99 protein-coding genes, 4 pseudogenes and 1 riboswitch (1 of these 104 only partly in view) are annotated in these 113,985 nt (G+C 71.8%); of the genes and pseudogenes, 59 read left to right on the forward strand and 44 right to left on the reverse strand.

The annotated features are described in order from the left end of the window. A protein-coding gene (locus tag ACGFZN_RS18515; RefSeq protein WP_393859528.1) for a DNA topoisomerase (ATP-hydrolyzing) subunit A crosses the window boundary here: on the reverse strand, window positions 1-1,002 show its beginning. Its footprint begins 1,458 nt before the window's first position; the window shows 1,002 of its 2,460 coding nt (coding positions 1-1,002); its start codon is at window positions 1,000-1,002; its stop codon lies off the left edge, out of view. Between the two features lie 257 nt (window positions 1,003-1,259). Between ACGFZN_RS18515 and ACGFZN_RS18520 the strand changes: the two genes are divergently transcribed. The 4 genes from ACGFZN_RS18520 to ACGFZN_RS18535 all read left to right on the forward strand — a co-directional run bounded on the left by ACGFZN_RS18520 (window position 1,260) and on the right by ACGFZN_RS18535 (window position 6,066). Next, window positions 1,260-2,654, forward strand: a complete 1,395-nt coding sequence (locus tag ACGFZN_RS18520) for a M16 family metallopeptidase (protein WP_393859529.1) — start codon at window positions 1,260-1,262, stop codon at window positions 2,652-2,654. Beyond that, the gene (locus tag ACGFZN_RS18525) at window positions 2,651-4,039 is read left to right on the forward strand and encodes a M16 family metallopeptidase (RefSeq protein ID WP_393859530.1); all 1,389 of its coding nucleotides are present in this window, start codon (window positions 2,651-2,653) and stop codon (window positions 4,037-4,039) included. Before ACGFZN_RS18520 ends, ACGFZN_RS18525 begins: the two co-directional genes overlap by 4 nt. 211 nt (window positions 4,040-4,250) lie before the next feature. Next, window positions 4,251-4,411: riboswitch (cyclic di-AMP (ydaO/yuaA leader) on the forward strand. Window positions 4,412-4,423: 12 nt separating this feature from the next. After that, window positions 4,424-5,170: a M23 family metallopeptidase gene (locus ACGFZN_RS18530; protein ID WP_393859531.1), complete on the forward strand. Its 747-nt coding sequence runs from the start codon at window positions 4,424-4,426 to the stop codon at window positions 5,168-5,170. A 209-nt stretch (window positions 5,171-5,379) separates the two neighbouring features. After that, on the forward strand, window positions 5,380-6,066 hold the full coding sequence (locus ACGFZN_RS18535) for a GntR family transcriptional regulator (protein WP_393859532.1): 687 nt from the start codon (window positions 5,380-5,382) through the stop codon (window positions 6,064-6,066). Window positions 6,067-6,218: 152 nt separating this feature from the next. On the opposite strand, the gene ACGFZN_RS18540 is transcribed toward ACGFZN_RS18535, so the two are convergent. Beyond that, entirely contained in the window at window positions 6,219-6,500 is a 282-nt protein-coding gene (locus ACGFZN_RS18540) for an HPr family phosphocarrier protein (RefSeq protein ID WP_393859533.1), read from the reverse strand. A gap of 176 nt (window positions 6,501-6,676) precedes the next feature. Here ACGFZN_RS18540 and ACGFZN_RS18545 point away from each other — a divergent pair, with 176 nt between their 5' ends. From ACGFZN_RS18545 to ACGFZN_RS18560, 4 genes are all read left to right on the forward strand, one after another. Then, window positions 6,677-9,580 carry a GNAT family N-acetyltransferase gene (locus ACGFZN_RS18545; RefSeq protein ID WP_393859534.1) on the forward strand — a complete coding sequence of 968 codons (2,904 nt, stop codon included), beginning with the start codon at window positions 6,677-6,679 and terminating at the stop codon, window positions 9,578-9,580. A gap of 434 nt (window positions 9,581-10,014) precedes the next feature. Beyond that, the gene (locus ACGFZN_RS18550; RefSeq protein WP_393859535.1) at window positions 10,015-10,611 is read left to right on the forward strand and encodes a DUF5998 family protein; all 597 of its coding nucleotides are present in this window, start codon (window positions 10,015-10,017) and stop codon (window positions 10,609-10,611) included. Further along, window positions 10,611-11,801: an alkaline phosphatase family protein gene (locus ACGFZN_RS18555; protein WP_393859536.1), complete on the forward strand. Its 1,191-nt coding sequence runs from the start codon at window positions 10,611-10,613 to the stop codon at window positions 11,799-11,801. The genes ACGFZN_RS18550 and ACGFZN_RS18555 overlap by 1 nt, the downstream gene beginning before the upstream one ends. Window positions 11,802-11,852: 51 nt before the next feature. Then, window positions 11,853-12,503, forward strand: a complete 651-nt coding sequence (locus ACGFZN_RS18560; RefSeq protein ID WP_393859537.1) for a thymidine kinase — start codon at window positions 11,853-11,855, stop codon at window positions 12,501-12,503. 663 nt (window positions 12,504-13,166) lie between these two features. Here the strand turns inward: ACGFZN_RS18560 and ACGFZN_RS18565 are convergent. Beyond that, window positions 13,167-13,958, reverse strand: a complete 792-nt coding sequence (locus tag ACGFZN_RS18565) for a VOC family protein (RefSeq protein ID WP_393859538.1) — start codon at window positions 13,956-13,958, stop codon at window positions 13,167-13,169. Window positions 13,959-14,275: 317 nt separating this feature from the next. Here ACGFZN_RS18565 and ACGFZN_RS18570 point away from each other — a divergent pair, with 317 nt between their 5' ends. Further along, window positions 14,276-15,127: a sulfurtransferase gene (locus ACGFZN_RS18570; RefSeq protein WP_393859539.1), complete on the forward strand. Its 852-nt coding sequence runs from the start codon at window positions 14,276-14,278 to the stop codon at window positions 15,125-15,127. Between the two features lie 80 nt (window positions 15,128-15,207). Here the strand turns inward: ACGFZN_RS18570 and sepH are convergent, their stop codons facing one another. From sepH to ACGFZN_RS18585, 3 genes are all read right to left on the reverse strand, one after another. Next, window positions 15,208-16,248 carry a septation protein SepH gene (gene sepH / locus ACGFZN_RS18575; RefSeq protein ID WP_393859540.1) on the reverse strand — a complete coding sequence of 347 codons (1,041 nt, stop codon included), beginning with the start codon at window positions 16,246-16,248 and terminating at the stop codon, window positions 15,208-15,210. 451 nt (window positions 16,249-16,699) lie between these two features. Next, window positions 16,700-18,019: a D-arabinono-1,4-lactone oxidase gene (locus ACGFZN_RS18580; RefSeq protein ID WP_393859541.1), complete on the reverse strand. Its 1,320-nt coding sequence runs from the start codon at window positions 18,017-18,019 to the stop codon at window positions 16,700-16,702. Further along, the gene (locus ACGFZN_RS18585) at window positions 17,979-19,217 is read right to left on the reverse strand and encodes an MFS transporter (RefSeq protein ID WP_393859542.1); all 1,239 of its coding nucleotides are present in this window, start codon (window positions 19,215-19,217) and stop codon (window positions 17,979-17,981) included. Before ACGFZN_RS18585 ends, ACGFZN_RS18580 begins: the two co-directional genes overlap by 41 nt. A 183-nt stretch (window positions 19,218-19,400) precedes the next feature. On the opposite strand from ACGFZN_RS18585, the gene ACGFZN_RS18590 reads away from it, so the two are divergent. Both ACGFZN_RS18590 and ACGFZN_RS18595 read left to right on the forward strand, forming a co-directional pair. Beyond that, on the forward strand, window positions 19,401-20,528 hold the full coding sequence (locus ACGFZN_RS18590; protein ID WP_393859543.1) for a ferrochelatase: 1,128 nt from the start codon (window positions 19,401-19,403) through the stop codon (window positions 20,526-20,528). Window positions 20,529-20,536: 8 nt separating this feature from the next. Then, entirely contained in the window at window positions 20,537-21,352 is an 816-nt protein-coding gene (locus ACGFZN_RS18595) for an inositol monophosphatase family protein (protein ID WP_393859544.1), read from the forward strand. Window positions 21,353-21,466: 114 nt separating this feature from the next. Here ACGFZN_RS18595 and ACGFZN_RS18600 read toward each other — a convergent pair whose 3' ends face one another. Continuing rightward, window positions 21,467-21,640, reverse strand: a complete 174-nt coding sequence (locus ACGFZN_RS18600) for a hypothetical protein (protein ID WP_167359198.1) — start codon at window positions 21,638-21,640, stop codon at window positions 21,467-21,469. Between the two features lie 416 nt (window positions 21,641-22,056). Here ACGFZN_RS18600 and ACGFZN_RS18605 point away from each other — a divergent pair, with 416 nt between their 5' ends. The 4 genes from ACGFZN_RS18605 to ACGFZN_RS18620 all read left to right on the forward strand — a co-directional run bounded on the left by ACGFZN_RS18605 (window position 22,057) and on the right by ACGFZN_RS18620 (window position 25,616). After that, window positions 22,057-22,710 (forward strand): response regulator transcription factor, encoded by a 654-nt coding sequence (locus ACGFZN_RS18605; protein WP_031165802.1) that lies wholly within the window; start codon window positions 22,057-22,059, stop codon window positions 22,708-22,710. Window positions 22,711-22,716: 6 nt separating this feature from the next. After that, window positions 22,717-23,964, forward strand: coding sequence for a sensor histidine kinase (locus ACGFZN_RS18610; RefSeq protein WP_393859545.1), 1,248 nt, complete (start codon window positions 22,717-22,719; stop codon window positions 23,962-23,964). 427 nt (window positions 23,965-24,391) lie between these two features. Then, window positions 24,392-24,688: a DUF4193 domain-containing protein gene (locus ACGFZN_RS18615; RefSeq protein WP_053655247.1), complete on the forward strand. Its 297-nt coding sequence runs from the start codon at window positions 24,392-24,394 to the stop codon at window positions 24,686-24,688. Window positions 24,689-24,701: 13 nt separating this feature from the next. Beyond that, entirely contained in the window at window positions 24,702-25,616 is a 915-nt protein-coding gene (locus tag ACGFZN_RS18620) for a hypothetical protein (protein ID WP_393859546.1), read from the forward strand. Between the two features lie 42 nt (window positions 25,617-25,658). Here the strand turns inward: ACGFZN_RS18620 and ACGFZN_RS18625 are convergent, their stop codons facing one another. Next, entirely contained in the window at window positions 25,659-26,123 is a 465-nt protein-coding gene (locus tag ACGFZN_RS18625; protein WP_393859547.1) for a DUF3093 domain-containing protein, read from the reverse strand. 112 nt (window positions 26,124-26,235) lie between these two features. Here ACGFZN_RS18625 and ACGFZN_RS18630 point away from each other — a divergent pair, with 112 nt between their 5' ends. The 8 genes from ACGFZN_RS18630 (at window position 26,236) to ACGFZN_RS18665 (ending at window position 33,632) form a co-directional block, all read left to right on the forward strand. After that, window positions 26,236-26,820 carry a PaaI family thioesterase gene (locus ACGFZN_RS18630; protein WP_393859548.1) on the forward strand — a complete coding sequence of 195 codons (585 nt, stop codon included), beginning with the start codon at window positions 26,236-26,238 and terminating at the stop codon, window positions 26,818-26,820. Beyond that, window positions 26,817-27,368, forward strand: coding sequence for a dUTP diphosphatase (gene dut, locus ACGFZN_RS18635; RefSeq protein WP_393859549.1), 552 nt, complete (start codon window positions 26,817-26,819; stop codon window positions 27,366-27,368). The genes ACGFZN_RS18630 and dut overlap by 4 nt, the downstream gene beginning before the upstream one ends. Before the next feature lies 1 nt (window position 27,369). Next, window positions 27,370-28,134, forward strand: a complete 765-nt coding sequence (locus ACGFZN_RS18640; RefSeq protein ID WP_393859550.1) for a DUF3710 domain-containing protein — start codon at window positions 27,370-27,372, stop codon at window positions 28,132-28,134. Window positions 28,135-28,320: 186 nt separating this feature from the next. Continuing rightward, window positions 28,321-29,016 (forward strand): ABC transporter ATP-binding protein, encoded by a 696-nt coding sequence (locus tag ACGFZN_RS18645; RefSeq protein WP_393859551.1) that lies wholly within the window; start codon window positions 28,321-28,323, stop codon window positions 29,014-29,016. A gap of 136 nt (window positions 29,017-29,152) precedes the next feature. Then, on the forward strand, window positions 29,153-31,711 hold the full coding sequence (locus tag ACGFZN_RS18650) for an ATP-binding protein (protein ID WP_393859552.1): 2,559 nt from the start codon (window positions 29,153-29,155) through the stop codon (window positions 31,709-31,711). Next, on the forward strand, window positions 31,708-32,394 hold the full coding sequence (locus ACGFZN_RS18655; protein ID WP_393859553.1) for a response regulator: 687 nt from the start codon (window positions 31,708-31,710) through the stop codon (window positions 32,392-32,394). Before ACGFZN_RS18650 ends, ACGFZN_RS18655 begins: the two co-directional genes overlap by 4 nt. Window positions 32,395-32,465: 71 nt before the next feature. Then, entirely contained in the window at window positions 32,466-32,864 is a 399-nt protein-coding gene (locus tag ACGFZN_RS18660) for an OB-fold nucleic acid binding domain-containing protein (protein WP_360148167.1), read from the forward strand. 3 nt (window positions 32,865-32,867) lie between these two features. After that, on the forward strand, window positions 32,868-33,632 hold the full coding sequence (locus tag ACGFZN_RS18665; protein ID WP_393859554.1) for a DUF3159 domain-containing protein: 765 nt from the start codon (window positions 32,868-32,870) through the stop codon (window positions 33,630-33,632). 71 nt (window positions 33,633-33,703) lie between these two features. On the opposite strand, the gene ACGFZN_RS18670 is transcribed toward ACGFZN_RS18665, so the two are convergent. The 3 genes from ACGFZN_RS18670 to ACGFZN_RS18680 all read right to left on the reverse strand — a co-directional run bounded on the left by ACGFZN_RS18670 (window position 33,704) and on the right by ACGFZN_RS18680 (window position 35,321). Further along, window positions 33,704-34,378 carry a potassium channel family protein gene (locus ACGFZN_RS18670; protein WP_393859555.1) on the reverse strand — a complete coding sequence of 225 codons (675 nt, stop codon included), beginning with the start codon at window positions 34,376-34,378 and terminating at the stop codon, window positions 33,704-33,706. Continuing rightward, the gene (locus ACGFZN_RS18675; RefSeq protein WP_330337343.1) at window positions 34,378-35,049 is read right to left on the reverse strand and encodes a TrkA family potassium uptake protein; all 672 of its coding nucleotides are present in this window, start codon (window positions 35,047-35,049) and stop codon (window positions 34,378-34,380) included. The genes ACGFZN_RS18670 and ACGFZN_RS18675 overlap by 1 nt, the downstream gene beginning before the upstream one ends. Window positions 35,050-35,168: 119 nt before the next feature. Next, window positions 35,169-35,321 (reverse strand): hypothetical protein, encoded by a 153-nt coding sequence (locus ACGFZN_RS18680; RefSeq protein WP_393859556.1) that lies wholly within the window; start codon window positions 35,319-35,321, stop codon window positions 35,169-35,171. Between the two features lie 161 nt (window positions 35,322-35,482). Here ACGFZN_RS18680 and ACGFZN_RS18685 point away from each other — a divergent pair, with 161 nt between their 5' ends. Then, entirely contained in the window at window positions 35,483-37,534 is a 2,052-nt protein-coding gene (locus ACGFZN_RS18685; RefSeq protein WP_393859557.1) for an APC family permease, read from the forward strand. Window positions 37,535-37,653: 119 nt separating this feature from the next. Then, window positions 37,654-38,982 carry a class I SAM-dependent RNA methyltransferase gene (locus tag ACGFZN_RS18690; protein WP_393859558.1) on the forward strand — a complete coding sequence of 443 codons (1,329 nt, stop codon included), beginning with the start codon at window positions 37,654-37,656 and terminating at the stop codon, window positions 38,980-38,982. 400 nt (window positions 38,983-39,382) lie between these two features. Here ACGFZN_RS18690 and ACGFZN_RS18695 read toward each other — a convergent pair whose 3' ends face one another. The 7 genes from ACGFZN_RS18695 to ACGFZN_RS18725 all read right to left on the reverse strand — a co-directional run bounded on the left by ACGFZN_RS18695 (window position 39,383) and on the right by ACGFZN_RS18725 (window position 47,605). Beyond that, a complete protein-coding gene (locus ACGFZN_RS18695) occupies window positions 39,383-40,453 on the reverse strand; it encodes a zinc-dependent alcohol dehydrogenase family protein (protein ID WP_393859559.1) in 1,071 nt (356 codons plus the stop codon). A 296-nt stretch (window positions 40,454-40,749) separates the two neighbouring features. Further along, a complete protein-coding gene (locus ACGFZN_RS18700) occupies window positions 40,750-41,451 on the reverse strand; it encodes a hypothetical protein (protein WP_393859560.1) in 702 nt (233 codons plus the stop codon). 72 nt (window positions 41,452-41,523) lie between these two features. Continuing rightward, window positions 41,524-41,871 (reverse strand): DoxX family protein, encoded by a 348-nt coding sequence (locus tag ACGFZN_RS18705; protein ID WP_393859561.1) that lies wholly within the window; start codon window positions 41,869-41,871, stop codon window positions 41,524-41,526. After that, on the reverse strand, window positions 41,868-43,901 hold the full coding sequence (locus ACGFZN_RS18710; RefSeq protein WP_393859562.1) for an acetoacetate--CoA ligase: 2,034 nt from the start codon (window positions 43,899-43,901) through the stop codon (window positions 41,868-41,870). The genes ACGFZN_RS18705 and ACGFZN_RS18710 overlap by 4 nt, the downstream gene beginning before the upstream one ends. A 16-nt stretch (window positions 43,902-43,917) precedes the next feature. Beyond that, complete coding sequence (locus ACGFZN_RS18715) at window positions 43,918-45,528, reverse strand: bifunctional 3-(3-hydroxy-phenyl)propionate/3-hydroxycinnamic acid hydroxylase (RefSeq protein ID WP_393859563.1); 1,611 nt, start codon at window positions 45,526-45,528, stop codon at window positions 43,918-43,920. Next, on the reverse strand, window positions 45,525-46,463 hold the full coding sequence (locus ACGFZN_RS18720) for a fumarylacetoacetate hydrolase family protein (protein ID WP_393859564.1): 939 nt from the start codon (window positions 46,461-46,463) through the stop codon (window positions 45,525-45,527). The genes ACGFZN_RS18715 and ACGFZN_RS18720 overlap by 4 nt, the downstream gene beginning before the upstream one ends. Beyond that, a complete protein-coding gene (locus ACGFZN_RS18725; protein ID WP_393859565.1) occupies window positions 46,460-47,605 on the reverse strand; it encodes a VOC family protein in 1,146 nt (381 codons plus the stop codon). Before ACGFZN_RS18725 ends, ACGFZN_RS18720 begins: the two co-directional genes overlap by 4 nt. A 138-nt stretch (window positions 47,606-47,743) precedes the next feature. On the opposite strand from ACGFZN_RS18725, the gene ACGFZN_RS18730 reads away from it, so the two are divergent. After that, window positions 47,744-48,379, forward strand: coding sequence for a TetR/AcrR family transcriptional regulator (locus ACGFZN_RS18730; protein WP_393859566.1), 636 nt, complete (start codon window positions 47,744-47,746; stop codon window positions 48,377-48,379). Between the two features lie 525 nt (window positions 48,380-48,904). Here the strand turns inward: ACGFZN_RS18730 and ACGFZN_RS18735 are convergent. The 9 genes from ACGFZN_RS18735 to ACGFZN_RS18775 all read right to left on the reverse strand — a co-directional run bounded on the left by ACGFZN_RS18735 (window position 48,905) and on the right by ACGFZN_RS18775 (window position 60,102). Further along, complete coding sequence (locus ACGFZN_RS18735) at window positions 48,905-49,414, reverse strand: hypothetical protein (protein WP_393859567.1); 510 nt, start codon at window positions 49,412-49,414, stop codon at window positions 48,905-48,907. Between the two features lie 308 nt (window positions 49,415-49,722). Continuing rightward, window positions 49,723-51,363, reverse strand: coding sequence for a bifunctional 3-(3-hydroxy-phenyl)propionate/3-hydroxycinnamic acid hydroxylase (locus ACGFZN_RS18740; RefSeq protein ID WP_393859568.1), 1,641 nt, complete (start codon window positions 51,361-51,363; stop codon window positions 49,723-49,725). A gap of 21 nt (window positions 51,364-51,384) precedes the next feature. Next, the gene (locus tag ACGFZN_RS18745) at window positions 51,385-52,308 is read right to left on the reverse strand and encodes a VOC family protein (RefSeq protein ID WP_393859569.1); all 924 of its coding nucleotides are present in this window, start codon (window positions 52,306-52,308) and stop codon (window positions 51,385-51,387) included. Between the two features lie 10 nt (window positions 52,309-52,318). Next, window positions 52,319-53,248, reverse strand: a complete 930-nt coding sequence (locus ACGFZN_RS18750; protein ID WP_393859570.1) for a fumarylacetoacetate hydrolase family protein — start codon at window positions 53,246-53,248, stop codon at window positions 52,319-52,321. A gap of 123 nt (window positions 53,249-53,371) precedes the next feature. Further along, a complete protein-coding gene (locus tag ACGFZN_RS18755; protein WP_393859571.1) occupies window positions 53,372-53,761 on the reverse strand; it encodes a lipocalin-like domain-containing protein in 390 nt (129 codons plus the stop codon). Window positions 53,762-53,998: 237 nt separating this feature from the next. Then, entirely contained in the window at window positions 53,999-54,730 is a 732-nt protein-coding gene (locus ACGFZN_RS18760) for an alpha/beta fold hydrolase (RefSeq protein WP_393859572.1), read from the reverse strand. A gap of 163 nt (window positions 54,731-54,893) precedes the next feature. Then, window positions 54,894-55,562 carry a TetR/AcrR family transcriptional regulator gene (locus ACGFZN_RS18765; protein ID WP_393859573.1) on the reverse strand — a complete coding sequence of 223 codons (669 nt, stop codon included), beginning with the start codon at window positions 55,560-55,562 and terminating at the stop codon, window positions 54,894-54,896. Window positions 55,563-55,670: 108 nt separating this feature from the next. Next, window positions 55,671-56,717, reverse strand: coding sequence for a zinc-binding dehydrogenase (locus ACGFZN_RS18770; protein ID WP_393859574.1), 1,047 nt, complete (start codon window positions 56,715-56,717; stop codon window positions 55,671-55,673). A 163-nt stretch (window positions 56,718-56,880) separates the two neighbouring features. Further along, on the reverse strand, window positions 56,881-60,102 hold the full coding sequence (locus ACGFZN_RS18775) for a bifunctional cytochrome P450/NADPH--P450 reductase (RefSeq protein ID WP_393859575.1): 3,222 nt from the start codon (window positions 60,100-60,102) through the stop codon (window positions 56,881-56,883). A 236-nt stretch (window positions 60,103-60,338) separates the two neighbouring features. Here ACGFZN_RS18775 and ACGFZN_RS18780 point away from each other — a divergent pair, with 236 nt between their 5' ends. After that, the gene (locus ACGFZN_RS18780; RefSeq protein WP_393859576.1) at window positions 60,339-60,992 is read left to right on the forward strand and encodes a TetR/AcrR family transcriptional regulator; all 654 of its coding nucleotides are present in this window, start codon (window positions 60,339-60,341) and stop codon (window positions 60,990-60,992) included. Between the two features lie 379 nt (window positions 60,993-61,371). Here the strand turns inward: ACGFZN_RS18780 and ACGFZN_RS18785 are convergent, their stop codons facing one another. Both ACGFZN_RS18785 and ACGFZN_RS18790 read right to left on the reverse strand, forming a co-directional pair. Next, window positions 61,372-63,153 (reverse strand): FUSC family protein, encoded by a 1,782-nt coding sequence (locus ACGFZN_RS18785; RefSeq protein WP_393859577.1) that lies wholly within the window; start codon window positions 63,151-63,153, stop codon window positions 61,372-61,374. A 179-nt stretch (window positions 63,154-63,332) separates the two neighbouring features. Further along, window positions 63,333-64,301: a LysR family transcriptional regulator gene (locus ACGFZN_RS18790; protein WP_393859578.1), complete on the reverse strand. Its 969-nt coding sequence runs from the start codon at window positions 64,299-64,301 to the stop codon at window positions 63,333-63,335. A 126-nt stretch (window positions 64,302-64,427) separates the two neighbouring features. On the opposite strand from ACGFZN_RS18790, the gene ACGFZN_RS18795 reads away from it, so the two are divergent. After that, on the forward strand, window positions 64,428-66,131 hold the full coding sequence (locus tag ACGFZN_RS18795) for an NAD-dependent malic enzyme (RefSeq protein ID WP_393859579.1): 1,704 nt from the start codon (window positions 64,428-64,430) through the stop codon (window positions 66,129-66,131). Window positions 66,132-66,153: 22 nt separating this feature from the next. Next, the gene (locus ACGFZN_RS18800) at window positions 66,154-66,876 is read left to right on the forward strand and encodes a YoaK family protein (protein WP_393859580.1); all 723 of its coding nucleotides are present in this window, start codon (window positions 66,154-66,156) and stop codon (window positions 66,874-66,876) included. A 9-nt stretch (window positions 66,877-66,885) separates the two neighbouring features. On the opposite strand, the pseudogene ACGFZN_RS18805 reads toward ACGFZN_RS18800, so the two are convergent. From ACGFZN_RS18805 to ACGFZN_RS18815, 3 genes and pseudogenes are all read right to left on the reverse strand, one after another. Next, window positions 66,886-67,107, reverse strand: a pseudogene (locus ACGFZN_RS18805) (response regulator transcription factor); the annotation flags it as partial. A gap of 328 nt (window positions 67,108-67,435) precedes the next feature. Next, the gene (locus ACGFZN_RS18810; protein WP_393859581.1) at window positions 67,436-67,855 is read right to left on the reverse strand and encodes an SsgA family sporulation/cell division regulator; all 420 of its coding nucleotides are present in this window, start codon (window positions 67,853-67,855) and stop codon (window positions 67,436-67,438) included. Window positions 67,856-68,206: 351 nt separating this feature from the next. Beyond that, a complete protein-coding gene (locus ACGFZN_RS18815) occupies window positions 68,207-68,689 on the reverse strand; it encodes a hypothetical protein (RefSeq protein WP_393859582.1) in 483 nt (160 codons plus the stop codon). A gap of 1,104 nt (window positions 68,690-69,793) precedes the next feature. Here ACGFZN_RS18815 and ACGFZN_RS18820 point away from each other — a divergent pair. The 6 genes and pseudogenes from ACGFZN_RS18820 (at window position 69,794) to ACGFZN_RS18845 (ending at window position 78,719) form a co-directional block, all read left to right on the forward strand. Continuing rightward, window positions 69,794-72,256 (forward strand): SpoIIE family protein phosphatase, encoded by a 2,463-nt coding sequence (locus tag ACGFZN_RS18820; protein WP_393859583.1) that lies wholly within the window; start codon window positions 69,794-69,796, stop codon window positions 72,254-72,256. 208 nt (window positions 72,257-72,464) lie between these two features. Next, window positions 72,465-74,807: a SpoIIE family protein phosphatase gene (locus tag ACGFZN_RS18825; RefSeq protein WP_393859584.1), complete on the forward strand. Its 2,343-nt coding sequence runs from the start codon at window positions 72,465-72,467 to the stop codon at window positions 74,805-74,807. 1,069 nt (window positions 74,808-75,876) lie between these two features. Further along, window positions 75,877-76,080 carry a cold-shock protein gene (locus tag ACGFZN_RS18830; protein ID WP_393859585.1) on the forward strand — a complete coding sequence of 68 codons (204 nt, stop codon included), beginning with the start codon at window positions 75,877-75,879 and terminating at the stop codon, window positions 76,078-76,080. A gap of 348 nt (window positions 76,081-76,428) precedes the next feature. Beyond that, the gene (locus tag ACGFZN_RS18835) at window positions 76,429-77,925 is read left to right on the forward strand and encodes a DEAD/DEAH box helicase (protein ID WP_393859586.1); all 1,497 of its coding nucleotides are present in this window, start codon (window positions 76,429-76,431) and stop codon (window positions 77,923-77,925) included. 46 nt (window positions 77,926-77,971) lie between these two features. Next, a pseudogene (locus ACGFZN_RS18840) lies at window positions 77,972-78,377 on the forward strand (CBS domain-containing protein). A 75-nt stretch (window positions 78,378-78,452) separates the two neighbouring features. Beyond that, on the forward strand, window positions 78,453-78,719 hold the full coding sequence (locus ACGFZN_RS18845) for an SCO5918 family protein (protein ID WP_393859587.1): 267 nt from the start codon (window positions 78,453-78,455) through the stop codon (window positions 78,717-78,719). A 68-nt stretch (window positions 78,720-78,787) separates the two neighbouring features. Here the strand turns inward: ACGFZN_RS18845 and ACGFZN_RS18850 are convergent, their stop codons facing one another. Beyond that, on the reverse strand, window positions 78,788-79,147 hold the full coding sequence (locus ACGFZN_RS18850) for a hypothetical protein (protein WP_393859588.1): 360 nt from the start codon (window positions 79,145-79,147) through the stop codon (window positions 78,788-78,790). Between the two features lie 463 nt (window positions 79,148-79,610). Here ACGFZN_RS18850 and ACGFZN_RS18855 point away from each other — a divergent pair, with 463 nt between their 5' ends. Next, window positions 79,611-80,171, forward strand: a complete 561-nt coding sequence (locus tag ACGFZN_RS18855) for a hypothetical protein (protein WP_393859589.1) — start codon at window positions 79,611-79,613, stop codon at window positions 80,169-80,171. Between the two features lie 761 nt (window positions 80,172-80,932). On the opposite strand, the gene ACGFZN_RS18860 is transcribed toward ACGFZN_RS18855, so the two are convergent. Then, on the reverse strand, window positions 80,933-82,225 hold the full coding sequence (locus ACGFZN_RS18860) for a cytochrome P450 (RefSeq protein WP_393859590.1): 1,293 nt from the start codon (window positions 82,223-82,225) through the stop codon (window positions 80,933-80,935). A 38-nt stretch (window positions 82,226-82,263) separates the two neighbouring features. Further along, on the reverse strand, window positions 82,264-83,619 hold the full coding sequence (locus tag ACGFZN_RS18865) for a glutamine synthetase family protein (protein ID WP_393859591.1): 1,356 nt from the start codon (window positions 83,617-83,619) through the stop codon (window positions 82,264-82,266). Window positions 83,620-83,954: 335 nt separating this feature from the next. On the opposite strand from ACGFZN_RS18865, the gene ACGFZN_RS18870 reads away from it, so the two are divergent. The 10 genes from ACGFZN_RS18870 (at window position 83,955) to ACGFZN_RS18915 (ending at window position 94,188) form a co-directional block, all read left to right on the forward strand. Next, the gene (locus ACGFZN_RS18870) at window positions 83,955-84,143 is read left to right on the forward strand and encodes a ferredoxin (RefSeq protein ID WP_014670403.1); all 189 of its coding nucleotides are present in this window, start codon (window positions 83,955-83,957) and stop codon (window positions 84,141-84,143) included. Between the two features lie 3 nt (window positions 84,144-84,146). Continuing rightward, entirely contained in the window at window positions 84,147-85,355 is a 1,209-nt protein-coding gene (locus ACGFZN_RS18875; protein ID WP_393859592.1) for an NAD(P)/FAD-dependent oxidoreductase, read from the forward strand. Between the two features lie 31 nt (window positions 85,356-85,386). Then, a complete protein-coding gene (locus ACGFZN_RS18880; protein ID WP_393859593.1) occupies window positions 85,387-86,193 on the forward strand; it encodes an acetoacetate decarboxylase family protein in 807 nt (268 codons plus the stop codon). A 35-nt stretch (window positions 86,194-86,228) separates the two neighbouring features. Then, complete coding sequence (locus ACGFZN_RS18885) at window positions 86,229-87,731, forward strand: aldehyde dehydrogenase (RefSeq protein WP_393859594.1); 1,503 nt, start codon at window positions 86,229-86,231, stop codon at window positions 87,729-87,731. After that, the gene (locus tag ACGFZN_RS18890; protein ID WP_393859595.1) at window positions 87,724-88,659 is read left to right on the forward strand and encodes a 3,4-dihydroxyphenylacetate 2,3-dioxygenase; all 936 of its coding nucleotides are present in this window, start codon (window positions 87,724-87,726) and stop codon (window positions 88,657-88,659) included. The genes ACGFZN_RS18885 and ACGFZN_RS18890 overlap by 8 nt, the downstream gene beginning before the upstream one ends. Window positions 88,660-88,702: 43 nt before the next feature. Beyond that, window positions 88,703-89,548, forward strand: a complete 846-nt coding sequence (locus ACGFZN_RS18895; protein ID WP_393859596.1) for a fumarylacetoacetate hydrolase family protein — start codon at window positions 88,703-88,705, stop codon at window positions 89,546-89,548. 24 nt (window positions 89,549-89,572) lie between these two features. After that, on the forward strand, window positions 89,573-90,187 hold the full coding sequence (locus ACGFZN_RS18900) for a TetR/AcrR family transcriptional regulator (RefSeq protein WP_393859597.1): 615 nt from the start codon (window positions 89,573-89,575) through the stop codon (window positions 90,185-90,187). A 194-nt stretch (window positions 90,188-90,381) separates the two neighbouring features. Further along, a complete protein-coding gene (locus tag ACGFZN_RS18905; RefSeq protein ID WP_393859598.1) occupies window positions 90,382-91,842 on the forward strand; it encodes an APC family permease in 1,461 nt (486 codons plus the stop codon). A gap of 133 nt (window positions 91,843-91,975) precedes the next feature. Beyond that, window positions 91,976-93,466: an aldehyde dehydrogenase gene (locus tag ACGFZN_RS18910; RefSeq protein WP_393859599.1), complete on the forward strand. Its 1,491-nt coding sequence runs from the start codon at window positions 91,976-91,978 to the stop codon at window positions 93,464-93,466. Beyond that, window positions 93,463-94,188 carry a gamma-glutamyl-gamma-aminobutyrate hydrolase family protein gene (locus ACGFZN_RS18915; protein WP_393859600.1) on the forward strand — a complete coding sequence of 242 codons (726 nt, stop codon included), beginning with the start codon at window positions 93,463-93,465 and terminating at the stop codon, window positions 94,186-94,188. The genes ACGFZN_RS18910 and ACGFZN_RS18915 overlap by 4 nt, the downstream gene beginning before the upstream one ends. 49 nt (window positions 94,189-94,237) lie before the next feature. Here ACGFZN_RS18915 and ACGFZN_RS18920 read toward each other — a convergent pair whose 3' ends face one another. The 3 genes from ACGFZN_RS18920 to ACGFZN_RS18930 all read right to left on the reverse strand — a co-directional run bounded on the left by ACGFZN_RS18920 (window position 94,238) and on the right by ACGFZN_RS18930 (window position 96,414). Further along, entirely contained in the window at window positions 94,238-94,810 is a 573-nt protein-coding gene (locus tag ACGFZN_RS18920) for a MarR family winged helix-turn-helix transcriptional regulator (protein WP_393859601.1), read from the reverse strand. 163 nt (window positions 94,811-94,973) lie between these two features. Continuing rightward, the gene (locus ACGFZN_RS18925) at window positions 94,974-95,675 is read right to left on the reverse strand and encodes a GNAT family N-acetyltransferase (protein ID WP_393859602.1); all 702 of its coding nucleotides are present in this window, start codon (window positions 95,673-95,675) and stop codon (window positions 94,974-94,976) included. 88 nt (window positions 95,676-95,763) lie between these two features. Next, window positions 95,764-96,414, reverse strand: coding sequence for a TetR/AcrR family transcriptional regulator (locus ACGFZN_RS18930; protein ID WP_393859809.1), 651 nt, complete (start codon window positions 96,412-96,414; stop codon window positions 95,764-95,766). 176 nt (window positions 96,415-96,590) lie between these two features. On the opposite strand from ACGFZN_RS18930, the gene ACGFZN_RS18935 reads away from it, so the two are divergent. Both ACGFZN_RS18935 and ACGFZN_RS18940 read left to right on the forward strand, forming a co-directional pair. Next, the gene (locus ACGFZN_RS18935; protein ID WP_393859603.1) at window positions 96,591-97,622 is read left to right on the forward strand and encodes a medium chain dehydrogenase/reductase family protein; all 1,032 of its coding nucleotides are present in this window, start codon (window positions 96,591-96,593) and stop codon (window positions 97,620-97,622) included. A gap of 130 nt (window positions 97,623-97,752) precedes the next feature. Further along, window positions 97,753-98,334, forward strand: coding sequence for an SRPBCC family protein (locus ACGFZN_RS18940; protein ID WP_393859604.1), 582 nt, complete (start codon window positions 97,753-97,755; stop codon window positions 98,332-98,334). A 102-nt stretch (window positions 98,335-98,436) separates the two neighbouring features. Here the strand turns inward: ACGFZN_RS18940 and ACGFZN_RS18945 are convergent, their stop codons facing one another. Together ACGFZN_RS18945 and ACGFZN_RS18950 are read right to left on the reverse strand one after the other, a co-directional pair. Beyond that, on the reverse strand, window positions 98,437-99,123 hold the full coding sequence (locus ACGFZN_RS18945) for an SDR family oxidoreductase (RefSeq protein ID WP_393859605.1): 687 nt from the start codon (window positions 99,121-99,123) through the stop codon (window positions 98,437-98,439). Between the two features lie 225 nt (window positions 99,124-99,348). Continuing rightward, window positions 99,349-100,263 carry a LysR family transcriptional regulator gene (locus ACGFZN_RS18950; protein ID WP_393859606.1) on the reverse strand — a complete coding sequence of 305 codons (915 nt, stop codon included), beginning with the start codon at window positions 100,261-100,263 and terminating at the stop codon, window positions 99,349-99,351. A gap of 435 nt (window positions 100,264-100,698) precedes the next feature. Here ACGFZN_RS18950 and ACGFZN_RS18955 point away from each other — a divergent pair, with 435 nt between their 5' ends. The 7 genes from ACGFZN_RS18955 (at window position 100,699) to ACGFZN_RS18985 (ending at window position 109,142) form a co-directional block, all read left to right on the forward strand. After that, a complete protein-coding gene (locus ACGFZN_RS18955) occupies window positions 100,699-101,397 on the forward strand; it encodes a class I SAM-dependent methyltransferase (protein ID WP_393859607.1) in 699 nt (232 codons plus the stop codon). A 125-nt stretch (window positions 101,398-101,522) separates the two neighbouring features. Next, on the forward strand, window positions 101,523-102,989 hold the full coding sequence (locus tag ACGFZN_RS18960; protein WP_393859608.1) for a class I adenylate-forming enzyme family protein: 1,467 nt from the start codon (window positions 101,523-101,525) through the stop codon (window positions 102,987-102,989). After that, window positions 102,982-103,812, forward strand: a complete 831-nt coding sequence (locus ACGFZN_RS18965; protein WP_393859609.1) for an alpha/beta fold hydrolase — start codon at window positions 102,982-102,984, stop codon at window positions 103,810-103,812. Before ACGFZN_RS18960 ends, ACGFZN_RS18965 begins: the two co-directional genes overlap by 8 nt. Beyond that, entirely contained in the window at window positions 103,809-104,870 is a 1,062-nt protein-coding gene (locus ACGFZN_RS18970) for a RimK family alpha-L-glutamate ligase (protein ID WP_393859610.1), read from the forward strand. The genes ACGFZN_RS18965 and ACGFZN_RS18970 overlap by 4 nt, the downstream gene beginning before the upstream one ends. Continuing rightward, window positions 104,867-106,060 (forward strand): AMP-binding protein, encoded by a 1,194-nt coding sequence (locus tag ACGFZN_RS18975; protein WP_393859611.1) that lies wholly within the window; start codon window positions 104,867-104,869, stop codon window positions 106,058-106,060. The genes ACGFZN_RS18970 and ACGFZN_RS18975 overlap by 4 nt, the downstream gene beginning before the upstream one ends. After that, window positions 106,057-107,493 carry a DHA2 family efflux MFS transporter permease subunit gene (locus ACGFZN_RS18980; protein ID WP_393859612.1) on the forward strand — a complete coding sequence of 479 codons (1,437 nt, stop codon included), beginning with the start codon at window positions 106,057-106,059 and terminating at the stop codon, window positions 107,491-107,493. The genes ACGFZN_RS18975 and ACGFZN_RS18980 overlap by 4 nt, the downstream gene beginning before the upstream one ends. Then, window positions 107,490-109,142, forward strand: a complete 1,653-nt coding sequence (locus ACGFZN_RS18985; protein ID WP_393859613.1) for a 2-isopropylmalate synthase — start codon at window positions 107,490-107,492, stop codon at window positions 109,140-109,142. The genes ACGFZN_RS18980 and ACGFZN_RS18985 overlap by 4 nt, the downstream gene beginning before the upstream one ends. Here ACGFZN_RS18985 and ACGFZN_RS18990 read toward each other — a convergent pair. From ACGFZN_RS18990 to ACGFZN_RS19000, 3 genes and pseudogenes are all read right to left on the reverse strand, one after another. Beyond that, window positions 109,123-109,995 (reverse strand): alpha/beta fold hydrolase, encoded by an 873-nt coding sequence (locus ACGFZN_RS18990; RefSeq protein ID WP_393859614.1) that lies wholly within the window; start codon window positions 109,993-109,995, stop codon window positions 109,123-109,125. The genes ACGFZN_RS18985 and ACGFZN_RS18990 overlap by 20 nt on opposite strands. Window positions 109,996-110,056: 61 nt before the next feature. Next, a pseudogene (locus tag ACGFZN_RS18995) lies at window positions 110,057-110,359 on the reverse strand (cupin domain-containing protein); the annotation flags it as partial. Window positions 110,360-110,434: 75 nt separating this feature from the next. Further along, window positions 110,435-111,451, reverse strand: coding sequence for a zinc-dependent alcohol dehydrogenase family protein (locus ACGFZN_RS19000; RefSeq protein WP_393859615.1), 1,017 nt, complete (start codon window positions 111,449-111,451; stop codon window positions 110,435-110,437). Window positions 111,452-111,612: 161 nt separating this feature from the next. On the opposite strand from ACGFZN_RS19000, the gene ACGFZN_RS19005 reads away from it, so the two are divergent. From ACGFZN_RS19005 to ACGFZN_RS19015, 3 genes are read left to right on the forward strand one after another with little or no spacing between them, the layout of a single operon-like run. Continuing rightward, complete coding sequence (locus tag ACGFZN_RS19005) at window positions 111,613-112,512, forward strand: helix-turn-helix transcriptional regulator (RefSeq protein ID WP_393859616.1); 900 nt, start codon at window positions 111,613-111,615, stop codon at window positions 112,510-112,512. Beyond that, on the forward strand, window positions 112,509-112,949 hold the full coding sequence (locus tag ACGFZN_RS19010; protein WP_393859617.1) for an SDR family NAD(P)-dependent oxidoreductase: 441 nt from the start codon (window positions 112,509-112,511) through the stop codon (window positions 112,947-112,949). The genes ACGFZN_RS19005 and ACGFZN_RS19010 overlap by 4 nt, the downstream gene beginning before the upstream one ends. Next, window positions 112,946-113,242, forward strand: coding sequence for a hypothetical protein (locus ACGFZN_RS19015; RefSeq protein ID WP_393859618.1), 297 nt, complete (start codon window positions 112,946-112,948; stop codon window positions 113,240-113,242). Before ACGFZN_RS19010 ends, ACGFZN_RS19015 begins: the two co-directional genes overlap by 4 nt. Before the next feature lie 12 nt (window positions 113,243-113,254). On the opposite strand, the gene ACGFZN_RS19020 is transcribed toward ACGFZN_RS19015, so the two are convergent. After that, window positions 113,255-113,614, reverse strand: coding sequence for a hypothetical protein (locus tag ACGFZN_RS19020; RefSeq protein WP_393859619.1), 360 nt, complete (start codon window positions 113,612-113,614; stop codon window positions 113,255-113,257). Between ACGFZN_RS19020 and ACGFZN_RS19025 the strand changes: the two are divergent. After that, a pseudogene (locus ACGFZN_RS19025) lies at window positions 113,573-113,838 on the forward strand (carotenoid oxygenase family protein); the annotation flags it as partial. The gene ACGFZN_RS19020 and the pseudogene ACGFZN_RS19025 overlap by 42 nt on opposite strands. Window positions 113,839-113,985 lie beyond the last annotated feature (147 nt).

Below are 113,985 nucleotides of genomic sequence, written 5' to 3' on the forward strand. Positions count from 1 at the left end.
CTTGTACAGCTGTTCCAGGATCGCCTCCGGCACGAAGCCGTTCTTGATCTCGATGACCAGGCGCAGGCCGTGCTCGCGGTCGGTGAGGTCCTTGACGTCGGCGATGCCCTGGACCTTCTTGCCGTTGACCAGGTCCTTGATCTTCGCGATGACCTTCTCGGGGCCGACCGCGAACGGCAGTTCCGTGACCACCAGGCCCTTGCGGCGGGCCGTCACCGGCTCGATCGAGACCGTCGCGCGCATCTTGAAGGTGCCGCGGCCCGTCGCGTACGCGTCCCGGATGCCGTCCAGGCCGACGATCCTGCCGCCGGTGGGCAGGTCCGGGCCCGGGACGTGCTTCATCAGCGCGTCCAGGTCCGCGTTCGGGTACTTGACCAGATGGCGGGCGGCGGCGATGACCTCGCGCAGATTGTGCGGCGGCATGTTCGTCGCCATGCCCACCGCGATGCCCGAGGAGCCGTTGACCAGCAGGTTCGGGAAGGCGGCGGGCAGCGCCACCGGTTCCTGTTCCTGGCCGTCGTAGTTCGGGGCGAAGTCGACCGTGTCCTCGTCGATCGACTCGGTCATCAGGCTGGTCGCCTCGGCCATCCGGCACTCGGTGTACCGCATGGCGGCCGGCGGGTCGTCGTTGCCCAGCGAGCCGAAGTTGCCGTGGCCGTCGACGAGCGGCACGCGCATGGAGAACGGCTGGGCCATGCGCACCAGGGCGTCGTAGATCGACGCGTCGCCGTGCGGGTGCAGCTTGCCCATGACCTCGCCGACGACACGCGCGCACTTCACATAGCCGCGGTCGGGGCGCAGGCCCATCTCGTTCATCTGGTACACGATCCGCCGGTGCACCGGCTTGAGGCCGTCACGGGCGTCCGGCAGGGCGCGCGAGTAGATGACCGAGTACGCGTACTCGAGGTAGGAGCCACGCATCTCGTCCACGACGTCGATGTCGAGGATCTTCTCCTCGTACGAGTCGTCGGGCGGCGGGGTCTTCGTACTGCGGCGGGCCATCGCTGCCGGCTCCTTGCTCAAAGGATTGACGGTTCTGACGCGGACCATTGTGGACCGAGGCACTGACAACCCGTGCCACGACCCGTCCCTGCGGGCTTCCCAGGGCCTGCGGGCGGGTCCGCAGCAGGCTACGGGATCCGCTGTGGGCGTACGTCCCGCCGGAACGTCGCCGAGGTCCCGCACGCGTTGCATACAGTGGCAGGAACGGCAGGAAAACCGCGGTTTTCACAACCGCCTCCGCTCGCGAAGGGACGCACATGCCCATGGGTCACACGACCACAGCCGAGGCAGGCTCCGGGGGCCTGACAGCGACCGAGCACCGGCTGGCCAACGGTCTGCGCGTGGTGCTCTCCGAGGACCACCTGACCCCGGTGGCGGCGGTCTGCCTCTGGTACGACGTCGGCTCCCGCCACGAGGTCAAGGGACGCACCGGCCTGGCTCACCTCTTCGAGCACCTGATGTTCCAGGGCTCGGCGCAGGTCAAGGGCAACGGCCACTTCGAGCTCGTGCAGGGCGCCGGCGGCTCGCTCAACGGCACCACCAGCTTCGAGCGCACCAACTACTTCGAGACCATGCCCGCCCACCAGCTGGAGCTGGCGCTCTGGCTGGAGGCCGACCGCATGGGCTCGCTGCTGGCCGCCCTGGACGAGGAGTCCATGGAGAACCAGCGGGACGTGGTCAAGAACGAGCGCCGCCAGCGCTACGACAACGTGCCCTACGGCACCGCCTTCGAGAAGCTGACCGCCCTGTCGTACCCGGAGGGCCACCCCTACCACCACACGCCGATCGGCTCCATGGCGGACCTGGACGCGGCCACCCTGGAGGACGCCCGCCAGTTCTTCCGCACCTACTACGCGCCGAACAACGCGGTGCTCTCCGTGGTCGGCGACATCGACCCGCAGCAGACCCTCGCCTGGGTGGAGAAGTACTTCGGGTCGATCCCGTCCCACGACGGCAAGCCGGCCCCACGCGACGGTTCGCTGCCGGACGTCATCGGCGAGCAGAAGCGCGAGGTCGTCGTCGAGGAGGTCCCGGCGCGCGCCCTGATGGCCGCCTACCGCCTCCCGCACGACGGCACGCGCGCGTGCGACGCTGCCGACCTCGCCCTGACCGTCCTCGGCGGCGGCGAGTCCTCCCGCCTGTACAACCGGCTGGTCCGCCGCGACCGTACGGCCGTCACCGCCGGCTTCGGCCTGCTGCGCCTGGCCGGCGCGCCCTCCATGGGCTGGCTGGACGTGAAGACCTCCGGTGACGTCGAGGTGCCGGTCATCGAGGCCGCCATCGACGAGGAGCTGGCCCGGTTCGCCGAGGAGGGCCCGACGCCCGAGGAAATGGAGCGTGCCCAGGCCCAGTTGGAGCGCGAGTGGCTGGACCGGCTCGGTACGGTCGCCGGCCGCGCCGACGAACTGTGCCGCTACGCCGTCCTGTTCGGCGACCCGCAGCTGGCCCTCACCGCCGTCAAGCGCGTCCTGGAGGTGACCCCCCAGGAGGTCCAGGAGATCGCCAAGGCCCGCCTGCGCCCGGACAACCGCGCGGTCCTGGTGTACGAGCCGAAGACCCCCGAGGAGGTCCCGGACGCGGGCGTCCCCGAGGACCCGGAGCAGGAAGCGACCGTAGAGGCCGGTAACGAGAACGAGGAGACGGCCAAGTGACCGAGCTCGCCACCATGGACTTCCACCCCCAGCCGCAGCCCGGCGAGGCCAGGCCGTGGGCGTTCCCGGCCCCCGAGCGCTCGGCTCTGGACAACGGCCTGACCGTGCTGCGCTGCCACCGCCCGGGCCAGCAGGTCGTCGCCGTCGAGGTGCTGCTGGACGCGCCCCTGGACGCCGAGCCGGCCGGCCTGGACGGCGTCGGCACGATCATGGCGCGGGCCTTCTCCGAGGGCACCGACAAGCACTCCGCCGAGGAGTTCGCCGCCGAGCTGGAGCGCGCGGGCGCCACCCTGGACTCGCACGCCGACCACCCCGGCGTCCGGCTCAGCCTGGAGGTCCCGGTCTCCCGCCTGCCCAAGGGCCTCGGCCTGCTCGCCGACGCCCTGCGCGCGCCCGCCTTCGCCGAGAGCGAGGTCGAGCGGCTGGTCCGCAACCGCCTGGACGAGATCCCGCACGAGCTGGCCAACCCCGCCCGGCGGGCCGCCAAGGAACTGTCCAAGGAGCTGTTCCCGGCGGCTTCCCGCATGTCGCGTCCCCGCCAGGGCACCGAGGAGACCGTCGAGAAGATCGACGCCGGCGCCGTACGCGCCTTCTACGACCGGCACGTACGCCCCGCCACGGCCACCGCGGTCGTGGTCGGCGACCTCACCGGCGTCGACCTGGACGCGCTGCTCGCCGACACCCTGGGCGCCTGGACCGGCACCCCGGGCGAGCCGCGGCCCGTGCCGCCGGTGACCGCCGACGACACCGGGCGCGTGGTCATCGTGGACCGGCCCGGCGCCGTCCAGACGCAGCTGCTCATCGGCCGGATCGGGCCCGACCGGCACGACCGGGTGTGGCCCGCCCAGGTGCTCGGCACCTACTGCCTCGGCGGCACCCTCACCTCCCGCCTGGACCGCGTCCTGCGCGAGGAGAAGGGCTACACCTACGGGGTGCGCGCCTTCGGCCAGGTCCTGAGGTCCGCGCCGGACGGCACGGGCGCGTCGATGCTCGCCATCAGCGGCTCCGTGGACACCCCCAACACCGGCCCGGCGCTGGACGACCTGTGGAAGGTGCTGCGCACCCTCGCGGCGGAGGGCCTGACCGACGCCGAGCGGGACGTGGCGGTGCAGAACCTGGTCGGGGTGGCGCCGCTGAAGTACGAGACCGCGGCGGCCGTCGCGAGCACGCTGGCCGACCAGGTCGAGCAGCACCTGCCCGACGACTTCCAGGCGACGCTGTATCAGCGGCTCGCGGCGACGGGCACGGTGGAGGCCACGGCCGCCGTCGTGAACGCCTTCCCGGTGGACCGCCTCGTGACCGTCCTCGTCGGTGACGCGTCGCAGATCAAGGCGCCGGTGGAGGCGCTCGGCATCGGCGAAGTGAGCGTCGTGGCGGCCGAGTAGCGGCCACGCGCGCGTGGGGCTCCGACGGCTCGTGGACCGTCGGAGCCCCACGCTGTTCCACTCGCTTCCTCAGATGCCCGATTTGGGGCGGAGGTTGCCTGTCTGCCCTGTGGGATGCGCTACAAACACCCGGATCCGTTTGGGATTCGAAAGCGGGTTTTCGTAGCGTCGTCCGGGCTGTCCGCCGGCAGTGCGCCGCACCCGCGGCACCGGACAGTCATCGCCGAGTCCCCGTACGGCGCGAGCCAGGGGAGCCGGGGACCCACGTCCCTGGGGTGAATCGGGCGCCCGCGCGAGCCGCGAGGGAGCCCGTAGGAGACCTTCCTGCTCCGAACCCGTCAGCTAACCCGGTAGGCGAGAGGGAAGGAAAGGACCAGCCACTCCATGGCGTTCACGTGCGCCACCGGGAAGCACCGCAAGCCCGGCCGGGTCAAGCGCACCACCGCTCAGGCGGCCGGCATCGCTGCCCTCACCACCACCGGAGTCATCGGCACCCTCGCCGCCTCCCCGGCGCTCGCCGCGGAGAACACCGTGGCGCAGACCGGCCTCACCCCGGTCCTCGCCGTCAGCGACGACGTGGCCGAGCACATCGACGCGCAGGCCGCCGCGCAGAAGCGGGCCGCCGAGCAGAAGGCGGCCGCGGAGGCCGCGGCCCGTAAGGCCAGGCAGGAGCGCGAGGCCCGGGAGCGCGCGGCGCGCGAGGCCGAGCGCAAGCGCCTGCTGAACACCTTCGTCGCCCCGATCGCGAACTCCTACGTCTCCACCGGCTACAAGGCCAGCAGCTCCCTGTGGGCCTCCGGCTCGCACACCGGCATCGACTTCCACGCGGCGAGCGGCACGGCCGTCCACGCGGTCGGCGCCGGCACCGTCGTCTCCACCGGCTGGGGCGGCGCGTACGGCAACCAGATCGTGATCAGGATGGCCGACGGCATGTACACCCAGTACGGCCACCTGTCGTCCATCGGCGTCTCCGTCGGCCAGCGCGTCGTCCCGGGCCAGCAGATCGGCCTGTCCGGCGCGACCGGCAACACCACCGGCCCGCACCTGCACTTCGAGGCCCGTACGACCCCGGACTACGGCTCCGACGTCGACCCCGTCGCCTATCTCCGCAAGCACGGCGTGAACGTCTGACACCGCGGCGCGCGGCGGACGAGGCCCCGGCGAGGCCCCGGCTCACCGAGCCGGGGCTTTCGCCGTTTTCCCGCCGGCTCCGCCCTGGCGCTGACCAAAAAATATCCATGGCTTCCGGCCTGCCGTCGGAAATTCCGGCTCCTTGGAATAGAGTCACGGAACAGGCGTCCATCGTCGGCGTTTCACGGGGATTAAGGCGGAGGTCGGTCATGCGTATTCCGGCGCATTCGGTGTGCACGGCGATCCGGGACGACATCATCGCCGGCGTCCACGAGCGCGGCGGCCGCCTCACCGAGGACGTCCTGGCCCGCCGCTACGGCGTCTCGCGCGTCCCCGTCCGGGAGGCCCTGCGCACCCTGGAGGCCGAGGGGTTCGTGGTGACGCGCCGGCACGCGGGCGCGTGCGTGGCCGAGCCGACCGAGCAGGAGGCCGCCGACCTGCTGGAGATGCGGACGCTGCTGGAGCCGCTCGGTGCCGCGCGGGCCGCCCAGCGGCGCACCGAGGCCCACCTGAAGGTGCTGCGCGGCCTGGTCAGGCTGGGCCAGGAGCGGGCCAGGAGGGGCAACAGCGAGGATCTGCGCTCGCTGGGCGGCTGGTTCCACGAGACGCTCGCCCAGGCCTGCGGCAGCCCCTCGCTGACCGCGATGCTCACCCAGCTCCGGCACAAGATCGCCTGGATGTACGCCGTGGAGGCGCCGGCCAGCCCGGTGGACGCCTGGGCGGAGCACGGCGCCATCGTCGACGCGGTGGCGCGCGGGGACGGCGAACGCGCGCGGGCGCTCACGGCGCTGCACACCGAGCGCACGACGGCCGCGCACCGGCTGCGCACTCCGCGGGCCGCCGAGCGTGTGAGGACTTCGCAACACGCCGTAAACATCTCGGGTCTGCGGCATTAACACGGACGCCGTATACAAAGAAGAGGAATTCGGTGGCGGTGTATTTCCGCTGCCCGAATTCACGTGTGAGCGCAATGATCCCGGAAAAGGGCGGAAGCCGCGCCGCCCCGGAAAAGGGCGACACGGCTTCCGCTGGTCGGCGTGCCCGGTGCTCAGACCGTCTCGGGCAGTTCCTCGAGGCCCTCGGAGACCAGCTTGGCCAGGCGGTCGAGAGCGGCGTCCGCGCCCTCGGCGTCGGAGGCCAGGACGATCTCCTCGCCGCCCTGGGCGCCCAGGCCCAGGACACCCAGCATGGAGGCCGCGTTGACGGGGGTGCCGTCAGCCTTGGCGATCGTCACCGGGACGCCTGCGGCCGCGGCGGCTCGGACGAAGATGGAGGCGGGGCGGGCGTGGAGGCCCTCGGCCCAGCCGACGTTGACGCGGCGCTCAGCCATGTGTTGCTGCCCTTCAGTCTTCAGGGTTGTCTAGACCAGTTTCCCATATCGTGAAGCATGCCCGGATCGGACCTGTGTCCTTCCCGGGCACTGCCGGACCGCGGCCTCGATCCGGCGTGCCGTCCTCCACAGCCTGCCCCGCGCCGTTGTCGGACGCGAGCCGTACTCTGGGGCCCATGCAGACCTCGGCGGACCGGAAGGACCGGCACCAGTATCCCGCCCACTGGGAGGCGGACGTGGTGCTGCGCGACGGTGGCACCGCACGCATCAGGCCCATCACCGTTGATGACGCCGACCGCCTGGTCAGCTTCTACGAGCAGGTCTCGGACGAGTCGAAGTACTACCGCTTCTTCGCGCCGTACCCCAGGCTCTCCGCCAAGGACGTCCACCGCTTCACGCACCACGACTTTGTGGACCGGGTGGGACTCGCGGCCACCGTAGGCGGCGAGTTCATCGCCACCGTACGCTATGACCGCGTCGGCGCGGACGGCATGCCCGCCGCCGCACCCGCCGACGAGGCCGAGGTCGCCTTCCTCGTGCAGGACGCGCACCAGGGGCGCGGGGTCGCCTCCGCCCTGCTGGAGCACATCGCCGCGGTCGCCCGCGAGCGCGGCATCCGCCGCTTCACCGCCGAGGTGCTGCCCGCCAACACCAAGATGATCAAGGTGTTCACGGACGCCGGCTACACGCAGAAGCGCAGCTTCGAGGACGGCGTGGTCCGCCTGGAGTTCGACCTCGAACCCACCGACCGCTCCCTGGCCGTGCAGCGCGCGCGTGAACAGCGCGCCGAGGGCCGCTCGGTACGGCGGCTGCTCAGGCCCGGCTCCGTCGCCGTCGTCGGCGTCGGCCGCGCCCCCGGCGGGGTCGGCCGCAGCGTCCTCGGCAACATCAGGGACGCCGGCTACGACGGCCGGCTGCACGCCGTGAACAAGGCCTTCCCCGAGGACCTCACCGAGGTCGACGGGGTGCCGGCGCACCGGAGCGTCCGCGACATCGGCGACCACGTGGACCTCGCCGTGGTCGCCGTCCCCGCCGAGCACGTGCCCGCCGTGGTCGCCGAGTGCGGTGAACACGGGGTGCAGGGGCTCGTCGTCCTCTCCGCCGGATACGCCGAGAGCGGGCCCGAGGGGCGCGAGCGGCAGCGGGCGCTCGTGCGCCAGGCGCGCGCGTACGGCATGCGGATCATCGGGCCCAACGCCTTCGGGATCATCAACACCGCGGCGGACGTCCGGCTGAACGCCTCCCTCGCGCCGGAGCTGCCGCGCCCCGGCCGCATCGGGATGTTCGCCCAGTCCGGCGCCATCGGCATCGCCCTGCTGTCCCGGCTGCACCGGCGCGGCGGCGGGGTCACCGGGGTCACCGGCGTGTCCACCTTCGTGTCCGCCGGCAACCGCGCGGACGTCTCCGGCAACGACGTCCTCCAGTACTGGTACGACGACCCCGAGACCGACGTCGTCCTCATGTACCTGGAGTCCATCGGCAACCCGCGCAAGTTCACCCGCCTCGCGCGGCGCACCGCGGCGTCCAAACCCCTGGTCGTGGTGCAGGGCGTCGGCTCCGCGCCCCAGGGCCACGCGGTACGGGCCACCCGGCTGCCGCCCGACACCGTCGCCGCGCTGCTGCGGCAGGCCGGCGTGATCCGGGTCGACACGATCACCGAGCTGGTCGACACCGGGCTGCTGCTCGCCCGGCAGCCGCTGCCGGCCGGACCCCGGGTGGCGATCCTCGGCAACTCCGAGTCGCTGGGCGTGCTGGCGTACGACCGGTGCCTGGCCGAGGGCCTGCGGCCGTCGCGTCCACTGGACCTGACGACCGGGGCGACGGCGGAGGACTTCCGCGGGGCGCTGGCGCGGGCTCTGGCGGACGACACCAACGACGCCGTCGTCGTCACGGCGATCCCGGCCATCGGGGAGGCGTCGCCGGGGGACGCGGAGCTGGCCCGGGCGCTGCGGTCGGCCGCGGCGGCGGTGCCCGGCAAGCCGGTGCTGGTGGTGCACGTGGAGCTGGGCGGGCTCGCGGAGGCGCTGTCGGCCGCGGCCAGCACGGCACCGCAGGCCGGGGCCGTCGAACCGGCAGCCGGAGCGGCGCCGCACCCCGGAGAGCCGTCACCCGACGCGCAGCACGGTGCTCACTCTCCCGGTCGCCCCGCGGGACGACCGTCCACCGCGGTCGCGGACACCGGCGCGCCCCCCGCACCCGGCACCCCCGCGGAGAGCGCGCGGCTCATCCCCGCCTACCCCGCCGCCGAACGCGCGGTGCGGGCCCTGGCCGAGGCCGTCAGGTACGGACAGTGGCGGCGGGAGGCCATGGACCCCGGCAAGGTGCCCGAGTACGACGACATCGACGAGAAGGGGGCCGCGCGGCTGATCGACGAGCTGCTCACGCGGGGCGAAGGACTCACCGTCTCCGACGAGGAGACCTGCGAACTGCTCGGCAAGTACGGCATCCGGGTACGGCGCGCCCTGCCCGCGCCCACCCCCGACGCCGCCGCCGAAGCCGCCCGCACCCTCGGCTACCCGGTGGCCCTCAAGGCCACCGCCCCGCACCTCAGGCACCGTGCCGACCTCGGCGGGGTACGCCTCGACCTGGCCGACGAGGAGCAACTGCGCCGGGCGTACGCCGAGTTGACCGAGCTGTTCGGGAAGCCGGAGGAGCTGCGGCCGGTGGTGCAGGGTATGGCACCGCGCGGCGTCGACACCGTCGTACGGGCCGTGATCGACCCGGCGGCCGGGGCCGTGCTGTCCTTCGGGCTCGCCGGAGCCGCCTCCCAGCTGCTCGGCGACATGGCGCACCGGCTGGTCCCGGTCACCGACCGGGAGGCGACCTCGCTGGTGCGCTCGATCCGCACGGCGCCGCTGCTGTTCGGCTGGCGCGGCTCCACGCCCGTCGACACCCCGGCGCTGGAGGAGCTGCTGCTGCGGGTGTCCCGGCTGGTCGACGACCACCCGGAGGTGGTCGCCGTCACTCTGGAGCCGGTCGTCGTCGCCCCGCACGGCGCCGGCGTCCTCGGCGCCACCCTGCGGCTCGCGCCGCCGCCCGCCCGCGACGACCTCGGCCCGCGCACGATGCCGGCCTACTGACCGGGAGAGGGGGGCCGCATGGAGAGCGCCGGCCGCGAGCTGCCCGAGGGCAGCTGGCGGGACGGGGAGGCGACCGGCTGGGACGCGGAGGAGCCGCGGCTCGCCGCCGGGTACGACCTCACCTGCCACCCACGGCCCGGAGGCCGGCTTCGCCGCCCCGCTCTACGTGTCCTGCCCGTCCGCTTTCCAGGGCCCCGTCCTCCGCCCGCCCACCGCCGGGGCGACGGCACGGCTGGTGCGCGCCCTCGGCGAGGCGCCGGCCCTCGTGGTCGCGTCCGCAGCGGACGCCGGCGGCCCCGAGCCCCTCTCCTGTCTGATCGCCGCCGAGCGGCTGGAGGCCCGCCCGGAGGGCGTTCGCCGGCCTCCACGCGCGCGTGCGCAGCCCGCCCCCGGTCCGCGCGACTGGCCCGGACCGCCCTTGCCCACGGATTAGGATGGACGCCATGGCCAAGACCAGTACGACGACCCAGGGGCTGCGAGCGGCGATCGAGCGCAGCGGCTACTACCCGGCCCTCGTGGCCGAGGCGGTGGAGGCCGCCGTGGGCGGTGAGCCCATCCGGTCGTACCTGGTCCACCAGGAGACCACCTTCGACCAGAACGAGGTGCGCCGGCACGTGACCGTGCTGGTCCTCACCGGCAACCGCTTCATCGTCAGCCACACCGACGAGCAGGCCGCCGACAGCACCTCCCCGACGCCGTACGCCACCACCTCCACCGAGTCGGTGAAACTGGAGCGGATCTCCTCCGTCGTGGTCAGCCGCGTCGTCGCGAACCCGGAGCAGTACACCCCGGGCACCCTGCCCCGCGAGGTCGTGCTCACCATCGGCTGGGGTGCGGTCAGCCGCATCGACCTGGAGCCCGCCGCCTGCGGCGACCCCAACTGCGACGCCGACCACGGCTACACGGGCAACTCCACGGCCGACGACCTCAGCCTGCGCGTCAGCGAGGCCGGGGACGGCCCGGAGACGGTGCGCGAGGCGCTCGCCTTCGCCCAGGCCATCTCGGAGGCGACCGCGGACATCACCCGCTGATGTCCCAGCTCTCCGCCTGGGACCACCCGGAACCGCTCGCCCTGGACACCGCGCCGCTGCCCGAGTACGGCAGCGGCTCCCTCGCCGATCTGCTGCCCACCGTAGCCGCCGGCATGGGCGTGCCCGGTATGACCGCCACGATTCCCGAACTGGCCGCCGCCGACCGGGTCTGCGTCCTGCTGATAGACGGCCTCGGCTGGGAGCAGCTGCGGGCGCACGCCGACGAGGCCCCGTTCCTGGCCTCGCTGCTCGGCACCTCGCGCGGCGGCACCGGCCGCCCGCTCACCGCCGGCTACCCGGCCACCACCGCGGTCTCCCTCGCCTCCGTCGGCACCGGCCTGCCCCCCGGCCTGCACGGCCTGCCCGGCTACGCCGTGCGCAACCCGGCCACCGGCGAGCTGATGAACCAGCTCCGCTGGCAGCCGTACACCGACCCGCACGCCTGGCAGCCGTACCCCACCGTCTTCGAGCTGGCCCAGGCGGCCGGGGTGCACGCCGCCCAGGTGACCTCGCCCATCTTCGAGCGCACCCCGCTCACCAGGATCGCGCTCAGCGGCGGCAGCTTCCACGGACGGCTCGGCGGCGAGGAGCGGATGGACCTCGCGGCGGAGCAACTGGCCGCCGGGGACCGCTCGCTGGTCTACACGTACTACTCCGAACTGGACGGCGCCGGGCACCGCTACGGCGTCGCCTCCGACACCTGGCGCGGCCAGCTGATGTACGTCGACCGGCTCGCCCAGCGCCTCGCCGAGCAACTGCCGCCGCGCAGCGCGCTGTACGTCACCGCCGACCACGGCATGGTCGACGTCCCCTTCGACGACGAGCACCGCATCGACTTCGACACGGACTGGGAGCTGGGCGCCGGGGTCGCCCTGCTGGGCGGCGAGGGCCGGGCGCGGCACGTGTACGCGGTGCCGGGCGCCGAGGACGACGTGCTGACCGTGTGGCGCGAGGTGCTCGGCGAGCAGTTCTGGGTGGCGTCGCGGGACGAGGCGATCGCGGCGGGCTGGTTCGGGCCGCGCGTCGACGAGCGGGTGTACGCCCGGCTCGGGGACGTGGTCGCGGCCGCGCACGACGACGTCCTGGTCATCGCGTCGGAACGGGAGCCGAAGGAGTCGGCGCTGGTCGGCAACCACGGCTCGATGACGCCCGCCGAGCAGCTGGTCCCGCTGCTCGAAGTACGCTCCTGACGCTGTCCCCCTGCCCTCTGCGACTACTTGCCGAAAGGTGCTCGACTCCTCATGCCCGAGCTGGTGTTCTTCTCCGGAACGATGGACTGCGGGAAGTCGACGCTGGCTCTGCAGATCGAGCACAACCGCTCCGCGCGCGGCCTCGTCGGCATGATCTTCACCCGCAACGACCGCGCGGGCGAGGGCAAGCTGTCCTCCCGGCTCGGCCTGGTCACCGACGCGGTCGAGGTCGCCGACGACCAGGACCTGTACGCCTACCTCGTGGATCACCTCTCGCAGGGCCGACGGGCCGACTACGTGATCGCGGACGAGGCCCAGTTCCTCGCGCCGGAGCAGATCGACCAGCTCGCGCGCGTGGTGGACGACCTCGGCCTGGACGTGTACGCCTTCGGCATCACCACCGACTTCCGCTCCAAGCTCTTCCCCGGCTCGCAGCGGCTGGTGGAGCTGGCCGACCGCATCGAGGTGCTCCAGGTGGAGGCGCTGTGCTGGTGCGGCGCCCGCGCCACGCACAACGCGCGCACAATAGGCGGCGAGATGGTCGTCGAGGGCGCGCAGGTCGTCGTCGGCGACGTCGACCAGTCGACCGGCGAGATCGGGTACGAGGTGCTGTGCCGCCGCCACCACCGCCGCCGCATGACCGCCGCGACGGCCCGCGCGGCGGCCCTGTCCCCGGACGTCCTGCCGGTCTCCCCACGCTGACCCCGGCCCACTCGAGACCGACGCCGCCTCTCCCAACCGCCTCCCGGCCACCCGTGGGCCGTGCGCGCCGATGCGGGGGCAGTTGTCGTGCAGGGGGCGTCTGCCGGCTGTCCCCGGGCTGAGCGTGTCGGTCCGGGACAGGCGCCGCCCGGGCCGCTCTCAGGCTGTCCGTGCCGGTCCGAGGCAGGTGCGGCCCGGGCGTCTCCCGGCCGGACTCGGGCGGCACGCGTCGGTCGGGGGGCGTTGTCGTGTGGGCGCGTTTCCCGGCCGCTCTCGGGCTGCGCGTGTCGGTCCGGGACAGGCGCCGCCCGGGACGTTTCCCGGCCCCTCTCGGGCTCGCGCGCGTCAGTAGGGGGCGTTGTCGTGTGGGGCAGTCACCCGGCCGCCCGGGCCGCGTGCGTCCGCCCGGGGCGTCTGCCGGGCTGCTCGGGACCCGCGCGCGTTCCTCCGGGGCAGCTGTCGCTTTGGACCTCTGCCGGGCTGCCCAGGACCCACACGCGTCCGCCGGGGGCGTCTGTCGGGCTGCCAGGACCCGTGCGCGTCCCCCTGGGGCGTCTTCCTGGCTGCCCAGGGCCCGCGCGCGTCCGTTCCGGTCCGCGGGCGCCCAGGCCTGTGGGAGCGCTCGGGGCGGGGTGACCCGGGTCCGGGCGGCCCGGGGAGCGGTCAGTGGGGGTTCTCGACCACCGAGAACTCCGCGCCCTCCGGGTCCGCCACCGTGGCCACGCGGCCGTGGGGGCTGTCGTGCGGCTGGCGGACGATCCGGCCGCCCAGGTCGGCGACCTGCCGTACCGCCGCGTCCGCGTCGGCCACCTCGAAGTACGTCTGCCAGTGCGGTCCGCGGTCGCGGGGCAGCGCATGGCCGACGCCGTGCAGACCGGCGACGGGGCGGCCGCCGAGGTGGAGCGTCACATAGTCGAAGTCGGCCGAGACCACCGGCTCCTGCTCGTAACCGAACACCGTCGTGTAGAACTTGGCGACGCTCTCGGTCTCGAAGGTCACCAGCTCGTTCCACGCGGGCGTGCCCGGCACTCCCGTGATCGCGGTGCCGAGGTGCGCGGCGCACTGCCAGATCCCGAACACCGCCCCGGAGGGGTCGGCGGCGATGGCCATCCGCCCGGCCTCCGCGGCGTCCAGCGGTCCGACCGCCACCGTGCCGCCGCACTCCCGCACGGTGTCGGCCGTCAGATCCACGTCGACCGAGGCGAAGTACGGCGTCCAGGCGATCGGCAGCCGGCGGTCCGGCGGCAGCTGGCCCATGCCCGCCACCTCGTGGTCGTCCAGCAGCGCTCGCACGTACGGACCGAGTTGCTGCGGACCCGGCCGGAACTCCCAGCCGAACAGCTCCCCGTAGAACTCCTCGGTGGCGGCCAGCCCGTGCGCCATCAGGCTCACCCAGCAGGGCGTGCCGGGCGCACGCCCCGCGTGCGGGCCGGCCGGCTCCCGTGCCTCGGTCATCGATCACTCTCTCCCCGGCCCCTCGCGGTGGCCGTGTCGCTTCCGCCCCCGCAAGGGGGTCCACGCCGGCGTCGGTCACGCCCGTGCCGGTGCCCGCATCCTCCCCGCCGGGGCGGGCCGTGGCGGGCCGCCGCTCGGCGACACCCCCGGGAGGATGCCCGGTCTGCCGTCTTCGCCGCTTCCTGACGATGGCCGGCGGGTGTCCGCCGGTTGTACAGCACGTGCTCGATCCCGTACGCCACGTGATCGAGCGTGTCCGGCCGAGCAGAGTAGCCGGACCTGGACGCCGCGGCCACCCCTGGCGTATGCATGGCGCCATGACAGCCATCATCACCGCAACCGATCTCGCGCATGAGCTGGCCGGGGACCGTCCTCCGGTGCTGCTGGACGTGCGCTGGCAGCTGAGCCTGGCGAAGGCGGCGGGCGCGCCGGACTTCGACGGACGCGCCGAGTACGCCGCCGGGCACATCCCGGGCGCGGTCTTCGTCGACCTGGACCGGGAGTTGGCCGGCGAGCCGGGGCGGAACGGCCGGCATCCGCTGCCTGACCTGGAGGAGTTCGGTGCCGCCATGCGCCGCGCGGGCGTCTCGGCCGGCCGGCCGGTGGTCGTGTACGACGGCGGCCAGGGCTGGGCGGCGGCGCGCGCCTGGTGGCTGCTGCGCTGGACGGGTCACCCGGACGTGCGGGTTCTGGACGGCGGGTTGCCGTCCTGGCAGGGCGAACTGTCCACCGACGAGCCGGAGCCGGCCGAGGGCGACTTCCGGCCCGAGCCGGCCGCCTCCGGGCTGCTGGACGCGGACGGCGCCGCCGCCCTGGCCCGCACGGGTGTGCTGCTGGACGCCCGTGCGGGGGAGCGCTACCGCGGCGAGGTGGAGCCGATCGACCGGGTCGGCGGCCACATCCCGGGCGCGGTGTCGGCGCCGACCACGGAGAACGTGGGCCCCGACGGCCGCTTCCTGCCGGCGGACGAACTGCGGGACCGCTTCAAGGCGCTCGGCGTGTCCGCAGACGCCGAGGTGGGCGTGTACTGCGGCTCGGGCGTCTCCGCCGCCCACGAGGTCCTGGCGCTCGCAGTGGCGGGCGTTCCGGCGGCGCTGTACGTCGGTTCGTGGTCCGAGTGGTCCTCGGATCCGGAACGGCCGGTGGCGGTGGGCGCGGATCCGCAGTAACGCCGCTGCGGGCACGCGCGCGTGCAGCCGGAAGTGGGGGCACGCACGCGTGCCCCCACTTCCCGTTGCCATTCGGCCGGTTACTCCTGCTTCTTGCGGCGTGTGCCGAAGACGATCTCGTCCCAGCTCGGTACGGCGGCGCGGCGGCCGGGGCGGACGCCGTCGGCCTCCGCCTGGCGGTCGGTGGCGCCGATGAGCCGGTCCCGGTGGCTGCCCACGGAGCGGGGCATGAGCACGTCCGCGTAGGCCGAACCGGCCGAGGCGGCCGGAGCCGGCGGCTCCTCGGCGGCCGGTTCGGCGTCGGGCTCCTCCGGCGTCTCCGCCGGGCGCTCCGGGACGACCAGGTCGCCCCGGAAGCTCGGTACCGCCTCCAGCAGGCTGGTCAGCGAGTCGCGTTCGCCCGTGCTCTCCTCCGCCGGCTCGGACGACTGCGCGGGCAGGCTCGGCCGCTCCCGGTCGCCCCGGTCGAGCGCGCGGTCCATCGAACGCTCGCGCGGCAGGCGGGCGATGCGCGGCACGAACGGGAAGCTCGGCTCGGGTACGGCGAGGTCGTCGGACTCGCCGATGAGCGAGCGCGCCTCGTCGTCCACGGCCTGCACGAGCCGCCGGGGCGGGTCGTACGTCCAGCTCGCCGAGTGCGGTTCACCCGCGACCCGGTAGACGAGGAGCACCTCCCAGGTGCCGTCGTCGCGGCGCCAGGAGTCCCACTGCACGGTGTCCTTCTCGGCGCCGCGCAGCAGCAGCCGCTCCTGCACGGCCTCGCCGAGCAGCGGCCCGGAGTTCTCACCGGGGCGGCGGACCGGGGTCTTGCGGGCGCGCTCGGCCATGAAGGCGCGCTCGGCGAGCACGGGGCCCTCGAAGCGCCGCACCCGGTCCACGGGGATGCCGGCGAGCTGTGCGACCTCTTCCGCGGTGGCACCCGCGCGTATACGCGCCTGGATGTCGCGGGGGCGCAGATGGCTCTCGACCTCGATCTCGATCTGGCCGAGGCGGGGCCGGTCGCCGCGCACGGCGGCGCGCAGCCGTTCGTCGATCGGAAGGGTGTACTCCGTTGCGTCGGCAGCCTTCAGCACCAGCCGTGTGCCGTCATTCGAGACGGCCACGACACGCAGTTCGGGCATGGGGACCTCCCGGGTGGTGCCTGCCGACGTCACGTGCGTCGCTGCTTCCGCTAGTCGAGTGTGGCCTGCCCGGGTGCAGCCTGCCACAACCTTGCCGAGTTGCCCGGCGTGTCGGGCACGGGCCCTGGGCCGCCGTTATGGCACGGTTACCTGTTCGCAACGCTAAGTGACCAAATCCGTCACCCTGTGCAACTAGCCCCCCTCCCGGCGGTCCTGCAAGGCCGCGGACACCCTGGTGGGAGACCGGACCCAGGGCTCGCAACAGTACTCCATTTGGACCATGTGCGTGGATGGGCGCGCCGCCCAACTTCTGGCAACGCTTGCGACTTGGCCGTCGGCAACCGGTTTCGCGGATCATGAACGTGGCGAACTTCACGCAATCCCCGGAAACGGAAGCAATGCATTCCGGTACGACAAGTTCCCGGTATGCACGAAATGCCCGTTGTGGCGCCTACGGCCCCAGAACCCTCCTCAAGTAGGCGTTCTGGAACAGCCGTTCCGGGTCGAGCCGGTCCCTCAGTGCGGTGAACTCGCCGAAGCGCGGGTAGACGCGCGCGAAGTACTCGGCGTCCCGGGTGTGCACCTTGCCCCAGTGCGGCCGGCCTTCGTGGGCGGTGAAGATGCGCTCGGCGGCGGTGAAGTAGGCCTGGTACGGCGTGCCCCGGAACATGTGGACGGCGACGTAGGCGCTGTCCCGGCCGGAGGCGGTCGACAGGGTGATGTCGTCGGCCGGGGCGGTGCGCACCTCGACGGGGAAGCTGACCCGCAGTCCCGAGCGGTCGACCATGGCCTTCAGCTCGCGCAGCGTGTCCACCAGGGCCGCGCGCGGGACGGCGTACTCCATCTCCACGAAGCGCACCCGGCGCGGCGAGGTGAAGACCTTGTAGGGAATGTCCGTGTACGTCCGCGCGGACAGGGCCCTGCTGGAGATCCGCGCGATGGCCGGTACGGCGGCGGGGGCGGCGCGGCCCACCCACTGGGCCACCTGGAAGACGCCGTTGGAGAGGAACTCGTCCTCGAACCAGCCGGCCAGCTGCCCCACGGGCTGCTCGGGGCCGGCGCTGCGGTTGTTCCGCTTGGTGTTGGTGTTGCCGGTGTGCGGGAACCAGTAGAACTCGAAGTGCTCGTTCTCCGCCCACAGTTGATCGAACTCGGTGAGGACCCGGTCGAGGGGCATCGGCTCCTCGCGGGCGGTGAGCAGGAAGACCGGCTCGACGGCGAAGGTGATCGCGGTGACGATCCCGAGGGCGCCGAGGCCTATTCGGGCCGCAGCGAAGACCTCCGGGTTCTCCTTCTCGGAGCAGGTGAGCACCGAGCCGTCCGCCGTGACGAGTTCGAGCCCCTTGACCTGAGCGGCGATCGAGGCCGACTCGCGACCCGTGCCGTGCGTGCCGGTGCTGGTGGCACCGGAGACGGTCTGCTCCATGATGTCGCCCATGTTGGTGAGCGACAGACCCTCGCGCGCCAGTGCCGCATTGAGTCGCTTGAGCGGCGTGCCGGCCTCCACCGTGACCGTCATGGCCTCGCGGTCGATCCCGCGGATGCCGGTCAGCAGGTGAGGGCGGATCAGCACACCGTCGGTGGCCGCGATCGACGTGAAGGAGTGGCCGGTGCCGACCGCCTTCACCTTCAGGCCGTCCTCGGCGGCCCGGCGCACCACCGCGGCCAGCTCCGCCGCCGACGCGGGCGCGACCTGCCGGGCGGGCCGGGCCGACACGGTGCCGCCCCAGTTACGCCAGGTGCCGTTCTTCCCGCTCGCTGTGCTGCTCAACGGTGCCTCCCCGACCCGAGGCCGGCCTGCGCAGCCGGCGGTACCCGAGGAAACCGACCGCGACCGCGACGGCCCCGGACACCGCCGGGACCCCGTACCCGGCCCGCGCCCCGGCCGCGTCGATCACCGAGCCGGCCACGGACGAGCCGAGCGCCACGCCGACCGCGAGGCCGGTGCTCACCCAGGTCATGCCCTCGGTGAGCTGCGCGCGAGGTACGTGCTCTTCGATGAGGGACATCGTCGTGATCATCGTCGGCGCGATGGACAGGCCCGCAACGAACAGCGCCACGGCCAGAAGCGGCAGGTTTCCGACCAGTAGGAGGGGGATCATACTCACGGCCATCGCCGCCACGCCCAGCAGCCAGCGGCGTTCCGGCGCCCCGGCGAGCCGCAGCAGCCCGAAGACCACCCCGGCGACGCAGGAACCGGCCGCGTACAGCGCGAGGACCAGGCTCGCGGCGCTCTTGTGGCCGCGCTCGTCGGCGAAGGCGACGGTGACCACGTCCACCGACCCGAAGATCGCGCCGGTCGCCGCGAAGGTCGCCACCAGCACCTGCAGCCCGGCCGAGCGCAGGGCCGTACCGCCGCCGGAGGGCTCGCGCGGGTGCGGCTCGGGCTCCGTGGCGCGCTGGGCGGTGAGCCAGAAGACGCCGGCGGCCAGGAAGCAGGCGGCGAGCAGCGGCCCCGCCTCCGGGAACCACGCCGTGGACAGCCCGATCGAGACGATCGGCCCGAAGATGAAGCACACCTCGTCGACGACCGACTCGAACGAGTACGCGGTGTGCAGCTTCCCGGTGCCCCGGTACAGCGCCGCCCAACGGGCCCGGATCATCGCGCCGAGGCTCGGCACCGAGCCGATCCCGGCGGCGCACGCGAACAGCACCCAGTCCGGCCACGTCAGATGCGCGGCGAGCAGCAGGCCGGCCGCCGCGGCGAGGGCCACCAGGGTGGCGGGGCGCAGCACCCGGCGCTGCCCGTGCCGGTCGACCAGCCGGGAGATCTGCGGTCCGATCACCGCGGCGGACAGCGCGATGGTGGCCGACAGCGCGCCCGCGAGCCCGTACCGCCCGGTCAGCTGGGAGACCATCGTGACCACGCCGATGCCCATCATCGACAGCGGCATCCGGCCGAGGAAACCCGCGGCGGAGAACGCCTTGGTACCGGGTTCGGCGAACAGGGCTCTGTAGGGGCTGGGCACGGGGTCTCCGAAGCGGCTCGGTAAGGCGCGAATGCGGCTGATACAGCTTACGAGTAAGGGGACCCTAATCGCACCCGGTTCATCCGCCGGTCATCGGCCGGGGAAACCGCCATGAACCGGTTGGAACCCGACTCGTCACCCCACCGTTCCCCGGCTGTCGGCACCGGGTGGCAGGATCGAGTCATGCCAGACGCGCTCGATCCCACCCCGTACGACGCCCTGCTCCTGCTCTCCTTCGGCGGCCCCGAAGGCCCGGACGACGTGGTCCCGTTCCTGGAGAACGTCACGCGCGGGCGCGGCATCCCGAAGGAACGCCTGAAGGAGGTCGGGCAGCACTACTTCCTGTTCGGCGGGGTCAGCCCCATCAACGCCCAGAACCGCGCCCTGCTGGACGCCCTGCGCAAGGACTTCGCCGAGCACGGCCTGGACCTGCCGGTGTACTGGGGCAACCGCAACTGGTCGCCGTATCTGACGGACACCCTGCGGGAGATGGCCGCCGACGGCCGCCGCCGCATCCTGGTGCTCGCCACCAGCGCCTACGCCTCCTACTCCGGCTGCCGCCAGTACCGCGAGAACCTCGCCGACGCGCTGGCCGCGCTGGAGGCCGAGGGCCTGCCGCTGCCCAAGGTCGACAAGCTGCGGCACTACTTCAACCACCCCGGCTTCGTCGAGCCCATGGCCGACGGCGTGCTGCGCGCCCTGGAGGACCTCCCCGAGGACGTCCGCGCGGGCGCCCACATCGCCTTCACCACCCACTCCATCCCGACCTCCGCCGCCGACACCTCCGGCCCCGTCGAGGCTCACGGCGAGGGCGGCTCCTACGTCGAGCAGCACCTGGACGTGGCCCAGCTGATCGCCGACGCCGTCCGGGAGCGCACGGGAATCGACCACCCCTGGCGGCTGGTCTACCAGTCCCGCTCCGGCGCCCCGCACATCCCGTGGCTGGAGCCGGACATCTGCGACCACCTTCAGGAACAGCACGCCGCGGGCGTCCCGGCCGTGGTGATGGCACCCATCGGCTTCGTCTCCGACCACATGGAGGTCCTCTACGACCTCGACACCGAGGCCAAGGCCAAGGCGGTGGAGCTGGGCCTGCCGGTGCGCCGTTCGGCCACGGTGGGCGCCGACCCGCGCTTCGCCGCCGCCGTCCGCGACCTGGTCATGGAGCGCGCCGCCGTCGAGAGCGGCCGGCCGGTCACGCCCTGCGCTCTGGGCGCCCTCGGCCCGAGCCACCACCTCTGCCCGGTCGGCTGCTGCCCGGCCCGCGCCCCGCGCCCGGCCGCCGCCGGCGCCGACAGCCCCTACGCGTGAGGAGACCCGTGACCGACCCCCTGCACCGGGACCTGCTGGAACTGGCCCGGGAGGCCGCCCGCCGCGCCGGTGACCTGCTGCGGGACGGCAGACCGGCCGACCTCGCCGTGGCGAGGACCAAGTCGAGCCCGATCGACGTGGTCACCGAGATGGACATCGCGGCGGAGAAGCTGATCACCGATCTGATCTCCGGCCACCGCCCCGACGACGGCTTCCTCGGCGAGGAGGGCGCGTCCGTGGCGGGCACCAGCGGCGTGCGCTGGGTGATCGACCCGCTCGACGGCACGGTGAACTACCTCTACGGCCTGCCGACCTGGGCGGTGTCCATCGCCGCCGAGCAGGACGGGGAGACGGTCGTCGGGGTGGTCGCGGCTCCGATGCGCGGCGAGACGTACCACGCCGTGCGCGGCGGAGGGGCGTGGGCCACCGGCGCATGGGAGGGCGAGCGGGCGCTCGTCTGCCGTCCCGCGCCCCCGCTGGAGCAGGCCCTGGTCTCCACCGGCTTCAACTACGTCACCGAGGTCCGCACCCATCAGGCCGAGGTCGCCGCCCGGCTGATCCCCCTGCTGCGCGACATCCGGCGAGGCGGCTCGGCGGCGGTCGACCTGTGCGACGTGGCCTGCGGCCGGCTCGACGGGTACTACGAGCGCGGGCTCAACGCGTGGGACTTCGCCGCGGGCGACCTGATCGCCCGGGAGGCGGGCGGGCTGGTCGGCGGGCGGCCCGGACATGGCCCGTCGCGGGATCTGACCGTCGCCGGGTCGCCGGGGGTGTTCGAGCCCCTCCAGCGGCTGCTGGAGGACTTCGGCGCCTGGCACGACTGAGCGGGGGGCCGTGCCGGACAAGGCGCAGGCCTCGGCGGAGACACGGGGCGGGAAACGGACGGGACCCCCGGCGCTGGATTCGCCGGGGGTCCCGCTGTCGCGCTTTCGGGCCGATCAGACGCGTGACGCGCCGACCTCCACACCGTGTTCGGCGGCGAGGCGTCGCAGGTCGTCGAGCTCTGCCTGCTCCACCTCGACGAGGAAGTCGTCACCCTCGTCACGAGCCCGCGTCAGGTCGGACTCGGTCGCCCTTATGCGCTGCAGAAGTCCTGCGGTGAAAGCGTCCATGCTGCGCCCCCTCGTCCTGGGTCGTGGGTCGGTGGCACGGGGGTGTGCCGGTTGGGAAGGGGCGATCACGTCTCTCGCGGGTGCCCAGCGCTGCCCTGCTGGGCGGCGACGGTGCCGGACACCCACGCCCGCTCTGCGGAAGCGGATCGCGGAGTACCGCATGGTGCTGCGTTACATGCAGAGCGTGATCGCGGGGTGTAAAGCCGTCCTCCCCCTGCTCCCTCGTCCGGAAACCTCAACCGGAGGAGAAATTCTCGTATTCCCGGCCCGGGGCGCCGGTCCGTGAGGTCCGCAACCCGCCTTACAGCCGACTTACGGCCGAAAAGGGCAGGATGGAGGTCACACCCCACGAACACCCCTGCCCGCACGCGCCCACGGCGCGGCTACGCGGGTGGACATGAGGAAGGACAAGCGACGTGCGCGTACTCGTCGTCGAGGACGAGCAGCTGCTCGCCGATGCGGTGGCCACCGGACTGCGCCGGGAGGCCATGGCCGTCGACGTCGTGTACGACGGTGCGGCCGCCCTGGAGCGCATCGGCGTCAACGACTACGACGTGGTCGTCCTCGACCGCGACCTCCCGCTGGTGCACGGCGACGACGTCTGCCGCAAGATCGTCGAGCTGGGCATGCCCACGCGCGTGCTCATGCTCACCGCCTCCGGTGACGTCAGCGACCGGGTGGAGGGGCTGGAGATCGGCGCCGACGACTACCTGCCCAAGCCGTTCGCGTTCAGCGAGCTGATCGCGCGCGTGCGCGCCCTCGGCCGCCGTACGAGCGTTCCCCTGCCGCCCGTCCTGGAGCGCGCCGGCATCAAGCTGGACCCCAACCGCCGCGAGGTCTTCCGGGACGGCAAGGAGATCCAGCTCGCCCCCAAGGAGTTCGCGGTGCTGGAGGTGCTCATGCGCAGCGAGGGCGCGGTCGTCTCGGCCGAGCAGCTGCTGGAGAAGGCCTGGGACGAGAACACCGACCCGTTCACCAACGTCGTGCGCGTCACCGTGATGACCCTGCGGCGCAAGCTGGGCGAGCCGCCGGTGATCGTCACCGTCCCCGGCTCCGGCTACCGGATCTGATCCGCCATGGCCGCCACACCCGCGCCGCCCCAGGCGCCCCCGAAGCCCACCTGGGACCCCAGAAGGCCGCAGCCGCCCTTCCCGTGGCTGCGCCCGACCATCCGCATACGGCTGACGCTGCTGTACGGCGGCATGTTCCTGATCGCCGGCATCCTGCTGCTGTCGATCATCTACCTGCTGGCCGCACAGGCGATCAGCACGGGCAACCAGCCGCTGTTCAAGATCGTGAGCGGTACGGCGATCAAGGTCTCCAGCGACAACTGCCCGGCGATCAACACCACCAGCCTGCCGCTGTCGGAGTTCAACGACGCGATCGCGCACTGCGTCGACCAGCAGCGCCAGGCCGCCCTGGACGATCTGCTCAGCCGCTCGCTGCTGGCCCTGCTGGGCCTCGCCGTGATCGCCTTCGCGTTCGGTTACGCGATGGCGGGCCGCGTGCTGTCCCCGCTCGGCCGGATCACCCGTACCGCCCGCCAGGTGGCCGGTTCCGATCTGTCCCGCCGGATCGAGCTGGACGGCCCGGACGACGAGCTGAAGGAGCTCGCGGACACGTTCGACGACATGCTGGAGCGGCTCCAGCGGGCCTTCACCGCCCAGCAGCGCTTCGTCGGCAACGCCTCGCACGAGCTGCGCACCCCGCTGGCGATCAACAGAACGCTGCTCGAGGTGCACCTGTCCGATCCGAACGCGCCGGTGGAGCTGCAGCAGCTCGGCAAGACCCTGCTCGCCACCAACGAGCGCAGCGAGCAGCTGGTCGAGGGGCTGCTGCTGCTCGCCCGCAGCGACAACCAGATCGTCGAGCGCAAGCCCGTCGACCTGGCCGAGGTCGCCACCCAGGCCATCGACCAGGTGCGCGCCGAGGCCGACGCCAAGGGCGTGAAGATCCGCGGCGAGCGCAAGCCGGTCGTGGTGCAGGGCAACGGCGTGCTGCTGGAGCGGATCGCGCTGAACCTGGTGCAGAACGCGGTGCGGTACAACGTGCCGGAGGACGGCTGGGTGGAGGTGGACACGGAGATCCAGCACGGGCAGGCGGTGCTGACCGTCGCCAACTCCGGACCGGTGGTCCCGGCGTACGAGATCGACAACCTTTTCGAGCCCTTCAGACGGCTCCGTACGGAGCGCACGGGCAGCGACAAGGGTGTGGGCCTCGGCCTGTCCATCGCGCGGTCCGTGGCCCGTGCGCACGGCGGCCACATCGGGGCGCAGCCCCGCGAGGGCGGGGGGCTGGTGATGAGGGTCACCCTGCCGCTGTGATCCTCGGCGGAGCCGCCGGACCGGCCGTATCCGCCCTGGACCGACACACGCGGAGGATGTTCGCTCGACGCGGAATTTTTCAGCCGCCGAATGAGCTTGCTCCTGTGTGATCGATCACATGGACGGATTTTCGGCCATGTACTCTCTGTGATCATGAAACATGGCGGAAAGCCGGGAAAGTCCTGGTTTTCAGGGCTCTTGATCACGGGAAGTACACGATGAGGCGCCTTTGAGGTGCGACATTCGGACCGTGTACGGTCCTCACCGCCATCCAAGCCGATCACTCTTGAGGGGTCGGGTTGGGTGTCGATTGAGTAACAGACCTTGATGTGAGGCAAAATCTCCGCCTCAGGTCGGGCACAAGTCCGGCCTCTCACGCGTTACGTGCGCTGGAGACACCGCAGACACCCAGAGGGGGAGAGCGACTATGGCAACCGACTACGACACTCCACGCAAGACCGACGACGACGTCGACTCGGACAGCCTCGAAGAACTGAAGGCCCGGCGGAACGACAAGACCACCTCGTCGGTCGACGTCGACGAGTTCGAGGCCGCCGAGGGCCTCGAGCTGCCCGGCGCCGACCTCTCGAACGAGGAGCTTGCCGTCCGGGTGCTGCCCAAGCAGCAGGACGAGTTCACCTGCATGAGCTGCTTCCTGGTGCACCACCGCAGCCAGCTGGCCCGGGAGAAGAACGGCCAGCCCATCTGCCGCGACTGCGACTGAGGCCGGGTCGGCCGTGTCTGGCTCGACCCCTCCTCGGAAGCGCCGCTTCTCCCTGGGGAAAGCGGACGAAGGGCCGTCCGACGGCCCGCACGGCGCGCGTGACGACGAGCGGGGCACACCCGGAGTGGTGGCCCCGCTCGAACCGGCCGGCGACCGGGTGGACCGCCCGGCGCGGGCGCGCACCCTCGCGCCGGCCGCCCGGCGGAGGGCTGCGGTGATGGGTGGCAAGGCCCGGGAGATGGCCCGGCAAGGGGCCCACAAGGGTGGCAGCAGCGCCCGCGCGGGTCTGGCGTACCTCGCCGACCGGATCATCGAGATCGCCCCGCGCATCCCCGTACGCGACCTCGCGACCCTGCGCCGGCAGTTCCCCGGCCTCGGGCCCGAGGAGCTCGCCGACAAGCTGGTGGCGGGCGCCACGGCCGGGACCGCGACGGTCGGGGCCGGCATCGGAGCGGCCGCCATGCTGCCCATGCCGCCGGCCATGCCGACCGAACTGGCCGCGGAGATCACCGGGGTCGCCGCGATCGAGATGAAGCTCATCGCCGAACTGCACGAGGTCTACGGCGTCAGACCGCCGGGAAACCTCAGAACCCGCAGCACCGCGTATCTGTCCTCCTGGTCGGGGGAGCGCGGGGTCGACGTGCTCAAGCCGTCGACGTACGACTCGGCCCTCGGTGGCCAGATGAAGCGCCGGCTGCGCCAGCAGATCATGCGGCGCATGGTCCGGGACCTGCCCAGCCTCATGCCGTTCATGGTGGGCGCCGCGGTCGGGGCGGTCGTCAACCGGCGGGACACCAAGCGGCTCGCCGCCCGCATCCGGGCGGACCTGCGCGCGATCCAGGCCCCCTGGGAGGAGCTGGAGCAGCTGCCGCCGCTGGAGAAACCGGCCGAGCCCCTGGACCTGGGCGACCTCCCCGACGAGCGCTAGACGAGCGCCAGGCGTCCTGATCAGGAGCGTTGTCGGCGCCGCTCAGGCGTCGGCCGTGCGCGCCGCCTCGATCGCCGCCGCCAGCCTCTCCGGCTCCCGCGTCGACAGGTACAGGTACGGCGTCGGGTCCTCGGGGTCCGTGACCTCCACCCGAAGCGCGGTCGGGATGTACCCGCGCAGCAGCAGGAACGCCCGGGTGTCGGCCTTGTACGTCCGCCAGGCGCGGGCCTCCTCCGCGTCCAGCACCTCCGCCTCGCCCAGCGCCGACACCGGGATCCTCGCCTCGCCCGCGATCAGCGAGCCGCCCACGACACGGATGCGCGGCGAGCCGTACGCGCTGGCCACGACGGCCGCCGCGGCCGTACCGCCGACCAGGCCGCCGAGCAGCGGCAGGGTGCCGAACGGAAGCAGGACCAAGGCGAAGGAGGCGCCCACGAGAAAGCTGATCAGCCACCACGAGCGGGGGGCGGTGAGGCGTTCTTCGTAGGGGGTGGCGGAGAGCTGCATGGAGCCAAGCTTGGCACGGGATCCGTCTCCGGCCGGAGTCGGGGCGGCCGGCGCGAAGCGCTGCCGAGCAGGGCGGTGGCGGGTGACGGACGGGCGGGTAAGGTCTGCGCCTGTGAGTGGTAGTTCCGCAAGCCTTCAGCCCCCCGCCGACGCGGTGAAACCGGTACGGCACCCCGACGCGCCCGCGCCCGGGGAACTCCTCGGCGCCCACTATGAACACTGTTTCGGGTGCGGACCCGGTCAGCCGCACGGGCTGCACCTGGAGGCACGGGCCGGCGACGGCGTCTCGCTGACCGCCGAGTTCACCGTCCAGCCCGCCCACCAGGGTGCCCCGGGCCTCGCGCACGGCGGCGTGCTGGCCACGGCCCTGGACGAGACCCTCGGCTCGCTGAACTGGCTGCTGCGGACCATCGCCGTCACCGGCCGGCTGGAGACCGACTTCGTGCGCCCTGTCCCGGTGGGCACCACGCTGTACCTGGAAGCGGAGGTCACCGCGGTCGCCGGCCGCAAGATCTACTCCACGGCCACCGGACGCATCGGCGGCCCCGACGGCCCGGTCGCCGTCCGCGCCGACGCCCTGTTCATCGAGGTCAAGGTCGACCACTTCACCGACCACGGCCGCCGGGAGGAGATCCAGGCCGCCATGAGCGACCCGGACCAGATCCGGCGCGCCCGCGCCTTCGAGGTGAACCCGTGAGCCGTAGCCCGCTCGACGTACTGATCCGGCGCGTCGACCCCGACGTACCGCTGCCCGCGTACGAGCATCCCGGGGACGCCGGAGCCGATCTGCGCACCACCGAGGCGTGCGAGCTGAAGCCCGGTGAACGGGCCGTGCTCCCCACGGGTGTGTCGATCGCCCTGCCCGACGGGTACGCGGCCTTCGTGCATCCGCGTTCCGGTCTCGCCGCCCGCTGCGGTGTCGCCCTCGTGAATGCCCCGGGGACGGTTGATGCCGGGTACCGTGGGGAGATCAAGGTGATCGTGGTGAATCTCGACCCGCGCGAGTCCGTGCGGTTCGAGCGCTTCGACCGGATCGCCCAACTGGTCGTCCAGCAGGTCGAGAAGGTCCGCTTCCGCGAGGTGGCGGAGCTTCCCGGCTCGGCGCGCGCCGAGGGGGGCTTCGGGTCCACCGGCGGTCATGCCGCGGTGGGCGGCGAGAGCGGCACAAGCGGTCAGGCCGCCAAGGGCGGTCCGACGGGTGGGAATCGATACGCTTCGGTCGTATCCGACCGGGAAGGACAGTGACGTGTTCGGACGTCGCAAGAAGAAGGGTGCCGCCGAGGACGCGGCCGGCGAGGCCGAGCAGGTCGTCGACAGCGTCGACACCGAGGCGGACGAGGTGGAAGAGGTCGAGCGCGAGCGCGTCCGGCTGGAGCCCGGGCCCCGGCCCGACGGGCCGTGGGACAGCAGCGAGGTGCGCGACCCCGGCGACGGCCGCGTCGACCTGGGCGGTCTGTTCGTGCCGGGTGTCGACGGCATGGAGCTGCGGGTGGAGGTCGCCGGTGACGCGATCGTCGCCGCGACCGTCGTGCTGCGCGACAGCGCCATCCAGCTCCAGGCCTTCGCCGCGCCCAAGCGCGAGGGCATCTGGGGCGAGGTCCGCGAGGAGATCGCCTCCGGCATCACCCAGCAGGGTGGCATCGTCGACGAGGTCGAGGGCCCGCTCGGCTGGGAGCTGCGCGCCCAGGTGCCGGTGCAGCTGCCCGACGGCACCGGCGGCTTCCAGGTCGTGCGGTTCGTCGGCGTGGACGGCCCGCGCTGGTTCCTGCGCGGTGTGATCTCCGGGCAGGGCGCGGTGCAGCCGCAGGCGGCCGGGCTGCTGGAGCAGATCTTCCGCGACACGGTCGTGGTCCGCGGCGACGGCCCGATGGCGCCCCGCGACCCGATCGTCCTGAAGCTGCCCAACGACGCGCAGATGGTCCCCGAGGGGGTCCAGCAGGAGGAGGGCTCGCGCTTCTCCGGCGGCATGGGGCAGCTGCAGCGGGGGCCTGAGATCACCGAGGTCCGCTAGGCGCTCCGCTGGGTTCAGCAGGGTCGGTACGGGCCGTGCCTTCGGGGTGCGGCCCGTTTTTTTGCGGGGTCGCGCCGTTGGGGATGTGTGTCGTCGCCGAATGCGGGTCTGCCGCGGTTGTTCGCGCCGTTCCCCGCGCCCCTTCGCGGCGCCATACTTGCCGTCGGTTGACGGGGGAGGGGCGGTATGGGCGGTCAGGTGGTCACCGGCACCATGGTGCGGGTCCAGGACGTGCACAAGTCGTACGGCACGGGCGCCGGCGCCGTGCACGCGCTGCGCGGCGTGTCTCTGGAGGTGCGGCGCGGGGAGCTGGTCGCCCTCAAGGGGCGCTCGGGGTCCGGGAAGACCACCCTGCTGAACATCGTCGGCGGGCTCGACACGCCCGATCGCGGGCAGGTCGAGGTCGACGGGCTGCGGCTGGGGGAGCTGGGCGAGAGCGAGCTGCTGCGGCTGCGCCGGGACCGGATCGGGTTCGTCTTCCAGTCCTTCGGGCTCATCCCCATCCTCACCGCGGCCGAGAACGTCGGCGTACCGCTGCGGCTGCGCCGCGCCGACCCGCGCGAGCGCGAGGAGCGGGTGGAGCTGCTGCTGTCCCTCGTGGGCCTCGCCGGGCACGCGGCCCAGCGGCCCGGCGAGCTGTCCGGCGGCCAGCAGCAGCGGGTCGCCGTCGCCCGCGCCCTCGCCAACCGGCCGGCCCTGATCGTCGCCGACGAACCGACCGGCCAGCTCGACGCCGAGACCGGGCACGCCGTGATGGAGCTGCTGCGGGCGGTCGTCCGCAGCGAGCAGGTCACCGCGCTGGTCGCCACCCACGACGCGACCCTGCTGGACCTGGCCGACCGGGTGCTGGAACTGCACGACGGCGAGATCGCCGAGCACTGAACCGGACGGTGCGGCACGCCGCTCATCAGGGTTGCGTCAAAGTTGTCCCTCAGCCGCCCCCCTGTCCTTTTTGCCGCGATTGCGGGCCGTAGGGTCGACGCTGCGTAGGCAGGAGTCACGGGAAGACAATGGAGCCATGGCACGCGGCAAGCTGCGGATCTACCTCGGTGCGGCACCGGGCGTCGGCAAGACCTACGCCATGCTCTCCGAGGCGCACCGCCGTGTGGAGCGGGGCACCGACTGCGTCGTGGGCGTCGTCGAGCACTACGGCAGGCCGCGCACCGAGGTGATGCTGCACGGCCTGGAGCAGGTGCCGCGCCGGCAGCTGGAGTACCGGGGGAGCGCCTTCCCCGAGATGGACGTCGACGCCGTGCTGCGCCGGGCGCCCGCCGTCGCCCTGGTGGACGAACTCGCCCACACGAACGTCCCCGGCTCCCGCAACGCCAAGCGCTGGCAGGACGTCGAGGACCTGCTCGCCGCCGGCATCGACGTGATCTCCACCGTCAACATCCAGCACCTGGAGTCACTCGGCGACGTGGTCGAGTCGATCACGGGGGTGCGGCAGCGCGAGACCGTGCCGGACGAGGTCGTACGGCGGGCCGACCAGATCGAGCTGGTCGACATGTCGCCCGAGGCCCTGCGCCGCCGCATGGCGCACGGCAACATCTACCAGCCGGACAAGGTCGACGCGGCCTTGTCCAACTACTTCCGGCCCGGAAACCTGACCGCCCTGCGCGAGCTGGCCCTGCTGTGGGTGGCCGACCGGGTCGACGAGTACCTGACCGCCTACCGCAGCGAGCACCGGGTCTCCAGGATCTGGGGCTCCCGGGAGCGCATCGTCGTCGGGCTGACCGGCGGCCCCGAGGGGCGCACCCTGATCCGCCGGGCCGCGCGGCTCGCCGAGAAGGGCGCGGGCGGCGAGGTGCTCGCCGTGTACATAGCCCGCAGCGACGGCCTGACCGCCGCCTCCCCGAAGGAACTGGCCGTCCAGCGCACCCTGGTGGAGGACCTGGGCGGAACGTTCCACCATGTGGTGGGCGACGACATACCGGCCGCGCTGCTGGACTTCGCGCGCGGCGTCAACGCCACCCAGATCGTGCTGGGCTCCTCGCGCCGCAAGGCCTGGCAGTACGTCTTCGGGCCCGGCGTCGGCGCCACGGTCGCCCGCGAGTCCGGCCCCGACCTCGACGTCCACATCGTCACCCACGAGGAGGTCGCCAAGGGCCGCGGACTGCCCGTGGCCCGGGGCGGACGGCTCGGGCGGGCCCGGATCATCTGGGGCTGGGCGGTGGGCCTCGCGGGCCCCGCCGTCCTCGCGGTGCTGCTGAACACCGCCGGTCTCGGCCTCGCCAACGACATGCTGCTGTTCCTCGCCGTCACCGTCGCCGCGGCGCTGCTCGGCGGCCTGCTGCCCGCGCTGGCCTCGGCGGCCTTCGGCTCGCTGCTGCTGAACTACTTCTACACGCCGCCGCTGCACCGCCTGACCATCGCCGACCCCAAGAACATGGTCGCCATCGCGATCTTCTTCGGCGTCGGCATGTCGGTCGCCTCGGTGGTGGACCTCGCCGCCCGGCGCACCCACCAGGCCGCCCGGCTGCGCGCCGAGTCGGAGATCCTCTCCTTCCTCGCCGGGAACGTGCTGCGCGGCGAGACCAGCCTGGAGGAACTGCTGGAGCGGGTCCGGGAGACCTTCGCCATGGAGTCGGCCGCGCTGCTGGAGCGGGCGAGCGACGTCGAGCCGTGGACCTGCGCCGGGCGGGCCGGCTACGGGCGGCCCCTGGAGCGGCCCGAGGACGCCGACGTGGACATGCCCGTCGGCGACCATCTGGCGCTCGCCCTCACCGGCCGGGTGCTGCCGGCCGAGGACCGCCGGGTGCTCGCCGCGTTCGCCGCGCAGGCCGCCGTCGCCCTGGACCGCCGCCGCCTCCAGGAGGAGGCCGACCGGGCGCGCACGCTCGCCGAGGGCAACCGCATCCGCACCGCCCTGCTCGCCGCCGTCAGTCACGACCTGCGCACCCCGCTGGCCGGCATCAAGGCCTCCGTGACCTCACTCCGGTCGGACGACGTCGAGTGGTCCGAGCAGGACCGGGCGGAGCTGCTGGAGGCCATCGAGGAGGGCGCCGACCGGCTGGACCACCTCGTCGGCAACCTCCTCGACATGTCCCGGCTGCAGACGGGCACGGTCACCCCGCTGATCCGCGAGATCGACGTGGACGAGGTCGTGCCGGTGGCGCTCGGCGGCGTGCCCGAGGACAGCGTCGAGCTGGACGTGCCCGAGACCCTGCCGATGGTCGAGGCCGACCCCGGGCTGCTGGAGCGGTCCGTGGCCAACCTGGTGGAGAACGCCGTCAAGTACAGCCCGCGCGGCCGGACCGTGCTGGTCTCCGCGAGCGCCATGGCCGAGCGGGTCGAGGTGCGGGTGGTGGACCGCGGGCCGGGCGTGCCGGACGAGGCCAAGGACCGGATATTCGAGCCCTTCCAGCGGTACGGCGACGCCCCGCGCGGCGCCGGGGTCGGGCTCGGGCTCGCGGTCGCCCGGGGCTTCGCGGAGGCCATGGGCGGCACCCTCCACGCCGAGGACACGCCGGGCGGCGGACTCACCATGGTCCTGAGCCTGCGGGCGGCAGGATCGGGTTCCGGGCCCCTGGACGGGGGCCGGGACATCGCGGAACGAGAAAGGCAGACGACTCCATGACCCGGGTGCTCGTGGTCGACGACGAGCCGCAGATCGTGCGCGCCCTCGTGATCAACCTCAAGGCGCGCAAGTACGAGGTCGACGCGGCGCCCGACGGCCGTACCGCCCTGGAACTCGCCGCCTCCCGGCACCCCGACGTGGTCGTGCTCGACCTGGGGCTGCCCGACATGGACGGCGTCGAGGTGATCAGGGGCCTGCGCGGCTGGACCCGGGTGCCCATCCTCGTGCTGTCCGCCCGGCACTCCTCGGACGAGAAGGTCGAGGCGCTGGACGCGGGCGCGGACGACTACGTCACCAAGCCGTTCGGGATGGACGAGCTGCTGGCCCGGCTGCGGGCCGCCGTGCGGCGGGCGGAGCCGGCCGGGCCGGGTGAGGACGACCTGACGTCCGTCGAGACCGAGGGCTTCACCGTCGACCTGGCGGCGAAGAAGGTCAACCGGGACGGCAAGGACGTCCGGCTCACCCCGACCGAGTGGCACCTGCTGGAGGTCCTCGTCCGCAACACCGGCCGCCTGGTCAGCCAGCGGCAGCTGCTGCAGGAGGTGTGGGGCCCCTCGTACGGCACCGAGACCAACTACCTGCGCGTGTACATGGCCCAGCTGCGCCGGAAGCTGGAGACGGACCCGTCACACCCGAAGCACTTCATCACGGAGCCGGGGATGGGGTACCGGTTCGAGAAGTGAGGTCGGTGCGAGGTCCGGTGCGCAGTGAGCTGGGCTACGGTGCTGTCGGCGGGCCCCGGTACGCTTCATGTATGAGTGCTGTTCCTCGATCAGAAAAGCCGGCAGGCCGGTTCCGGCGCATGCTCGACCGGCTCTCCTCGTCGCAGGAGGACCTGGAGTCCGAGGAGCTGCGCGAGGACGCCGAGACCGCGGGCTGCACGAAGATCGGCGACTGCCACGACCGGCAGATCGTCACCGTAACTGGTACCTTGCGCACGGTCACCCTGCGTCCGCGGGCCGGGGTCCCGGCGCTGGAGGCCGAGCTGTTCGACGGCTCAGCCGCGCTGGACGTGGTGTGGCTCGGCAGGCGTTCCATCGTGGGCATAGAGCCGGGACGCAGGCTGATCGCATCGGGCCGGATCTCGATGAGCCGGGGCCGCCGGGTGCTGTTCAACCCGAAATACGAACTGCGACCCCTCGGACGGGAGTAGCCGGTGACGTCCCTCGACAAGCCGACCGAAGGCACCGACCAGACCACGTCGGACGACGCTCGCGCGGTGACCGAGGCAGCGCTTTTCGAGGCGTTCGGCGGTGTCCGCGGCATGGTGGAGACCGTCCTGCCGGGACTGCTGTTCGTCGCGATCTTCACGGTGAACAAGAACCTGCACGTGTCGGCGCTCGCCGCGCTGGCCGTCTCCCTGGTCCTGGTCGTGGTCCGGCTCGCGATGAAGGACACCGTCAAGCACGCCTTCAGCGGAGTGTTCGGCGTGGCCTTCGGCGTGGTGTTCGCGATGTTCACCGGAAACGCCAAGGACTTCTACCTCCCCGGCATGCTCTACACGCTGGGCCTGGCGCTGGCGTACATCGTCACCACCCTCGCCGGGGTCCCGCTGATCGGCCTGATCCTCGGCCCGGTCTTCAAGGAGAACCTCTCCTGGCGCACCCGCAACCCCGGCCGCAAGAAGGCCTACGCCAAGGCCAGCTGGGCCTGGGGCCTGATCCTGCTCGCCAAGTGCGCGGTCCTCTTCCCGCTCTACTGGTGGTCCGACACCACCAGGCTCGGCTGGGTCCTGGTCGCCCTGAAGATCCCGCCGTTCCTGCTGGCCGTCTGGCTCACCTGGGTCTTCCTGGCGAAGGCGCCGGCCCCCATCGACGTCTTCGCCGAGATGGAGGCGGAGGAGAAGGCCGAGCAGGAGCGCAAGGCCGCGCTGTCCGACAGCGGGGAGACGCCCGGCGGCAGGCACCGCCGCGAGGCCTAGCCGGCAGCCGTACGACGACGAAGGGCGCCCTTGTGTGAAAGGGCGCCCTTTTGCCGGTTTCCCGGTGCCGGTCAGGATTCGTCGTCGCGGCGCACCGACAGCAGCTCCTCCAGCTGCTCCTCACGGGCCTGCGCGGCCACGAACAGCAGCTCGTCGCCCGGCTCCAGGGAGTCCTCCCTGGACGGGGTCAGCACGCGGGTGCCGCGGATGATGGTGACCAGGGAGGTGTCCTCGGGCCAGCGGACGTCCCCCACCTGGGTGCCGGCCAGCGCCGACTCCTCGGGGAGGGTCAGCTCGACGAGGTTGGCGTCGCCGTGGCTGAAGCGGAGCAGGCGCACCAGGTCGCCGACGCTCACCGCCTCCTCGACCAGGGCCGACATCAGACGCGGGGTGGAGACGGCCACGTCCACGCCCCAGGCCTCGTTGAACAGCCACTCGTTCTTCGGGTTGTTGACGCGGGCGACGACGCGCGGGACGCCGTACTCGGTCTTGGCGAGCAGCGAGACGACCAGGTTGACCTTGTCGTCGCCGGTCGCGGCGATGACGACGTTGCAGCGCTGGAGCGCCGCCTCGTCCAGGGACGTGATCTCACAGGCGTCGGCCAGCAGCCACTCCGCCTGCGGCACCCGCTCCACCGAGATGGCGGTCGGGGCCTTGTCGACGAGCAGGACCTCGTGCCCGTTCTCCAGCAGCTCGGCCGCGATCGAGCGGCCGACGGCGCCGGCTCCGGCAATGGCGACCCTCATCAGTGACCGCTCTCCTCTTCCGGGCCCTGGGCGAACGCCGCCTCGACCTTGTCCACGTCGTCCGACCGCATCATCACATGCACGAGGTCGCCCTCCTGCAGCACCGTCTGCGAGGTCGGCAGGATCGCCTCGCCGAGGCGGGTCAGGAACGCCACGCGGACGCCCGTCTCCTCCTGCAGCTTGCTGATCTTGTGCCCGACCCACTTCGTGGAGGCGTGCACCTCGGCGAGCTGCACCCCGCCGGTGGGGTCGCGCCACAGCGGCTCGGCGCCGGAGGGCAGCAGCCGGCGCAGCATCTGGTCGGCGGTCCAGCGGACCGTGGCCACCGTGGGGATGCCCAGGCGCTGGTAGACCTCGGCGCGGCGCGGGTCGTAGATACGGGCGGCCACGTTCTCCACGCCGAACATCTCGCGGGCCACGCGCGCGGAGATGATGTTGGAGTTGTCGCCGCTGGAGACGGCGGCGAAGGCGCCGGCCTCCTCGATGCCCGCCTCGCGCAGCGTGTCCTGGTCGAAGCCGACCCCGGTGACCCGGCGGCCCCCGAAGCCCGGGCCGAGCCGGCGGAAGGCGGTGGGGTCCTGGTCGATCACGGCGACCGTGTGGCCCTGTTGCTCCAGGGTCTGGGCAAGAGCGGAACCCACTCTTCCGCAGCCCATGATGACGATGTGCACGACCGTCCTTCCGGTGTCCAAAAGTTACAGCTCAGCATCAGGGTCTCAGACCGAGGCCCAAAGCTACACAGGGCGCGTGGCGGTGGGCACCCCCGTGCGGGCCCCCGATGTGATCACCGTCAGCGATCATGGGCGTGAGCAGCGTCGGCGACCGGCTCGGGGATCATCGGGGACGGGCTCCGGCGCGTGATGCTGCGCACGCTGCACAGGGTCAGGATTCCGAGGCCGAGGAGGGCGAGGGTCGCCCCGATCAGCTCCGCGGTGGCGGGCATGGGTCCTCCGAGGTGCGACGACGTACGGGGTTTGCCATCTAGGCACGGGGAGTGCGCGGACCACGGAATCCGCAGTTCACCGCGCCTCCGATTTCACTCGTGAGGCAGATCCGCGGTGCCGGGTGGGCGTGTGCCCGTTCGAAGGCCTACGATCCTCTCTCGTGTCCAAACTGACCGACGTGCCCAAACGGATTCTGATCGGGCGCGCACTGCGCAGTGACCGGCTGGGTGAAACGCTCCTGCCGAAGCGCATCGCACTCCCCGTCTTCGCTTCCGACCCGCTGTCCTCCGTCGCCTACGCACCGGGCGAGGTCCTGCTGGTCCTGTCCATCGCGGGCGTGTCGGCGTACCACTTCAGCCCGTGGATCGCCGTCGCGGTCGTGGTCCTGATGTTCACCGTGGTCGCCTCCTACCGGCAGAACGTCCACGCCTACCCGAGCGGCGGCGGCGACTACGAGGTCGCCACCACCAACCTCGGCGACAAGGCGGGTCTGACGGTCGCCAGCGCCCTGCTCGTGGACTACGTCATGACGGTGGCCGTCTCCATCGCCTCCGGCATCGAGAACCTCGGCTCGGCCGTCCCCTTCGTGGTCCAGCACAAGGTGCTGTGCGCGGTCGCCGTGATCGTGCTGCTGACGCTGATGAACCTGCGCGGCGTGAGGGAGTCGGGCAAGCTCTTCGCGATCCCGACGTACGTGTTCGTCGGCGGCGTCTTCGTCATGATCGCCTGGGGCCTGGTCCGCAGCCTGCTCCTCGGGGACACCATGCGGGCCCCGAGCGCCGACTACCACATCAGGGCGGAGCACCAGGGCCTCGCGGGCTTCGCGCTGGTCTTCCTGCTGCTGCGGGCCTTCTCCTCCGGCTGTGCCGCGCTCACCGGCGTCGAGGCGATCTCCAACGGCGTGCCGGCCTTCCGCAAGCCCAAGTCGAAGAACGCGGCGACCACGCTGGCCCTCATGGGTCTGCTGGCCGTCACCATGTTCTGCGGCATCATCGGCTTCGCGATGTCGACCAAGGTCCGCATGGCCGAGAACCCGGCCACCGACCTGATCAACCACGGCCACCCGCTGGGCTCCGGCTACGTCCAGGACCCGGTGATCTCCCAGGTCGCCGAGGCCGTCTTCGGCAAGGGCAGCTTCCTGTTCGTCGTCCTCGCGGCGGCGACGGCGCTGGTGCTGTTCCTCGCGGCCAACACGGCGTACAACGGCTTCCCGCTGCTCGGCTCGATCCTCGCCCAGGACCGCTACCTGCCACGCCAGCTGCACACCCGCGGCGACCGGCTCGCCTTCTCCAACGGCATCGTGCTGCTCGCCGGCGCCGCGGCCCTGCTGACCGTCCTGTACGGCGCCGACTCCACGCGGCTGATCCAGCTGTACATCGTCGGCGTGTTCGTGTCCTTCACGCTCAGCCAGACCGGCATGGTCCGGCACTGGAACCGCCACCTCGCGGACGAGCGGGACCAGTCCAAGCGCCGCCACATGATGCGCTCCCGCGCGATCAACGCGTTCGGCGCCTGCCTGACCGGCCTGGTGCTGGTGGTCGTGCTGGTCACCAAGTTCACCCACGGCGCGTGGGTGGCCGTCCTCGGCATGTGCATCTTCTACGCGACGATGACCGGGATCCGCAGGCACTACGACCGGGTCGCCGAGGAACTCACCGCTCCGGACGACCCGGCCGACGACATGGTCCGCCCCTCGCGGGTGCACTCGGTGGTGCTGATCTCCAAGATCCACCGCCCGACCCTGCGCGCCCTGGCCTACGCCAAGCTGATGCGCTCCGACAGCCTGGAGGCGCTCACGGTCAACGTCGACCCGGCCGAGACCAAGGCGCTGCGCGAGGAGTGGGAGCGGCGCGGCATCGACGTGCCGCTGAAGGTCCTGGACTCCCCGTACCGCGAGATCACCCGCCCGGTGATCGAGTACGTCAAGAGCCTGCGCAAGGAGTCCCCCCGCGACGCGGTCTCGGTGATCATCCCCGAGTACGTCGTCGGCCACTGGTACGAGCACCTGCTGCACAACCAGAGCGCCCTGCGCCTGAAGGGCCGGCTGCTGTTCACGCCCGGCGTGATGGTCACCTCCGTGCCGTACCAGCTGGCGTCCTCCGAGGCGGCCAAGGTACGGGCCCGCAGGCGGCAGGAGTGGAGCGCACCGGGCGCCGTACGACGCGGTCCGGCGGGCGAGCGGCCGAAGGAGACGTCGGCGGCGAAGGAGTGAGCCGGCGCCGGGCCCGGGGCGCCGGGCCCGGCCTGCGGTCAACGGCCGGACGGCAGCCACGTAGACTGGTGGGCTGTTGTCCGGCCGTTCCCCGTTCCTTGATCTGGAGTCACCCCGCCATGCAGGCAGAAGAGAAGAAGTCGCTGGTCGGGGCGGAGTACGAGGTCGAGATCGGCCCGGTCGCCCACGGCGGCCACTGCATCGCGCGCACCGCCGAGGGCCAGGTGCTCTTCGTCCGGCACGCCCTGCCCGGCGAGCGCGTCGTGGCCCGGGTGACCGAGGGCGAGGAGGGCGCCCGCTTCCTGCGCGCGGACGCCGTACGGATCCTTGAGGCCTCCAAGGACCGCGTCGAGGCCCCCTGCCCCTTCGCCGGGCCGGGCCGCTGCGGCGGCTGCGACTGGCAGCACGCCAAGCCCGGCGCCCAGCGCCGCCTGAAGGCCGACGTGATCGCCGAACAGCTCCAGCGGCTGGCCGGCCTCACCCCTGAAGACGCGGGCTGGGACGGCACGGTGGTCCCGGCCGAGGGCGACAAGCTGCCCGCCGGGCAGGTGCCGCAGTGGCGCACCCGCGTGCAGTACGCCGTCGACGCCGAGGGCCACGCGGGCCTGCGCCGCCACCGCTCGCACGAGATCGAGCGCATCGACCACTGCATGATCGCGGCGCAGGGCGTCAGCGAGCTGGGCATCGAGCGGCGGGACTGGACCGGCATGGAGTCGGTCGAGGCCATCGCGGCCACCGGCTCCCAGGACCGCCAGGTGGTCCTGACCCCGCGTCCCGGCGCCCGCCTGCCGCTGGTGGAACTGGACAAGCCGGTCTCGGTGCTCCGCGTCGACGAGAAGACCGGCGGGGTGCACCGCGTCCACGGCCGCCCCTTCGTCCGCGAACGCGCCGACGGCCGTACCCACCGGGTCGGGGGCGGCGGCTTCTGGCAGGTCCACCCGAAGGCCGCGGACACCCTGGTGACGGCGGTCATGCAGGGCCTGCTGCCGCGCAAGGGCGAGACCGCCCTCGACCTGTACTGCGGAGTGGGCCTGTTCGCGGGCGCGCTGGCCGACCGGCTGGGCGAGAAGGGCGCGGTCCTCGGCATCGAGTCCGGCAAGCGGGCGGTGGAGGACGCGCGGCACAACCTCGCCGACTTCCCGCGGGTCCGCATCGAGCAGGGCAAGGTCGAGTCGGTCCTCCCGCGCACCGGCATCACCGAGGTCGACCTGATCGTCCTCGACCCGCCCCGCGCCGGCGCCGGCCGCACCACGGTCGCCCACCTCGCCTCCCTGGGCGCCCGCCGCATCGCCTACGTGGCCTGCGACCCCGCCGCCCTCGCCCGCGACCTGGCGTACTTCCGCGAGGGCGGGTACCGGGTGCGGACGCTGCGGGCGTTCGACCTGTTCCCGATGACGTCGCACGTGGAGTGCGTGGCGATTCTCGAGCCTGCCCAAAAGGGCCTCTGACCTGCGGCTTTCTTGTGTTTTCCAGGTGTGGTCGGCGGTGCTCGACCTGTTTCCCGAAGTGCATGACGTGAAGCGCGTCGTATGCCTCACGCACGACGCTGACCTGGCGTTTCATGACTTCGCGCTGGGACGATGTGTGAACGTCAGCCGTATCGGCGCGGACGGCGGCAGGTCGTCTCGACGCTGAGATGACGCTCTTTCTGATGGCCTGTCACTTTGCGGCCGGGCGCATTGAGTGATCTTCTGCCGCCTTGGTCCGCCAGCGCCTGGCGCTGCTCGGCCTCGGCCCCTTCAGGACGGCCATGCCGCCCTCGACCGGGCGGGGCCGGGCGCTCTGAAGCGGTCATCGTGCCCGATCCCAGGTCGCACCTGTGAGTGTGGCCGAACCGCCATTGCACCATCAGGGCGCTTCGTAGCTGTCACGTTCGTCCCGCCCCTCGTCGAAGACGAACAGTGGCTTGGTGCCGTGTGCGGGTGCTTCGGCGAGCGCGAGGGCTTCTGCGAAGGCTTCGAGCGGGAACGGCCGGCCCTCGGGGATGCTCAGCACGCCATCGGCGACGAGACCGCGCACCTGGGCCAGCGCGTGCAGCGTTTCCTCCGGCGTGGCGCTGCCGAACCAGCGATTCAGCCAGAACCCACGGACTGTTTTGGTCTCGTAGATGACCGAACGGGCCTGGAGCGGGATCGTCAGCGCCGCCGGGTCGGTCTGCCGGTGGGTAGAGAGCGCGCCGTACACCACCAGCTCTCCACGCGGAGCCAGTGCCTGGGACACTTGGGCGCCGACGGGGCCCGCGACACAGTCGATGGCCTTCCGCACGCCGGTCGGTCCCGCGATCTCAGCGACGCGTTGCACCAGGTCCTCGTCCTCTGTGCAGATGACCTCGTCTCCACCGAGCGCTGTGATCTCCTCGACAGCAGCCCGTCGGCGCACGACATTGATCGTACGAATCCCCAGATGCCGGGACAGCTGGATCACGAGCCGGCCGACGGTGGAGCCCGCCGCGGTCTGCAACAGCCATTCGCCCGGCTGTACGTCGAGTTCGCGCGTGACGAGGAGCAGCGCGGTCAATGGATTGACGGCGAGTTGGCAGGCCCTGGAATCACTCAGATGGTCGGGGACCGGCAGCAGCCTGTGTGTGTCGGCGACGAGGTATTCCTGCCAGGTGCCTGTCACAGCTGGCCCGGGTACAGCCGGGATCGCGGCGGCCACCACGCGCTCACCCACCTTCAGCCCTTCGGTTTGCGGGCCCAGGTCCGCGATACGACCCACGCACTCCATGTAGCCCCCGACAGCGGGAAACTCCGGCGAGAAGCCGTACCGGCCGCGCAGCACGTGCAGATCACTCGCGTGGACCGGGGTCGCCTTCACACGGATCAACGCCTGACCGGCGTCCGGCGTGGGAACAGGCCGGGATTCCAGCCGCAGGACATCGGCGGGCTCGCCGGCCGCTACGGCTACGAGCGCGCGCATGGATCGAGGCATGAGTGGCCTTTCGTCTCTCGGTCCGCGAGGAACCCGGCTGACGGTCCGGGCACATGCCGGGGTCGGCACCGGACCCCTCCAGATCCTTAGCGGCTCAGCCGAGGTGATGATGAAAGTGCTCTGGGCTCACAGATCTGCCGAGCCTCGTGTCCCGGACCCGCTCGCTGCTGCACGCGTCCGGACACGCATCCGTTACTTCACGCTACGCCCAGCTTCGGGAACGTTCTCGGCGGTGGACCACGACCACGGAGAGGATGCCCGCCGTGCCGATGGGGGACTCCGCGTCAGCCGCTCGTGTCGGCGTCGCCGTCATCAGGGGGTTCCTCCCGTCTCCTGCCGCCCGGAGGGGAGCCGTCCCCGTGCTCTTCCAGCAGCTCGAGGAGCGCGGCATCCGCTCTCCTCTGATCTTCCTTCGTCAGCTCGAGCGGTGCGTTGTTGTAAACGGTGTAGCGATCTGGATCGATGATGTTGGCGGCCCTCAAACGGAACGTCAGCAGGGGTCGCCACCCCTTGCGGTGGCCGACCCGCACCTGTATTTGGGCCTTGTAGTCACGGGCCTCCGGGAGGAAGCCGGAGAACGGTGCCTCGAACTCGAGGAAGAGCTGCTGCGCTTCTCTGCCGGGCACGACGAACCCCGCCGGCAGCTTCGCCTCCTCGTCCGGCCCCGGTTGGAGCCGGGACGGGGAGGACACCCACAGGAGGGGCAGATGAGAGGCGGGCTCATCAGGGAAGGTCAGGATGAGGTCCTGCACGACGATCGGTTTGGGACCGGTGTTGTGCAGGACGACAGGCAGTCGTAGGCGTGCCGTGGAACCGTGGACGATCGCCGCGAAGGAATGAGGCTCCCATGCCTGCAGGCGTCCCTGTCGGGCGTTGAGCCACCAGAACGACGCGACGGTGAAGAGCAGTGCGCAGGCTGACACCACACTGGCGCCGGTAAGCGATGAGGACGCGATCTGATCCGCCGCGGCCATCAGCGGAACCACAGATTCAGTCTGCCAGCCCCGCCGTGGGCTCGCTAACAGGACGAGTGGCCGCCCGCAGTCCCCCGGAACGGGTCAGAGGCCGGGGAGGAGTACGAGATACCAGGCGACCAAAGCAGCGCATGTCACCGCGGGGAGGAGTTTCGTCAGCCCGTCGCCCTTGCGTACGTGCGTGGTCACGGCACCGGCGAGCAGCATCAGCAGCCCGATACCGGTCAGGCCGCCGCACAGCGGTACGACCGGGCCGAAGGCCACGCCGATGGCGCCCGCCAGCTCCAGCCCGCCGATGACCCGGTAGGCCGCGGTGGTGAAGCCGGCGTGGGCGGCCAGCTGGGGCATCGGACCCAGGGCCAGAATCTTGGCCGCGCCCAGCAGGGCGAAGATCAACGCGATGAGACAGGTCAGCGAGGCGGAGAGGATCACGAGACGTCCTCGGGGGTGTGCGGACGAGGGGCCTGGCGGCGTTCGGCTCCCAGGCCGGCGAAGTAGGCGATCAGGTCGGGGTTGTCGACCGCGGAGGGGTTGAGGACCTGCTCGGCGGGTGCGCCTTGGAGGAGGCGCTTGACCGGGACCTCGAGCTTCTTGCCGGTCTTCGTGTGCGGGATGGCCGGCACGGCGAGGATCTCGTCGGGGACATGGCGGGGTGAGGCGCCGGTGCGGATCGCGTCGCGGATCTTCTCGCACAGGGACTCGTCCAGACCGACCCCGTCGGCAAGCACCACGAAGAGCGGCATCCAGTAGCCGCCGTCGGGTTCCTCCGCACCGATGACGAGGGCTTCGGTGATCTCGGGGAGGCGTTCGACGATGTCGTGGATGTCGGCGCTGCCCAGACGTACGCCGTTGCGGTTGAGCGTGGCGTCGGAGCGGCCGTGCACGATCACCGAGCCGTGGGAGGTGAGAGTGATCCAGTCGCCGTGCCGCCACACGCCCGGATAGGCGCTGAAGTAGGCGTCGCGGTAGCGGCTACCGTCGGGGTCGTTCCAGAAGTTCAGCGGCATGGACGGCATGGGCCGGGTGACGACGAGTTCACCCACCCGGTCGGTTACAGGAGAGCCTTCCTCGTCGTATGCGGCCAGTGCCACCCCCAGGTTGGGGGCGGACAGCTCTCCCGCCCACACCGGGGTGGTGGGTGCGCTGCCGGCGAAGCCGGAGACGACGTCCGTGCCGCCGCTGGTGGAGGCGAGTTGGACGCCTGCGCCGACGTGGTCGCGGACCCAGGGGTAGGCGGAGGCGGGCAGGGCGGAGCCGGTGCAGCCGATGACGCGGATTGCCGACAGGTCGTGCACGGAGGGTTCGATGCCCAGTTTGGCCATGGCCAGCAGGTACTGGGGGCTGGTGCCGAAGACGGTGACCTTGTGGCGGCCCGCCAGCTCCCACAGGACGTCCGGGCGTGCCATCGGCGCGGGGCTGCCGTCGTAGGTGCAGGTGGTGGCACCGGTCAGCAGGGTGGAGACGACCAGGTTCCACATCATCCAGTGGGTGGTGGTGTACCACAGCAGGCGGTCACCGACGCCCAGGTCGCAGTGCAGGCCGAGGATCTTGAGGTGTTCGAGTAGGACGCCTCCGTGACCGTGGACGATGCCTTTGGGCAGGCCCGTGGTGCCGGAGGAGAAGACGATCCACAGCGGGTGGTCGAACGGCACCGGGGTGATGGCGAGGTACTCGGTGCGACCGGCCGCGTCCTCCCAGGGAACCGTCAGCCTCGCGACCCGGGGCGCGGGCCACGCAAGGCCCAGGTGATCCACGAGGACCGTGGCCTTGAGCGTGGGCAGGGCGGCGGCCAGGTCGAGGGAGGCTGCGCGGCGGTCGTGCGCGGTGCCGTTGAAGAGGTAGCCGTCCGCGGTGATGAGCACCGTGGGTTCGAGCTGGGCGAAGCGGTCGGCGGCGGCCTTGGGTGCGTAGTCCTGGCCGCACACGGACCACACGGCGCCCAGGCTGGCGGTGGCGAGGAAGGCGATGACGGCGTGGGGGGTGTTGGGCAGGTAGCCGACCACCCGGTCGCCCGGTCCGACGCCGAGGTCGCGCAGGGTGGCCGCGACGGAGGCGACGCGGGCGCGGAGCTGCCGGCCCGTGATCTCGTAGGCGGCTCCGGTCTCGTCCAGTGCGGTGATCGCGGGTGCGTCCGGGTGCAGGTTGCGCAGTGCGTGGTGGGCGTAGTTGAGGGTGGCGCCGGGGAACCAGCGGGCGCCGGGCATGGCTTCCTCGGCCAGCACCCGCTCGTACGGGGTGGTGGCGTCGATGTCGAAGTACTCCCACACCGCGGCCCAGAACCCTTCCAGGTCCGTGACGGACCACTGGTGCAGGGCCTGGTAGTCGGTCGGGTCCGGTATCCCTTCGGCGCTCCTGTGTCGGGCGGCCCAGCGGGCGAAGTCCGCGATGCGACTGCCGGCGGCCGCTTGGGGGTCGGGCGGCAGGAAGGGCTCCGGACAGGGCGTGGAGTGCGGGGTGGTCATGGCGTGGTGTTCCTCGTCAGGGTGCGGGCCGGGCTTCGGCCGGGCGGCGGGCCGTGTGCAGCAGGGGAGCCCAGGCGGCGGCGTCGGTGAAGTCGCCGGTGCCGGTGGGGACGGTGTCCATCACGACGCGGTCGGGGCGCAGGAGGACGGCGTCCGCCCGGCCGCGTGACAGCCAGGCGGCCAGCGTGCCGTCGTCGTCCAGGTCGCCGACATGGATCACGGATGCGCCCAGGGCCGTGGCCACGCCCGTCATCCGTGCCGTGGGCGGCACGGCGGTCAGCACGGCGAAGGAGTCCCCGAGGATGTCGTCCAGGCGCTCTCGCCTGCCGTCGACGACCACCCATGGCTGCGGGCAGAAGGTGCCGGCCAGTGAGCGGCCGCTCAGCCGGGGGCGGCGTCGTACCAGCGGATTGGCGGTCAGTGCGGGACTGAGGTCGCGGCTCACCGCCGCGGTCACACCGGGGATGCGGCAGGCCGCGCCCACCACGGCCCGGCGGATGGCCGCACCGCGGTCCTGTCCGCCGGTCATGGCCCAGCCGACGGCGACCGCGACACTGATCACGTGGCGGGCGTGCGGCTTGCGCTCCTGCTGGTAGGTGTCCAGCAGCCGATCGTCCGCGCCCTGCTGAAGGACGCGGGCGAGTTTCCAGGTGAGGTTGCGGGCGTCGCGCAGGCCCGCGCACAGGCCCTGCCCGATGAAGGGCGGGGTGAGGTGGGCCGCGTCGCCCAGCAGGAAGACGCCTCCACGGCGCCACCGGTCGGCGAGGCGGGCCCGGAAGGTGTACTGCGCCTGCCGGATCACCTCGAAGTCGTCGGCCCTGCCCCCGTGGGCAGCGGACGGCAGGTCGACCCAGGGGGCCACCAGCTCGTGCAGCTGTTCCAGCCCTTCCGGGCCGTCCAACGGCTCACCCTCGGCCAGCCGGAACTCCCAGCGGTAGCGGTTTTCGCCGACTCGCATGAAGGTGGCCGGGCGGGTGGGGCAGCAGATCTGCTCGGCGCCTTCCCAGGTGCGCACCGGGAGGCTGGTGCGCACGTCGATGACCCGCCAGCTCTCCTCGAAATGCAGGTCCTCCCACACGGCGCCGATGGCGTCGCGGGTGATGCTGCCCGCGCCGTCGCAGCCGAGGACGGCGTCGGCCCACACGTGCTCGTCCTCATCGCTGCCGTCGCGGCGGAAGGTGACCCGGACCGGAGCCGATCCGTCGGTGTCCTGGCTGACGGACACGACCTCCACCCCGCCCCACAGCTCGCACTCGGGGCGGCGGGCCAGAGCGTCGCGCAGCAGCCGTTCCAGCTCTGGCTGGTCGAACATGCTGGTCTGCGGGAAGCCGTGGTGGCCGTTCAGAGACCGTGGGAACTCGGCGATCACGCGGCGCCGGGCGTCCAGCAGCCGCAACCCGGGCGCCGGCCTGGCGAGAGTGGCGAACTCCTCGTGGACGCCGACGCTCTGCAGGATCCGGCGAACCTCGTCGTCCACGACGACGGCGCGCGGCAGGGGGTAGATGTCCCGGTGGCGTTCGAGGAGCAGGCTGGGCACTCCGTGCTGGGCGAGCAGGAGCGCGGCGGTGACCCCCACGGGCCCCGCGCCGATGATCACTACCGGTCTGCGGGCGGCTGCGGCGCTCACCTTGCGTCCGCCACGGGGGTCCGCTGCTCGCCGAGGTCGATTCGCCCGTCCGGGGTGGCGATCGAGGCGGTGACGAGGTCACCGTTGCGCAGGTACAGGGGGTTCTTGGCCTGCCCCTTGAAGAACGCCTTCCACTTCAGCGCGGGCGGCAGCAGCGCGGCGATCTTCTCGACCGGCTTGGGCGGGGCCTTCAGGGCGGTGCCGCCGGGCGTTCCGGTCAGCAGCAGGTCGCCCGGGTCGAGGGTCTGGAAGCGGGCGAGCAGGGTGAGGGCCTGGGCGGGCCGTACGATCATGTCGGCCAGCGTGCGGTCCTGGCGCGGTACGCCGTTGACGTTCAGCCGCAGCCGCAGGTTCAGCAGGTGGGCGAAGTCGTCGGGCTCCAGCAGTGCCAGGTACGGTCCGGTCGGGGTGAAGGTCGGGTACGACTTGCTCTCGTAGAACTGGGTCTTGGTCAGTTGCACGTCGCGTGCGCTGACGTCGTTGGTGAGGACCAGCCCGGCGACGTAGCGCGGCAGGTCCTGCTCCTCCACGACGGTGCCTACGGGCAGGGTCGCGCCCATGACGAGGCCGAGTTCCACCTCGTAGTCGAGGAAGTTGACGTGTGCCGGGCGGACGATCGTGTCGTGCGGGCCGCTGACCGAGCCGGACGCCTTGCGGAAGAAGGTGGGCGGTATGTCGCCGGTGAAGCCGGAGTCCTTGGCGTGACTGCGGTAGTTGACCATCTGGGCGACCACCCGGCAAGGGGTGGTGACCGGGGGCAGCGCCACCAGGTCGGCGACCGGCGTGCCGTTTTCGCCGGAGGCGGCGGCCTCACGGACGGCGTCCCGGTCGGCGAGCAGCTCGGCGGTGGTGACGGCCTTGGTCTCGATGCGGACGGCGCGCTCGTCCCGGACGGCCCACCAGCCGTCGGGAGTGCGCAGGACGTTGGTGCTCATGAGCTCATCGCTTTCATCAGGCCCAGCAGGCGAGCGGGGTCGAGTTCGTTGTCGCCGCGCAGGGCATGCATGACTTCGCGCAGCTTGGCGGGGGACGGGCTGGCGCCGAGGAAGTCGCGAGTGACGGGCGGGCCCCACTGGGCCAGGCCGCTCGCGGACATCGGCGCCCATCCGGGTTCGAGGTCGCAGGAGAACAGGTCGCCGTCGGCGAAGTGCTCCAGCATGAAGTGGTCGGGGTCGCGCCAGTAGTCGAAGAGCTGGCTGCCCTGGATGTGCCGGCCGATGCCCCAGCTGCGCCGGTAGCCGCGCTCGGCCAGGTACTCGCCGCCGGCGGCGATCGCGTCGAGGTCGGTGACCTGGTAGGCGGAGTGGACGTAGCCGGTGCCGGGCCCCAGGTGCAGGGCGAGGGTGTGGTGGTCCACGGGCAGGCTGCCCTGGTCACAGCGGATGAACGCCATGGTTGGCCCGCGCTGACGCTGCCCGTCGAGAAACAGGAAGTCGGACACGATCATGCCGAGGACGTCCAGGTACCAGTCCAGGGTGCGAATGAACGACCTTGTCTCCAGCACCACATGACCGAGGCGCTGAATGCGCGACGGCTCGCGCGGGGGCCGCTGGGTGGCGTTCGTACGACGGCCTTCGACGCCGGTGTTGAGGAGCAGCGGGGGCTGCTCGGGCAGCGCCGGCAGCTGCTCGCCGCAGTACACGACGCGGACCGGGAGGCCGGAGGGGTCGAGCAGCGAGACCGACTTCCCTCCGCCGGGCACGTTGATGTCCCGGACGGTATTGCCGGTGGCTGTGGCCAGCCGGTCGAGGTCGGTGCGCTCGGCCGCGCGGAACGCCGGCCCGACGAAGCGGGACGCATGCCCACGCCGGATGACCATGCAGGGTGGGCCCGCGAAGGTGCCGCGCAGCCAGAGTGCCTCCTCGGTGCGTGCGACGATCGCGAACCCGAAGTCGCGGGCGAAGACCTCGGCCCGGTCCAGGTCCGGCTTCTCGAACTCCAGCCAGGCCAGGTCCGCCACTTTGATCACGGGGTTCCGGGCTCGTCCGGGGTGTTCACCGCGCAGGGCGCCCTGCTCACTGTGGAGCTCTTGGTGGGGCGTCAGAGGACCGCCCTTGTTAACGGGGATGTGGGACATCGTGTCCTCCAAGCAACACTGCCGTAATGAGGAAATCATCAACTCTGCCGTTTCTCTCCGTCAATAGGCGCAGCCCAAATAATTGAGGATCTCATCAGTAATGGCAGTGTCGTCGTTGCGGCGGTTACACTGGGCCGCATGCCGACGTCAGCCCCGCCCAAGAACCGCTTCGAGCGACGCCGTGCCGAGACCCGCCAGGCGCTCGTCCGCGCGGCCCGGCAGATCCTCGCGGAAACCGGGGACACGAGCGCGAGCATCCAGGCCATCGCCGAGCGCGCCGATGTCGGCTTCGGGTCCTTCTACAACCACTTCGAGTCGAAGACGGAGCTGTTCGACGTGGCGGTGACGGACGCCCTGGAGGAGTTCGGGCAGGTCATCGACGCGCGCGTGGAAGGCATCGACGACCCGGCCGAGCTGGTCGCGGCCGGCTTCCGGCTCACCGCCCGGATGGCCGACTCCCACCCGGAACTCATGCGAATCCTGCGCGACCGCGGCCTGTCCCACATCCACTCCGACCGCGGCCTCGCCCCACGCGCCCTGCGCGACCTGGAGATCGGCATCGCCTCAGGCCGCTTCACCTGCGGCAACGCGGCCACCGCTCTGTCCGCCCTGGGCGGCACCCTGCTGTCCCTGGTGGCTCTGCGGCTGGACCGCCCGGACCTCGACGGCGACGAGGCCGCCTCCGACCTGGCCGAGATGGTCCTGCGCATGCTCGGGCTCCCGCCGGGGGACGCGCACGAGGTCACCCGTCGCCCGCTGCCCGATCTCGTCTGAGGGTCCGGATCGGCGCGCCGCCGCCGGCCAAGTCGGGTGGGCCCCGTGCTAACCGTTCGGCTGGAGGCCGAGCGGGGCCGACTGGATCGGCTGACGGTGACGCGGGAGACGCTGGAGGAACTCGCGGCCGAGGGAGTGGCCCTCGAAGTGGCCCGGCCGTCGGCGGACACGCCGACCGCATCACCCGCGAGATGACCACGCAAGCGGGGAAAGAACAGCTCACCGGCTCCAAGCGCGAGGCCGTCGACACCTGTGTGCGCTACGTGACCGGGCACCTCGCCCGGCTCCGCTACGACATCGCACTGAAGAACGGTGGCCGATCGCGACCGGCTCCGTCGAGGGAGCCTGCCGCCACCTCGTGGGCGACCGCCTCGATATCACCGGCGCCCGCTGGGGCCTCGACAGCGCCGAAGCCGTACTCAAACTCCGCGCCGTCCACGCCAACGGCGACTACCTCACCTACCACCACACCGCGAGCACCAGCGCACCTACCCCGAACAGCGGGACTACCAACTCGGCGCCTGATCAACGACCTTCCCCCACAAGCATCCGCACCCATTCGGGAACGCCGGGGCCGACATGGACAACGGGAGCCTTGGAGGCGAGGTAATCGTCCCGGCTGCTCTCCTCGACTGCTGCTGCCAGGCCGCGCGCCAGCTGCGCGTCCCCGAGCCGCACCCCCCGCAGGACGAGCTCCAGCGGGATGCCGCGGCGCGCGAACTCCCGGCATCCTTCCAGCGCCTCCTCGGTGAGGGTGGGGAGGGGCCGGCCGATGTCGGACGCGATCAGGTGCAGGCCCGTCAGCACCGCAGACTGGGTCACACGCCGCAGGGTGGTCGCGGCAGCGGGACCGCCGCCGTGCTCGGGCACCTTCCTGAGGACCTCCTCCGCGATGGCGTCGGCGTTCTGGAGCGCCCACTCGACCGGCCCCGCGCCGAGCTCCGTGCGTGCCGCGGCCAGTTCCGCCGGTGACAGGACGGGCTCGGTCAGGCGGCCGGGGTCCGGCCGCAACCACTGGAGCCACTGTCCCCTCACGCTTCTCGTCCCTCCGTCGCGGGGAAGGTGGGCGAGCGGGCCGCTCGGAGCTGCGACCTAGGTCAGGGACCCATAGCTTCCCTGCTGAGTCGAGCAGCCGCGGCCCCCGCCGCTGAGGACGACGAGCGCCGCCGTGCAGGCCAGCTGCAGGATGCGTCCTGCAGCTGGCCTGCACGGTCGCACCGTTCATCGGCAGGGGTTGCTCACCCCGCGCGCTGGCGCGGCGCGGTGCGTAAAGCGCGGCCCCGTGCCGCGCGTCGCTGTGCTCGGCGCGGCCTGCCATGGGCACCGGCTGTGGCGCCGGTGGCTCAAGCGGTGACCTCCGGGGCGGGGGCCGCCGTGAGCCCGTCGCGCAGCGCAGTGACCAGACGCGGGAGGTCGGCCGTACTCTTGGTGCCGCCGAAGACGTAGAAGTCGGGGCGCACCAGCATGGCCTCGATGCCCGTGCGGGCCAGGTCGGACAGGTAGGTGCGGTCGAGATCGACGACGTCGTCGGGGCCGTTCGCCGCCGGGTCGTCGGTGATCCTCAGCAGGCGGAGCCCGACCTGCTCACACCAGGCCAGGGTGTCCTCGTCGAGCCCGTCACGCGGATCACCGGTGGTGAGCAGGGTGAGCCCGATGCCGACGGTTTCGTCGAACATGCCGGTGCGGCCCCTGAACCGCACCCGTCCCTGCCGGCAGAGGTGCCCGGTCGGCTCCGCGGTGGCGCCGGTGCAGTCGCGGTCCAGCAGTCCGCCGGTGAAGGTCCCCAGGAACTGGTCTCCTTGTGGTACGCGGCCTGCCTGCTGGTCGGCGATCATGCGGGCGTCGCGCTCGGCGGCCGCGGCCGGGTCCGGCTCGCAGACAACCCTCCCCAGCATCACGGACTTCTCGATCGCATTCTGCAGATGCTGGCATCGCTCGGTGGTGTAGGTGTCCAGCAGGCTGTCGTCGGCTTTCCCGGACAGCACCAGGTCGAGCTTCCAGCTCAGGTTGATGGCGTCACGGAGGCCCGAGCACAGGCCCTGCCCGGAGAACGGCGGCATCTGGTGGGCCGCGTCCCCGGCGAGCAGCAGCCGGCCGTCGCGCCAGGAGTCCGCCCAGCGTGCCCGGAAGGTGTAGACGGTTTGCCGCTCCAGGGTGGCGTTGTCCGGGTGCAGGTCCCACGGCTCGAGCAGCTTCCAGGCGGTCTCGGCCTGCTGGAGCTCGGCGATGGACTCGCCGGGCAGGCGCATGAATTCCCACCGACGGCGGCCGGGACCGCCGACCACTGCTGTGGTCGGCCGGGCCGGATCGCAGAGCTGGAGGTTCATTGGCGTCCATGCGCGGTCCCGGTCATGGGGTATGACGTCGAGGACCAGCCAGTCGTACTTGAAGCCGAGGTCGGTGACCGAGGTGCGCATGCACGAGCGGATGAAGCTGTTGGCGCCGTCGCAGCCGACGACGTACGCGGCCCGGAGGGTACGCTGCGCGCGCAACCCGTCACGGAGCAGGGGCTCGTCTCCCGCGCTCTCCGCCACGGTGACTTCCACCGCCGTGGGGCCAGCCTGGACGGCCACGGCTTCCCAGCCGCGCAGGATGTCGATCCCCGGCAGCGACTGGACGCGCTCGTTCAGGGCCGCTTCCACGGTGGGCTGGTTGAACGCGCTCATGTTGGGCCAGCCGGAGTAGCTGTCGTCCGCGAAGTCGAAACGGAGGAGTAGCTGACCCTCTCCGTTGCGCCACTCGTAGTCCACAGCGGGTTCGCTGACAGCGGCCATGTCCAACCCCAGCGACGCCAGGATGCGGCCGGCCTCGTGGTCGAAGACGACCGCGCGTGGCAGCGGGTAGGGCTGCGGCCAGCGTTCGACGATGCCGACCCGGCGGTCTCGGATGGCCAGCTGGATGGCCGTGGCCAGCCCGACCGGACCAGCGCCGACGACCAGCACGTCGTAGGCTTCCGCGGCGAGACCCTCGGTCGAAATGCTCATCGTTGCGTTCCTTTCGTCTGTTCAGCCGGCGTCGTGCGCGCCGGTCATCATCGCGGCGAGGTCCTCGGGGCGGAGGAAGGACGGCGGTACGGGCGGGCCCCAGTGGTACAGGGCGAGGCGGGCGTCCTCCCACGTCCCGGGGGTCCACAGTTGGTCGTCGACGATGCAGTCCATGTCGGAGTAGTACTCGGAGAAGTTGCCGGCCGGGTCCCGTAGGTACCAGAAGAAGTTCGACCCCAGCTGGTGGCGGCCCAGACCCCAGACGTGGCGCTCGGGGTGGTCCTCCAGCATCCGGGTGGCGCCGCGTCCCACCTCGTCCACGTCGTCCACCTGCCAGGAGGTGTGGTGCAGGAAGGAGATGGGGGCCTTCTGGACGAGGACGTTGTGGTGGTCGGTGGAGCACCGCAGGAACGCCGCGCCCGGTACCAGGTCGCTGACCTTGAAGCCGAGCCCTTCGGTGAAGAAGCGCTGGGAGGCTTCCTGGTCGGTCGAGCCCAGGACGACGTGTCCGAGGCGGCGGACGCGCACCGGACCCTCACGCAGCACGCCGGGGGCACGCTCGCCGGTCCGCTCGATCCGCCCGGGAGCGTTGTACGGCATCCGCGCGGCGGCGGGCTGCACGATGCGCGGCTGGACCTCGACGGTCACCGTCACCTCGGTGCCCGGATCGACCGCGCGCAGGCGGTGGGTGTCCCGGACGAACGGCACCTCGAGCCGGTCGAGGGCCGAGCCGATCCGCCCGAGGTCGTCCTGGTCGTCGGCGCTCAGGGTGAGTTCCTCCAGGCGGCGCCGCGCCGCGTAAACGATCTTGAGCTGTTCGCCGCCGTCGGCAGTGGCGAATCGGCCGTCGCCGAGGTCGGTCAGTCCGAAATCGGCGTAGTAGGCCGAGGTGTCGGCCACATTGGGCACCCCGATCGTGATGTGCGCCACGCGGTGCAAGGCCATGGCAGTCTCCTCAAAGAGCTTCAGTGTGCGGGTGGTTGTACGCAGACAGGTGTGGGGCCGCGGGTCGGACGGCCTGGGTGCCTTCGGGGTAGGTGGGGCCGGCGACCAGGGGGTTGCGCAGCTCACCGATGCCGTCGATCCAGCTGCGCAGTTCCTCGCCGGGGGCCAGGAACCGGCGCGGGTTCCGGGCGCCGCCCACGCCGGCCGGGGTGCCGGTGAAGATCAGGTCGCCGGGCAGCAGCGTGCAGATCGACGACATCCAGGCGATCTGCTGGGACACCGAGAAGATCATCTGGGAGGTACGGGAGTCCTGCATGGTCTCGCCGTCGATCGCGCAACCGAGCGCGAGGTCGTCGGGGTTGTCGAACTCGTCCGGGGTGACCAGCACCGGCCCGGTCGGGCTGAAGCCGGGGAACGACTTGCCGAGGGAGAACTGGGGCGCCGGTCCCGACAACTGGATGCCGCGCTCGGACAGGTCCTGGCCGAGCATGAGGCCGGCCACATACTGCCACGCGTCCGAAGCGGCGACCCGGTGCGCCTCACGACCGATCACCGCTACCAGCTCGACCTCCCAGTCGACCAGGGCACTCGGCAGCTCGACCGTGGCGTAGGGCCCGGTCAGGGACGTGACGTACTTGGTGAAGACAGCGGGACGCTCCGGTACGGCGACCCCCGACTCCGCCACGTGGTCGGCGTAGTTCAGCCCGACCGCGAAGACCTGCCGCGGGCGCGGCACCGGCGCGCCCAGCTGCTGCTCCACCACGGCGATCCGCTCGTGGCCGGTCGCGGCCGCCGACTGGGCCCAGTCGCGGAACTCGGCCCAGCGGCCGAAGACCGCCTGCGGATCCGAGGAGAACAGGCCGTCGCTGGCCTTCTCCACATCTACGGCGCCGTCGGGGAAGACGAGCACGAGACGGCTGTTGAGTGTGGCTGTCCGCATGGCACAACCTCCATGTTCAGAAAGCGAAAAAAGGAAGGGGGAACGGGACGATCGGGTGATCAGTCGGACGGTCGTTGCCGCTGCTCCGGCTGTGCGGCGGGAGACCGGGCCCGTCCCACGTCGTCAGGCGTCGGCCCGTCGCCAGACAATGCGCACCTGGGAGTCCTCGGCCCCGGCAGCTGTCAGCTCCAGCCGTCCCGGGCCGAAGTGGACCTCGCGTACCAGGTCCGTCCCCGTCCACGGTGCGTAGTGACTGGTCTGAACGTGGTGCACGACCGACCCGTCCGCCTCGCGTTCCCAGCGTCCGGCGTACGCCACGGTCCCGGTGGCCGTCTCCTCGAACGGGGATACGAACGGGGCGTCATCGGGATGGGCTGTCAGCAGTGCGCTCATCCAGCCGTCGGCGGCGTAGTGCAGCATCCCCCTGGGACGCTCCCCGAGCGGACGGACGACCGTCCCCTCTCGTGTCAGCGAGAAGTCCTCGAGGACCCAAGCTCCGAGCAAACTGTCCATGTGTGCCTCGCATCGTGCTTCAGTTCGGTCGGCCCGGCCGCGCAGACATCGTCACAGCACCACGGTGACGGCCCGGCGGCCTGGCCGAGTGGCCGGCTCCTGCCACTGCTGGATGAAATCGGGCTGATGATTGAACGAGTAGGCCATCAGCTTGGGATGGCGGTGTGCCGGCGTCCGGAAATCCGGGGCCGGCGCCGCCCGGGGTGCACCCACGGGCGCTGTTGGTGGGCACGCCACTCACCCCCGAGAGCTGCTCCAGTGCTCCTCGAGGACGGCGGCGACCTCGGCCGGCTTCTGGATAGGCGTCCAGTGGCTGCTGTCCAGCCTCAGAAAGCGGGTGGCGCGCACGGAAGCCGCCATCTTCTCGCCGAAGTCGACGGGGCAGACTGGGTCGAACGCCCCCCAGAACACCAGGGACGGTCCGGCCAGGTCCGCCAGACCCGGTTCCCACTCCACACCGACCGTCAATGCGGAGCGGTACAGCTTGAGGATGCTGTCGCGCATGGTCTCATCCACGCGGCCGGCCGTCTGTTCGGCCAGCTCGGCCGGGATCTGGGTTTTGTCGGTCAGGTCCTTGGCGAACGCGCCGGCGTCGTACTCCTTGGCCCAGCGGTCGCCCGCGACGGGGTCCTGCCACAGCTTGGCCAGCGGATGCCAGTCGTACTCGGCGCTGACCGGACCGTTGCTGCCGGCCCACGTGCGGATCAGGTCCGGACGTACGGAAGCCACGCGTGCGGTGAGGAGGCAGCCCCAGTCGTGGCCGACCAGGTCGACCGGCTCGCCGATTGCCTGCAACCGCTCGATGAGCCAGGAGACGTACTCCTCCTTGGTGCAGTGGAAGCCCTCGGGTCGCGGCGAACCGAAACCGGGCAGGTCCCAAGCCTCCACGTCGCTGCGGGTCAGGTGCTCGCGAACGCCGTCCCACACGCGGTGGGTGTCGGGTACGCCGTGGATCAGAATGGCAGGCATGGATAAACTCCTCGAAAGATGGATATTTTTATTGAGAAGCGAAATAACGGCAGAGGGCGGGTGAAGGAGCCGAAGCCTCGTGCCGCAGGCCCGCGCCTTCGCGCCCACGTGGATGGGACCGAGTGGCGGCACTTCCCGCCTGCGGCGTTTCGATCGACACTGGTCAACGAGTCGGTGCAGCCGTCCCGACCGGGGCGACGACTTGGTCATGCAACACGGCACGAACCCGGAGTGATGCGGTCTGTGGTGCTACGCCGGCGGCGACGAGGAACGCGGTCGCCGCGGCCTCACCCGTGGGGTCCGCCCAGGTGGACGTGGTGTTCTCCTCGGCGAGGGCCAGCATCAGTGCTTCCAGCGCTTGTGCGAGGACGGGCGCGGGGACGTGGTTCGCGAACACGCCTTCGTGCTGACCGCGTCGTATGGCCGCGATGGCCTCTTCGCGGGCAGGTGCCAGGGTGGCGCGGATGGCCTCCTCTCCGAGGTGGCGGCGACCGAGGGAGATGAGCATGCGGTACTGGTCGCCCACCGCCCATGCCGCCAGGGCCATCCGCGCCATCGCCTCCAGCGGATCAGCACCCGGGATGCGTGTCACGGCGAACGCTTGTCGAAGCGCCTGGGCTGCTTCCTGCGCCAGCTCGGTGATGAGCGCGTGCCGGTTGGAGAAGTGTCCGTAGAAGGTGCGCCGCGCGAGGCCGGCCGCCAGGGCGATGCTGTCGAGACTTGCGTCGGGGTCGTCCCGCAGTTTCCGCCGAGCGGTGGCGAGGATGCGCTGACGGTTCGCGTGAGCGTCGCTGCGCTGCGGTGCGCGGCCCGGGGCGTCGGTCGTCTGCATGGTTCTGTCTCTCCACGGTTGCCGGAAAGCCGTGGGCGCCGGTGCTCCCTCACGCACCGGCGCCCACTCACCCCTGCCCAGGGTGGCTTGTCGTCCGGCTGACGGGCGTCAGGGGACGAGGATGAGGCGGATCGGGTCGCCGATCTTGTTCTCCAGACGGCTGACCGCGTTGGCCGCGTCGATGAGCGGGATGTGGTCGGTGATGGAGGGGGCCAGGTCGAGCCGACCGGCCGCGGTCAGCTGCACCAGCTCGGAGACGGACTCGGGGAAGCCGCCGTAGTGGCCGCGCACCTGCTTCTGCAGGTAGTTGAAGGTCAGGCCCTCGGTGATGGTCAGTGGCCGGGGTGTGATGCCCACCAGGATCAGGGAGCCGCCCAGGCCGAGCACGGAGGCGGCCTGGTCGCGGACGGCGGGGACGCCGGCGCAGTCGAAGGCGAAGTCCAGGCCGCGTCCGCCGGTGGCTGCGCGGACCTGGTCGGCGAAGTCGGGGGCTGCCGGGTCGAGCGCGAGGTCCGCGCCGAAGGCCAGGGCGCGCTCGCGGGCGCTGGGCAGCGGGTCGACGGCGATGATCGGGGCGGCGCCGACCAGGCGGGCGAGGCGTACGTTGTGCGCGCCGACTCCGCCGACTCCCCAGACGCCGACGGACTGGGCGGCACGGACGCCCGCGGTGGCGACGACGGCGGCGTAGGGGGTGGAGACCGCGTCGGGGATGATCGCGGCCTGGTCGAAGGGGAGGCTGTCGGGGATGGGTACGAGGGTCTCCTCGCGGGCGATCACGTACTCGGCCCAGCCGCCGTCGTAGTCGATGCCGGCGGTGAGCATCTGGGTGCAGGGGCGGTGGCGCACGCATCCGGCGCACGTGCCGCAGGTCTTGCCGGCCTCCAGGGTGACGCGGGTGCCGACGGGCAGGCCGCGCTTGAGGTCGGGGCCGAGCGTGTGGATGACACCGGAGACCTCGTGGCCGACGGTGACCGTGTCGGAGGTGGCGAACAGCGGGACGAGGGAGCCGTCGAGCAGGTGGACGTCGGAGAGGCAGACGCCCGCGGCCTTGACCTCGATGAGGACCTCGCCCGGGCCCGGCACGGGGATCGGGACCTCTTCCACGGCGAACTTCTTGCTGTCCAGGTGGAAGCGTCCGGCGAGCATGGAGTCCATGACGGTCTGCTTTCTGTGAGAGGCACCGCCCGGTGGCTCGGGTCAGTGGGTGCTGTGTGGTGTCTGGGGGCTTGTGGTGGCCGGAAGGCGTACGGCCGGCAGCGGGGGATGCCGCACGCCTCCCGGCGGCTGGGGGTCACACGCCTTGCCGGCGTTGTGACGGTCAGGCGAAGACGTCCTGCTGGTAGCGCTCGTCGGCCTCCAGCCGCGCGAGCCACTGCTGGGCGGTCTCGTCGTCGCTGCCGGTCTTCTGGCGGTGGATGGCGGCGAGGGCCTCGCGGACGGCGGGTGCCATACGGCGGCCGTCACCGCAGACGTAGATGTACGCGCCGTCCTCGATGGCCTGCCACACCGTGTCGGCGGCATGGGCGATGGCGTTCTGCACGAACCGGGCCGGGTGGCCGGTCACCGCGGAGAAGGCGGTGTGCACCTGGGCGATGCCGGCCTGCTCCCAGTCCTGCATCTCCTGGCGATAGAAGTAGTCGTGCTCCGGGTGGCGGCAGCCGACGAACACCTGGGACAGGCCCACCTGGGTGCCGTGGGCGTGCTGCCAGGCGCGCTCCTCCAGGAAGCCGCGCAGCGGCGCGATGCCGGTGCCGGGGCCGATGAGGATCAGCGGAGTGGCGGGGTCGGCGGGCGGGGCGAACGTCGGGGAGGGGACGCGGACGTAGCCGTACACGACGTCCCCTGGCTCCAGGCCCGCGATGTACGCGGAGCAGGTGCCGCGGTACTGGCCGTCGCCGGACAGGGCCGGGCCCTCCAGCAGGCCGACGGTCAGGCGCACGTGACGCGGGTTGGCCGACGGCGCGGAGGAGATGGAGTAGAAGCGGGGACGGATGGGGCCCATCATCTCCAGGAAGACCGCCAGCGGCAGTTCGACGGCCGGGAAGCGCTCCAGCAGGCCCAGCACCGAGATGCGCTTGCCGAGGATCTCCTTGCTGTAGCGCTCCTCGGCCTCCTCCGTTTCGGCGGTGTACGCCTGGAGCTGCGGCCGGGTCCACGGGCACTCGGTGTACTCGGCCAGCGTCTGGATCTGGGACCGGGTGGCGACGTCCTGCAGTTCCAGGAACTCGGTGAGCAGGATGCCGGCGGTGACCGGGGTGCCGACCGGCAGATGGGTGCGGCCACCGGCCGGCTGGTCGAGCCGGAGCACCTGGTCGTACTCGACGCCGAGCCGCCTCAGTGCGCGCTCCACCAGGGCGAGTTCGTTCTTGGCGAAGACGGCCAGGTGGTTGCCGGTGTCGTAGGTGACACCCTCGGGCAGCTCGACGGTGATGGACTTCGCCGACGGGCGCGGCGGCTCGATCTGGAAGTCCCACAGGCCGGTCGCGTCGGCCACGAGCTCCTCGTTGGCCACCACGGTGAGCGGGTACGCCTGCTCGGAGACGATGGCGGGGCGCACGTCGGACTCGGTGAGCAGCTGGACCTGGTAGCGCGGTCCGCTCGCCTGGGAGGTGTCGGCGGCGTACTCCTCGGCCAGGGTGGCCCACAGGTTGTCCATCCACCGCGTGGCCATGCCGTCGAAGTCACCGGCGGCGTCCGCGATGCCGCGCTCGACGATGGGGGTGGCGCCGGCGGCCAGCAGGCCCTCCTCGATCCGCTTGGGGAATGCCTGGTAGGTGGCCACCCATTGGGTGTTGCCGGCGCCCAGCAGCGCGTACCGCACGTCCTTCAGCGAGCCGGCGGGCAGTCCGGCGGCGAGCAGGTCGTCGAAGCGCTGGGCGTTGTCGGGAGCCTTGCCGTTGTAACTGGCGGCGACCACGATGAGCAGTCCCTCGGTGGGCAGGTTGTCGCCGAGCTCGTCCAGGCTGACGAGGGTGGTGCCGAAGCCGGAGCGTTCACCGCGGTCGGCGATGGTGCGCGCCAGGTCCTCGCACGAACCCAGGCTGGAGCCGTAGGCGACGGTCAGGTTCACCCCGACGCCGCTCACCGCGGCCTGCGCCTGCGTGTCGCCCGTCTGCACGTCCGCGGCGCCGAACACGGTGCGCTCGTGTGCCTGACGGCGACGGACGACCAGCTCGAAGTTGTCGGGCTTGCGGGTCAGCGCCTCCCGCACGTCCATCTTGTAGTCGGCCGTGTCGGCGAACTTGAACTTCTGCAGCACCAGCGCAAGGACCAGGCGGGCCTCGACGAGCGCGAACTGACGGCCGATGCAGGCACGCACACCGTTGCCGAACGGCTTGTAGGCGTGCGGGTGCTGCTTGGCGCGGTTCTCCGGCAGCCACCGGTCGATGTCGAACTCGTCGGGACGGTCCCACGCCTTGGGGTTGGTGTGCAGGGGACCCTCGAGGATGTTGACCCGCGTGCCCTTCTTCAGCTCGTAGCGGCCGCCGATGACGGTGTCCTCATGCGGCGCCTTGCCGATCAAAGGGATGGGGGCCCACAGGCGCAGGGTCTCCTCCAGGATCCGCGGGATGACGTCCATCTGCATGATCGTGTCGTAGTCCGGCACCGTGTCGCCGGGCAGGAGGCGGTCCACCTCGGCATACGCCTGGGCCAGGACGTGCGGGTTGCGCATCAGCGAGTAGGTGGCGAACGCCAGCAGACTGCTGGTGGTCTCGTGGCCGGCGATCAGGAACGTCAGCACCTGGTCGCGGACGTTGTCGTCGTCCAGCGGCTTGCCGGTGTCCGGGTCGGTGGCCTCCAGCATCAGGCCCAGCAGGTCGTCCTCACCGGTGCCCTTCCCGTCGCGGCGCTCCTTGATCACGCTCTCGACCAGGTCCTGCATCTGCTGGATGTTCGCGCGGTACTTCTTGTCGTCCGCCTTGCGGAGCTTGGTCATCATCGGCAGCTCCTGCGAGCGCCGCAGCGACTCGATCAGCGTCTCCAGCAGCGCGTTGAGGAAGGGGTGCAGCTCCTCCTTGTCGAAGGACCTGAACCGGTAGCCGAACCCCGACAGGGCGATCGTGTCCAGCGTCAGCCGGGTGTAGTCGTCGGTGATCTTGACCGGCCGGCCCTCCCTGGCCTCCCACTTGCCCGCCAGGTTCTGGGCGATCTCCAGCATCTGCCCGAAGTAACCCTTCATGGCCCGCTGGCTGAAGGCAGGCAGCAGGATCCGGTGCGCCCTGCCCCATTCCTCTTCGTGCTGGTGCGCGGTGAACAGGCCCGCCCCCGTGAAGTCCCGGACATGCATCAGCGGCGTCTTGTCGATCTGCTTGAAGAACCGCGTCTCGTCGCTGACCTCGGCCACCAGGTCCGGGTCATAGACGAAGACCTGCTCGATGCCGGCGATGTCCATGCCGTAGATGCCCTCGGGGAACTGCTTGGACAGTTCGGCGAAGTACTCGAACGGGTTGGTGCTGGGGATCTGCGGCGTGTGGCCGAGGAGGGGGACCCCACGAGGGGACCGAATGGGGCGAAGGTCGTTCGCGGAGTGCGTGGTCATGGCTTGCTCCTTTGCGCGGAGAGGGGGAGGGCAAGGGCGCCGGTCGATGCCGCGCTGCACGACAGAACCATACGTCGTATGGAATTGAAACCATACGCGGTACGGAAAGTGGCGCGCAACCCTCGGCGGCAGGTGACCGCTGTGGGGAAGCTCATTCCCGTACGGCGTATGGAACTGATACCGTACGTGGTATGGAAAAGCCGAGGCGTCCCCCGCGGGGCACAAGGAAGAGAGATGTGCCTCTGACCGAGGCCGGGATCTATGCCGCCGCTCTGCGGCTCATCGACGAGGACGGCGTCGAGGCGCTCACCATGCGCAAACTCGCCACCGCACTCGACGCGAACCCGATGTCGCTGTACCACCACGTGCCGAACAAGGAAGCCGTGCTGCGCGGCGTGGCGAGAATGGTCGGCGCCCAGTTCCGCACGGTGACGCTCGAGGACGCGCCCTGGCAGGATCGGATCCGCCTGCTCGCCACGGACTTCCGGACCCTGGCACACCGTCACCCCAAGCTGCTGGCCTACTCGTTCAGCCACCAGCCGGACTTCATCCAGCCCGACGACCCGTTCTGGACCGCCCTCACCGCCATCGTGGCCGCTGCCGGTGTGCCGCAGTCAGAGGTCTCGGAGATCGCTGCGCTGATGGTCGCCGTCGTCATCGGTGTCCTCACCGCCGAACTCAACGGCTCGCTCCACACGTGGGCGAACCTCACACCCCCCGGCCTCGACGCCGACGAAGACGGAGCCGCGGACGCAGATCCCGGCCTTGCGGCTGCAGCGCATGAAGGCCCTGATCAAGACCACATGTTCCGCCTCGTGCTGGACACGCTGATCACGGGCCTCGAAAGCCGACTCACCGGCGATCGCGACGGCCAGGGCACCGACCACTGACCCAATCATCGGGAGGCGCTGCGCCGCAGGCAGTCGCACCCTGAGCCGCGCCCGCAATCGGGCGACGCCAGGGCTGCGACACGGAGGAGCCATCCCGTGACATCGGGGGAGACCGCCCGGCGGCGTCGTTCCACGAGTTCTGCACGGCAGCCCTATGCCGACGCTGCGTGCAGAGTGCGCGTGTTCGTGAACCTTTCTGAGGCGGGAGACCGTCGGCCTCGTCGAGCTGCATCCCCCGCGCTTTGGTTCACCGAGGCGGTTGCCGCCGACTGCTCTCGCCCGTGAGCGCGAAGTGGGGCCCCGCCGCATGAGGCGTACCTGATCTCTCCATCTGTTCCTTTCGCTCTTACTTCATTTCCCACCGCTGACGGGCAGACGCTCATGGTTCAGATTGCCGATGCCGTGCGTCCCGCTGTTGCCGCGGCCGTCGAGTGCGGCCCGCATGATCTCCTGCGGAGCCTGCGGTGTCGGCCAGAATCTCGGCTGTAACGGCGTCGCAGACCTGCTCGGCGGCTGTGATCGTTGCCTCCCAGTCCGGAAGGGTGCGCTTGGGCGGGAGAGGTTCGGCGCGGGCCTGAGCCGCCGCGCGGCGCGCGTCGGCCAGGCGGCGGTAGGCGGCGCGGCGCAGTGTCTGGCGCTGGGCGGACGTGGCGTTCGGCGCCAGGTCGCGGTAGCGGCGGACGGCGATCAGAGCGGCTTCGGTCTGCGCCGCGGCCCAACTGCCGGCGGAGTCCGGCCACACCAGGAAGTTCGCCACCAGCACGATGGCAGCGGCTAGGGTGGTGTCCAGGATGCGGGTGCCGTACAGCGTCCGATGATCTCCGAGCAGATCGACGAGGACGAAGACGATCCCGGTCAGACCGGTGGTGGCGACGGCATAGTGATGGCGGACGCCTACGGCCATGAGCGCGCCGAAGACCGCCACCGTCCCGACGAGTGCGTACGGGGTGTTGCCGGTCAGCAGGGCAACCGCACCGATCGCGGCGACGCCGACGACCGTGCCGACGCAGCGGTGTACCGCCCGGCGCAGGACGGGGCCGAAGTCAGGCTTGTAGATGAAGGCCACGGTCATGGGCAGCCAGTAACCTCGTGGGCCGTGCAGCAGGACGGCGCTGAGGTGGGCGACGAGGACACAGGCGGAGAGCAGAACGGCGTACCGCTGACGGACGGTCCGACCTGGGCGTGGGCGTGCCGGTACCGACAGGACCACATCCGCGCCGGCTTCCGCGTCGGCTGCCCCGCACAGTTCCACGAGCGCTCGTACCGCGGGTGAGCGCAGGTCGCGCTCGGGTACCGCCTTCTCGGCCGACAAGAGGCCCTGCCCGGTGGCGGTGCTCCTCCCCGCGGGAAGCAGCCGCTCGGCCATCTTCAAGGGAAGGTCGGCCACGTCGGGCGGGAGAGGGCGTCCCTCCCACACGAGCGCCGACACCACCTCGCCGAGGCGAACGGCCAGGCGCAGAGCGTCGAGCAGTCGACTGGTGTCGGGATCTTCCGGCCTATGGCGGGTCGCCGCCGCCAGACCGGGGGCCAAGACGTCGTGCGCGTCGTTGAGCGCCAGCGTCATGGAACGGCGTGCGGCCTCGGCATGCGGGGTGCCGACGGCCATCAGCGCCTGCGCGGCGGCGCGGTACACGGCGCGCACGGAGTCGGACTCGATCCGGTGCCGCCGCCACAGCCACGGGCTCGTGGACAAGAAGGTGACCAGGAGCACTCCGGACAGCAGTGCCAGGGGCGGCTGCCACCAGGGTCCGGACAGGGCGATGCCGCTGCCGACGGTGGTTCCGAGGAGCATGTGCATGCCGGTCACGGAGAGAACGGGGCCACGCAGACTGATCAGTCCCCCGACCACAGCGGTCGAGACCAGACAGCCCGCTACTGCCGCCGTGTGCCCACTGCGCAGCGCCAGTTCCCCGATGAGCAGGCCGAGGGCGCTGGCCAGCCCTACGGCCAGCAGTCGCTGCATGCGCAAGCGGTAGGGGGACGAACCGTCCTGCCCCACACCCCACAGGGCACCGATCCCGGCGAACACGGCCGGAACCATGTGTCCTGTCCACAGCCCGAGCAGGAGGGGAAGAGCCAGAGCGACGACACCGCGCAGGGCGGCGGCGAGCGGAAACCCCGCGCGCGCTGTGCTCAGGGCACGGCGCAGCCATGTGGTCACGGCTGTCCCTGGACGGCGCGACCGCCGGGTCTCTGCTGTGGGTGCCATGGGAGTGGGTCCTGGTTGCCGTAGCGCTGGTCTCATTTCAACGCCCCGCGGTGCGCCCGTCGAGCACGGCCCAGCTCAGTTCGTGACAAGGACGGTCAGCTTGCGGGGCCATGGACCGCCCTGGACACGGATCATCTCGATGTTCGTGGTGGCCGAGGGGCCGGCTTTGGTGTCGTGCCCGCGCCGAGAGCACTCGGGTCGGCTATCTCCTGCTCGGCCACCGCCTCGGCGTGGGCGCGTACGTGGTCCAGGAACCGGGTGGAGTTCGGTGGCAGGGTGCGCGGGGTCAGCCAGGCGATGCCGATGTCCCGGGCCGCCGCCACGTCGGTGACCTGGAGGTACGACGGTCCGCCGGTGGGCGCGGCGGCGTGCGGGCGCGGTACGAGGGCGACGCCCAGCCCGGCCCCGACCAGGCCGCGCAGGGTGGCCACCTCGTCCCCCTCGAAGCCCACCCGGGGGCTGAAACCCGCCTGGGCGCACAGTGCCTCGGTCACCGAGCGCAGGCCCTGTTCGTTCCGCAGCAGGATGAACGGCTCCTCGGCGACCTCGGCCAGCCGCGCCCGTCGGCGCTGGGCCAGCCGGTGCCGGGGAGGTACGGCCAGCCACAGCGGCTCGACCAGCAGACGGCGCCAGGTGATCAGGGGGTGGCCGGGGTCGCCGGCGGTCAGGAGCAGGTCGGCGGTGCCGTCGAGCAGCGCGGCCACGAGGTCGGCCTCACTCCCCTGGCGCAGCTCGAACCGGGAGAGCGGGAAGCGCTCGCGGAAGCCGGTGATCAGCGGGGGCAGCAGCCAGGTGCCCAGCGAGTGCAGGAAGGCCAGCGGGATGAGACCCGCCTCGGGGGCCACCGTCTCGTGGACCGCGCGCAGTCCGCGGTCCAGCCGCTCCAGCGCCGCCTCCGCGTGGTCCTTGAACGCGCGGCCGGCCGGCGTGAGCCGCAGGACGCGCCCCACCTGCTGGAAGAGCTCGGCCCCGACCTCGGTCTCCAGGCGCCGCAGGGCCCGGGAAAGGGCCGGCTGGGTCAGGTGTGCCTCCGCCGCGGCCTGGGTCACCGTGGTGCCGTCCGCCACGGCCACGAAGCAGCGCAGTACCTGCAGGTCCATGCAATCCATGCTATAGGTGCATGAGTTCCCGCGTATTCAGTCATTGGACGCATGGAACTTCCGGCGCCACCCTGGGAGGGACAGGGCGACCGACGGGTCGCGACCCCGGACACGTCTGGAGCGACGATGAGTACCCAGTGGAAGGCCCGCGCCGACCGGTTCGAGACCTCCGCGCGCGGCCGCGCTGTACTGGCCGACCCCCGGCTGAACCGCGGCACGGCGTTCACCGAGCAGGAGCGCCGGGAGCTGGGCCTGGACGGGCTGATCCCGCCCCGGGTCCTGACCCTCGACCAGCAGGCCGACCGGGCGTACGGCCAGTACTCGGCCCAGCCCACCGACCTGGCCAAGCACGTCAACCTCGCGGCCCTGCACGACCGCAACGAGGTGCTGTTCTACCGGCTGCTGAGCGATCACCTCTCGGAGATGCTGCCCATCGTGTACACACCGACGGTCGGTACGGCCATCGAGCGGTACAGCACCGAGTACCGGCGGCCGCGGGGCATCTACCTGTCGGTCGACGCGCCGGAGGACATGGAACGGGCCCTGCGCGCCTCCGGACTGGGCGCCGAGGACGTCGACCTGGTCGTGGCGACCGACGGCGAGGCCATCCTGGGCATCGGCGACTGGGGCGTGGGCGGCATCGACATCTCCGTCGGCAAGCTCGCCGTCTACACGGCCGCCGCCGGCATCGACCCGGCCCGCACGCTCGCCGTCGTCCTCGACGTCGGCACCAACCGCAAGCAGCTCCTCGACGACCCGCTGTACCTGGGCAACCGCCACCCCCGGGTGGACACCCAGACCTACGACGCGTTCATCGAGAGCTACGTCAGCACCGCGGAGCGCCTCTTCCCCGACGCGCTGCTGCACTTCGAGGACTTCGGTCCGGCCAACGCGCGCCGCATCCTCGACCGCTACCGGGGTGAGCACTTCGTCTTCAACGACGACATCCAGGGCACGGGCGCGGTCAACCTGGCCGCCGTACTGTCCGGCGCTCGGGCCAGCGGGACGCCGTTGCCCGAGCACCGGGTCGTGGTCTTCGGCGCCGGTACGGCGGGCATGGGCATCGCCGACCAGCTGCGGGACGCCATGATCGCGGAGGGGCTGAGCCGTCAGGAGGCCACCGCCCGTTTCTGGGCCGTGGACCGCCACGGGCTGGTCACCCAGGACCAGGAGGCTCTGCGCGACTTCCAGGCCCCCTACGCGCGGTCCGCCGACGAGGTCGCCGACTGGCAGCGGGACGAGGAGGTCGGCGGCTACTCGCTGGAGGAGGTGGTGCGCCGGGTGCGGCCCACCGTGCTGATCGGCACCTCGGGACAGGGCGGTGCCTTCACCGAGGGCATCGTGCGGGAGATGGCCGAGCACACTGAGCGCCCGATCGTCCTGCCGATGTCCAACCCCACCCGGCTCGCCGAGGCCGTGCCCTCCGAGCTGCTGGACTGGACCGACGGCCGTGCGCTCGTCGCGACCGGCAGCCCCTTCGATCCGGTGACCAGCGGCGGGGTCACCTACGAGATCGGCCAGGCCAACAACGCGCTCATCTTCCCGGGCCTCGGCCTCGGCGCCGTCGTCGCCCGCGCCACCCGCGTCACCGACTCCATGCTGTCCGCCGCCGCCCACGCCGTCGCCGAGCAGGTGGACCCCACGGAACAGGGCGCCTCGCTCCTCCCTCACACCCGGGACCTGCGGCGCACCTCCGCCGCCGTGGCGGTCGCCGTGGCACGGGCCGCTGCCGAGGACGGCGTCGCCCGCGAGCGGGTGGACGACCGCATCGAGGAGCGGGTGCGGGAGGCCATGTGGGAGCCGGTGTACCGGCCGGTGGTGGCGGTCTGAGGCGCCGGGGACAGGGATCGGCATGAGCGGCGGAACGATCGAACGCGGGCGGGCCACCCGGTTGTTCGCGGCGACGAGGGAACTGGTGGGCCAGGACGACCGGCTGTTGCCGCCGCTGCTGGTGCTGACCCTGCTCAGCGGGGTGGTCGACGCGGTCAGCCTGCTCGGCCTGGGGCATGTCTTCGTGGCCAACATGACGGGCAACCTCGTCCTCGTCGGCCTGTCGCTCGCCGCGTCGCCGGAGTCCTCCGCCACCGGTCCCGTGGTGGCCCTCGGCGGCTTCATCGCGGGTGCCCTGCTGGTGCGCGCGGTGGCACCCCGCCATGTCGACCACCGGTCGCTGCTCGGCGTCTGCGCCGCGCTGGAAGCGGTGCTGTTCGTCGCGGCGGCCCTGAACTGGTCGTACGGCGACGGGAAGACGCTGCCGATCCTGCTGTGCGCGGTGGCGCTGGGCATGCAGAACGCGGCGGTCCGGCGGCTCGGCCTTGAGGGGCTCACCACCACGGTGATGACCAGCACGCTGACCGGCCTGGTCGCGGACCGCGCCGAGGAGCGCACGGCGTCGACGTCGCGCCGACAGACGCTCAGCGTGCTCATCCTCGTCGCCGGTGCCGCGCTGGGCGCGGTGGCCGTGCGGTCGGCGGGCACGCCCGGGACGCTGGCGGCGGTGGCCGTGCTCGCGGTCGTCGTGGCGGTCACCGTGCTCGTGCGCGAATCCGGCACGAGGAGCGGGGCCAGGGCGTGATCCGTGCGCTCAGCTCGCGATGGGCCGGGCCAGGCCGATGCCGTACGCGAAGATCACGGCCTTGACGCGGTCACGGGCGCCGATCTTCGCCAGGGCCCGCCCGACGTGGGTCTTCACGGCGGACTCGGACAGCACGAAGTGGGCGGCGATCTCGCCGTTGGTCCATCCCTTGCCGATGGCCTCGATGATCCCGCGCTCCCACTCGGTGAGCGTGGTGAGCCTCGGGTCCTCGCCGAGGCCGACGATCTGGCTGATGCCGAAGCCCTCCCAAGTCCGCCCGGAATTCAGGACTCGACAGGTATGCCTCCAGCCGCTTCTGCACGTCGTCGGCGTCCTTGTAGGAAACGAGGGCGTACAGCCAGGGGTGCCGCTTCCGGGCGCCGCGGGCACCGTCCGGACGCCGTGGGTGGTGATCCGGTGCTTGGCCATACCGGGAATGTGCTGGACCCAGATCTTCTCCTAGGCGGAGAGCCCGTCGGAGCTGCGCAGGGTGTAGACGCGAAGCTGGTACTGGGACATGACACCGGCTCTCTGACTTCTGAGCACGGAGGGTCGGCGGTCAGCCTCGGGGGAGAAGGTGTGCCAGTTCGGAATCCCAGTCGATGAGTCCGGACTCGGTACCCCGTGGCACCAGAGCCTCCGTGTCCTCGAGGAAGGACGCGAGGTCCCGCACGGGGACCTCGAGCAAGGCGGTGCCTCCGGAGGAACCGAGAGCGATGTAGATCGACTTGTCCCCCCGCCCTGCGGCCGACCAGATCCGGACGTCCGCGTGACCTGCGGAACCCTCCAGACCGTCAGCCAGAAGATCCCGCCCCAGGATCCATTCCACCGGCTCGTCGCTGTGGACGAAAAAGGCGGCACGGACGACGTAGGGATCAGCAGGCTCGTACCGCAGCCGCATGCACAAGGGCTGTGAGTAGGTGCGCGAGACGACGAGCTGCACGGTCACCGCCCGGACCACGGTCCTCGAAGACTCCATGGGCATTCACTCCAAGGGCACCCTCCTTGCCTCGGCCGCGCCCCGGCGCTCGTGGCGACAAGCACGCATCGGATCAGGAGGTGTTCAGCAGGGCCCGGGCGCCGGACGGCATCGGCGGACCGCGCGGGTCGTGGCGTCGCGGCAGGTGGGCGACGCGCGCCTGTGGCTCGAGGTGGTGCCGCGGGCGCGTTCAGAGGGGAGCGGGAGCAGGGAGCAGGCCCTCGCTCGATCACCCGCCCGGGCGGCGGGCAGGGGACCGCTGATCCGTGACCAGCGGTAGCATCCCTGCCGCCGACAGGCATCAAGGCGGGGGGGCACAGCCTCCGCTCAGGGGTACAGGCGGGACCCGTCCTACCGGTCACCGTGGTTCCGGTCGTAGTGGTCCCATCCGTAGTAGTCCCAGCCACCGTGGTTCCGGTCGTAGTGGTCCCAGGTGAAGTAGTCCCGGTCACCGCGGTTCCAGTCACGGTGGTCCCAGCACCGGCCGTCGCTCTCGTAGCGGTTCCAGTCGAGTCGGTAGGACCTGTCGGACTTCCACTCGCGCCGTTCGTCGTCCCAGCGGTAGCAGCGACCGTCGCGGCTGTGCCAGAGGGAGCCGGCGACATGGTCGTCGTGGTGCCAGCCACGCCTTCCGTCCCAGCAGTAGCCCCGCTCGATCAGGTGACCCACGCCGTGGTCCCAGCGGTAGTCGGTGAGGTTGACCTCGCTCGACCGCTGGACGTGCACGGAGGCGGGAGTCGCGGCCGAAGCGGTGCCCCCGGCACCGACAACGGCGACACTCGCGACCGCCACGGAGGAAACGGCGACAGCAATCCGCTTCGTGAGCTTCTTCATGATCTTTCCTTCCGGTTGGTGCGATCTGCACCAACGGCTGGTTTTGCAGGCGATGTAAGGCGCCTGGCGTTGTGTGGCGTTGTCCGTCAAGCAGTTCCATACGTTGTATGGAATCACCCCGCCAGGATAACCATACGACGTATGGAAATGGGAAGGCGGTGCGCAGTGACTCGGCTCACCCGGACCACCTGGCCGAAGGAGGCACACCCGAACGCTTCTCGGCAACTGGGCCGCCATTGTCGGGAGTTCACCTGCTTTTCCCCCACCCTGCCGGCCCGAATACCAGCTCTCGATCACAAGGCGTGCGGGGACTCGGCCCTGGCCCGATGCGGGAGAGGAGGGGGCTGCGACGCCGGAGGTGTTCGAGCTGCTCGGCGGGGAGGGGCTGCTGTACGCCACGGTTGTGCCCGACGATCGGCGGCACCCTGTCCAAGCTGGCCGCCGTCATGCAGCGCAACCACGGTGCGGACCTGCGCACGGAGGTGACGGTCACCGGCCTTGAACGGCAACGGCAGCTGCACCGGTGCGCAGCTGTCCGACGGCAGCCGCGTCGAGGGGTGTGTGTCGTGGCGCTGGGGGTGATCCGCAGCGTGGAGTGGGTGGCGGAGTCGGGGTCTGCCCGGTACGGGGGCGGCTCTTCGGCGACGCGATGCTCCGCGGTCCCCGCCAGCCGCCCATCCACCTGTGAAGCCGAGAGGGCGCGGCGTTGTCAGGCTACGGCGGGAGGGGGGCGCCGTACGCTGCCGCGGACTTCGCCTGCGAGATGCCGAGCGTGGGCGGGAGCTTCCCGGTCGTGCCGTCCCAGGCTTGCCCGCGCTGCGGCGAGGCGCTGAGTCGCAGGCGCGGGGGCGAGGAGCTGTGCCCGATCCCCGGCTTGCGGGCGTTCGTCCCACAGTCCTGATCGTTCAATCAATACCGACCGAGGCACTTGACGATGAAAGGATTAGGTCTGACTATTTCATCATAAATGGGCAGAATGTCGCATCAGACACGTGCCCCACGTGTGCCGCTCAACCGGACAACGCCGTTCACCACCGCTGCACACAGGACGCCGCGCCACGTGCCGACGCCCTCTTCACCTCCGCACCGATGGGACGAACCGCGATGACCCACACCACTCAGACCGCCCTCGCCGAGCCGGCGTGCCCCCGTGAGATGCCCGACGCCGCGCTAGCGGTCGTCGATGCCGAGGGCACGGTGGTGGGGTGGACACAGGCAGCGCAGCAGCTTGTGGGGTATGCGGCCGGGGAGGTGGTGGGCCGGTCCGCCGTACACGTGCTGCCGCCCCCCGAGGAGGCCCCGAGCGCCTCGGCGTTCGCCGAACAGTGCCGTGCGCGGGGTGGCTGGTCGGGGACGGCGGCGATCCGCCACCGCGGCGGCCGCACGCTCAGGGTGACGCTGCACATCTCGTTGTTGTGGGGGCAGGATGCGGGCAGCCGGTGGCTGGTGTCCGTGACCGAGATAGGGTCCCTGTCCTCGGGCGCGACCGGACGGCCGGTGCGGGAATCACTCCTTGCCCGAGCCCCGATCGGCATCGTCGTCTATGACACGCGGCTGCGCTGTGTCTGGGTGAACGACGCCATGGAGCGTCACGACGGCGTGCCTCGTCACCGGCGCTTCGGGCGCGGCCTGAAGGACTCGCTGCCCGCCATCGAGGCTGAAGCCCTCGAGGTCGTGATGCGGCAGGTGCTGGAGAGCGGTACCACGACGGTGCACGAGTACCGGGCGTGGCCGCCTGCGGATCGGCGCCGTGAGCATGCGTTCTCGGCCTCGTTCTTCTGCCTCCAGGGCGCGGACGGCGAGCCTCTGGGCGTGTGTTCCATGACCGTGGACGTGACCGGGAACAGGCGTGCGCGTGAGCGCCTCGCCATCCTCAGCGAGGCCGGCACGCACATCGGGAGCACCCTCGACGTGATGCGGACCGGGCAGGAACTGGCCGAGCTGGCCGTACCGTTGCTGGCCGACCACGCTCTCGTCGATCTGGTGGAGTCTGTTCCGTTCGGCGTCGAGCCGTCGGCACGGATCGGCACAGCGAGTGGCCGTCCGCCGCTGCTGCGCCGTGCCGGTGTGGCCTCCGTCGACCTGGGTGTCCTGGAGCTGCCGTGGGTGCGTGAAGAGGTGGTCCACGCCCACCCGGACTCGCCGTTCACCGCCGCCGTGCGTACGGGGAGGTCCTACCTGGAGCCGGTGCTGGACACCCGTTCAGGTCCCTGGGTCGACCACGATCCGGTGCGGGCGCAGAAGGTGCGTGACAGCGGCATCCACTCCTTGATGGTCGTACCCATCCGTGCGCGGCGCTGCGTGCTGGGCCTGGCGCTGTTCGGCCGTTCCGCGGAGCAGACGCCGTTCCAGGAGGACGACCTGCTCCTCGCCGAGGAGCTGGTCACCCGCGCCGCGCTTTGCCTGGACAACGCGCTCCAGTACGCCCGTGAACGCACAGCCGCCCTCACGCTGCAACGCGACCTGCTGCCCCATCGGGTGCAGGGCGGTGCGGCCGTCGAGGTCGCCTCGCGCTATGTGCCGGCCGACATGGATCACGGCGTGGGGGGTGACTGGTTCGACGTGATCGAGTTGTCCGGTGCCCGGGTGGCCCTCGTCGTCGGCGATGTGGTCGGACACGGCATCAACGCCGCGGCGACCATGGGCAGGCTGCGCACCGCCGTGCGCACCCTGGCCGACCTGGACCTGCCCCCGGACGACCTGCTGGCACACCTCGACGACACGGTCCGACGGCTGAACGACGAGGACGGCGACGACTCCGGCCAGGCCCCCGCGGTGGTGGGCGCCACCTGTCTATACGCCGTCTACGACCCGGTCACCCGGCGGTGCACGATGGCGCGGGCTGGACATCCGCCGCCCCTGATCGTCGGTGCACAGGGCGGGGTCACCGTCCCCGACCTGCCTGCCGGAGCCCCGCTCGGCCTTGGTCTCGGCCTGGTTCCCTTCCAGTCCGCTGAACTGGAACTGCCCGAGGGAAGTGTGATCGCTGTCTACTCCGACGGGCTGGTGGAGTCCCGCGACGAGGACATCGACGTCGGCCTGGACCGTCTGGGCGCCGCCCTGGCACAGCCGGGCGTGTCCTTGGAGGACATGTGCTCGCGAGTGATGGAGACCTTGCACAGGCACACGCCGGCCGACGACGTCACCTTGCTCCTTGCCCGGACCCGCGCGCTCGAGCCCGCTCAGGTCGCCTCCTGGGACCTGCCGAACGAACCGGTCACCGTCCCGACAGCCCGGCGCCTTGCCGCCCGTCAGCTCAGGGAATGGGGTCTGGAGCCGCTCGTGACGCCCGTGGAGTCGATCGTCAGCGAGCTGGTCACCAATGCCATCCGCCACGGCGACGGCCCCCGCCGCCTACGGCTCATCCAGCACCGGGTGCTGACGTGCGAGGTCTCCGACAGCAACACAGGCCAGCCACGCCCCCGCCATCCCCACACGCTCGACGAGCACGGCCGCGGCCTCCACCTGGTCGCGCAGCTCTCGCGCCGGTGGGGCTCCCGCTCCGCAACGGACGGCAAGGTCGTCTGGGCCGAACATGACCTGCCCTCCCCGGCCGGTGCCCGGTGACCCGTCGGCGAGCCGGGCGGCCGCCGGCGAACGTCCGCGCATGCCGGTATCCCGTAGCAGCAGGCTCTCACCAGGAAGCCAGAGACATGGACCACCCAGTGAACGAGACATGGACCACCCGGTGAACCGTGAAAGCGCCGCACCGGCAGGCGCCTCCCCAGCAGCGACGAGCGACTCCGGCGCCCGTCCCGGCGGAAGCGTCTCCGCCTTGGACGGCCTGGCAGCCGCGGTGCTCGACGATCGAGGCGTGGTGGTGGGGTGGACCGGGACGGCAGAGGATCTGACGGGGTTCGCCGCCGCCGACGTCCACGGCCGCCCCGTGCGGGAACTGGTGGCCGACCTCCCGGACGACCTGAGCGGGGCCCCACACGTGCCGGCATTCGGCCGGGTACGCCTGCGGCACCGGTGCGGCCACACCGTCGACGTCACTTTCCGGACCACAAGGCTGGGCACCTCGGCGGAGTTCCTCGTGCTGGCGGCGGCCACCCGTCACGTCGCCGACCATCAGCACGGCGCGGCCCTCCTGCGCGCCCTGTCCGCACAGCACCGGATCACCATCGCCCTGCACGACACGGACCTCACCACCGTGCAGACGAATGCCACGCAGGACGCTCTCTACGGCCGTCCGGTACAGCCCGGCACCCGGCTGCACGACGTGCTGTGCGCCGAGGACGCCGAGAACCTCGAGGCGGTACTGCGCCAGGTACTCGAGACGGGGGTCCCGGTGGTCCACAGGAGCCGGCAAGTGAGCCTGCGGCACCGGCCGGCGCGGCGGCACGCGCTGGCCCTGTCCGCCTTCCGCCTGGAGGACCCGCGTGGACGTCCCACCGGGGTCGCAGCCCTGTACATCGACGACACTGAGCTGCGCGCCCGCCGGCAGCTGGATCTCGCCCGCGAGGTCGCCGAGCGGGTGGGGGGCTCCCTGGACGTCGTGCGCACCGCGCAGGACCTCGCGGACGTACTCGTACCCGCTTTCGGCGAACTCGCCGCGGTCGACCTCGCGCAGTCCGTCTTCTACGGTGACGAGCCCGCCGAGCTGCTGGGCGGCGGAGATCTGCGTCTGCGCAACGCGGGCCTGGCGCCCGCTGCCGCAGCATGGCCCGCCGGCATCGAGCACGGCAACCTGGTCTCCCCGCCGTCCGACCACCCCCTCCTGCGCAGCTTCCAGCACGGCGAGACAGTCGTCTGCGGCCGGGACGACTTCGCCGCCCTGCTCGGTGGCCCGCACCTGGCCGAACACCTCATCCCGCACGACGCCCACACGGTGATGGCGGCCCCCCTGCACGCCCGCGGCCTCACCCTCGGCGCGATCGTGGTCTGGCGCACCGGCCTGTCCCAACCCTTCACCGAGGACGAGACGGACCTGATGCGGCAGATCGCCTCGCGGGGAGCACTCGCCATCGACAACGCCCGCCGCTACACGCGCGAGCACCGGGCGGCCATGGCCCTGCAGCAGAGCCTGCTTCCCCCGGCCACGACCGACACACCGGCAGCCGAGACCGCCGGCGTCTACCGGCCCCCAAGCAGAGGAGCGGGCACCAAGGGCGACTGGTACGACGCCATCGCCCTGCCCTCCCTCCGCCTCGCCCTCGTCGCCGGAGACGTGGTCGGCCACGGCATCCCCGCAAGCGCCACCATGGGCCGCCTGCGCGCCGCCATCCAGACACTCGCTGACCTCGAACTGGAACCGGACGAGGTGCTCACCCGTATCGCGGACCTGGTCCAGCGGCTTGCGGCCGAAGCACCGTCCGACGAACACGACACCGTCGGCGCCACCTGCCTGTACGCGGTCTACGACCCGGTCACCCGACGCTGCGCCATGGCCAGTGCCGGACACCCGCCACCCGTCCTGGTCCGGCCCGACGGGACCGCCGAAGCAGTCGACATCGTCCCCGGACCACCACTCGCCGTCAGCGGCATGCCGTACGAGACCACCACGGTCGACCTCGAGCCGGGCAGCGTTCTCGCCCTCTACACCGACGGCCTGGTCGATCGAAGGGCGGACGACGGCATCGACGGCGGGCTGCGACGGCTGACCCATGCGCTCACCACCTCCCATCGCTCGAACCGCACTCTGGACGAGACCGGCCGGGCGATCGTCGCCGACCTGGTGGACGAAGAAGCGCGTGACGACGCGACCCTGCTACTGGCCCGCACCCGCGCCGTGCCCGCGGAGGACACCGCTCATTGGCAGATCCCGGCCGATCCGGCAGCCGTCTCCCAGGCCCGGGCATGGACGACCCGCCAACTCACCCGCTGGGGACTGGACAACCTGCTCTTCACCACCGAACTCATCGTCAGCGAGCTGGTCACCAACGCGATCCGCCACGGTCGCCCACCGGCGGAGCTGCGACTGATCCGCCACAACGTCCTGATCTGCGAGGTCACCGACTCCAGCAGCACCCAGCCACGCCTGCGCCGCGCCCGCACCACCGACGAGGGCGGACGCGGCCTGTTCCTCGTCGCCCGACTCGCCGAGCGCTGGGGCTGCCGCCATGGCCAGAACCACAAGACGATCTGGTCCGAACAGCCCATATCGCGCGCTCACTGATCCCGCCCCGAGCTCGGCGTCTCGAGTGAGCGGGCCGCAGCCTGCGAGGCGAATCGGTGTAGATGGTTCAGCCCCCCGTATGAGGAAAGAGCAGTCGGCCGTGACGCTCGTTTGACGCTCCGGATGCCCGCCCACCGCGCGGCGAGTCGAAAAACCACGTCTGACCTGCCCTTTTTCGTGGCGGGCGCAGGCCGACATGTTCCCGATGACGCACCATGTGGAGTGCGTGGCTGTTTTGGAGCCTGCTGCAAAGGGGCTCTGACCTGCCGTTTCCTGATTTCCCAGGGTCTGGGCAGGTGGCGTCGACATGTTTCGTTGTGTGCATGACGTGGAGCAGGTGGCGTGCCAGACGTATGCCTCCTGACCTGCGGCTTCCATCGGTGACGGGGAAGGTGGGTGCGTGGTGCTCCCGATTGCGCAGGGTCCGCGCAGGCACTGTGTGGTTCGGGCGTCGAGCCGGGCGGCGATCGGATGAGGGCCGGCCACTCTGATGAGAGCCTCCGGGCCTCCGAGTGCGGCATCGTTGAGGCGGTGCTCTCCGATCAGAGCGCTGACGAGGCCGGAACCCGGTTCCGGGCGCTCGGTTCCGCTTGGGGCGCCGTGCCGCGACGGCCACGAAAGCGGTAGCGAGCATCCGGCCAGGCGGTATGGCCGCTCCCGTGCGCGTGCCGGAGACGGCCGTGACGCTTGCCGGCGCCACCCTGATCTCCACGCCCGCCCGCACCACCCCTTGCAGGCAGCAGCCGTTACGGTGGGCGCGCCCAGATGCTTACGTTCCGGCTGGGTCAATATCTGTGCCCGCGAGCTGAGATTTCAACGGGGCACGCTGATACATTCTCCGCCGCATTACGTGGAGTGGGTTTCTTCACCGTACACAGGCCGCTGCGGCGTGCTACTGTCGATGTCAGTTGCAGTTGTGGTTCCCAAAACTTCAAGTGCTCACCGGGCGGCACCTGTGCCACTGGAAGCGCTTTTGTTATCCGGTCTTTTTCCGGGCGGGGTGATCATCGCGGCGACACGGAGTCCGTGACGTGCGGATCCCGGTGCACTGCCCCAAAGGAGAAACGACATGGCTGCTGGTACCGTCAAGTGGTTCAACGCGGAAAAGGGATTCGGCTTCATCGAGCAGGACGGTGGCGGCGTCGATGTGTTCGCCCACTACTCGAACATTGCCGCCCAGGGCTTCCGTGAGCTGATCGAGGGCCAGAAGGTGACCTTCGACATCGCGCAGGGCCAGAAGGGCCCGACGGCCGAGAACATCGTTCTCGCCTGACGCTGACTGTCGCGTACTTGTAGCTGGGGCCCGCGTCCTTCGGGGTGCGGGCCCCAGCTGCTCGCATTTTCCCGCAGTGGTCTCGCCTGCGGACGACAATCAGGAAACCCGTAGGCTCGCCGCATACGGGGCATTCTTCGGGGGCGGACGCGCCTCTTCATAGCTTCATCGCGGTGGACTCCCGAACATGGCGTCCGTTCCGCGTCACTCATTCCAGCTTCTGTGCCCGCACGGATTCTCCGTGGGTCAGATTCGCTCTCGCATTCTACCGGTCCATTCTTGCAATTCTCTGTGCTGCTGATCGCTGCGGGAATTCCTTGATATGTGCCGCATCGAGGAAGGTTCCGCATGAACGGCACACGCACGAACGACCGTTTCACCCGCACCCGTAACGGCAGTGCCGAATCCGGAAGGGGTGGCAGTCGATTCGGTTCGTCGGCCAGGAGCCGCTCCGCCGGGTCGAGCCGTTCCGGTGGTTACGGCCGCCGGCCGGCCGCGGTCCAGGGGGAGTTCGCGCTGCCCAGGACGATCACTCCCGCCCTCCCCGCCGTGGAGGGCTTCGCCGGTCTCGACATGCCCAGGGAGCTGCTGGGCGCGCTCGGCTCGCAAGGCGTGACCGTACCCTTCCCGATCCAGGCCGCGACCCTGCCGAACTCCCTCGCCGGCCGGGACGTACTGGGCCGTGGCCGCACCGGCTCCGGCAAGACCCTCGCCTTCGGGCTGGCGTTGCTGGCTCGTACGGCCGGGCAGCGCGCCGAGGCCAGGCAGCCGCTGGGGCTGATCCTCGTACCCACGCGTGAGCTGGCGCAGCAGGTCACCGACGCGCTCGCCCCGTACGCCCGCTCCGTGAGGCTGCGGCTGGCCACGGTGGTGGGCGGAATGCCGATCGGCAGGCAGGCGAGCGCGCTGCGCGGTGGCGCCGAGGTCGTCGTCGCCACGCCGGGACGCCTCAAAGACCTCATCGACCGTGGCGACTGCCGGCTGGACCAGGTTTCCATCACCGTCCTCGACGAGGCCGACCAGATGGCCGACATGGGCTTCATGCCGCAGGTCACCGCCCTCCTCGACCAGGTCCGCCCCGAAGGCCAGCGCATGCTGTTCTCCGCCACTCTCGACCGCAACGTCGACCTGCTCGTGCGCCGCTACCTCAGCGACCCCGTCGTGCACTCCGTCGACCCCTCGGCCGGCGCGGTCACGACGATGGAGCACCACGTGCTCCACGTTCACGGCGCCGACAAGCACACGGCCACCACCCAGATCGCCGCCCGCGACGGCCGCGTGATCATGTTCCTCGACACCAAGCACGCCGTCGACGGCCTCACCGAGCACCTCCTGAACAGCGGAGTACGGGCCGCCGCCCTGCACGGCGGGAAGTCGCAGCCGCAGCGCACCCGCACGCTGGCACAGTTCAAGACCGGACAGGTCAACGTACTGGTGGCGACCAACGTCGCGGCGCGCGGCATCCATGTCGACAACCTCGACCTCGTCGTCAACGTCGACCCGCCGACCGACCACAAGGACTACCTCCATCGTGGCGGCCGTACCGCCCGCGCAGGAGAGTCCGGCAGTGTCGTCACGCTGGTCACCCCCAACCAGCGCCGAGGCATGACCCGCCTCATGGCAGCGGCCGGCATCGTCCCGCAGACCACCCAGGTCCGCGTCGGCGAAGAGGCCCTGCACCGCATCACCGGCGCCCGGACCCCCTCCGGCGTCCCGGTCGTCATCACCGCACCGGTGGTCGAACGCCCCAAGAAGCGCGGCGCCACCTCACGCGGCCGACGCCGCCCCGTCTCGGCGGCCCGCCGCGCGCCCGCATGGCAGTCCACCGCCGGTACGGCGGCATAGGACCGTTCGCGACAGGAAGCCCGCCCAACTCCGCAGGAGGCACCCTTTGACGCTGGACCAGACGCAGTTCCACCAGACGAGCGCCCACCCTGCGCACGGCACGGAGGCCGACATCCTGGACGCGGCCGGACCGCAGGTCTGGGAGGACATGACCGTGGAGGTGGCACTGTCCGTGATGGCCGCTGCCCGTACAGGTCATCTGGCGGTCTGCGACGAGGACGGTCTGTGCACCGGCCTGGTCACCCGGACCGGGCTCACGGCCGTTCGTGACGGCTCCGGATACACGGACCGCATCCGCCTGCGTGACATCGCCGACGTCATCGGGCCCTTCGCCTCACCGCTGACCACCGGGACCGAAGCCGAACGTGCGACGCACCGCCGTCGGCTCGGGGAGCCGCCCGTGGTCGACGAACACGGCAACGCTCTGGGCGTCCCTCGCCCTCTCCCGCTGAACCGCCCTCACCCCACCCGGCTTCGTCTTCTCTTCCCCCTGGAGCCATCATGCGCTGTGTCATCGCCCGCTATCGATGAAGGGCGTCACACCCGAGCCGGTCACCGGTGAGTTCGTCATCATCGGACGACGCCACTACCCCGCCAAGCAGGTCGGCCAGGTCATCACCCGCCAGGACCGGCGCGATTTCAGCGCCGGCGAAGTCCTCAAGGCCATGACCCGACTCGGCTTTACCTGCCGCACCCCCCCTACCGCCGCATCTGCGTCCCTGGCCGGCCCGTACGGGCCGGCTTCCGCAACGCTCGGCACTCTCCCTGCCCGCCTGACTTACGGACAGGTGTGAACCGAACAGAGCAGTGAGGCCCCACCGGCGTGCCGGTGGAGCCTCACTGTGCGCTGTGGGTCGGCGGGTCAGTGATCGGAGTAGCTGACGTCGCCCACGGTCCAGGCACTGACGTCCTCGATCGCGACGCGGTACATCCCGCCCGTCTCCGGGATCCCCACCGTACCCTGCAGGATCCGGGCGACGTGGAAATGCAGATGCTTGGGCGGCCCGTCGTTCCTCGCGGGGGTGTCGAAGACGACGGAGAACGCGCCCAGGTCGGCGGAGTCCGTCAGCACCTCGGACACCCTCTGCCTCCACTTGGCTTCCGGAGCCAGCCGACCGGTGATGACAGCACCACTGGTGACCACGGTCAGGGACATCTGATTACTCTGCCCGGACTCCACGAGGGCGGCTATCGCAACGAGCAGCTCGTCAGGCTTCGGCATGGGATCGGATTCTATGCACCGGCCTGCCCGGGCGGGTGCAGCGGTGGCGCAACCGGGCGAGACGGGCGCACACGGCTCCCCTGATGCCGCACTACAGGTCAGGGGGTGCGCATGTGCGGCCGCTGCGAGCCAGGGGCGTGCTTCGAGGCATTGAGCGGCTGCCGTTCGGCTGCGGCAGGTCTTCGTTGAACGCTTGTGCTGTATCGCGTGCGTCGGCAACGGCTGCGTGGAACGGGGCAGCTGTGGCGTTGACGGACACGAGGCACAACTTCCCGTCCTGTCTCGTTCTTCTGGGCATCATCGGCAACCATCCGATCATGCTAAGAGCCTGCCCGTGACAGCCCTGTCGAGGTCGGTCTCGCCACCAACTGGGCGTGCGGAAGCCGTGTAAGCCGCCTGGCCATGGGAAGGACCAAGGTTCCCAGAGCGCGCATCTCCGCCCGCCTACGCCCAAGGACCGCCGATGCTTCCCGAGTTCCCCTCCCACGTATCCGCCCCCCTCACAGATCAGCTGGAACAAAAATTGGGGCTGCACTCGCAGTTCGAGACCGGCCGTTTCGACGTGGAGCGTGTCGCCGGCATCGCCGTCCTCGCGGCGGCCCACTCCGACGGCTACGCGGCCACCGCTCATCTCCTCGGACTGCTCGCCGCGCTCCCCGCCCCCACCGATGCGGGAGAACGCTTCTGGTCGAACCTGTGGAGATCCTCGGGCACCGCCTACATGCTGCCGGCCCATATCAAGGACCTGGTGCTGCGCGCGCTGGCCGGAGAGGGAACCGGACTGGCCGGACAGATCCTCTCGGCCGTCGACGAGATGACGCCTGCCCAGCGGGTTGCGGCCGCAGAGGTGATCGGCCAGGCGCTCGCCGAGTCCGACCACCTCCCTGACCTCAAGACACAGGTCATCGGCGAACTCTGGCTCCGGGACCTGGAACTCACCGCCTGGCGTGTCCTTCACGCGGCCCACAAGTCGCCCGATGCGGCCGGACGTGACGCCTTCATCGAAGCATGGACGAGTGTCTGACCCCGTCGGAGCCGGCACACACACAAGCATCCGAATGATTCGTCATGGCACGGCTGCGGCCCCTGGGCGCACGGGCTTGCCACACTGTCCCGGTTGCTGAGCACCGACGATGACACTGTGCCGACCTGGGCACAGGCGGCCGCCGACCTCGCCTCGACCCGAACGTGAGGGGCAGCGGTTTGACAGCCGCCCTCGCGGGGCCCTCTCGATGCCGCAGGTACCAAGGTCTCGCCGTAGCCGATGAGACGCACACGCCCGGCTTCCTGGTCACCGCTCCCTTCGACGGCATGGAGTCGAGTGGCAGCGCGCCTGCACGGACGCCATGATCGCCGCCCAGCCGAGGGACGGCGGGTACCGGGGGCAACGTCGGAACACACTTCCGGCATCAGGCGCCTTGCTCGCCAGGACCGGCCCATTGTTCTGGCGCTCGGCGCTCTCCGCCCGTCCTTCGACGCCCGCACCCTGGATTCGCTCGCGATCGACCACCACACCCTGGTCTTGGACTTGGCGGCTTTCGCGGAGCTGACCGCTGGCGAGTCGGCCGACGCCGCGTTGAGGCGTTGATCGCGAACACCGTCATTGATCGCCCCGCTCCTGCCGGGAGCGCGACGTGATCGCGCAGGTGGCCTCGGTGCCGCCGGCCTGACCCGGTGCGTGCTCGAGGCCGTGGCCCGGCCCATCTGGGACACGGCCTCGAGCGCGGGGAGACTGCTGCCGCCGGAGCGCGGGGCCGACCGCCCCGCCGCACCGGTGCCCGTGCCTCAGGCGAGGGTGACCTCGACCGGGAGCTTCTTGATGCCGTTGACGAAGTTGGAGCGCACGCGCGGGACGTCGCCGACGAGGCGGACGTCCGCGAGGCGGGGGATGAGTTCCTCGAACATGATGCGGATCTCGGTGCGGGCCAGCAGGTTGCCCAGGCACAGGTGGGGGCTGCCCTTGCCGAAGGTGACGTGGTCGTTGTCCTGGCGGGTGACGTCGAAGTCGTAGGGGTTGCCGAAGACGTCCTCGTCGCGGTTGCCGGAGGCGAACCACATGACGACCTTGTCGCCCTCCTTGATGTGCTTGCCGCCGAGTTCGACGTCCCGCGTCGCGGTGCGGCGGAAGTGGTAGACGGGGGAGGCCCAGCGCAGGAACTCCTCGACCGCGGTGGGGATGAGGGAGGGGTCCTCCTGGAGGCGGGCGAGCTGTTCGGGGTGCTGGAGGAGGGCCAGCATGGAGTGGGTGATGGTGTGGCGGGTGGTCTCGTTGCCGGCGACGACCAGGAGCAGGAAGTAGTTGTCGAAGTCCTGGGCCGACAGGGGCACACCGTCGCGGGGGGTCTCGTTGACCAGGCGGGAGATCAGGTCGGTGCCGTTGCCGCCGCGCCGCTGCCGGGCGAGCTCGCGGCCGTACTCGAAGACCTCCAGGGAGGCGGGGGAGCGGAAGGGCAGGTCGCGGTACTTCTCGCTCTCCTCGCTGTGCAGGAGCACGTCGGAGTAGTCGGGGTCGGTGTTGCCGATGATGCGGTTGCCCCAGTCGATGAGCTGCTGGTTGTCCTCCGGGGGGACGTCGAGGAGGCGGGCGAGGACGTTGATGGGGAAGTCGGCGGAGACCTCCTTGACGAAGTCGAAGGTGCCCTTGGCCAGGGCAGCGTCCAGGGTGGTGGCGGTCAGTCCGCGCAGGAAGTCGGCGTAGCTGTTGATGACGCTCGCGCCGAACTGCCGCTGGAGCAGGCTGCGCAGGGCGCGGTGGCGGACGCCGTCCAGCTCCAGGATGGAGGCGCGCTTCTTGATCTGGTCGTCGTCGACCTCTTCGAGGTTGACGAACCTCGTGGAGGTGAAGGTCTCGGCGTCGCGGTCGACACGGGCGATGTCGGCGTGCCGGGTCACGGACCAGAAGCCGGAGTTGGGCGCCTCCTCGGGCTGCCAGTGGACGGGGTCCTCGTGCCGCAGCGTGTGGAACATGCGCCAGGGGGTGACGCCGTCGGTGAAGTTGTCGAGGTTCGCGAGGTCGACGTCGGCCAGCGGCAGCGGCTCGCGCACGGCCTCGGTGAGGGACTGGGCGGTGGTGGTCATGGGGTGTGTGCTCCTCGGCGTCACGGGTGCTGGCGGCGTCACAGGTGGTAGGCGTACTCGGTGAACTCCCAGTCGGTGACGTGCCGTTGGAAGCGCGCGACCTCGTCACGCTTGTACGCGAGGTAGGAAGTGGTGAAGTCCTTGCCGAGCAGCTCGGTCACCGCGGTGTCGGCTTCCAGGGCGTCGAGGGCGGCGGGCAGGGACATCGGCAGGACGGGCGACTTCGTCGTGTCGTAGCCGTAACCCTCCAGCGGGGCGGGCGGCTCCTCGCCGGCCAGCACCCCGAGCAGGGCGGCCGCGACGGTGCCCGCGATCAGCAGGTAGGGGTTGGCACTGGCGTCGCCCAGGCGCAGTTCGAGGCGGGAGCCGGAGCCGCGCTCGGGCGGGATGCGGACCATGGCGCTGCGGTTGTCCAGGCCCCAGTCGATCAGCCAGGGCGCGAGGGTGTCGGGGCCGAAGCGCTTGTAGGAGTTGACCGTCGGGTTGGCGAGCGCGGCCAGCGCGGGGGCGTGGGCCAGGACGCCGGCCACGGCATGGCGCCCGGTGGAGGACAGGCCGTAGGGAGCGGACGGGTCGGCGAAGGCGTTGGTGCCGTGGTCGTCCACGCAGGAGAGGTGGAGGTGGAAGCCGGATCCTCCCGCACCGTTGAAGGGTTTGGCCATGAACGTGGCGAGGCGGCCTTCCTTGCGGGCGAGTTCCTTGATCGCCGCCTTGAAGCGGAAGGCGCGGTCCGCGGCCGTCATGGCGTCGGAGTGGGTCAGGTTGATCTCGAACTGCGAGCCGTCGAACTCGTGGTTGCCGCTGGTGACGCCGATGTTCAGGTCGCGCAGCAGGCGCAGGGTGCGCAGCAGGTGGTTGTCGTCGTCCGCGCGCAGGCCCGCGGTGTAGACGACGCCCTCGGCGTCGTTGTACCGGCGCCATCCGGTCGGCGTGTCCGCCGCCGCGTCGCACAGGAAGTACTCCAGCTCCGGGCCGACGACGGGGCGCAGGCCGTGCTCGGCGCACCGGTCCAGGACGGCGCGCAGCAGGTCGCGCGGGGACTCCGGCGCCGGCCGCCCGGTGGCCGGGTCGGTGACGTCGCCGAGGCAGGTGGCGACGCCGGGCTCCCACGGCAGGGCCGTGAGGGTGTCGAGGTCGGGGCGTACGCAGATGTCGGGCAGGCCCGCGTCGAGACCGCCGGACACGGGGACGACGTCGCCCTGGGGGCTGGTGTGGTAGACGGCGCGGCAGAAGGCGAGGCCGTGGTCGCAGGCCGAGGGCAGGTGGTCCAGCAGGACGTCCCGGGCCCGTTCGGTGCCGATGAGGTCGGGATAGGTCACCCGGACCACGTCGATGCCCTCGGCGGCCAGCCGTTCCATGTGCCGGCCGACGGTCGGGGTGTCGGATGCGCTCACCGGTGTCTCCTCTGGGGAAGGGGGCGCCTCCCAGGGCTCAGGGCGCTGGGGGAGAGACGAGGGGGGAGGGCGGCTGCGTACTGCGGAGCGCAGGAGGCCGCTCTGTTTGGTGCCAAACGGTAAGGACGCTCGTCACAGTCCCGCAAGGGGGCCGGCACAAAAATTTATCCATCTGGATAGCTATTGACCAGAGCCCGGCGGCTTCCTATGTTGTTTGAAGCCAAACGAGTTGGGGTGCGGTGACGCCGCACCCTTTGGCCGGGGCCCGGCCCTTCAGTGGTCCGGGCCCCTTCATCCCCCTCTCCGACGCCCCCTCAGTACCAGGAGGACCGGCCATGAAGGTCGTCGTCGACATGAACAAGTGCCAGGACCACGGCCAGTGCGTCTTCGCCGCCCCCGACGTCTTCCGCTTCGACGACGCCGGCCACCTGGCCTACGTCCCCGACCCCGACGACGCCCTGCGCGACGAGGTCGAGGAAGCCGCCGACGTGTGTCCGCTCCAGGCCATCCGGATCGAGGACTGAGCCGTGAGCGCACCCATCGTCGTGGCCGGCGCCTCCATGGCCGGCCTGCGCGCCGCCGAGCAGCTGCGCGCCGCCGGCTGGGACGGGCCGATCACCCTCGTCGGGGACGAACCGCACATGCCCTACAACCGGCCCCCGCTCTCCAAGGAGGTGCTGGCGGGCAAGGCGGCCTTCGACTCGCTCGCCTTCCGGCCCCGCGCGAGCGTCGCCGACGCCGAATGGCGGCTGGGCACCAAGGTCGTCCACGCCGACCTCGACCGGCGGATCGTCGAGCTCGACGACGGTGAGGCCCTGGCCTACGGCGGGCTCGTCGTCGCCACCGGCATGCGTCCCCGGCGGCTGCGCTGCCCGGGACCTGCCACCGGCCGGCACACGGTCCGTACGCTCGCCGACGCCCGGGAACTGCGCCAGGCGCTGACCGAGCCGGGCGTACGCGTCGTCGTGGTCGGGGCGGGCTTCATCGGCTGCGAGGTGGCTGCCACCGCCGTGGCCCTCGGCGCCGCCGAGGTCACCGTGGTCGACCCGCTGCCGCTGCCCATGGTCGGACCGCTCGGCGAACTGCTCGCGAAGGCACTGCTCGAGCGGCACGAGGAGCGCGGGGTGCGCTTCGCCCTCGGCACCGGAGTGACCGGCTTCGAAGGCGACGACCGGGTCACCGGAGTGATCCTGGGCGACGGCACGGTGCTCGCCGCGGACGTCGTCGTCGAGTCCGTCGGCTCCGTCGCCAACACCGAGTGGCTCGACGGCAACGGCCTCGACCTGACCGACGGCGTCCTGACCGACGAGCACCTGAGGGTCGGCGGCCGCCCGGACGTGATCGCTGTCGGCGACGTCGCCCGCTTCCCCAACGCCCGCTACGACGGCGTACCCCGCCGCGTCGAGCACTGGTGCATCCCCACGGACACGGCCAAGCACGCCGCCCGCGTCCTCGCCGCCCACCTGAGCGGCACCGAGGCCGGCCTCGCCCCGTTCGCACCGCTGCCGACCTTCTGGAGCGACCAGCACGACTTCCGGCTCCAGTCCTTCGGCGCCCCCGCCCTCGGCAGGGACGACGTACGCGTCCTGGAGGGCGACCTCGACGGGGACGTGCTGGCCGGCTACCACGCCGCCGGCCGGCTCGTCGGCGTCGTCGCCCTCGGCGGCCCCGCCGCCGGCGGCGCCGCCGCCCGCCACCGCGCCGAACTGCTGAAGCAGCCCGCCCTCGCCGCGTGACCCCCGTACGCAACCCCGTTAAGGACCCTCAGTGACCCGTGTCCGTGGATACTTCCACCCCAAGACCGCGACGGGTGCCTCGTCGCTGATCCCCTCCCCGCCGTGGCGCTACTCCGGAGACCTGCTCACCATCGAGTACCGCACCGACCCGGCCCGCGTGCGGGAGCTGCTGCCCGAGCCGCTCCAGCTCGCCGACGAGGACCCCGGCGCGGTCGCGCTGATCTGGGCCGACTGGCAGTCCTGCTCCGCCTCGGGCGACGAGCTGCTGGACCCGGTGCTCGCGCAGTACAAGGAAGCGTTCGCCGTCGTCCGCTGCAAGTACCGGGGGCAGACCTACACCCGCTGCGTCTACATCTGGGTCGACAAGGACTTCGCCATCGCCCGGGGCCTGCACCAGGGCTACCCGAAGAAGCTCGGCTCGATCCACCAGACCCGCCCGCACCCGTACGGGCCCGCGCCGCGCATCGAGGCCGGTGCGCGCTTCGGCGCCACCCTCGCCGCCGCCGACCGGCGCCTGGCCCAGGCCGTGGTCACCCTGCGCGAGCCGTCCGAGACCAACGGCTTCGTCAACGGCCACCCCATGGCCCACCACCGGTGGCTGCCCTCCATCGAGAAGGGCAGGGGCCTCGCCCTCGACGAGCTGATCGAGTCCGGCGCCGCCTCCTTCGAGGGCGGACAGCCCTGGGTCGGCGACGCCGAGCTGGAGCTGTTCGAGGCGCCCACCGAGGAGCTGGCCCGCCTGGAGATCCGCGAGCCCATCGCCGCGTACTACCGGCAGGTCGGCGTGGTCTGGGACGGCGGCCGGCTGCTGGAGTCCGGCACGTCCGCGGCCGAGTGAACCCGACCCCCACCACCCCCAGGAGCCCTGCGATCATGAGCGCACACCTCACCACCGTCGCCGGCGTCGCCGTCGACACCCGGCACTGGATCGGCGGCGAGCGCGTCGCCTCCGCCGAGACCTTCACCGACGTCTCGCCCATCGACGGCAGCACCCTCGGCGAGATCTCCCGCGGCACCGCGATGGAGGCTGCCGCCGCCGTCGCCGCCGCCAAGGCCGCCTTCCCGGGCTGGGCCGCCACTCCCCGCGCCGAGCGCGCCCGCATCCTGCACGCCATCGCCGACGGCGTCGACAAGCGCCTCGAAGAGCTGGCGATCGTCGAGACCACCGACAACGGCGCCCTGCTGCGCTCCCACCGGCGCGGCGTCATGCCCCGCGTCGCCCACAACTTCCGCTTCTTCGCCGACTGGCTGCTGACGCTGGAGCACGAGGACTTCACGACGTACACGAGCGGCTCCGCCGCGGGCCGCGGCCACACCAACCACGTCAGCTGGGACCCGGCCGGCCCCTGCGTGCTGATCACCCCGTGGAACGCCCCCCTGATGCTGGCCACCTGGAAGGTCGCCCCGGCGCTGGCCGCCGGCAACACGGTCGTCCTCAAGCCCGCCGAGTGGACCCCGCTCACCGCCTCCCTGCTCGCCGACATCGCCGCGGAGGCCGGTCTGCCCGCCGGTGTCCTCAACGTCGTCCAGGGTTACGGCACCGAGGTCGGCGACGCCCTCACCTCGCACCCCGATGTGCGGCGCATCAGCTTCACCGGTTCCGTGCCGACCGCCCGGCACATCGCCGCGTCGGCCGCCGCCAACCTCACGCCGCTCAGCCTGGAGCTCGGCGGCAAGTCCCCGCTGCTGGTCTTCGCGGACGCCGACCTCGACCTCGCCGTCGACCTCGCCGTCGAGCAGTACGACAACGCCGGCCAGGTCTGCCTCGCCGCCACCCGCATCCTGGTCGAGGAGACGGTCGCCGAGGAATTCACCCGGCGCTTCACGGAGAAGGCGGCCGGGCTGAAGCAGGGCGACCCGCGTGACGAGGCCACCGACATCGGGCCCAACATCCACCCGCGCCAGCTGGAGAAGATCGACGGCTTCGTGCAGCGGGCCCTCGCGGCCGGCGCCCGCGCGGTCATCGGCGGCCACCGCGGCGAAGGCCAGTACTACGCGCCGACCCTGCTGACCGATGTCGCCCAGGACTCGGAGATCGTCCAGGAGGAGGTCTTCGGCCCCGTCCTGACCCTCCAGACGTTCACCACCGAGGAAGAGGCGGTCCGGCTCGCCAACGACACCCGCTTCGGTCTGGCCGCCACCGTCGCCACCGGCGACCCCGAGCGCGCCGAGCGCGTCACCGCCCGGCTGGTGGCCGGCACCGTCTGGGTCAACTGCTTCTTCGTCCGCGACCTCCAGGCCCCCTTCGGCGGTTCCCGCCACTCCGGCGTCGGCCGTGAGGGGGGCACCTGGAGCTTCGACTTCTACTGCGACATCAAGAACACCGTCACCGCGCCGAAGGGCTTCACCGTGAAGGGAGACGAGGACCATGGGTGAGATCGTCGGGGCGGGCCTGCTCGCTCACGTCCCCACCATCGTGCTGCCCGAGGAGACCCGGCGGGAGCTGAACGAGGGCAAGGAGATCACCCTCGTCACCGGCCTGAAGCAGCTCCGCAAGGACGTCTTCGAGCGCGACGACTACGACACCGTCGTCGTCCTCGACTCCCACTGGGCCACCACCGTCGAGTTCGTCGTCACCGCACAGGACCGCCGGGCCGGCCTGTTCACCTCCGAGGAACTGCCGCGCGGCATGTGCCGGATGCCGTACGACTTTCCCGGCGACCCCGAACTCGCCCACAGCATCGCCTCCTTCGCCGACAAGCACGGCACCTGGATCACCGCGATCGACGACGCGTACCTGCCGATCTACTACGCCACGATCAACCTGTGGAAGTTCCTCGGTGAGGGCCTGCCCGACAAGCGGTGGGTGACCATCGGCGTCTGCCAGACCGGCGACATGGAGGACCACCTGCGCCTGGGCCGCGCGCTCGCCGACGGCATCGCCGCCACTCCGGGCCGCCGGGTGCTGCTGATCGCCTCCGGTGCCCTGTCGCACACCTTCTGGCCGCTGCGCGAGCTGCGCGACCACGAGGCCAGTGACCCGGCGCACATCTTCACCCCCGAGGCACGCGAGGCGGACTTCGAGCGCATCGCCTGGTTCAAGGAGGGCCGCCACGACAAGGTCCTCGGCACCATGGACGCGTTCTGGAAGTACAAGCCCGAGGCGAAGTTCTTCCACTACCTGATGATGGCCGGCGCCCTCGGCGAGCAGGCGTGCACGGCCAGGGCACGCCAGTACGGCGAGTACGAGAACTCCATCGGCACCGGCCAGGTCCACCTCTGGTTCGACCGTCCGGCCGACGGCTGGACCGGCGCCGGGCTGCCCGCGCCCGCCACCCCCCGCACTCCGCACACCCGCTCCTAGCAGGCTCCGCCCAGCCGTCCAGCCGCCCAGAGAGGCTCCAGCCATGCCCGAGTACCGCCGCATCCTCCTCGACGGCGCCACCGTCGAGACCGTCCGTGACGGTGACGAACTCGTCGCCGGAGACGGCCGGCGCGTCAAGACCGACGACGCGCGGCACCTGCCACCGGTCGTCCCGTCCAAGATCATCGCCGTCCACCTCAACCACCGCAGCCGGGTCGACGAGTTCCGGATCGGCCTGCCCGGCACCCCCACCTACTTCCACAAGCCCACGTCCTCCCTCAACTCCCACCGGGGCGCGATCGTGCGTCCCGAGGGCTGCAAGTGGCTCAACTACGAGGGCGAGGTGGCCATCGTCATCGGGAAGACGGCACGCAACATGGCCCCGGCCGACGCGGGGGAGTACATCGCCGGCTACACGATCGCCAACGACTACGGTCTGCACGACTTCCGGGACACCGACGCCGGCTCGATGCTCCGCGTCAAGGGCTCCGACACGCTGTGCCCCCTCGGCCCCGGCCTGGTCACCGACTGGGACTTCCACGGCAAGCGGCTGCGCACCTACGTCAACGGCGAGGTCGTCCAGGACGGCTCCACCGACGAGATGACCTGGGACATGCACTACCTCGTCGCCGACATCGCCCGCACGATCACCCTGTACCCCGGCGACGTCCTGCTGTCCGGCACCCCGGCCAACTCCCGGCCCGTCCAGCCCGGCGACGTCGTCGAGGTCGAGGTCGAGGGCCTCGGCCGGCTCACCAACCACATCGTCACCGGCCCCACCGCCATCCGCACGGACGTCGGCGCCCAGCCCACCGAGTCCGAAGAAGTCCTGTCCACCGCCCTCGGCGGCGACTGGGAGTTCCGTGGCATCAGGCCCCCGAAGCGCTGACCGGAACGCCGGTAGGGTCGTCGCATGACCGACTCCGTCGAGCCCGCAGGTGAGCGCCGCGGCCGCAAGCGCGTGACGAACTACGGCACGGGCCGGGCCGCGCTGCTGGACGCCGCCGTGCGTGTGGTGGCGCGGGGCGGCCTGCGCAAGCTCACCTACCGGGCCGTCGCCGAGGAGGCCGGGGTCACGCACGGGCTGGTCGTGCACCACTTCGGCTCGCGGGACGCGCTGATCGAGGAGGCCGTCACCCACGCCATCCGCACCTCGCTCAGCACCAGCACGCTCGGTGTCGGCACCGGCAAGCCGGCCGACTTCGCCGGCGGCCTGACGCAGATGGTGGAGTCCGGCCCCGAGCTGCAGGCCTTCCAGTACGAGCTGCTGCTGGAGGCGCGGCGCAGGCCGGAGCTGCTGCCGCACCTGCGCAGCCTGTACGAGGAGTACTTCGAGGCCACCAGGCGCGAGCTGTCCCGCATGCTGACCGCGCCGGTGGAGCGCGGCATGTCACGGCTCGTCTTCGCCGCGCTGGAGGGTCTGGTGCTGCACCAGCTCGTGTTCGGTGAGCAGGAGGTCATCGAAGAGGCGCTGGCGGAGCTCAGGACCCTGCTGGAAGGGCTGGCCGGGGGCCCGGCCGCCGGCTGATCCCGGCTTCTGTGGAGTCGCTGCCGTGTCCGGGCGGCTCCTGTGACGGCGCGCCTCGGTCACGGCGGCGTAAGGATTCGCCGCCTGGCCGGATTCCGCGCCCCCACCCCCTTGTCAAACGGATAGTTCCAGCCCAGGATGAGGCAACTCGTTTGGCCTGAAACGATCCTCCCCTTCTCTGGCAGGTGATCCGAGTGGACAGTCAGACGGCCTCCGCCCAGCGGACCGTACGGGACGCCCCCACTGCAGCCACGCTCAAGCCCAACGCCCTGGGGGTCCTGGGCATCCTCTTCTTCGTCCTGTCCGGTCAGGCCCCGCTGACGGGTATCGCCGGCGCCGCTCCGATCTCGATCGCCATAGGCAACGGATCCGGCACTCCGGCCGCCTACGTGGTGGCGGGGGCCGTGGTCCTGCTCTTCTCCGTGGGGTTCGTCGCCATGGGCCGGCACGTCGTGGACGCCGGCGCCTTCTACACGTACATCGGCACGGGCCTCGGCCGCAGGGCCGGCGCGGGCAGCGCGAGCGTCGCCCTGTTCGCGTACTGCGTCATCCAGGCGGCGATGTACGGCCTGTACGGCTCGATCGTCAGCTCTCTCGTCGCCGACCACACCGGCGTCCACCTGGCATGGTGGGTGTACGTGCTGGTCACGATGGCCGTCGTGCAGGCTCTGGGCGCCGCGGGCATCGAGATGGGCGCCAGGGTCCTGGCCGTCTTCGTCCTCGCCGAGTTCGGCATCCTGCTGGTCTTCGGCCTCGTCACCCTGTTCAAGGGCGGAGGCCCCGAGGGTCTCGGCGCGGCCGACAGCTTCTCCCCGTCGGCGGCGCTCCAGGGCGCCCCCGGCGTCGCCGTGATGTTCGCCGTGGCGTCGATGTTCGGCTTCGAGGCCACGGCCATCTACGGCGAGGAGGCCAAGGAGCCGAGGAAGACCGTGCCGCGGGCCACCTACCTGTCCGTGGTCGTGGTCACCGGCTTCTTCGCGCTCACGTCATGGATGCTCATCTCCGCCTACGGCGCCTCGCAGGCACCCGCGGCCGCGGGCAAGGCGCTGGCCGCCGGCGACTCCGCCGGCTTCGTCTTCGCCCCCATCGCCGACCAGTTCGGTGGCTGGGCCAACGACGTCCTGCCGGTCCTGCTGGCCACCTCCCTGTTCGCCGGCATCCTGACCTTCCACAACTCCGCCAACCGCTATCTGTTCTCCCTCGGCCGTGACAGGCAGCTCCCCGCGGGGCTGTGCCGCCTCAACACCCGTCACGCGCCCTGGATCGCGGGCTGTGTCCAGACCGTGATCGCCGTCGCCCTGGTCGTGCCGTTCGCGCTGGCCGGTCAGGACCCGGTGCTCACCCTCTTCTCCTGGTTCAGCGGACTCGCCGTCCTGGCGATGATGCTGCTGTACCTGCTGACCTCGGTGTCGGTCGTGGTGTTCTTCCGCCGCCGGCGCGTGGACTCCCGGACGTGGAACACCCTGATCGCACCGGTGCTGGGCGCGCTCGGCATCGCGGGGGCGATCTGGCTCATCCTCGCCAACTTCACCACCCTGATCGGCGGGAAGACGAGCACGGCCGTGTGGCTGGTGCTCTCCGTGCCCGTCGTCCTGGCGCTCGGCGTGCTCAACGAGCGTATCCGCCGCCGGCGCACCGGACCCCTCACGGACTGACTCCCCTTCCGCAGGCGCGCTTCCCGCATTCCCGGCGCGCGCCTGCGGGGGCCCCGTCCCCTTTCCTCGCTTCGTCAGCCACCTCTGTTCCGTTGTTCCGTAAGCGCTTCACCGACGTGGTCTGGAGGACCGCATGACCACCGCCACCCACGACGACTGGCTGCACCGCGCCAAGACGTTCGCACCGCTCGGCACTCATCTGATCGACGGCGCCGACGAGCCCGGGGGCGGCAGCACGTTCTCCGTCGTCTCACCCCGCGACGGTCAGGTCCTGACCGAGGTGGCCGACGCCGGCACCGCCGAGGTGGACGCTGCCGTCGCCTCCGCACGCCGTGCCTTCGACCACGGCCCCTGGCCGCGCCTGGCCCCCGCCGAACGCGGACGGATCCTGGTCCGCCTCGCCGATCTGCTGGAGGAGCACCGGGCGGAACTGGCGCTCACCGTCAGCCTGGAGATGGGCAAACCGATCACGGACGCCCACGACATCGAGCTGCGTGCCGTGATCAACACGTTCCGCTGGTACGGCCAGCTCGCCGACAAGCTCACCGACGACTCCCCGCACACCGCTCCGGACGCGCTGGCCCTGGTCACCCGGGAACCCGCCGGGGTCGTCGGCGCGGTCGTGCCGTGGAACTTCCCGCTGACGCTCGCCGGGTGGAAGGTCGCCCCGGCCCTGGCGGCCGGCTGCACGGTCGTGCTCAAGCCCTCGGAGAACTCGCCGCTGTCGGCGCTCCTGCTCGGCCGGCTCGCCCTGGAGGCAGGCCTGCCCCCGGGTGCGCTCAACGTGGTGGCGGGTGACGGCCCGGTGGCCGGCCGCGCCCTCGGACTCCACCCCGACGTGGACGTCCTGGCGTTCACGGGCTCCACCGCCGTCGGCCGCCACTTCCTGCGCTACGCCGCCGACTCCAACCTCAAGCGCGTGTGGCTGGAACTGGGCGGCAAGTCCCCGAACATCGTCCTGCCCGACGCTCCCGACCTGGACAAGGCCGCCGCCACCGCCGCATGGGGCATCTTCTTCAACCAGGGCGAGATGTGCACCGCGCCCTCCAGGCTGCTGGTGCACTCGTCCATCGCCGAACAGGTCACCGAGGCCGTCGTGGCGCGCGCCCGCGCCCTGCGCGTCGGCGACCCCCTCGACCCCGCCACCGAGATGGGCGCCCTGGTCGGACAGGACCACCTCGACCGGGTGCTCGGCCACGTCCACGCCGCGGTCGACGACGGCGCCCGGCTGCGCACCGGCGGCGCCCGCACCCTGACCGAGACCGGCGGCGTCTACCTCGAACCGACCGTCTTCGACCAGGTCGACCCCGCCGGCCGGCTGGCCCGCGAGGAGGTCTTCGGACCCGTGCTGTCGGTCCTCGCCTTCGACGACCTCGACGAGGCCGTCGCCCTCGCCAACGCCACCGAGTACGGCCTGGCGGCCGGACTGTGGACGTCCGACCTGTCCACCGCCCACCAGGTCTCCCGCGCCCTCAAGGCCGGCACGGTCTGGGTCAACTGCTACGAGGAAGGCGACCTGACCGTCCCCTTCGGCGGCATGAAGCAGTCCGGCAACGGACGCGACAAGTCGGCGCACGCCCTGGAGAAGTACACCGAACTGAAGACCACCTGGATCCAGCTGTGACCCACCGCCCCCTGATCGCCGTCCCCGCCCGCTTCTCCGCCACCACCTCCGCCCTGCGCTACGCCGCCGAAGTCAACGCCCGCGCGCTGATCGAGGCCGTCTGGCGGGCCGGCGGCGAGCCTGTCACCCTCCACCCGCACGCCCCTGGAGGGACCGCCGACCCCGCCGAGGTCGCCGCCCGTCTGACCCGCTTCGACGGCCTGCTGCTTCCCGGCGGGGGCGACCTCGCCCCCCACCGCTACGGAGCGGCCGACGCGCACGAGGCCGTCTACGACGTCGACGACGAACAGGACGCCTTCGACCTGGAACTCGCCCGGCAGGCCCTGGCCGGCGGCCTGCCGACGCTGGCCGTCTGCCGGGGCCTGCAAGTGGTCAACACGGTCCTCGGCGGCACTCTGCACCAGGACATGGGCGGCCCCGGGCGGGAACACCGCCACGTCCGGCACCCCGTCTCCTTCGCCCCGGGGTCCGTCCTGACCCGGATCACCGGCGTCGACAAGGCCGAGGCGTCCTGCTACCACCACCAGCACGTGAACCGGCTCGGCGAGGGACTGACCGTCACCGCCCGCGCCGCCGACGGGACCGTCGAGGCCCTCGAACTCCCCTCCGCCCGCGCCTGGTTCGTAGCCGTTCAGTGGCACCCCGAGGACACCGCGCACGAGGACCCCGCCCAGCAGAGTCTCTTCGACGCGTTGGTACGGGCAGCGCGCAGCCCCCGCTGAGACGAAGACCGTTCCCCGGCGGCGCTCTACCGCCGGGAAGAGGGCGGGGTCAGCCCCGGGGGCGCCGTCCGCTGCGGCGGGGTGCCGGTTCCTCGCCGTTCAGCAGGGATCGGCGCCGCTGCTCGCCCTCTTCCTCCACCTGGAGCACCACACGCCGCAGCCCGTCGGCGAGGCTGCGGCACTCCGCGTCGGTCAGCCGGGAAGTGACGAAGGCCTCCTCCTCGTTGAAGGCCGGGAAGACCCGGCGCATGAACTCCTCGCCCTCCTCGGTGAGGCACAGCAGGACCAGCCGGCCGTCGGTGGGATGGGAGGACCTGCGCAGCAGACCGCGCGACTCCAGGGTGCGCGAGACGCCGGTGAGCGTGCCCTTGGAGATGCCCGCCTCCTCGGCGACGTGCCGCGTCTCCGACTCCCCCCAGACCCACACCACCCACAGCACGACGAACGCGGTCCAGGTCAGGTCCGAGCCGCGCAGCACCGAGTTCTCCAGGTGGTGCCGCACGGTGGACGCGGCCCGGTAGATGTTGGCCACGGCCGCCATCTGCTCGCGCCGGACGGGGATGCCGCCCAGCTTGGCCTCCGCGAGCTTCTCCGCTTCGGTGATGGATCGCTGGCCGGGCAAGCGTGCTCCCTGGGTCTCCTCGGCGGGACCGGAGGACCTCCGGATCCGTCCGGTCGTTCGGAAACAGATTGTACGGGCGGGTCCGCGGCCGGTATCCGCCCGTCGGCCGGCTCGGTGTGCGGGGACGCGCGGCGGCGGACGACGTGCCCGGTGCTCCGGTCGGTCAGGGGGTGCGGAAGCCCCGGAAGGTCACGTGTTTGCGGGTGGTGAAACCGAGCCGCTCGTACAGCGCTATCGCGCCGGTGTTCGCCTCGGCCACATGGAGGAAGGGGCGTTCGCCACGCGCCGCGATGCGGGCGGCGAGCGCACCGACCAGGCGGGCGGCGTGGCCCCGCCCCCGTGCCCCGGGAGCGGTGCAGACGGCGCTGATCTCCGTCCACCCCGGCGGTCGCAGGCGCTCCCCGGCCATCGCGACGAGGGTTCCGTCCACCCGGACACCCAGGTAGGTGCCGAGTTCGAGGGTGCGGGGCCAGAAGGGCCCCGGCCGGGTCCGCGCGACGAGGCCGAGCATCTCGGGCACGCTGTCCGGCCCCAGTACGACCAGGCCGGCGCCGGACTCGGCACCAGGTCCGTCGGGGCGGTCACCGCCGGGCCGGATCATCTGACGGCCCTCGAGGCTGAAGACCGGCTCCCAACTCGGCGGCGGTACAGCGGGACAGCTGAACATGTCGGCGAAGGCACCCGGACCGAGGAGTTCCGCAAGGTCGGCCCAGTCCTTCGCGTCCGGTGCTGCGGGTACGGCGGAGAAGGTCGCCACGTCCGTGAGGTAGGTGGCAGCCCGGCCCAGTCGCCGTGCGAGATGCGCGTGCCGACCGGTGAGTGACTGGCCTACCGGGTCATCGAGGACCGAGTGGTCGTCGTTCATCGTCGTGCTGTTTCTCTTCCGGTGGGTGTCGAAGAAGGCGGCCGCCTCATGCCGCCCGCGTCCCCGGAGGGATCGCCGGGGACGCCGCTCACCGGGTCAGGTGCCGCAGTTCGTTCTCGTACAGTTCGGCCGGGTCGAATCCCATGCCGGTGAAGTGGCCTGCCAGTTCCAGGGAGAGGATGCCGTGCAGGCGGGTCCAGAAGTGCAGGGCGCGGCGGAGGGCGGCCGGGGGTGCGGGGTGGTCGCCTGCCCAGTGCCGGTGTTCGGCGAGGTGGGCTTCGAGGGGAGTCTGCTCCGCCGCGGCGGGGCCGGTGGCCGGCTGGGCGGCGTCGAGGAGGGCGTCCATGATCTCCGAGGCGATCGTGGTGATGTCGTCGGGTGCGTGGTAGCCGGGGACGGGCGTGCCGTAGATGAGGAAGTAGCGCTGGGGGTCGTCCAGCGCCCAGGTGCGCAGCGCGTGCCCGAGTCCGGGCAGATCGGCGCCTGACGCGGCGGCGGCACGGATGGTGTCGGCGAGGCTGCGGTAGGCGTCGCGGATCAGTTCGGTGATCAGCTCGTCCCGGCCGGCGAAGTACCGGTACAGCGCGGGGCCGCTCATGCCCATCTGCTTGGCGATGGCGTTGAGGGACAGTCCCGGCGCCCCGGCCGCGGCGATCTGCTCCCAGGCCCGCTCCTTGATCTCGGCGCGCAGCTGGGCGCGGTAGCGCTCGCGTGGGGTCTCCTTGCCCGCGATGGCCATGTGGCTCATCCCTTCCCTGTGTGTCCGTCGGCTCCCCGGAGCCGGTGAGCGGCTGGACGCATGCTTTGAGTTAGACCCTATTACGAACGCACTTGACTGTCACTCGCTCGTGACGTTATAACTTCTAACGAAAGCGCCACCCGCTAACGGAGTGGGTGGAGTCGAGGGAGGTCGTCATGAACGCCGCAGCGATGGTCGAGGTCGTGCTGCCGGGCAAGGTCGAGCCGGAAGGGCTTCAGGTGCGCCACGGCGCCGTCCCGGTCGCCGGCCCGGGTCAGGCCGTGGTCCGTATGGAGGCGACCGGCGTCTCCTTCGCGGAGCAGCAGATGCGCCGCGGCCGCTACTACGACCAGCCGCCCTTCCCCTTCGTCCCGGGCTACGACATGGTCGGCACCGTGGCGGCGACCGGCGAGGGCGTCGACGCGGGCCTGGCCGGCACCCGGGTGGCCGCGCTGCTGAAGGTCGGAGGCTGGGCCAGCCATGTCGTCGTCGACGCCGCCGACCTGGTGCCGGTTCCGGACGGGATCGGCGCGGCGGAGGCGGAGACCGTGGTGATCAACGGCATCACGGCCTGGCAGATGCTGCACCGCAAGGCCCGCGTCCGCGCCGGGCACACCGTCCTGGTGCACGGCGCCAACGGGGGAGTCGGCTCCGTCCTGGTCCAGCTCGCCCGCGCCGCCGGGGCGCACGTGATCGGCACCGCCTCCGCACGGCACCACGCCGCCCTGCGGGAGCGCGGGGTGAGCCCGATCGACTACCGCACCGAGGACATCCCCGCCCGGGTCCGCGAACTCGCCCCGGGCGGCGTGGACGCCGTCTTCGACCACGTCGGCGGCCGCAGCGTCGTCGACTCCTGGCGCCTGCTCGCGCCCGGCGGCACGCTCGTCTCCTACGGCAGCGCCTCCACCCGCGACGACGAGGGCTCCAAGCAGTGGCCCGTGCTCAAGCTCCTCGGCCGGGTGTGGCTGTGGAACGCCCTGCCCAACCGCCGCCGCGCCTACTTCTTCAACGTCTGGGCCGGCCGGGCCGTGAACCGCGGCCGCTTCCGGACCCGGCTGCGCGCCGACCTCACCGAGGTCTTCGCAGCGCTCCGGCGCGGCGAGATCACCGCCCAGATCGCTGCCGAACTGCCCCTGACCCAGGCCGCCGAGGCGATGCGGCTGGCCGAGTCCGGCACCGTCGCCGGCAAGGTCGTCCTGCACGCCTGACGAACAGCGCGGCCGGCGCCTTCGCCGGCTGTCCCGGGCGTTCGCTCAGCGCCTTCCGTCTTCCTCCGGGCCACCGCCCTGTCGCCCCATCCGCCCACGGTTCCTCGAACCCTTTTCCAAGGCCACCATCATGCGCGTCACCACCGCGGCCAAGTTCGCCGCTCTGACCACCGCCCTCACTCTCGCCGCCGGCGGCACCGCAGCCGCCCTCACCGACGAGGCCCCCGCCGGGACCGCCGTCACCACCCCGCACACCGCCGATGTGCACATCGACGAGAGCGCGCCGGTCATCACCCGGGAGAGCATCCTGATCCACGCGCCGCTCCACACGATCTGGAAGGTGCAGACCGACGTCGTCAACTGGCCGTCGTGGCAGCCGAAGGTGGACGTCGTGGTCAAGGACACTCCCGGCCGCCTGCGTCCCGGCTCGGTGTTCCGCTGGAGCACCGAGGGGCTGGACATCACGTCCACCGTCAAGCAGGTCGACCACGGCAGGCGCCTGGCCTGGGGCGGTCCGCCGCAGGGCATCACCGCCGTCCACGTGTGGACCTTCACCCCGACCCGCGACGGCGTCCTCGTCCGCACCGAGGAGTCCTGGGCGGGCGCCCCCGTCGTCGCCGACCAGGCGACTCTGCAGGCCGCGCTCGACGACTCCCTGCACAACTGGGTCGCCAACCTCAAGCACGAAGCGGAGACCCGGGCGGCCGGGTAGCCGCGAACGGGACCAGGGCCGGCCGGCCGAGCAGCACGCTGACCGGCCGGCCCTCCGGTGATCCTGCCGCCGGCCGCCCCACCGGGCCGGGCCGGCCTCTCCTCACCGTTCGACCGGTCGCGACAGCGCGTGCTTGACCTGCCGGGTGCGTTCGTCGGCGAGGACTTCGACCCGGTCGTTCGCCAGCGCCTCCATGGTCTGCTCCGCGACGTCTTCCGCACTCGTCTTCGGCGCGTCCGTGAAGGAGCTGAGATCCGTCTCCACGAAACCGGCGTGGACACCGATCACGAGGGTCCCCTGCTCGCGCAGGCCTTCCCGCAGCGAGCCCGTCAAGGACCACTGGGCCGCTTTGGAGGCCGCGTACCCGGGAAACTCCGGCCGGGCGGCCCAGGACGCGACCGACAGCATGTTGATCAGTGCGCCGCCGCCGTTGCGCGCCAGGACCGGGGCGAAGGCCCGGGAGACGGCCCAGGTGCCGAAGTAGTTGGTCTCCATCGCCTGGCGTGCGCCGTCGAAGGAGCCCCGCAGCAGCTCGGTCTCGAAACCTCCGACGCCCGCGTTGTTGATCACGATGGTGACATCACCGGCTGCCTCGGCCGCCGCGGTGACCTCGTCAGGCGCGGTGACGTCCAGCCGCAGCGGACTGAGGTCCTCGTCGGTCACGCTCGCCGGATCGCGGACACCCGCGTAGACCTTCGCTGCTCCCCGCGCGAGCAGTGCGCGGGCGAACGCGTGACCGATGCCGCGGTTGGCGCCCGTCACCAGGGCCGTGGATCCTCTGATCTCCATCGCGCTTCCTTCCCTCTGCCGCCTGCCGATCAGTGAGGGACGACCCGGCGCTGGGAGGCCACGCGGGTTGCCCACGCGGGAAGTCCTCCCCACCATCCAGCGTGCACCGGACGCCGCAGCGACGCATGCGCGCCGCCCTGCGGCCGCGGGGACACCGGCGCGGGCCCGCCGTGGGCAGCGCGGCAGCCGTGGGCGGGTGTTGCCGTCGTCCGGACGCCGCCCCGGTCAGCCCGCGGCGGCGGCCGGCAGGGTCGGGCGGGCGGCGGGGGACGGGTCGCCGGTGAGGTACGGGCGCAGGGTGCGGCGGGCCGCGAAGAAGGCGGCGTCCGCGAGGGCGGCGGCGGTGGCCGGTGCGACGGCGAGGGAGAGCGGGACCGGGTCCGGGGCGGGCAGCGGCGGCAGGGGCTCGGGGAGCGGCCGGGGCACGGTCGCCGGGTCGGGGCTGTGCGCGGGCAGACAGGTCAGGCCCAGGCCGGCGGCCACCGCGGCGCGCAGCCCGGGGACGTCGGGGCCCTCGTAGGCCAGGTGCCAGGGCCGCTCCTGTGCGGTGAGCGCGGCCAGGACGTGCCGGCGCAGGCTGCACGGCTCGCCGCACAGGGCGATCGGCACGGAACCGGGAGCGGGGGAGGGCAGGCTGCCGTACCAGGCGAGCGGCACCGCGCCGACCGGACGGGACCCTGGGTCGCGGTCCGGCCGCAGCACCAGCGCGAGGTCGAGTTCTCCGGCGGTCACCCGGGCGGCCAGCGGATCGCTCAGGCCGGTGTGCACGGTCGGGCGGATCCGCGGCATCAACTCCACCAGCGCGGCGAGGAATTCGGGGAGTGCGCCCTCCAGGTAGGGGGAGACGCCGATGTCGACGCGGGCCGGGTGCTCCGCCGCGGTGATCCGGTCGGCGGCCTCGTCGTTGAGCGCCACCAGACGGCAGGCGTAGTGGTACAACTCCCGCCCGGCATCGGTGAGTTCGAGCCGGCGGCCGGTGCTGGCGAAGACCGGGCCGCCCAGTACGGCCTCCAGCCGCCGTATGTGCTGGCTCACGGCCGGCTGGGTGAGGGACAGGGCCTTGGCGGCACGCCGGAAGCCCCCCGTGCGCACGATGGTCACCAGCGTGCGGAGCTGACCGACGTCCAGGTTGCGGTACACGCGTTCCCCCTTCCCCGCCCTCGGCCGTTGCCGCGTCTGTGAGAATCTCTTTACCGGCCTTTTTGGTTTTCCTGTCGGCGGGTGACGGATTTCGGACGCATGCAGGCTACAGGCGGTACCGCCACCGGGCGCACGAATGGCGTCGCGATCTCCGGCCGGGCGTTATCCGAGGCTGGCCGAAAATTGACCGTCCAAGCGGTGCGCGGCCGGTCGCGCGGGACCGGAACCCAACCCGAGACGAGCCTGAAAATCATCACTGATCAGGCGTGATAACGAACAGAAGTTTGCCCGCCCCCGGCTGGTGAAGTTAGCCTCATGGCGACCCGCGAAGGGAAAACGCGATGTCCGGAAAACCCGCTTGAATTGCGTTGCGCCACCGTTCGCGGGCTCGTCACCGGACGACATACGGAAATGCACTGGGGGAAGGTCCGCATCATGCCGCAGACAACGGCCGCTCACGATTCCACGCCCACCGAACTGTGGAATCCCCGCACCTATGACGCGCTGCGCCGGCAGCTCATCCCGTCCTTCGACCTCCTCTACGACAGCGCGGTCGCCGCCGTGGCCCTGTCGGTCGGCCCCGCTCCCCGCGTGCTGGACCTGGGCGCCGGCACCGGACTGCTCAGCGCCGCCCTGCGCGACCGCCTCCCCCGGGCCGACCTGCTGCTCCAGGACCGCTCGGAGCGCATGCTCGCCCAGGCGCGACAGCGGTTCGCCGCCGACGACCTGGTGTCGGTGCGGGTCGCCGACCACCTCGACGCGCTGCCCGCCGGGCCGTTCGACGCCGTGGTCTCCGCGCTCTCCATCCACCATCTGACCCACGAACAAAAGCGGGACCTCTTCTTCCGGATCCGCGAAATCCTCCGCCCCGGCGGGATATTCGTGAACGTCGAGCAGCTCCTCGCGCCCACGCCCGCCCTGGAGAAGATGTACGACGAGCAGCACGAGGCCCATGTGCACGCCTCCGGAACCCCCGCCGAGGAATGGGCCGCCGGCCGCGAGCGCATGAAACACGACATTCCCATCGACGTCGACACCCAGCTCCGCTGGCTGCGCGAAGCCGGATTCGGCACCGTCGACTGCCTCGCCAAGGACTGGCGCTTCGCCACCTACGCGGGCTGGAACGACAAGTGACGCCGCGCGCAAGGGCCGACGCACGAAGCAGGACACCCGGCACGAGGCAAAAAACGTACGCGTTCCGTCCGCTTCCCGGCCGGCGCCGCACCGGGCCGGTGGCCGGCCGCTCATCGAGGTGAAGCGTGCTCTACCAAGCCCTGAGTGACATCGCGGCCCGCCGGCCCGACCACCGTGCCGTCACCACCACCGACGGCACGGCGGTCGGCTACGCGGAACTGGTCGCGCTGGTCGACCGCACGGCCTCCGGACTGCACCGCCACGGCATCGCCGCCGGCGACACCGTCGCCTGCTCGCTGCGCAACAGCGTCGGCTATGTGGCCCTGATCCTGGCCGTGGCCCGCACCGGCGCCCGCTATGTGCCGCTGATGAGCAACTTCGACACGGCGGACACCGCGACCGCGCTGCGTCTGACCGGGCCGCGCCTGATCGTCGCCGACCACGACCGCCCGTTCCCCGCGGGCTCCCCGCCCCGGGTCCGGCTCGACGACCTGACCCGCACCGCACCCGCACCGCGCCCGCCCGCCGAACACCACGCCGGCGTCTTCCGCGCCCTGTGGACCTCCGGATCGACGGGCTTCCCCAAGCAGATGGTGTGGCGGCAGGACAGGTTCCTGCGCGAGCGGCGCCGCTGGCTCGCGGACACAGGGATCACGGGCGACGACGTGTTCTTCTGCCGGCACACCCTCGACGTCGCCCACGCCACCGACCTGCACATGTTCGCCGCCCTGCTGTCGGGCGCCGAACTCGTCCTCGCCGACCCGCACGCGGAGCCCGCCGTCCTGCTGCGGCAGATCCAGGAGCACCGCGCCACCGCGATGAGCGCGCTGCCCCGCCACTACGAGGAGTACGTGCGCGCGGCCGCCGGCGGCCCGGCCCCGGACCTGTCGCGGCTGCGCCGTCCGCTGTGCGGCGGCGCCTACCTCAGCCCGGCGCAGATGCGGGACGCCGCCGGCGTCCTCGGCATCCACATCCGGCAGATCTACGGCTCCACCGAGTTCGGCCTGGCCCTCGGCAACATGACCGACGTGCTCCAGGCGGAGCGGGGCATGTTCCCCGTGCAGGGGGTGGGCGTCCGCCTCGAACCCCTCGCACCGGACCGGCCGGACCTCGGCGAACTGGTGCTGCGGTCGGACTGCACCAGCGAGGGCTACGTCGGCAGCGACGAGGCCAACGCCCGTACCTTCCGCGGCGACGAGTTCTGGACCGGCGACGTGGCCGAGCGGCAGCCGGACGGCTCGCTGCGCATCCTGGGCCGGGTCACCGAGATCCTGGCCGCCGCCGGCGGACCACTGCCCGCGCCGGTCCTCGACGAGGAGATCGCCGCCCAGTGCCCGGTCCTGGAATCGGTGGCGCTGCCGGCCCGGCCCGGCGCCTACGGCAACGAGGTGCTGCTCGCCGTGCACCCCGACCCCGCCCGGCCCGGCAGCGAGGTCCGCAAGTCCGTCGAGGCCGTGCTGCGCGGCCACGGCCTCGCGGGCACCGTCCGCCTGACCGGCGACATCCCGCACACCCCGGTCGGCAAGCCCGACAAGCCGGCCCTGCGCAGACGCTGGGAGACCGACACCGCTACGGAGGTGCCGCATGCCTGAACTCACCCTGGACGACGGCGGGCAGGTGCACTACGAGGACACCGGCGACGGCCCGCCGCTGCTCCTCGTCCACGGCCTCGGCGCGCCCTCGGCCTTCTTCGCCCGCACCGTCCCCGCCCTGGCCACCGGCCACCGCGTCCTCACCGTGGACCTGCGCGGCCACGGCGCCACCCCGCAGGGCACCGAGCCGGTCACCGTGGACCGCTGTGCCGCCGATCTGCACGCCCTCACCGAGAAACTCGACGTACGCGGGCTGACACTGGTCGGCTGGTCCCTCGGCGCCACCGTCGCCTACCGCTACCTGGACCGGTACGGCGCCGACCGGGTCACCGGCCTGGTCTCCGTCGAGCAGACCCCGTACCTGCTCGGCGAGGACGGCTGGGAGCACGCGGCCTTCGGCGGGCTGGACGCGGCCGGCGCGGCGGACGTGGAGCGGATGCTCGGCGCGGCGGACCGCACCGTCACCGCGGACCTGGTCCGCGGCTTCTTCGCAAGGGGCACCACCCCCGAACCGGAACTGGCCGACGCGCTCACCGACGCCGCGGCCGGCTGCCGCCCGGACGCCAAGCGGCAGCTGTGGCGGGACGCGCTGCGCCAGGACTGGCGGCGCCGCCTGCCCTCGCTCGGCGTGCCCGTGCTGTTCCTGCACGGCGCGCTGAGCCAGGTCTACCCCACCTCCGTCGGGGCCTGGCTCGCGGCCGCCGTACCCGGGTCCCGGCTGGAACTCTTCGAGCACAGCGGACATCTGCCGTTCCTGGAGGAGCCCGAGCGGTTCCACCGCGTCATCGGGGCGTGGACGGCACAAGGAGGGAAGCGTCGATGAGCACTGCACCCGCCGGGCGGGCCGCCGGCCGCCGGCTGTGCTGGATCTACCCGGACCGCGGCACCGAGCGGATGCGCACCAAGGAGTGGACACACGTCTGGGGCGTGTACGAGGAGGTGGCCCGGGAGCGCGGCTGGGCGCTGTCCCTGCACAAACCCGAAGAGGTGTCCGTGGACGCCACCGGCCCGGGCACCCCCCGCGTCTTCCTCGACGGCACCGAAGTCACCCCCGCCGACACGGTGTTCGTGACCTCCCTGTGGTCCCTGGCGCACCACACCGTGGACGTCTGCAACCAGCTCTACCTGTACACCATCCTGGAGGCGGCGGGCTTCTACCTGCCCATCCCGCCCCGGCTGTCCTTCCTCGCCAACGACAAGACGGCGACCATGCTGCACCTCGCGGACAGCCCCCTGCCCCAGGTGCCGACCGTGCGGATCGGCGTCGGCAGGGACGCGCCGGCCCGGACCTACGAGGCGGCCCTGGACGGGCTGAGCTATCCGCTCATCGTCAAGCCCGCCTACTGGGGCATGGGCCAGGGCGTGTGCCTGGTGCGCAGCGCCGAGGAGCTCAAGGGCGTGGTCGGACTCGCCGCCGGCGCGGAGACCGCGCTGGTCTGCCAGCCGTACCTCGGCGAGGGCATCAACGACTTCCGGGTCTACGTCGTCGACGGCAAGCCGCACACCGTACTGCGCCGCATCCCGAAGGGCGCGTCGCTGACCGCCAACCTCTCCTCGGGCGGCGCCATGGAACACGTGCCGCTGCCGCCCGAACTGGCCGGCACGGTCGCGTACGTCGCCGGGCGCATGCCCATGCCGTACATCGCCGTCGACTTCCTGCACGACGGCGAGCGGTTCTGGCTGTCGGAGGTGGAACCCGACGGCGCGGTCGCCTTCCCCGGCTCGGAGCAGGCGGCCCGCGAGCAGCGGCAGATCATCGCCGCCCGCTTCGACGCCTACCGCGCCGCACACGAGGAATTCCTGCGCGGCACCGGCGAACCCGCGGACCGGCACACGGCCCACAGCCACGGCACGCACGACGCGGAGGACCGCACGCGATGATCGGGCACATACCCACCGACGACCTGCTCGCGCACGCCAGGAAGCTGGCCGACGCCGGCGGCCTCGCCGTGCCGGACACCGCGCGGGAGGTGACCGACCTCCCGGTCAGCGGCCCCCGGGAGATCTACACCCTGACCCGCCTGGCCGCCCGGGACGCGGGCAGCGTGCTGATGTCGAGCGGCGGCACGACCGGCACACCGAAGCTGACCCATGTGCCGCACGGCATGGGCCTGGACCGGCTGCTGGACTCCTGGCGGCCCCTGCGGCCCGGCGACACCCTGCTCAACCTGTTCAACGCGGGCCGCATGTGGGGCTCCCACTACTACATGCAGACCCTCGCCGAGAAGTGCCGCTGCACGGTCGTCCCCTCGGGCCCCTACGAGCCCGGCGAGGTCGGCCGCTGGCTGGACATGTTCGGCGAGGTCGGCGTCACCGCCCTCGCCGGCACCCCCACCGGGCTCGCCGACTTCGCCCGGGGCGTCCTGGACGCCGGGGGCGCCCTGCCCGTGCGGACCATCGTGTGGATGGCCGAGCCCTGGACGGGCAACAAGCGCGACCTGGTCCGCGAGGCGTTCCCCGGTGCCGGGCTGTGGGGCAACTACGGCTCGGTGGAGACCTGGGTGATGGCCGCGAACCAGCCCGGCTGCGACGAGACCGTCCTGCACCTGCTGCCCGGCCAGCTGATGGAACCGGACGAGGACGGCGCCCTGCTCAGCCGGGTCGGCGACGGCTGGACCGTCCCCGTCGTGCGCTACCGCCTCGGCGACCGGGTGGCGCCCGCCGCATGCCGCTGCGGCCGCCCCGACGGGCTCACCGTGCTCGGCCGCGCCGACGACGCGGTGACCCTGCGCAGCGCGCTGTTCAAGGTGAGCGAGCTGATCGACGTCGTACGCGGCGAACCGGGCGTCGTCGAGGCCCAGTTGCGGCTCACTCGCAGCACCGACTCGGCCCGCGCGGCGAGTGCGCTGACCCTCGACTTCACCGGCACCGCCGACCCCGAGGCCGTATGCGCCCGGCTGACCGGCGAGTTCTACCACCTGGCCGCAGTGGCCCGGCAGTACCCCGGCGCCCTGCGCGCCCGCCGGGTGGACCGCCTGGCCCGGGTCGAACGGACCAACAAGGTCCCGGCGATGCTGTGGCAGGACGCCGACGCCGGCGCACTCCCGGAGAACGGCGGGAGCACCGCATGAGCAAGGTACGCGGCAACCCCTGGGCGATCCTGGTGGTGCTGTCCCTCGGCTTCTTCATGACGCTGCTGGACCTGACGATCGTCAACATCGCCATCCCCAGCATGATCCACAGCCTGCACGCCTCGTTCGACGAGGTGCTGTGGTCGATGAACGGCTACATCCTGGTGCTCGCCGCCCTGCTGATCACCGCGGGCCGCCTGGGCGACCTGCGCGGCCCGCGCCAGCTGTTCGCCGCGGGCGTCGCCCTGTTCACGCTGGCCAGCCTGGCCTGCGCCCTGGTCGGCGGCCCCGCCGAGCTGATCGCCGCCCGCCTGGTGCAGGGACTGGGCGCGGCGCTGCTCGTCCCGCAGACCATGACCCTGATCGTCGGCGCGTTCCCGGCCGAGCGGCGCGGGGCCGCGCTCGGGGTGTGGGGAGCGGTCGCGGGCGTCGCCGCCGTGGCCGGCCCGGCGCTGGGCGGCCTGCTGGTCAGCGGCCCCGGCTGGCGCTGGATCTTCCTGGTCAACGTGCCCGTCGGCGCGGTCGTGCTGGCGGTGCTGTTCGTCGTCGTCCCCGACATCCGGCAGGGCGCCACGCACCGTCTGGACCTCACCGGCGTCCTGCTGTCGGCGGCCGCCGTGTTCTGCCTGACGTTCGCCCTGACGGAGGGCGAGCGCTACCACTGGAACGGCGTCGTCTGGGCCCTGTTCGCCGCCTCCGCCGTGCTGTTCACGGCGTTCACCGCGCAGCAGCGGCGCCGCCAGGACCGCGAGCCGCTGGTGCCGTTCGCGCTGTTCCGCAGCCGCAACTACACGGCGATGAACGCGGTCTCGGCCGCCATCTCGGTCGGCGTGCTCGGCCTGATGCTGCTGCTGTCCCTCTACTTCCAGAACGTGCTGCACTTCAGCGCGCTCAAGGCGGGCCTCGCGCTCGCCCCCGCCTCCGTGGTGTCGATGCTCCTCGCGCCGTTCGCCGGGCGGCTCACCGACAAGGTCGACGGCAAGTACGTGCTGCTCACCGGCATGCTGCTGACCGCCGTCGGCATGCTGTGGAACGCGCTGGCGATGGGCCCGCACACCGCCTGGGCGGCCTTCGTCGCCCCGATGATCGTGGTCGGCGCGGGCAACGGCTGCCTGATCGCCCCGATGGCGGCCGTCGCGATGCGCGGCGTCGAACCCGCGGTGGCCGGCGCGGCCTCCGGAGTGCTCAACACCGTACGGCAGCTGGGCTCGGTGGTCGGCAGCGCCGCGGTCGGCGCGCTCGTGCAGACCCAGACGGCCGGCGGCCACGACGGCGTCTCCGCCATGCGTACGTCGATGGCGCTGCCCATCGCGGTCATCGTGCTCGGCGCCGTCGCCTGCGCCACGGTCCGGCGCGAGGAGGCCGCCCCCGCGCGCGAGACGCCGCCCGCGGCGGCCGAGGCCACGACATCCCCAGGGAGCGCACCCTCATGACACCGCCCCACGCCCCCGGCCCGCAGGGGGGCTTCCGCACGGCCGGCCGCCCCGGAGTCATGCCGTCCTGGCGCTACGCCCCATGGCGGCCCGCCGACCTGCCCGATCGCACCTGGCCCGGCAGGACCCTCGCCAAGGCACCCCGCTGGCTCTCCACGGACCTGCGCGACGGCAACCAGGCGCTCATCGAACCGATGAGCCCGGACCGCAAGCTGCGCCTGTTCGAGACGCTGACCGCGATGGGCTACCGGGAGATCGAGGTCGGCTTCCCGGCCGCGAGCCGCGCCGACCACGCGTTCGTGCGCCGGCTGATCACCGAGGACCGGATCCCCGACGGCGTACGGATCTCCGTGCTCACCCAGGCCCGGGACGAGCTGATCGAACGCACCGTGCGCTGCCTGGCCGGCGCCCGCGCCGCCACCGTCCACCTCTACAACGCCACCTCGCCGCTGTTCCGCCGCGTGGTGTTCGGCGTGACACGGGAGGAGTGCACAAACCTCGCGGTGCGCGGCACCGAGCACGTCCTGAAGTACGCCGAGCGGCATCTTCCCGGCTGCGACCTGGGGTTCGAGTACTCGCCCGAACTGTTCAGCGAGACCGAGCACGAGGTCGCGCTGGAGGTGTGCGAGGCCGTCATGGACGTCTGGCAGCCCGGGCCGGACCGGGAGATCGTCCTCAACCTGCCCGCCACGGTCGAGCGCACCACCCCCAACGTCTACGCCGACCAGGTGGAGCGGATGAGCCGCGCCCTGTCCCGCCGCCGGTACGTCGCCCTCTCCGTCCACCCGCACAACGACCGCGGCACCGCCGTGGCCGCCGCCGAACTGGCCGTGCTGGCAGGCGCCGACCGCGTCGAGGGCTGCCTGTTCGGGGGCGGCGAGCGCACCGGCAACGTCTGCCTGGTCACCCTCGGCCTCAACCTGCACGCACAGGGCATCGACCCCGGCATCGACTTCTCCGACATCGACGCGGTCCGGCGCACCGTCGAGGAGTGCACGGGCCTGCCGGTCCACCCCCGCCACCCCTACGCCGGGGACCTGGTGTACACCGCCTTCTCCGGCTCCCACCAGGACGCCGTCAAGAAGGGCTTCGCCGCGCTGGAACAGCGGGCGGCCGCCGACGGGGTGCCGGTGCGGGAGGCCCGCTGGGAGGTGCCGTACCTGCCGATCGACCCGGCGGACGTCGGCCGCTCGTACGAGGCCGTCATCCGGGTCAACAGCCAGTCCGGCAAGGGCGGGGTGGCCTACCTGATGCGCCGGCACGGCTTCGAGCTGCCACGGCGGCTGCTGATCGAGTTCGCCCGCGCGGTGCAGGCCCACACGGACGCGGACGGCGGCGAGATCAGCGCCGAACGGCTCGGCGAGCTCTTCCGCGCCGAGTACCTGGACCCCGCCGACGCCGAGGGCGCCGTCCCGGACACCGGCGTCCGGGTCCTCTCCCACACCGAGCAGCACTGTCCGGCACCGGCCGGCGGCACTCCCGACGTCGTCGTCTACGCCGAGTGCGCCGTCACCGGCCCGGCCGGCCCGCGAACCCTCTGGGGCGTCGGCCTCGCACCGACCCCCGCCGAAGCCCTCCGGCGCGCCCGCCGCAGCGCCACCACCCGCGCCGCCCGCCTCCCGGTCGCGGTCAGAAGGCCAGTGAGGTGAAGAAGCGCTGCAGGGCCGCCGTGACCTCCGTGGGGCGCTCCAGGGGCGGCAGGTGGCCGGTGTCGGGGAGCTGAAGGTGCCGGGCGCCCGGGATGTCGCTGGCGAGGCGGGCGGAGACCTGGAGGATCTCCGGCACGTCACACAGGCCGCTGACGACCAGGGTCGGCACCGTCACCTCGGCGAGCCGGTCCCGGGCCGGGGGACGCGCCGTCAGCTCGGCGGTGCGCGGGCCGCCCCAGATCCGCCGCCGGGTCAGCCGGGCCATGTCCACGGCCCGCCGCCACACCTCGGGATCCAGCGCGGTACGGTCCCGGCCCTCGCCGGCCACCAGGAACTCCGCGTCGGCCACCGCCACCGCCTCCAGGTCCGCGGGGTCGATCCACTCGGCGGCGCCCTCCTCGTAGCGCCGCAGCCGCTCCTCGGGAACCGCGCCGAGCAGCCGCCGCCGGGCCCGGCGCACCATCGCCGGCGGCCAGGTGTGCCCGGACAGGCCGGAGGCGATGAGCACCAGCGCCCGGAACCGGTGCGGCGCCGTCAGCGCGGCGTCCAGCGCGATCCGGCCACCGTCCGACGCGCCCACCACCGCGGCCCGCTCCACCCCCCACTCGTCCAGCAGACCGAGCAGGTCCAGGTGGTGGGCGACCTCCCCGGCCGGGTCCGCGGAGCCGCCCCGGCCCCGCCAGTCGTGGCGGAACACCCGGTACCGCTGCGCCAGCGCCGTGAACTGCGCGTCCCACATGCGCCGGTCCGCGCACCCCGCGTGCACGAACACCACGGGCTCCCCGCTGCCCGCCTCCTCGTACGCGATCCCCGCCCGTGCCACCCGGATCCGCCGGGCCGTGCCGATGACCAACACCCACCTCCGCGCCGTCGCTCTCCGCGTCCAGCCCCAGACCTACCCACCACCCCGGCCCCCGCCCGGCACGTTCACCCCGGGTGTGCTCCTCGTCGGCCTCGAACAGGACGCGGTCGCCGGGGCGGATGACCTCGATCGGTCCGCCCCGCCGCCGGCACAGGCCGACGCCCTCGGTGACGAAGACGGTCTGGCCGAGCGGGTGCCGGTGCCAGTGGGTGCGCGCGCCGGGCATGAAGTGCACCAGGGAGGCGGTGACCCGGGACGGCTCGGGTGCGGCGGCGACGGCGTCGATGTAGACGTCGCCGGTGAACCAGTCGGCGGGACCCTTGACGGTGTCGATCGAGCTGCGGGTGATCTGCAAGGCCGTGCTTTCTCTTCGGGGCGTTCTCTTCGGGTGCCGTGCGGGACGGTGAGACGTGTGCGTGGGCGTGGGCGGTCAGGGCTGCAGCAGGGCCTTGATGGCGCGGCGCTCGTCCATCGCCCTGTAGCCCTCGGCGACCTGCTCCAGCGGCAGGGTGAGGTCGAAGACCCTGCCGGGGTCGATCCGGCGGGTCAGGACGCGCTCGATCAGGTCGGGCAGGTAGCGGCGCACGGGGGCCGGACCGCCGCGCAGGCCGACGTGGGAGAAGAACAGCTCCTGGCCGTCGACGGCCACCTCGTGGGGGACGCCGACGAAGCCGACGTTGCCGCCCGGCCGGGTCGCGTGCAGGGCCTGCCGCATGGACTCGGCGGTGCCGACGCACTCCAGCACCGAGTCGGCGCCGATGCCGTCGGTGAGGTCCCTGATCCGGGCCACGCCCTCCTCGCCGCGCTCGGCGACGATGTGGGTGGCGCCGAACGCGCGGGCCAGTTTCTGGCGGGGCTCGTGGCGGCTCATGGCGATGATCCGCTCCGCGCCCATCTCCTTGGCGGCGATCACCGCGCACAGGCCGACCGCGCCGTCGCCGACGACCACGGCGGTGGAGCCCGGCCTGACCTCGGCGGCGTCGGCGGCGTACCAGCCGGTGCCCATCACGTCGGAGACGGCGAGGAGGCCGGGCCAGAACTCCTCGCCCGGCACCTCCTCGGTGGCCACCAGGGTGCCCTGGGCGTTGGGGATGCGCACGTACTCGGCCTGGCAGGTGCTCATGAACTCGCGGTTCAGGCAGTTGGACTGCCAGCCGCCCAGGCAGTTGGCGCAGGTGTTGTCCGAGGTTGCGAAGGAGCCGACGACGAACTGGCCGGGCCTGACGGCGGTGACCTCGCTGCCGACCTCCTCCACGAAGCCGACGTACTCGTGGCCCATCGGGTGCGCCTCGTCGGTGGCGTCCAGGCCGCGCCAGGGCCACAGGTCGGAGCCGCACACGCAGGTGACGGCCGTACGGATGATCGCGTCGGTGGGCTGGAGGATCTTCGGGTCGGCGAGGGTCTCGAAGCGCACATCGCCGGGGGCGTGGATCACTGCTCCGCGCATGAGAGGAGTTCCTTACGTGCTGGGGGGTGGTGGGCCGCTGCCGCGGCCGGGAAGCATCGCGTCTTCCAGGTAACCGGTTCCCGGCGCGCTCAGCGAGTCACCGGTGAGAGGTGTACCGCCAGTACATCCCTCGCAGGGCGGACAGGCCGTACGGTCGAGGGGTGGACAACCGTGACGAGGTCCGCGAGTTCCTCACCTCGCGGCGAGCGAAGATCACCCCGGAGCGGGCCGGGCTGCCCGCGGGCTCCCGGCGCCGGGTGCCGGGGCTGCGCAGGAGCGAGGTCGCGGCGCTGGCCGACATGAGCGTGGAGTACTACGCGAAGCTGGAGCGCGGCAGTCTCGCCGGTGTCTCCCCGGCCGTCCTGGAGGCCGTCGCCCGCGCCCTGCAGCTGGACGACGGGGAGCGCGCCCATCTGCTCCATCTGGCCCAGGCCGCCGACGGCTCGGACGTGCTCACCCGCCCCCGGCGCCGTGCCGGCGCCCGGCAGTGGACCCCGCACCGCAGCCTGCAGTGGACGCTCGACGCGATCACGGCGGGGCCCGCGTTCGTGCGCAACGGCCGGATGGACGTCCTGGCCGCGAACTCCCTCGCCCGCGCCTTCTACACGGACCTGTTCGCGAACCCCGGCAACCAGGCGAACCTGGCCCGCTTCCAGTTCCTCGACCCCGCCTCCCGGCGCTTCTACCCCGACTGGGAGCGCTTCGCCGGCATCGCGGTGGCCATCCTGCGCACCGAGGCCGGGCGCGACCCGTACGACAAGGACCTGCACGACCTCGTCGGCGAGCTGTCCACCCGCAGCGAGGAGTTCCGCACCCGCTGGGGCGCGCACGACGTCCGCCACCACGGGACCGGCACCAAACGGTTCCACCACCCCGCCGTCGGCGCGCTCACCCTCGCCTTCGAGGGGCTGGAGATGGCCGCCGAACCCGGTCTCACCCTGACCGTCTACGCCGCCGAACCCGGCTCGGCCTCGGAGGAGGGGCTGCGGCTGCTCGCCTCCTGGGCCGCCACCGAGGAGGCCTCCGCGCGCGCGGCGGAGCGAGGGGCGGCGTCCTCGTGAGCCGGATCCTGGTGACCGGTTCCGCGGACGGTCTCGGACGTGCCGCGGCCGACGCGCTGCTGTCCGCGGGACACCAGGTCGTGGTGCACGCCCGGAACCCGCAGCGGGCGAGGAGCCTGGACGACCTGACCGGCCGCGGGGCGGACCTCGTCGTCGGCGACCTCGCCGACCGGGACGCCGTACGGCGCCTCGCCGCCGAGGTCGAGGGCACCGGGCCGCTCGACGCGGTCATCCACAACGCCGGCGTGTGGAGCGGGCCGGCGGTCATGCCGGTCAACATCGTCGCGCCGTACCTGCTCACGGCACTGCTGCCGGGGCCGCGCCGGCTGGTGTACCTGAGCAGCGGCTCGCACTTCGGCGGGCGTCCCGAGCCGGCCGGCGTCGACTGGCGGGGGCGCGGCGCGCCGGGTCGTACGCCGACAGCAAGCTGTTCGTGACGACGCTCGCGGCCGCGGTGGCCCGGCTGCGTCCGCGGGTGACGAGCAACGCCGTCGACCCCGGCTGGGTGCCGACGAAGATGGGCGGCCCGCACGCGCCGGACGACCTCCAACTCGGCCACGAGACACAGCAGTGGCTGGCCACCGCCGACGACCCGGAGGCCCTGACGACCGGCGGGTACTGGTACCACCGCCGGCGCCGGCCGCCGCACCCCGCCGTCCACGACGAGGCGTTCCAGGACCGCCTGCTGCGCACGCTGGCCGAGGAGACCGGCACCGAGCTGCGGCCCTGACCGGGGCCGGAGCTACTTGACCTGCTCGGCCGCCCAGACCGCCCAGTCCCGCCGCATCTCGTAGAAGCGCAGGCCGTACTCCAGGGCGATGCGGCCGTAGACCGACAGGTCGTCGTCGTCCCAGTCGACGGTGCCGACGAGGCGGCGCAGGTCGTCGTACAGCTCGGCGGACTGCCCGGCCAGGCCGGTCGGATAGGCGTGGGCCTGGCCGGATTCGAGGACGCCGAGGAAGAAGACGCGCAGCAGGACGTCGCTGCGCGTGGTCCGCTGCGGTCTCGTCTCCGTCAGCCAGTGCCGCAGCTCGGCCAGGCCCTCGCCTGCGACGACACGCTCGTGCGGTACGACCTGACCACCGGCGCCGTCACCGCCCACGACTTCGGGCCCGGCCGCACGCCCGGCGAGGCCGCCTTCGCCCCCGCCGACGACGTGGCCGGCGGCCCCGGCCGGCTGATGACCTACGTGTACGACGCCGCCGCCGACCGCAGCGACCTGGTGGTCCTGGACGCCGGCGACCTGGCGGCGGAACCGGTCGCCACGGTGTCCACCTGCCCGCCCGGGTGCCCTTCGGCTTCCACGGCAACTGGCTGGCGGACTGACCGGCCGGTGCGTGCAAGCGCCTTTTTAGGCCTGATGACGTTCCCCGGGCGCTTCACCGACCAGCTGATGCCCGGTGAACTCTCCCACGTCTCCCGCCGGCGTGGACGAGGACCCGGCCGAGTCCCACATCGTCCGGGGCATCGACC

This window comes from Streptomyces sp. NPDC048192, from assembly GCF_043202415.1.
Classification (GTDB): Bacteria; Actinomycetota; Actinomycetes; order Streptomycetales; family Streptomycetaceae; genus Streptomyces.

Bases quoted from the DNA above. Each gene is read 5' to 3' on its own strand.
- ACGFZN_RS18845 (WP_393859587.1), top strand. From the start codon at position 78,453: ATGAAGGGCGTCACACCCGAGCCGGTCACCGGTGAGTTCGTCATCATC.
- ACGFZN_RS18600 (WP_167359198.1), bottom strand. From the start codon at position 21,640: ATGGACGCTTTCACCGCAGGACTTCTGCAGCGCATAAGGGCGACCGAG.
- ACGFZN_RS18615 (WP_053655247.1), top strand. From the start codon at position 24,392: ATGGCAACCGACTACGACACTCCACGCAAGACCGACGACGACGTCGAC.
- ACGFZN_RS18660 (WP_360148167.1), top strand. From the start codon at position 32,466: ATGAGTGCTGTTCCTCGATCAGAAAAGCCGGCAGGCCGGTTCCGGCGC.
- ACGFZN_RS18730 (WP_393859566.1), top strand. From the start codon at position 47,744: ATGCCGACGTCAGCCCCGCCCAAGAACCGCTTCGAGCGACGCCGTGCC.
- ACGFZN_RS18940 (WP_393859604.1), top strand. From the start codon at position 97,753: ATGCGCGTCACCACCGCGGCCAAGTTCGCCGCTCTGACCACCGCCCTC.
- ACGFZN_RS18520 (WP_393859529.1), top strand. From the start codon at position 1,260: ATGCCCATGGGTCACACGACCACAGCCGAGGCAGGCTCCGGGGGCCTG.
- ACGFZN_RS18710 (WP_393859562.1), bottom strand. From the start codon at position 43,901: ATGACCACCCCGCACTCCACGCCCTGTCCGGAGCCCTTCCTGCCGCCC.
- ACGFZN_RS18690 (WP_393859558.1), top strand. From the start codon at position 37,654: ATGCAGGCAGAAGAGAAGAAGTCGCTGGTCGGGGCGGAGTACGAGGTC.
- ACGFZN_RS18810 (WP_393859581.1), bottom strand. From the start codon at position 67,855: ATGGAGTCTTCGAGGACCGTGGTCCGGGCGGTGACCGTGCAGCTCGTC.
- ACGFZN_RS18765 (WP_393859573.1), bottom strand. From the start codon at position 55,562: ATGCAGACGACCGACGCCCCGGGCCGCGCACCGCAGCGCAGCGACGCT.
- ACGFZN_RS18590 (WP_393859543.1), top strand. From the start codon at position 19,401: ATGCCAGACGCGCTCGATCCCACCCCGTACGACGCCCTGCTCCTGCTC.
- ACGFZN_RS18540 (WP_393859533.1), bottom strand. From the start codon at position 6,500: ATGGCTGAGCGCCGCGTCAACGTCGGCTGGGCCGAGGGCCTCCACGCC.
- ACGFZN_RS18645 (WP_393859551.1), top strand. From the start codon at position 28,321: ATGGGCGGTCAGGTGGTCACCGGCACCATGGTGCGGGTCCAGGACGTG.
- ACGFZN_RS18655 (WP_393859553.1), top strand. From the start codon at position 31,708: ATGACCCGGGTGCTCGTGGTCGACGACGAGCCGCAGATCGTGCGCGCC.
- ACGFZN_RS18850 (WP_393859588.1), bottom strand. From the start codon at position 79,147: ATGCCGAAGCCTGACGAGCTGCTCGTTGCGATAGCCGCCCTCGTGGAG.
- ACGFZN_RS18750 (WP_393859570.1), bottom strand. From the start codon at position 53,248: ATGCGGACAGCCACACTCAACAGCCGTCTCGTGCTCGTCTTCCCCGAC.
- ACGFZN_RS18935 (WP_393859603.1), top strand. From the start codon at position 96,591: ATGAACGCCGCAGCGATGGTCGAGGTCGTGCTGCCGGGCAAGGTCGAG.
- ACGFZN_RS18680 (WP_393859556.1), bottom strand. From the start codon at position 35,321: ATGCCCGCCACCGCGGAGCTGATCGGGGCGACCCTCGCCCTCCTCGGC.
- ACGFZN_RS18725 (WP_393859565.1), bottom strand. From the start codon at position 47,605: ATGTCCCACATCCCCGTTAACAAGGGCGGTCCTCTGACGCCCCACCAA.
- ACGFZN_RS18910 (WP_393859599.1), top strand. From the start codon at position 91,976: ATGACCACCGCCACCCACGACGACTGGCTGCACCGCGCCAAGACGTTC.
- ACGFZN_RS18720 (WP_393859564.1), bottom strand. From the start codon at position 46,463: ATGAGCACCAACGTCCTGCGCACTCCCGACGGCTGGTGGGCCGTCCGG.
- ACGFZN_RS18795 (WP_393859579.1), top strand. From the start codon at position 64,428: ATGAGTACCCAGTGGAAGGCCCGCGCCGACCGGTTCGAGACCTCCGCG.
- ACGFZN_RS18625 (WP_393859547.1), bottom strand. From the start codon at position 26,123: ATGCAGCTCTCCGCCACCCCCTACGAAGAACGCCTCACCGCCCCCCGC.
- ACGFZN_RS18870 (WP_014670403.1), top strand. From the start codon at position 83,955: ATGAAGGTCGTCGTCGACATGAACAAGTGCCAGGACCACGGCCAGTGC.
- ACGFZN_RS18555 (WP_393859536.1), top strand. From the start codon at position 10,611: ATGTCCCAGCTCTCCGCCTGGGACCACCCGGAACCGCTCGCCCTGGAC.
- sepH (WP_393859540.1), bottom strand. From the start codon at position 16,248: ATGCCCGAACTGCGTGTCGTGGCCGTCTCGAATGACGGCACACGGCTG.
- ACGFZN_RS18855 (WP_393859589.1), top strand. From the start codon at position 79,611: ATGCTTCCCGAGTTCCCCTCCCACGTATCCGCCCCCCTCACAGATCAG.
- ACGFZN_RS18885 (WP_393859594.1), top strand. From the start codon at position 86,229: ATGAGCGCACACCTCACCACCGTCGCCGGCGTCGCCGTCGACACCCGG.
- ACGFZN_RS18775 (WP_393859575.1), bottom strand. From the start codon at position 60,102: ATGACCACGCACTCCGCGAACGACCTTCGCCCCATTCGGTCCCCTCGT.
- ACGFZN_RS18530 (WP_393859531.1), top strand. From the start codon at position 4,424: ATGGCGTTCACGTGCGCCACCGGGAAGCACCGCAAGCCCGGCCGGGTC.
- ACGFZN_RS18790 (WP_393859578.1), bottom strand. From the start codon at position 64,301: ATGGACCTGCAGGTACTGCGCTGCTTCGTGGCCGTGGCGGACGGCACC.
- ACGFZN_RS18820 (WP_393859583.1), top strand. From the start codon at position 69,794: ATGACCCACACCACTCAGACCGCCCTCGCCGAGCCGGCGTGCCCCCGT.
- ACGFZN_RS18560 (WP_393859537.1), top strand. From the start codon at position 11,853: ATGCCCGAGCTGGTGTTCTTCTCCGGAACGATGGACTGCGGGAAGTCG.
- ACGFZN_RS18745 (WP_393859569.1), bottom strand. From the start codon at position 52,308: ATGGCCTTGCACCGCGTGGCGCACATCACGATCGGGGTGCCCAATGTG.
- ACGFZN_RS18975 (WP_393859611.1), top strand. From the start codon at position 104,867: ATGATCGGGCACATACCCACCGACGACCTGCTCGCGCACGCCAGGAAG.
- ACGFZN_RS18545 (WP_393859534.1), top strand. From the start codon at position 6,677: ATGCAGACCTCGGCGGACCGGAAGGACCGGCACCAGTATCCCGCCCAC.
- ACGFZN_RS18755 (WP_393859571.1), bottom strand. From the start codon at position 53,761: ATGGACAGTTTGCTCGGAGCTTGGGTCCTCGAGGACTTCTCGCTGACA.
- ACGFZN_RS18835 (WP_393859586.1), top strand. From the start codon at position 76,429: ATGAACGGCACACGCACGAACGACCGTTTCACCCGCACCCGTAACGGC.
- ACGFZN_RS18740 (WP_393859568.1), bottom strand. From the start codon at position 51,363: ATGAGCATTTCGACCGAGGGTCTCGCCGCGGAAGCCTACGACGTGCTG.
- ACGFZN_RS18670 (WP_393859555.1), bottom strand. From the start codon at position 34,378: ATGAGGGTCGCCATTGCCGGAGCCGGCGCCGTCGGCCGCTCGATCGCG.
- ACGFZN_RS18760 (WP_393859572.1), bottom strand. From the start codon at position 54,730: ATGCCTGCCATTCTGATCCACGGCGTACCCGACACCCACCGCGTGTGG.
- ACGFZN_RS18925 (WP_393859602.1), bottom strand. From the start codon at position 95,675: ATGAACGACGACCACTCGGTCCTCGATGACCCGGTAGGCCAGTCACTC.
- ACGFZN_RS18610 (WP_393859545.1), top strand. From the start codon at position 22,717: ATGGCCGCCACACCCGCGCCGCCCCAGGCGCCCCCGAAGCCCACCTGG.
- ACGFZN_RS18565 (WP_393859538.1), bottom strand. From the start codon at position 13,958: ATGACCGAGGCACGGGAGCCGGCCGGCCCGCACGCGGGGCGTGCGCCC.
- ACGFZN_RS18800 (WP_393859580.1), top strand. From the start codon at position 66,154: ATGAGCGGCGGAACGATCGAACGCGGGCGGGCCACCCGGTTGTTCGCG.
- ACGFZN_RS18895 (WP_393859596.1), top strand. From the start codon at position 88,703: ATGCCCGAGTACCGCCGCATCCTCCTCGACGGCGCCACCGTCGAGACC.
- ACGFZN_RS18650 (WP_393859552.1), top strand. From the start codon at position 29,153: ATGGCACGCGGCAAGCTGCGGATCTACCTCGGTGCGGCACCGGGCGTC.
- ACGFZN_RS18570 (WP_393859539.1), top strand. From the start codon at position 14,276: ATGACAGCCATCATCACCGCAACCGATCTCGCGCATGAGCTGGCCGGG.
- ACGFZN_RS18860 (WP_393859590.1), bottom strand. From the start codon at position 82,225: ATGACCACCACCGCCCAGTCCCTCACCGAGGCCGTGCGCGAGCCGCTG.
- ACGFZN_RS18535 (WP_393859532.1), top strand. From the start codon at position 5,380: ATGCGTATTCCGGCGCATTCGGTGTGCACGGCGATCCGGGACGACATC.
- ACGFZN_RS18970 (WP_393859610.1), top strand. From the start codon at position 103,809: ATGAGCACTGCACCCGCCGGGCGGGCCGCCGGCCGCCGGCTGTGCTGG.
- ACGFZN_RS18890 (WP_393859595.1), top strand. From the start codon at position 87,724: ATGGGTGAGATCGTCGGGGCGGGCCTGCTCGCTCACGTCCCCACCATC.
- ACGFZN_RS18550 (WP_393859535.1), top strand. From the start codon at position 10,015: ATGGACGCCATGGCCAAGACCAGTACGACGACCCAGGGGCTGCGAGCG.
- ACGFZN_RS18985 (WP_393859613.1), top strand. From the start codon at position 107,490: ATGACACCGCCCCACGCCCCCGGCCCGCAGGGGGGCTTCCGCACGGCC.
- ACGFZN_RS18770 (WP_393859574.1), bottom strand. From the start codon at position 56,717: ATGGACTCCATGCTCGCCGGACGCTTCCACCTGGACAGCAAGAAGTTC.
- ACGFZN_RS18965 (WP_393859609.1), top strand. From the start codon at position 102,982: ATGCCTGAACTCACCCTGGACGACGGCGGGCAGGTGCACTACGAGGAC.
- ACGFZN_RS18695 (WP_393859559.1), bottom strand. From the start codon at position 40,453: ATGCGCGCGCTCGTAGCCGTAGCGGCCGGCGAGCCCGCCGATGTCCTG.
- ACGFZN_RS18900 (WP_393859597.1), top strand. From the start codon at position 89,573: ATGACCGACTCCGTCGAGCCCGCAGGTGAGCGCCGCGGCCGCAAGCGC.
- ACGFZN_RS18955 (WP_393859607.1), top strand. From the start codon at position 100,699: ATGCCGCAGACAACGGCCGCTCACGATTCCACGCCCACCGAACTGTGG.
- ACGFZN_RS19000 (WP_393859615.1), bottom strand. From the start codon at position 111,451: ATGCGCGGAGCAGTGATCCACGCCCCCGGCGATGTGCGCTTCGAGACC.
- ACGFZN_RS18830 (WP_393859585.1), top strand. From the start codon at position 75,877: ATGGCTGCTGGTACCGTCAAGTGGTTCAACGCGGAAAAGGGATTCGGC.
- ACGFZN_RS18945 (WP_393859605.1), bottom strand. From the start codon at position 99,123: ATGGAGATCAGAGGATCCACGGCCCTGGTGACGGGCGCCAACCGCGGC.
- ACGFZN_RS18815 (WP_393859582.1), bottom strand. From the start codon at position 68,689: ATGAAGAAGCTCACGAAGCGGATTGCTGTCGCCGTTTCCTCCGTGGCG.
- ACGFZN_RS18980 (WP_393859612.1), top strand. From the start codon at position 106,057: ATGAGCAAGGTACGCGGCAACCCCTGGGCGATCCTGGTGGTGCTGTCC.
- ACGFZN_RS18930 (WP_393859809.1), bottom strand. From the start codon at position 96,414: ATGGCCATCGCGGGCAAGGAGACCCCACGCGAGCGCTACCGCGCCCAG.